109 protein-coding genes and 1 pseudogene (2 of these 110 running past the window's edge) are annotated in these 112,260 nt (G+C 61.1%); 49 read left to right on the top strand and 61 right to left on the bottom strand.

What is annotated here, in order from left to right:
* Positions 1–77, top strand: partial view of a metallophosphoesterase family protein gene (locus tag AC2444_RS15920; protein WP_012758553.1) — the 3' end only. Its footprint begins 664 nt before the window's first position; only the last 77 of its 741 coding nucleotides appear in the window; the start codon falls outside the window, past its left edge; it ends in the stop codon at positions 75–77.
* A 135-nt stretch (positions 78–212) separates the two neighbouring features.
* Here the strand turns inward: AC2444_RS15920 and AC2444_RS15915 are convergent, their stop codons facing one another.
* The 6 genes from AC2444_RS15915 to puuD form a co-directional block, all read right to left on the bottom strand.
* Entirely contained in the window at positions 213–1,970 is a 1,758-nt protein-coding gene (locus AC2444_RS15915) for a flotillin family protein (protein WP_012758552.1), read from the bottom strand.
* Entirely contained in the window at positions 1,967–2,614 is a 648-nt protein-coding gene (locus AC2444_RS15910; RefSeq protein ID WP_012758551.1) for an OB-fold-containig protein, read from the bottom strand. The genes AC2444_RS15915 and AC2444_RS15910 overlap by 4 nt, the downstream gene beginning before the upstream one ends.
* Before the next feature lie 4 nt (positions 2,615–2,618).
* Entirely contained in the window at positions 2,619–3,776 is a 1,158-nt protein-coding gene (locus AC2444_RS15905) for a PspA/IM30 family protein (protein ID WP_041935564.1), read from the bottom strand.
* A 130-nt stretch (positions 3,777–3,906) separates the two neighbouring features.
* On the bottom strand, positions 3,907–5,049 hold the full coding sequence (locus AC2444_RS15900) for an alpha-hydroxy acid oxidase (RefSeq protein WP_012758549.1): 1,143 nt from the start codon (positions 5,047–5,049) through the stop codon (positions 3,907–3,909).
* Between the two features lie 121 nt (positions 5,050–5,170).
* Entirely contained in the window at positions 5,171–6,481 is a 1,311-nt protein-coding gene (guaD, locus tag AC2444_RS15895) for a guanine deaminase (RefSeq protein WP_012758548.1), read from the bottom strand.
* Positions 6,478–7,716 carry a urate hydroxylase PuuD gene (gene puuD, locus AC2444_RS15890; RefSeq protein ID WP_012758547.1) on the bottom strand — a complete coding sequence of 413 codons (1,239 nt, stop codon included), beginning with the start codon at positions 7,714–7,716 and terminating at the stop codon, positions 6,478–6,480. Before puuD ends, guaD begins: the two co-directional genes overlap by 4 nt.
* 115 nt (positions 7,717–7,831) lie before the next feature.
* Here puuD and AC2444_RS15885 point away from each other — a divergent pair, with 115 nt between their 5' ends.
* Together AC2444_RS15885 and AC2444_RS15880 are read left to right on the top strand one after the other, a co-directional pair.
* On the top strand, positions 7,832–8,518 hold the full coding sequence (locus AC2444_RS15885) for a Type 1 glutamine amidotransferase-like domain-containing protein (RefSeq protein ID WP_012758546.1): 687 nt from the start codon (positions 7,832–7,834) through the stop codon (positions 8,516–8,518).
* 163 nt (positions 8,519–8,681) lie between these two features.
* Complete coding sequence (locus AC2444_RS15880; RefSeq protein ID WP_003565666.1) at positions 8,682–9,014, top strand: hypothetical protein; 333 nt, start codon at positions 8,682–8,684, stop codon at positions 9,012–9,014.
* Between the two features lie 81 nt (positions 9,015–9,095).
* Here the strand turns inward: AC2444_RS15880 and AC2444_RS15875 are convergent, their stop codons facing one another.
* Positions 9,096–9,992, bottom strand: a complete 897-nt coding sequence (locus AC2444_RS15875; RefSeq protein WP_012758545.1) for a LysR substrate-binding domain-containing protein — start codon at positions 9,990–9,992, stop codon at positions 9,096–9,098.
* A gap of 101 nt (positions 9,993–10,093) precedes the next feature.
* Between AC2444_RS15875 and AC2444_RS15870 the strand changes: the two genes are divergently transcribed.
* Positions 10,094–10,285 carry a hypothetical protein gene (locus AC2444_RS15870; RefSeq protein ID WP_012758544.1) on the top strand — a complete coding sequence of 64 codons (192 nt, stop codon included), beginning with the start codon at positions 10,094–10,096 and terminating at the stop codon, positions 10,283–10,285.
* On the opposite strand, the gene xdhC is transcribed toward AC2444_RS15870, so the two are convergent.
* The 4 genes from xdhC to AC2444_RS15850 form a co-directional block, all read right to left on the bottom strand.
* A complete protein-coding gene (gene xdhC, locus AC2444_RS15865; RefSeq protein WP_012758543.1) occupies positions 10,261–11,076 on the bottom strand; it encodes a xanthine dehydrogenase accessory protein XdhC in 816 nt (271 codons plus the stop codon). The two genes, AC2444_RS15870 and xdhC, sit on opposite strands and share 25 nt — an antisense overlap.
* A gap of 302 nt (positions 11,077–11,378) precedes the next feature.
* Positions 11,379–13,718: a xanthine dehydrogenase molybdopterin binding subunit gene (xdhB, locus tag AC2444_RS15860; protein ID WP_012758542.1), complete on the bottom strand. Its 2,340-nt coding sequence runs from the start codon at positions 13,716–13,718 to the stop codon at positions 11,379–11,381.
* Positions 13,719–13,902: 184 nt separating this feature from the next.
* Entirely contained in the window at positions 13,903–15,369 is a 1,467-nt protein-coding gene (gene xdhA / locus AC2444_RS15855) for a xanthine dehydrogenase small subunit (RefSeq protein WP_012758540.1), read from the bottom strand.
* Between the two features lie 27 nt (positions 15,370–15,396).
* Positions 15,397–16,173, bottom strand: a complete 777-nt coding sequence (locus AC2444_RS15850) for a 3-hydroxybutyrate dehydrogenase (protein WP_012758539.1) — start codon at positions 16,171–16,173, stop codon at positions 15,397–15,399.
* Positions 16,174–16,330: 157 nt separating this feature from the next.
* Here AC2444_RS15850 and glpK point away from each other — a divergent pair, with 157 nt between their 5' ends.
* Positions 16,331–17,824 carry a glycerol kinase GlpK gene (gene glpK / locus AC2444_RS15845; protein ID WP_012758538.1) on the top strand — a complete coding sequence of 498 codons (1,494 nt, stop codon included), beginning with the start codon at positions 16,331–16,333 and terminating at the stop codon, positions 17,822–17,824.
* A gap of 49 nt (positions 17,825–17,873) precedes the next feature.
* Here the strand turns inward: glpK and AC2444_RS15840 are convergent, their stop codons facing one another.
* On the bottom strand, positions 17,874–18,827 hold the full coding sequence (locus AC2444_RS15840; protein ID WP_128448838.1) for a hypothetical protein: 954 nt from the start codon (positions 18,825–18,827) through the stop codon (positions 17,874–17,876).
* Positions 18,828–18,962: 135 nt separating this feature from the next.
* The gene (locus tag AC2444_RS15835) at positions 18,963–19,949 is read right to left on the bottom strand and encodes a GlxA family transcriptional regulator (protein WP_012758537.1); all 987 of its coding nucleotides are present in this window, start codon (positions 19,947–19,949) and stop codon (positions 18,963–18,965) included.
* Positions 19,950–20,059: 110 nt separating this feature from the next.
* On the opposite strand from AC2444_RS15835, the gene AC2444_RS15830 reads away from it, so the two are divergent.
* The 7 genes from AC2444_RS15830 to map all read left to right on the top strand — a co-directional run bounded on the left by AC2444_RS15830 (position 20,060) and on the right by map (position 25,824).
* Complete coding sequence (locus AC2444_RS15830) at positions 20,060–20,701, top strand: HD domain-containing protein (protein WP_012758536.1); 642 nt, start codon at positions 20,060–20,062, stop codon at positions 20,699–20,701.
* A 134-nt stretch (positions 20,702–20,835) separates the two neighbouring features.
* Positions 20,836–21,210 carry a YciI family protein gene (locus tag AC2444_RS15825; protein ID WP_011653034.1) on the top strand — a complete coding sequence of 125 codons (375 nt, stop codon included), beginning with the start codon at positions 20,836–20,838 and terminating at the stop codon, positions 21,208–21,210.
* The gene (locus AC2444_RS15820) at positions 21,207–22,466 is read left to right on the top strand and encodes an RNA polymerase sigma factor (protein WP_012758535.1); all 1,260 of its coding nucleotides are present in this window, start codon (positions 21,207–21,209) and stop codon (positions 22,464–22,466) included. Before AC2444_RS15825 ends, AC2444_RS15820 begins: the two co-directional genes overlap by 4 nt.
* Positions 22,467–22,566: 100 nt before the next feature.
* Positions 22,567–23,034, top strand: coding sequence for an SRPBCC family protein (locus tag AC2444_RS15815; RefSeq protein ID WP_012758534.1), 468 nt, complete (start codon positions 22,567–22,569; stop codon positions 23,032–23,034).
* A gap of 160 nt (positions 23,035–23,194) precedes the next feature.
* Positions 23,195–23,485 carry a GIY-YIG nuclease family protein gene (locus tag AC2444_RS15810; RefSeq protein WP_012758533.1) on the top strand — a complete coding sequence of 97 codons (291 nt, stop codon included), beginning with the start codon at positions 23,195–23,197 and terminating at the stop codon, positions 23,483–23,485.
* Positions 23,486–23,858: 373 nt separating this feature from the next.
* Complete coding sequence (locus tag AC2444_RS15805) at positions 23,859–24,920, top strand: LLM class flavin-dependent oxidoreductase (RefSeq protein ID WP_128448881.1); 1,062 nt, start codon at positions 23,859–23,861, stop codon at positions 24,918–24,920.
* A 145-nt stretch (positions 24,921–25,065) separates the two neighbouring features.
* Entirely contained in the window at positions 25,066–25,824 is a 759-nt protein-coding gene (gene map / locus AC2444_RS15800) for a type I methionyl aminopeptidase (protein WP_012758531.1), read from the top strand.
* 264 nt (positions 25,825–26,088) lie between these two features.
* Here map and AC2444_RS15795 read toward each other — a convergent pair whose 3' ends face one another.
* Complete coding sequence (locus AC2444_RS15795; RefSeq protein ID WP_012758530.1) at positions 26,089–26,664, bottom strand: PadR family transcriptional regulator; 576 nt, start codon at positions 26,662–26,664, stop codon at positions 26,089–26,091.
* A gap of 168 nt (positions 26,665–26,832) precedes the next feature.
* Between AC2444_RS15795 and AC2444_RS15790 the strand changes: the two genes are divergently transcribed.
* Both AC2444_RS15790 and sbmA read left to right on the top strand, forming a co-directional pair.
* A complete protein-coding gene (locus AC2444_RS15790; RefSeq protein WP_012758529.1) occupies positions 26,833–28,017 on the top strand; it encodes a YbfB/YjiJ family MFS transporter in 1,185 nt (394 codons plus the stop codon).
* A 124-nt stretch (positions 28,018–28,141) separates the two neighbouring features.
* Complete coding sequence (gene sbmA, locus AC2444_RS15785) at positions 28,142–29,407, top strand: peptide antibiotic transporter SbmA (RefSeq protein ID WP_012758528.1); 1,266 nt, start codon at positions 28,142–28,144, stop codon at positions 29,405–29,407.
* 271 nt (positions 29,408–29,678) lie between these two features.
* On the opposite strand, the gene AC2444_RS15780 is transcribed toward sbmA, so the two are convergent.
* Positions 29,679–30,665 carry a polysaccharide deacetylase family protein gene (locus AC2444_RS15780; protein WP_012758527.1) on the bottom strand — a complete coding sequence of 329 codons (987 nt, stop codon included), beginning with the start codon at positions 30,663–30,665 and terminating at the stop codon, positions 29,679–29,681.
* Positions 30,666–30,785: 120 nt separating this feature from the next.
* Between AC2444_RS15780 and AC2444_RS15775 the strand changes: the two genes are divergently transcribed.
* The 3 genes from AC2444_RS15775 to der all read left to right on the top strand — a co-directional run bounded on the left by AC2444_RS15775 (position 30,786) and on the right by der (position 33,803).
* Positions 30,786–31,370, top strand: a complete 585-nt coding sequence (locus AC2444_RS15775) for an NnrU family protein (protein ID WP_012758526.1) — start codon at positions 30,786–30,788, stop codon at positions 31,368–31,370.
* A gap of 306 nt (positions 31,371–31,676) precedes the next feature.
* The gene (locus tag AC2444_RS15770; protein ID WP_012758525.1) at positions 31,677–32,360 is read left to right on the top strand and encodes a tetratricopeptide repeat protein; all 684 of its coding nucleotides are present in this window, start codon (positions 31,677–31,679) and stop codon (positions 32,358–32,360) included.
* Between the two features lie 18 nt (positions 32,361–32,378).
* Entirely contained in the window at positions 32,379–33,803 is a 1,425-nt protein-coding gene (der, locus tag AC2444_RS15765) for a ribosome biogenesis GTPase Der (protein WP_012758524.1), read from the top strand.
* 296 nt (positions 33,804–34,099) lie between these two features.
* On the opposite strand, the gene AC2444_RS15760 is transcribed toward der, so the two are convergent.
* On the bottom strand, positions 34,100–34,537 hold the full coding sequence (locus AC2444_RS15760; RefSeq protein WP_012758523.1) for a MarR family winged helix-turn-helix transcriptional regulator: 438 nt from the start codon (positions 34,535–34,537) through the stop codon (positions 34,100–34,102).
* A 161-nt stretch (positions 34,538–34,698) separates the two neighbouring features.
* On the opposite strand from AC2444_RS15760, the gene AC2444_RS15755 reads away from it, so the two are divergent.
* Complete coding sequence (locus tag AC2444_RS15755; RefSeq protein ID WP_012758522.1) at positions 34,699–35,712, top strand: alpha/beta hydrolase; 1,014 nt, start codon at positions 34,699–34,701, stop codon at positions 35,710–35,712.
* Between the two features lie 6 nt (positions 35,713–35,718).
* On the opposite strand, the gene AC2444_RS15750 is transcribed toward AC2444_RS15755, so the two are convergent.
* Complete coding sequence (locus AC2444_RS15750) at positions 35,719–36,900, bottom strand: glycosyltransferase family 4 protein (RefSeq protein WP_012758521.1); 1,182 nt, start codon at positions 36,898–36,900, stop codon at positions 35,719–35,721.
* A gap of 239 nt (positions 36,901–37,139) precedes the next feature.
* A complete protein-coding gene (locus tag AC2444_RS15745; RefSeq protein WP_012758520.1) occupies positions 37,140–38,180 on the bottom strand; it encodes a glutamine synthetase beta-grasp domain-containing protein in 1,041 nt (346 codons plus the stop codon).
* Between the two features lie 24 nt (positions 38,181–38,204).
* On the opposite strand from AC2444_RS15745, the gene AC2444_RS15740 reads away from it, so the two are divergent.
* Both AC2444_RS15740 and gstI read left to right on the top strand, forming a co-directional pair.
* The gene (locus tag AC2444_RS15740; RefSeq protein WP_128407438.1) at positions 38,205–38,423 is read left to right on the top strand and encodes a hypothetical protein; all 219 of its coding nucleotides are present in this window, start codon (positions 38,205–38,207) and stop codon (positions 38,421–38,423) included.
* Between the two features lie 189 nt (positions 38,424–38,612).
* Positions 38,613–38,804, top strand: a complete 192-nt coding sequence (gstI, locus tag AC2444_RS15735) for a glutamine synthetase translation inhibitor GstI (protein WP_017994859.1) — start codon at positions 38,613–38,615, stop codon at positions 38,802–38,804.
* Positions 38,805–38,931: 127 nt separating this feature from the next.
* Here the strand turns inward: gstI and AC2444_RS15730 are convergent, their stop codons facing one another.
* The 7 genes and pseudogenes from AC2444_RS15730 to AC2444_RS15700 all read right to left on the bottom strand — a co-directional run bounded on the left by AC2444_RS15730 (position 38,932) and on the right by AC2444_RS15700 (position 45,970).
* The gene (locus AC2444_RS15730) at positions 38,932–39,852 is read right to left on the bottom strand and encodes a sugar kinase (RefSeq protein ID WP_012758518.1); all 921 of its coding nucleotides are present in this window, start codon (positions 39,850–39,852) and stop codon (positions 38,932–38,934) included.
* Positions 39,853–40,004: 152 nt separating this feature from the next.
* Positions 40,005–40,346, bottom strand: a complete 342-nt coding sequence (locus tag AC2444_RS15725; RefSeq protein WP_012758517.1) for a hypothetical protein — start codon at positions 40,344–40,346, stop codon at positions 40,005–40,007.
* 166 nt (positions 40,347–40,512) lie between these two features.
* Positions 40,513–41,499, bottom strand: coding sequence for an ABC transporter ATP-binding protein (locus tag AC2444_RS15720; protein WP_012758516.1), 987 nt, complete (start codon positions 41,497–41,499; stop codon positions 40,513–40,515).
* Positions 41,492–42,503: pseudogene (locus tag AC2444_RS15715) on the bottom strand (ABC transporter ATP-binding protein). The gene AC2444_RS15720 and the pseudogene AC2444_RS15715 overlap by 8 nt, the downstream one beginning before the upstream one ends.
* The gene (locus AC2444_RS15710) at positions 42,504–43,421 is read right to left on the bottom strand and encodes an ABC transporter permease (protein ID WP_003561446.1); all 918 of its coding nucleotides are present in this window, start codon (positions 43,419–43,421) and stop codon (positions 42,504–42,506) included. It abuts the pseudogene before it with no gap.
* The gene (locus AC2444_RS15705) at positions 43,418–44,341 is read right to left on the bottom strand and encodes an ABC transporter permease subunit (RefSeq protein ID WP_012758514.1); all 924 of its coding nucleotides are present in this window, start codon (positions 44,339–44,341) and stop codon (positions 43,418–43,420) included. Before AC2444_RS15705 ends, AC2444_RS15710 begins: the two co-directional genes overlap by 4 nt.
* A 48-nt stretch (positions 44,342–44,389) precedes the next feature.
* On the bottom strand, positions 44,390–45,970 hold the full coding sequence (locus tag AC2444_RS15700) for a peptide ABC transporter substrate-binding protein (RefSeq protein WP_011653015.1): 1,581 nt from the start codon (positions 45,968–45,970) through the stop codon (positions 44,390–44,392).
* 286 nt (positions 45,971–46,256) lie between these two features.
* On the opposite strand from AC2444_RS15700, the gene bglA reads away from it, so the two are divergent.
* Positions 46,257–47,903, top strand: coding sequence for a beta-galactosidase BglA (bglA, locus tag AC2444_RS15695; RefSeq protein WP_012758513.1), 1,647 nt, complete (start codon positions 46,257–46,259; stop codon positions 47,901–47,903).
* Between the two features lie 62 nt (positions 47,904–47,965).
* Here bglA and ade read toward each other — a convergent pair whose 3' ends face one another.
* Positions 47,966–49,663 (bottom strand): adenine deaminase, encoded by a 1,698-nt coding sequence (ade, locus tag AC2444_RS15690; protein WP_012758512.1) that lies wholly within the window; start codon positions 49,661–49,663, stop codon positions 47,966–47,968.
* Between the two features lie 150 nt (positions 49,664–49,813).
* Here ade and AC2444_RS15685 point away from each other — a divergent pair, with 150 nt between their 5' ends.
* Complete coding sequence (locus AC2444_RS15685) at positions 49,814–50,104, top strand: hypothetical protein (RefSeq protein ID WP_012758511.1); 291 nt, start codon at positions 49,814–49,816, stop codon at positions 50,102–50,104.
* A 72-nt stretch (positions 50,105–50,176) separates the two neighbouring features.
* On the opposite strand, the gene AC2444_RS15680 is transcribed toward AC2444_RS15685, so the two are convergent.
* Both AC2444_RS15680 and AC2444_RS15675 read right to left on the bottom strand, forming a co-directional pair.
* Positions 50,177–51,280: a branched-chain amino acid ABC transporter substrate-binding protein gene (locus tag AC2444_RS15680; protein ID WP_012758510.1), complete on the bottom strand. Its 1,104-nt coding sequence runs from the start codon at positions 51,278–51,280 to the stop codon at positions 50,177–50,179.
* Positions 51,277–51,510 carry a hypothetical protein gene (locus AC2444_RS15675; protein ID WP_157628338.1) on the bottom strand — a complete coding sequence of 78 codons (234 nt, stop codon included), beginning with the start codon at positions 51,508–51,510 and terminating at the stop codon, positions 51,277–51,279. Before AC2444_RS15675 ends, AC2444_RS15680 begins: the two co-directional genes overlap by 4 nt.
* Before the next feature lie 260 nt (positions 51,511–51,770).
* Between AC2444_RS15675 and AC2444_RS15670 the strand changes: the two genes are divergently transcribed.
* Positions 51,771–52,685, top strand: coding sequence for an HD-GYP domain-containing protein (locus AC2444_RS15670; RefSeq protein ID WP_012758509.1), 915 nt, complete (start codon positions 51,771–51,773; stop codon positions 52,683–52,685).
* Positions 52,686–52,871: 186 nt separating this feature from the next.
* On the opposite strand, the gene aptA is transcribed toward AC2444_RS15670, so the two are convergent.
* The 6 genes from aptA to AC2444_RS15640 all read right to left on the bottom strand — a co-directional run bounded on the left by aptA (position 52,872) and on the right by AC2444_RS15640 (position 58,690).
* Positions 52,872–54,197, bottom strand: coding sequence for an omega-aminotransferase AptA (aptA, locus tag AC2444_RS15665; protein WP_012758508.1), 1,326 nt, complete (start codon positions 54,195–54,197; stop codon positions 52,872–52,874).
* A gap of 355 nt (positions 54,198–54,552) precedes the next feature.
* On the bottom strand, positions 54,553–54,870 hold the full coding sequence (locus tag AC2444_RS15660) for an ArsR/SmtB family transcription factor (RefSeq protein WP_012758507.1): 318 nt from the start codon (positions 54,868–54,870) through the stop codon (positions 54,553–54,555).
* Between the two features lie 115 nt (positions 54,871–54,985).
* The gene (locus AC2444_RS15655) at positions 54,986–55,735 is read right to left on the bottom strand and encodes a HugZ family pyridoxamine 5'-phosphate oxidase (protein ID WP_012758506.1); all 750 of its coding nucleotides are present in this window, start codon (positions 55,733–55,735) and stop codon (positions 54,986–54,988) included.
* 31 nt (positions 55,736–55,766) lie between these two features.
* Positions 55,767–56,819, bottom strand: a complete 1,053-nt coding sequence (gene choV / locus AC2444_RS15650; RefSeq protein ID WP_012758505.1) for a choline ABC transporter ATP-binding protein — start codon at positions 56,817–56,819, stop codon at positions 55,767–55,769.
* Positions 56,816–57,661 (bottom strand): choline ABC transporter permease subunit, encoded by an 846-nt coding sequence (choW, locus tag AC2444_RS15645; RefSeq protein ID WP_017994845.1) that lies wholly within the window; start codon positions 57,659–57,661, stop codon positions 56,816–56,818. The genes choV and choW overlap by 4 nt, the downstream gene beginning before the upstream one ends.
* 72 nt (positions 57,662–57,733) lie before the next feature.
* Positions 57,734–58,690: a choline ABC transporter substrate-binding protein gene (locus tag AC2444_RS15640; protein ID WP_012758503.1), complete on the bottom strand. Its 957-nt coding sequence runs from the start codon at positions 58,688–58,690 to the stop codon at positions 57,734–57,736.
* Between the two features lie 236 nt (positions 58,691–58,926).
* Here AC2444_RS15640 and AC2444_RS15635 point away from each other — a divergent pair, with 236 nt between their 5' ends.
* From AC2444_RS15635 to AC2444_RS15625, 3 genes are all read left to right on the top strand, one after another.
* The gene (locus tag AC2444_RS15635) at positions 58,927–59,529 is read left to right on the top strand and encodes a thymidine kinase (protein WP_128448841.1); all 603 of its coding nucleotides are present in this window, start codon (positions 58,927–58,929) and stop codon (positions 59,527–59,529) included.
* A gap of 76 nt (positions 59,530–59,605) precedes the next feature.
* The gene (locus tag AC2444_RS15630; protein ID WP_012758501.1) at positions 59,606–60,679 is read left to right on the top strand and encodes a hypothetical protein; all 1,074 of its coding nucleotides are present in this window, start codon (positions 59,606–59,608) and stop codon (positions 60,677–60,679) included.
* Between the two features lie 148 nt (positions 60,680–60,827).
* Positions 60,828–61,958 (top strand): DUF2333 family protein, encoded by a 1,131-nt coding sequence (locus AC2444_RS15625; RefSeq protein WP_012758500.1) that lies wholly within the window; start codon positions 60,828–60,830, stop codon positions 61,956–61,958.
* 11 nt (positions 61,959–61,969) lie between these two features.
* On the opposite strand, the gene AC2444_RS15620 is transcribed toward AC2444_RS15625, so the two are convergent.
* The 3 genes from AC2444_RS15620 to AC2444_RS15610 form a co-directional block, all read right to left on the bottom strand.
* Positions 61,970–62,431: a PAS domain-containing protein gene (locus AC2444_RS15620; protein WP_012758499.1), complete on the bottom strand. Its 462-nt coding sequence runs from the start codon at positions 62,429–62,431 to the stop codon at positions 61,970–61,972.
* Positions 62,432–62,477: 46 nt separating this feature from the next.
* Entirely contained in the window at positions 62,478–63,203 is a 726-nt protein-coding gene (locus tag AC2444_RS15615; RefSeq protein WP_012758498.1) for a helix-turn-helix transcriptional regulator, read from the bottom strand.
* 452 nt (positions 63,204–63,655) lie between these two features.
* Positions 63,656–63,826: a hypothetical protein gene (locus AC2444_RS15610; protein WP_244432227.1), complete on the bottom strand. Its 171-nt coding sequence runs from the start codon at positions 63,824–63,826 to the stop codon at positions 63,656–63,658.
* 181 nt (positions 63,827–64,007) lie between these two features.
* Between AC2444_RS15610 and AC2444_RS15605 the strand changes: the two genes are divergently transcribed.
* Positions 64,008–65,381, top strand: a complete 1,374-nt coding sequence (locus tag AC2444_RS15605) for a hypothetical protein (RefSeq protein ID WP_244432226.1) — start codon at positions 64,008–64,010, stop codon at positions 65,379–65,381.
* A gap of 82 nt (positions 65,382–65,463) precedes the next feature.
* Here AC2444_RS15605 and AC2444_RS15600 read toward each other — a convergent pair whose 3' ends face one another.
* Positions 65,464–65,994 carry a TIGR00645 family protein gene (locus AC2444_RS15600; RefSeq protein WP_012758496.1) on the bottom strand — a complete coding sequence of 177 codons (531 nt, stop codon included), beginning with the start codon at positions 65,992–65,994 and terminating at the stop codon, positions 65,464–65,466.
* A 159-nt stretch (positions 65,995–66,153) separates the two neighbouring features.
* Here AC2444_RS15600 and AC2444_RS15595 point away from each other — a divergent pair, with 159 nt between their 5' ends.
* A complete protein-coding gene (locus AC2444_RS15595; RefSeq protein ID WP_012758495.1) occupies positions 66,154–67,833 on the top strand; it encodes a formate--tetrahydrofolate ligase in 1,680 nt (559 codons plus the stop codon).
* Between the two features lie 8 nt (positions 67,834–67,841).
* Here the strand turns inward: AC2444_RS15595 and AC2444_RS15590 are convergent, their stop codons facing one another.
* The 3 genes from AC2444_RS15590 to AC2444_RS15580 form a co-directional block, all read right to left on the bottom strand.
* Complete coding sequence (locus AC2444_RS15590; RefSeq protein WP_012758494.1) at positions 67,842–68,132, bottom strand: type II toxin-antitoxin system RelE/ParE family toxin; 291 nt, start codon at positions 68,130–68,132, stop codon at positions 67,842–67,844.
* Positions 68,129–68,374 (bottom strand): CopG family ribbon-helix-helix protein, encoded by a 246-nt coding sequence (locus AC2444_RS15585; RefSeq protein ID WP_012758493.1) that lies wholly within the window; start codon positions 68,372–68,374, stop codon positions 68,129–68,131. The genes AC2444_RS15590 and AC2444_RS15585 overlap by 4 nt, the downstream gene beginning before the upstream one ends.
* Before the next feature lie 84 nt (positions 68,375–68,458).
* Positions 68,459–69,469 (bottom strand): extensin-like domain-containing protein, encoded by a 1,011-nt coding sequence (locus AC2444_RS15580; protein ID WP_017994842.1) that lies wholly within the window; start codon positions 69,467–69,469, stop codon positions 68,459–68,461.
* Between the two features lie 209 nt (positions 69,470–69,678).
* Between AC2444_RS15580 and AC2444_RS15575 the strand changes: the two genes are divergently transcribed.
* From AC2444_RS15575 to queF, 6 genes are all read left to right on the top strand, one after another.
* Positions 69,679–71,928, top strand: a complete 2,250-nt coding sequence (locus AC2444_RS15575; RefSeq protein WP_012758491.1) for a TonB-dependent hemoglobin/transferrin/lactoferrin family receptor — start codon at positions 69,679–69,681, stop codon at positions 71,926–71,928.
* Between the two features lie 264 nt (positions 71,929–72,192).
* Entirely contained in the window at positions 72,193–74,382 is a 2,190-nt protein-coding gene (locus AC2444_RS15570; protein ID WP_012758490.1) for an anthranilate synthase, read from the top strand.
* A gap of 128 nt (positions 74,383–74,510) precedes the next feature.
* Positions 74,511–74,750 carry a hypothetical protein gene (locus tag AC2444_RS15565; protein WP_003541831.1) on the top strand — a complete coding sequence of 80 codons (240 nt, stop codon included), beginning with the start codon at positions 74,511–74,513 and terminating at the stop codon, positions 74,748–74,750.
* A gap of 15 nt (positions 74,751–74,765) precedes the next feature.
* Positions 74,766–75,437: a DUF2161 domain-containing phosphodiesterase gene (locus AC2444_RS15560; RefSeq protein WP_012758489.1), complete on the top strand. Its 672-nt coding sequence runs from the start codon at positions 74,766–74,768 to the stop codon at positions 75,435–75,437.
* A gap of 153 nt (positions 75,438–75,590) precedes the next feature.
* Entirely contained in the window at positions 75,591–76,505 is a 915-nt protein-coding gene (gene emfA, locus AC2444_RS15555) for a CDF family cation efflux transporter EmfA (protein ID WP_012758488.1), read from the top strand.
* The gene (gene queF / locus AC2444_RS15550; protein ID WP_012758487.1) at positions 76,505–76,969 is read left to right on the top strand and encodes a preQ(1) synthase; all 465 of its coding nucleotides are present in this window, start codon (positions 76,505–76,507) and stop codon (positions 76,967–76,969) included. Before emfA ends, queF begins: the two co-directional genes overlap by 1 nt.
* 125 nt (positions 76,970–77,094) lie before the next feature.
* Here queF and AC2444_RS15545 read toward each other — a convergent pair whose 3' ends face one another.
* The gene (locus AC2444_RS15545; protein WP_012758486.1) at positions 77,095–77,886 is read right to left on the bottom strand and encodes a DUF2076 domain-containing protein; all 792 of its coding nucleotides are present in this window, start codon (positions 77,884–77,886) and stop codon (positions 77,095–77,097) included.
* A 325-nt stretch (positions 77,887–78,211) separates the two neighbouring features.
* Here AC2444_RS15545 and AC2444_RS15540 point away from each other — a divergent pair, with 325 nt between their 5' ends.
* The 3 genes from AC2444_RS15540 to leuA all read left to right on the top strand — a co-directional run bounded on the left by AC2444_RS15540 (position 78,212) and on the right by leuA (position 82,416).
* On the top strand, positions 78,212–78,796 hold the full coding sequence (locus tag AC2444_RS15540; protein ID WP_003561390.1) for an ATP-dependent Clp protease proteolytic subunit: 585 nt from the start codon (positions 78,212–78,214) through the stop codon (positions 78,794–78,796).
* 209 nt (positions 78,797–79,005) lie between these two features.
* Complete coding sequence (locus tag AC2444_RS15535; RefSeq protein WP_041935562.1) at positions 79,006–80,235, top strand: benzoate/H(+) symporter BenE family transporter; 1,230 nt, start codon at positions 79,006–79,008, stop codon at positions 80,233–80,235.
* A 429-nt stretch (positions 80,236–80,664) separates the two neighbouring features.
* On the top strand, positions 80,665–82,416 hold the full coding sequence (leuA, locus tag AC2444_RS15530; protein WP_017994838.1) for a 2-isopropylmalate synthase: 1,752 nt from the start codon (positions 80,665–80,667) through the stop codon (positions 82,414–82,416).
* A gap of 100 nt (positions 82,417–82,516) precedes the next feature.
* Here the strand turns inward: leuA and AC2444_RS15525 are convergent, their stop codons facing one another.
* Positions 82,517–83,026, bottom strand: coding sequence for a winged helix-turn-helix transcriptional regulator (locus AC2444_RS15525; protein WP_017994837.1), 510 nt, complete (start codon positions 83,024–83,026; stop codon positions 82,517–82,519).
* A 5-nt stretch (positions 83,027–83,031) separates the two neighbouring features.
* Here AC2444_RS15525 and AC2444_RS15520 point away from each other — a divergent pair, with 5 nt between their 5' ends.
* Positions 83,032–84,012 carry a quinone oxidoreductase family protein gene (locus tag AC2444_RS15520; RefSeq protein ID WP_012758482.1) on the top strand — a complete coding sequence of 327 codons (981 nt, stop codon included), beginning with the start codon at positions 83,032–83,034 and terminating at the stop codon, positions 84,010–84,012.
* Positions 84,013–84,336: 324 nt separating this feature from the next.
* Here AC2444_RS15520 and AC2444_RS15515 read toward each other — a convergent pair whose 3' ends face one another.
* From AC2444_RS15515 to AC2444_RS15500, 4 genes are all read right to left on the bottom strand, one after another.
* Positions 84,337–85,182 (bottom strand): anti-sigma factor family protein, encoded by an 846-nt coding sequence (locus AC2444_RS15515; protein WP_012758481.1) that lies wholly within the window; start codon positions 85,180–85,182, stop codon positions 84,337–84,339.
* Between the two features lie 2 nt (positions 85,183–85,184).
* Positions 85,185–85,694, bottom strand: coding sequence for an RNA polymerase sigma factor (locus AC2444_RS15510; RefSeq protein WP_012758480.1), 510 nt, complete (start codon positions 85,692–85,694; stop codon positions 85,185–85,187).
* 187 nt (positions 85,695–85,881) lie between these two features.
* Entirely contained in the window at positions 85,882–86,442 is a 561-nt protein-coding gene (locus tag AC2444_RS15505; protein WP_003561379.1) for a tetratricopeptide repeat protein, read from the bottom strand.
* 159 nt (positions 86,443–86,601) lie between these two features.
* Positions 86,602–87,510: a metallophosphoesterase family protein gene (locus tag AC2444_RS15500; protein WP_012758479.1), complete on the bottom strand. Its 909-nt coding sequence runs from the start codon at positions 87,508–87,510 to the stop codon at positions 86,602–86,604.
* A 73-nt stretch (positions 87,511–87,583) separates the two neighbouring features.
* Here AC2444_RS15500 and AC2444_RS15495 point away from each other — a divergent pair, with 73 nt between their 5' ends.
* Positions 87,584–88,060 (top strand): NUDIX domain-containing protein, encoded by a 477-nt coding sequence (locus tag AC2444_RS15495; protein ID WP_012758478.1) that lies wholly within the window; start codon positions 87,584–87,586, stop codon positions 88,058–88,060.
* Positions 88,061–88,141: 81 nt separating this feature from the next.
* On the opposite strand, the gene AC2444_RS15490 is transcribed toward AC2444_RS15495, so the two are convergent.
* Entirely contained in the window at positions 88,142–89,152 is a 1,011-nt protein-coding gene (locus AC2444_RS15490) for a glutathione S-transferase family protein (protein ID WP_012758477.1), read from the bottom strand.
* Positions 89,153–89,157: 5 nt separating this feature from the next.
* A complete protein-coding gene (locus AC2444_RS15485) occupies positions 89,158–89,382 on the bottom strand; it encodes a hypothetical protein (RefSeq protein ID WP_164902749.1) in 225 nt (74 codons plus the stop codon).
* On the opposite strand from AC2444_RS15485, the gene AC2444_RS15480 reads away from it, so the two are divergent.
* Entirely contained in the window at positions 89,347–89,910 is a 564-nt protein-coding gene (locus tag AC2444_RS15480; RefSeq protein WP_080518576.1) for a GNAT family N-acetyltransferase, read from the top strand. The two genes, AC2444_RS15485 and AC2444_RS15480, sit on opposite strands and share 36 nt — an antisense overlap.
* A gap of 43 nt (positions 89,911–89,953) precedes the next feature.
* Here AC2444_RS15480 and AC2444_RS15475 read toward each other — a convergent pair whose 3' ends face one another.
* The 5 genes from AC2444_RS15475 to AC2444_RS15455 are packed head-to-tail and all read right to left on the bottom strand — an operon-like array spanning position 89,954 to position 97,200.
* Entirely contained in the window at positions 89,954–90,370 is a 417-nt protein-coding gene (locus AC2444_RS15475) for a GNAT family N-acetyltransferase (RefSeq protein ID WP_012758475.1), read from the bottom strand.
* Positions 90,371–90,374: 4 nt separating this feature from the next.
* Positions 90,375–92,444 carry a membrane protein gene (locus AC2444_RS15470; protein ID WP_012758474.1) on the bottom strand — a complete coding sequence of 690 codons (2,070 nt, stop codon included), beginning with the start codon at positions 92,442–92,444 and terminating at the stop codon, positions 90,375–90,377.
* A 1-nt stretch (position 92,445) separates the two neighbouring features.
* Positions 92,446–95,259: a DUF4159 domain-containing protein gene (locus AC2444_RS15465; protein ID WP_012758473.1), complete on the bottom strand. Its 2,814-nt coding sequence runs from the start codon at positions 95,257–95,259 to the stop codon at positions 92,446–92,448.
* Positions 95,256–96,176, bottom strand: coding sequence for a DUF58 domain-containing protein (locus AC2444_RS15460; RefSeq protein ID WP_012758472.1), 921 nt, complete (start codon positions 96,174–96,176; stop codon positions 95,256–95,258). The genes AC2444_RS15465 and AC2444_RS15460 overlap by 4 nt, the downstream gene beginning before the upstream one ends.
* A 13-nt stretch (positions 96,177–96,189) precedes the next feature.
* Positions 96,190–97,200: an AAA family ATPase gene (locus AC2444_RS15455; protein WP_012758471.1), complete on the bottom strand. Its 1,011-nt coding sequence runs from the start codon at positions 97,198–97,200 to the stop codon at positions 96,190–96,192.
* Between the two features lie 158 nt (positions 97,201–97,358).
* Between AC2444_RS15455 and AC2444_RS15450 the strand changes: the two genes are divergently transcribed.
* The 3 genes from AC2444_RS15450 to AC2444_RS15440 are packed head-to-tail and all read left to right on the top strand — an operon-like array spanning position 97,359 to position 99,879.
* Positions 97,359–97,982, top strand: a complete 624-nt coding sequence (locus tag AC2444_RS15450) for a DUF1285 domain-containing protein (RefSeq protein ID WP_012758470.1) — start codon at positions 97,359–97,361, stop codon at positions 97,980–97,982.
* Positions 97,979–98,629 carry a CoA pyrophosphatase gene (locus AC2444_RS15445; RefSeq protein ID WP_012758469.1) on the top strand — a complete coding sequence of 217 codons (651 nt, stop codon included), beginning with the start codon at positions 97,979–97,981 and terminating at the stop codon, positions 98,627–98,629. The genes AC2444_RS15450 and AC2444_RS15445 overlap by 4 nt, the downstream gene beginning before the upstream one ends.
* Complete coding sequence (locus AC2444_RS15440) at positions 98,626–99,879, top strand: CCA tRNA nucleotidyltransferase (protein WP_128448844.1); 1,254 nt, start codon at positions 98,626–98,628, stop codon at positions 99,877–99,879. Before AC2444_RS15445 ends, AC2444_RS15440 begins: the two co-directional genes overlap by 4 nt.
* On the opposite strand, the gene AC2444_RS15435 is transcribed toward AC2444_RS15440, so the two are convergent.
* The 3 genes from AC2444_RS15435 to hemF form a co-directional block, all read right to left on the bottom strand.
* Positions 99,880–100,065, bottom strand: coding sequence for a DUF1059 domain-containing protein (locus AC2444_RS15435; protein WP_012758467.1), 186 nt, complete (start codon positions 100,063–100,065; stop codon positions 99,880–99,882).
* A gap of 114 nt (positions 100,066–100,179) precedes the next feature.
* A complete protein-coding gene (locus tag AC2444_RS15430; RefSeq protein WP_012758466.1) occupies positions 100,180–100,449 on the bottom strand; it encodes a hypothetical protein in 270 nt (89 codons plus the stop codon).
* Between the two features lie 103 nt (positions 100,450–100,552).
* Positions 100,553–101,464, bottom strand: a complete 912-nt coding sequence (gene hemF / locus AC2444_RS15425) for an oxygen-dependent coproporphyrinogen oxidase (RefSeq protein WP_012758465.1) — start codon at positions 101,462–101,464, stop codon at positions 100,553–100,555.
* Positions 101,465–101,637: 173 nt separating this feature from the next.
* On the opposite strand from hemF, the gene AC2444_RS15420 reads away from it, so the two are divergent.
* Entirely contained in the window at positions 101,638–101,898 is a 261-nt protein-coding gene (locus AC2444_RS15420; protein WP_012758464.1) for a hypothetical protein, read from the top strand.
* 3 nt (positions 101,899–101,901) lie between these two features.
* On the opposite strand, the gene AC2444_RS15415 is transcribed toward AC2444_RS15420, so the two are convergent.
* Together AC2444_RS15415 and AC2444_RS15410 are read right to left on the bottom strand one after the other, a co-directional pair.
* Entirely contained in the window at positions 101,902–103,548 is a 1,647-nt protein-coding gene (locus AC2444_RS15415; protein ID WP_012758463.1) for a Na/Pi cotransporter family protein, read from the bottom strand.
* A 218-nt stretch (positions 103,549–103,766) separates the two neighbouring features.
* On the bottom strand, positions 103,767–104,228 hold the full coding sequence (locus AC2444_RS15410; RefSeq protein ID WP_012758462.1) for a tRNA (cytidine(34)-2'-O)-methyltransferase: 462 nt from the start codon (positions 104,226–104,228) through the stop codon (positions 103,767–103,769).
* Positions 104,229–104,613: 385 nt separating this feature from the next.
* Here AC2444_RS15410 and AC2444_RS15405 point away from each other — a divergent pair, with 385 nt between their 5' ends.
* Complete coding sequence (locus AC2444_RS15405; RefSeq protein WP_012758461.1) at positions 104,614–106,470, top strand: ABC transporter ATP-binding protein; 1,857 nt, start codon at positions 104,614–104,616, stop codon at positions 106,468–106,470.
* Positions 106,471–106,582: 112 nt separating this feature from the next.
* Here AC2444_RS15405 and AC2444_RS15400 read toward each other — a convergent pair whose 3' ends face one another.
* Positions 106,583–106,813: a CopG family ribbon-helix-helix protein gene (locus tag AC2444_RS15400; RefSeq protein ID WP_012758460.1), complete on the bottom strand. Its 231-nt coding sequence runs from the start codon at positions 106,811–106,813 to the stop codon at positions 106,583–106,585.
* 162 nt (positions 106,814–106,975) lie between these two features.
* Here AC2444_RS15400 and AC2444_RS15395 point away from each other — a divergent pair, with 162 nt between their 5' ends.
* Complete coding sequence (locus AC2444_RS15395) at positions 106,976–108,889, top strand: ABC transporter ATP-binding protein (RefSeq protein ID WP_012758459.1); 1,914 nt, start codon at positions 106,976–106,978, stop codon at positions 108,887–108,889.
* On the opposite strand, the gene AC2444_RS15390 is transcribed toward AC2444_RS15395, so the two are convergent.
* Complete coding sequence (locus AC2444_RS15390) at positions 108,845–109,777, bottom strand: endonuclease/exonuclease/phosphatase family protein (RefSeq protein WP_012758458.1); 933 nt, start codon at positions 109,775–109,777, stop codon at positions 108,845–108,847. The two genes, AC2444_RS15395 and AC2444_RS15390, sit on opposite strands and share 45 nt — an antisense overlap.
* Positions 109,778–110,061: 284 nt before the next feature.
* Between AC2444_RS15390 and petA the strand changes: the two genes are divergently transcribed.
* The 3 genes in view from petA to AC2444_RS15375 are tightly spaced (at most 25 nt apart) and all read left to right on the top strand, a layout consistent with a single transcriptional unit that may run on beyond the window.
* Entirely contained in the window at positions 110,062–110,640 is a 579-nt protein-coding gene (petA, locus tag AC2444_RS15385) for a ubiquinol-cytochrome c reductase iron-sulfur subunit (RefSeq protein WP_012758457.1), read from the top strand.
* 14 nt (positions 110,641–110,654) lie between these two features.
* Complete coding sequence (locus AC2444_RS15380; protein WP_012758456.1) at positions 110,655–111,923, top strand: cytochrome b; 1,269 nt, start codon at positions 110,655–110,657, stop codon at positions 111,921–111,923.
* Between the two features lie 25 nt (positions 111,924–111,948).
* Positions 111,949–112,260 carry the 5' portion of a cytochrome c1 gene (locus AC2444_RS15375; protein WP_012758455.1) on the top strand. The gene runs 573 nt beyond the window's last position, so only the first 312 of its 885 coding nucleotides appear in the window; its start codon is at positions 111,949–111,951; its stop codon lies beyond the right edge, outside the window.

The following is a 112,260-nucleotide window of genomic DNA, read 5'->3' as shown; positions in this document are numbered from 1 at the left end:
TGGCGATGTCGGCACTGGCCGCCGAAAGGGGCCGTGCCGACTGGGCGGGCGCGCTGGCAGCGGGTTGGGTGAGATAGAGCATGATGCCGAAAAGTGTGTGCGGTTTTCGGGCGACATCATGCTCTAACTATTTAATTTAGAACAGGATTTGGATTTTGGGCCGGACCGGCCTAAAATCATCCTGTTCCAGTCCAGACCCGCTTGCGCGGCGGTCAGTCCTTCTTTGGTCCCGGCTTCGGCGCCGGAGGAATGATCGTTTGTGTCGGAGTTGCGGTCGGTGTTGTCGGCCTTGCCGGGGCTGCGGCGGGCGTTGCCGGTCTTGCCGGTTTTGCGCCATCGAGATTTCCAAGAAGGGATGAGATGGCATCGTCACCTTCGAAGCCGGCTTCCTTCAGCAATTTGTCGAGGATCGGTTTATTCGCCTGATAGGAGAGGAGCTGGCTGGCCAGTCCTTCGCCGAGCCCGATGCCGTTTCCGCCGGTCGCTCCGTTTCCGCGGCCGAGCATGCCGCCGGTATCGAATATCCTGATGTCGGAGATCTTCTCGATCGGCTTGACCGCTTCGGCGAGCGCCTGCGGAATGATGCGGATCCGTTCGCGGGTGATCTCGAACTCGATGATAGCAGAGCTCAACTTGTTGCGCGCGTCGTTGAGCAATGCCTCGCTCTCGGCCGCGGCCTTGCCGGTTTCGAGAATGCCCTTGGCCTTGATGATCGCCGCATCCGCCTCGGCGGTCGCGAGCGTCTTGATGGCCTCGGCCTGGTCGCTTGCCGCCTGTTTTTCGGCTTCGGCGCCGACGGTGACGGCGGTCGCTTCCGTCTCGGCTTTCTTGCGTGCGTCGATGACGGCAATCTGCTTTTCGCGTTCGGCAATCTCGATCGCCTTGGCGGTGCCGACTTTTTCCTCCGCCGCTATCGCCAGCGCGCGGGCCGTTTCCGCAGCCGCCTTCGCCTCGGATTCTTCACGGCTCTTGTTGGCAACGGCGATGGCGCTTTCCTGTGCCACGATCTGGAGGTCGCGCTTGGCTTCGGTTTCGCGTTGCTGGACGGCGCGGGCGGCGTCGATGTTGGCGCTTTCGCGAGCCTGTTTGGCAGATGCCTCGCGTTCGGCGATCGCCTGTTCGGAAGCGATGCGGGCTTCCTCCTCGGCGCGTTTTGCGGCCTGCTCCTGCTGCGCGGTTTCGGCGCGTGTCGCCGCGGATTTGTTGGCGATGTCCCGTTCCTGGCTGAGTTCGGCTTCCCGCTTGGTCCGCTCGATGGTCAGCGATTGCTGGCGGGCCTCGAGATCCTTCTGGGCGATGGCGACTTCGGTGTCGCGAACGATCTCGTTCCGCTCCTTCTTGCGTCCCTCGGTGATGCGGGTCAATGCCGCAAGGCCTTGCGCGTCGAAGAAGTTGTTGGCGTTGAAATGCTTGATATCGGTCTGGTCGAGGCGTGTCAGCGACACGGATTCGAGTTCGAGGCCGTTCGACTGGAGATCGGCGCCGACAGCTTCCTGCACGGCCTTGACGAAATCCATGCGCTGTTCCTGCAGCGCGTCGAGATTCATCGTCGCGGCCACCGAGCGAAGGCCGTCGACGAATTTCGCCTCGATCAGGATGCGGAGAGCCTCGGCGTCGTTGGTGCGGTTGCCGAGTGTCTGAGCTGCAAGCGCAATCGAGGAGGCATCGGGTTTCACGCGCACATAGAACTCGGCGCCGATATCGACGCGCATGCGGTCCTTGGTGATCAGTGCATCGCCTTCACCGCGGCGAACCTCGAGCCGCAGCGTCTTCAGGTTGACCCGGGCGGTCGAATGGAAGATCGGCAGAACGACCGAACCGCCGTCGAGCACGACCTTCTGGCCGCCGAGACCGGTGCGCACATAGGCCTCATCGCGGCTGGAGCGCGTGTAAAGAGAGGCGAGGACAAAACCGATGCCGAAGATCAGAACAATCCCAATGCCGGCTGGTAGAATAACGTCGTACATCATTGCTGCTCCCTCAAAGATTGATTGTCCGCATCGGTGGGGTCGACCGGCGCGGGAATGGCGATAAACACATTTGCCTTGTGATCGACGAGAAGAACCAAAGCGCCGATCGCGAGTGGACCTTCGCCCTTGGCGGCTCGGGCTCGAAGCACATGCCAGTTTCCATGCTGATCCTTGACGCGGACGCGGCCCGGCAATCCCTGATCGAGCGGGCCGATCGACACCTCGGCTGTCCGGCCGAGCAAGGCGTCGAGATCGACCGCATAGGTTTCGTCGTGCGGTACGATCCGCGCCACGGTTCTGCTCGACGCCCTGACCATGGGGATGGTTGCGAGCGCGGCAGGTATGACGGCTATCAAGCTTGGCAGCGGCGCCCAGAAGGCGTTGGCGACGGCCTGCAACGCAAAGCCCGTCATCGCGAAGAAGCCGAGCGTCAGCATCATGAGAATCAGTAGCGGAACACCGCCGAGATTGAGCCAGGAGAGATAAGCCAGAATGCCGTCATGGCCATGAACCTCTGGCTTTCCTAGGAATTCCGTCATCGAAAAACCCATGACCATCGCGAGCATCTCGATCGCGGTCAGGCCGACAAGGATCGCTGCGGCGATGGCGAAGGGCGCACATTCAGGGGCGAAAAGGAGTGCCATCGTGTTATTGGTTATCCGCCTTGAAGCGTGCGAGCCGGGCTTCGATTGCCTGTTCGCGGTGCAGCCGGTCGAGTTCGTCCAATTCGGAACTGTGGCCATGCTCGCCAGCGGGAACTCCGGTCAGCCGCGAGACCGCCGCAGCAGCGCGCGCAGCATCTGCACCCGGTGCGGGCTGGCTGTGACCGGCCGCTGCCTGTTCGGGATGCCGTGCGAGACTGCGTTTGAAATCAGCAAGGCGGGCGTCCGCCTCGCGGCGCGTGGCGAGCACGGCCTGCAAGGCTTTCTGGCCTTCGTCCACCTGTTCCCTAGCATCGGCCAGTGCCTTATCGAGCGCTGCGATCTGGGATTCGAGATCGATCTGGCGGGCAACGCCGGCCTTTGCCAGGTCATCCCGCTGAGACGAGACGGCGATGCGGATCTTTTGGTCGAGCGCGTTCAGGTCTTCGACGATTTCGTCTTTGCGGCTCTGGATGCGGTATTCCTCCGCACGCGCCTTGCCGAGATCGGTGCGGGCCTCATCCGCCGCTGCGTCGATCTCGCGGATCGCCTGTTCGATGACGGCAATCTTGTTGACGCCTTCCGCCTTGTCGATCGCCGCATTCGCGATGCCCGCGATCAGACGGCCCATGCGTGAGAGAATGCCTTCGTTCGTCATGTTTTCCTCCATCCGAGCGGAATTCGGCGTAACGCCAATGTGAATCTCGTAGCGATCCTGGCCTGCAACGAGATAGGCCGGAAAAATACTCTCCCATCCCCGTGAATAACCCGCGACATCGAAGGGCACGGCAACACGTCCGTGCACCGTGGCGATCGTCAGGTCCGAGGGGCCTTTGATGGCGAAGAGCTTGTCGTCGAGCGGCAGATGCAGCGGATCGGCGGTGACGCCGCGATTGGCGGCGAAATCGCGAAGGCCGAGCGTGACCAGCCTTGCCGGCAGGCCCGTCTGGTCGCGGACGGTTTCATAGGCAAGGTCATGCAGCACGACGAGATTTGCGCCGGTCCTGTCGGAGACGAGGCCGGTCAGGATTTCGATCATCCTGAGATAGGCGGCAATGGTGTCGTCCAGCGCCTGCCGGGCACTGTCGTCAGGTGTCAGCGTGTAGCGCAGCAGCGATGGATGCGGTGTCTTGCCTGTGGTAGCCATGGGTAAAACATAAAGCACCGCTTTTGTGCTTTCAAGAGGTCGCGCTAAAAATACAACCTAAGCTTAACGTGCGGTTAGAAGGACTGAGGCAGCGTCCAGTATCGAGATATTTGGGGAGCCGTTGCTACATACGTCGCTATTGGCAGCTTTACTGCCGGCCGTCGATGATCGAAGAATTCACATCGTTGATGTCGCGCTTGCCGCAGAGCGCCATGGTGATGTCCATCTCCTTGCGGATGATGCCGAGTGCCAGCGATACGCCTTCCTTGCCCATGGCGCCGAGACCATAAAGGAAGGGGCGGCCGATATAGGTACCTTTGGCGCCGAGTGCCACGGCCTTCAGCACGTCCTGGCCGGAGCGGATGCCGCCGTCGAGATGGATCTCGATACGGTCGCCGACGGCATCGACGATCTTCGGCAGCATGCTGATCGAGGAGGGGGCGCCGTCAAGCTGGCGCCCGCCATGATTGGAGACGACGATCGCATCGGCGCCGGTGTCGGCGGCTGCCTTCGCATCCTCCGGATCGAGTATGCCCTTGATGATCAGCGGGCCGCCCCATTGTTCCTTGATCCAGGCGACATCCGCCCAGGACAGCCGCGGATCGAACTGCTCGTGCGTCCATGCGGAGAGCGAGGCGATATTGGTGACATTTTTCGCATGGCCAACGATATTGCCGAAGTTGCGGCGCTTGGTCTGCAGCATGTCCAGGCACCAGAAGGGCCGGGTCGCCATCTGCCAGACGTGTTTCGGGGTGAATTTCGGCGGCGCCGACAGGCCGTTGCGCAGATCCTTATGCCGCTGGCCGAGGATCTGCAGATCGGCGGTCAACACCAGTGCCGAGCATCCGGCGGCCTTGGCGCGGTTGATGAGGTTGACGACGAAATCCTTGTCCCTCATCACGTAGAGTTGGAACCAGAAGGGGCGCGTCGTCGCTGACGCCACGTCCTCGATCGAGCAGATGCTCATCGTCGAAAGCGTGAAGGGAACGCCGAACTCCTCGGCGGCGCGTGCCGCCAGCATCTCGCCATCGGCATGTTGCATGCCGGTCAGGCCGGTTGGCGCCAGCGCCACCGGCATCGACACTTTCTGGCCGATCATCGTCGTCGCCAGTGTGCGGTTGGTCATGTCGACCATCACTCGCTGGCGCAGCTTGATCTGGCTGAAATCGCTCTCGTTCGCTGCATAGGTCGATTCCGTCCAGGCACCCGAATCCGCATAGTCGAAAAACATCTTCGGCACACGGCGCCGTGCGAGTTTTTTCAGGTCAGCGATGGTGAGCGGAGCGGCCATGAATCGAACCTTCACATCTGAATGCGACTATCGGCCATAACATGTATTTCGCGGGAGCGTTACGGGAAACTGGCCGTGCCGGGCTGCTTTCACGGTCCGAATTCGAGAGTAACAGGGCGTGTCATTGAAGCTCCTTCTTCAACGCAATGCCGGCCACATAGGTCTCGGCGATCGCTCGGTCGTCGCCCATCGTCTGCAGCAGGAAAAGTTCTTCGGGCAGCGTCTTCACCACTTCCATCTTCAGCGCCATGGCCGGTGTCGCCGTTGCATCGAGAACGACGAGATCGGCCTCGGTGCCGGGTTCCAGTGTGCCGATCCGGTCCGCCAGTGACAGGGCTTCGGCATTGCCACGCGTCATCAGGTAATAGCTTTCCAGCGGGTTCAGCCGTTCGCCGAGCAACTGCTGGATCTTGTAGGCCTCGTCCATCGTCCGCAGCATCGAATAGCTGGAACCGCCGCCGATATCGGTCGCTACCCCGATGCGAACAGGCTTTTCCCGCCGCGCCAGCGCCTTCAGCGGAAACAGGCCTGAGCCCAGGAAAAGGTTCGAGGTCGGGCAGTGGACGGCGACGGCGCCCGCCTCGCTCATCGCGTCGGCCTCGCGCTCGGACAGATGTATGCAATGGCCGAAGAGGCTTTTTGGCCCGAGCAGGCCGTAGCGGGCATAGATGTCGGTATAGTCGAGCGCGTCGGGATAGAGCTCGCAGGTGAATTTGATCTCGTCGGGGTTTTCCGAAAGATGCGTCTGGATGTGCAGGTCGGGAAATTCACGGGCAAGCGCTGATGTCGCTTCCATCTGCGCCGGTGTCGAGGTGATGGCGAAGCGCGGGGTGATGGCGACGTGGTTGCGGCCCTTGCCATGCCAGTCCGATATGACTTGGCGGGTCTCGTCATAGCCCATCTCGGGCGTGTCGAGCAGGCCCTGCGGGGCATTGCGGTCCATCATCACCTTGCCGCCGACCATGCGCATATTGCGCCTCATCGCCTCGGCAAAGAAGGCGTCGGCCGAGGTCTTGTGCACGGAGCAATAGGCAACCGCCGTCGTCGTGCCGTGGCGGATCAACTCGTCGTAGAAATGCGTGGCGATCCTTTCGGCATGGGCGCTTTCGACGAAACGGCACTCCTCGGGAAAGGTATAGGTATTCAGCCATTCGAGCAGGTTGGCGGCGTAGGAGGCAATCACCTGCATCTGCGGAAAATGCAGGTGCATGTCGATGAAGCCCGGCATGATCAGATGCGGGCGGTGGTCGATCTCGGCCGTGTCCGCGGATGCTTTTGCCTTGACGTTGGCATAGGGGCCGACCGCCGCGATCAGCCCATCTTCGACCAGCAGGCCGCCATCCTCTTCGTAAAGATAGCTTTGGCTGTCGGCGAGGCTCAGCGGCGCGCGATGGAAGGAAAGCAGGCGGCCGCGCAGGAGTGTCGTCGTCATTGTTGCTTGCCTTCGACTGCGCTCTCGAACCAGGCGACCAGCAGCTTGCGCTCGTCCGGCGTGATATCGGTGATGTTGCCGGGCGGCATGGCATGGCTGCGGCCCGCCTGTATATAGATCTCGCGGGCATGGGCGGCGATTTCCGCGTCGTTTTCGAGCATCACGCCCTTGGGCGGCCGCGCGATACCCTCATAGACCGGCTCGGCCGCGTGGCACATGGAACAGCGCGTCGAGACCAGTTGCTTGACGGCGGGGAAATGCGGATCGCCGGCGAATTGCTGGAAGGCGGGCGCGACGGCTGCCGCATCCGTTTCGCCGGTCAGCAGCTTCGGCACGGTCGAAAGCCAGATGATCAGGATGAAGAGAATGACGGTGACGATCCAGGTCCAGGTCGGCCGGCCTTTCCTGGCATGCGTCGTGTTGAACCAGTGGCGGATGGTGACGCCCATCAGAAAGACCAGAGCCGCGATCACCCAGTTGAACTGCGTACCGAAGGAGAGCGGATAATGGTTCGACAGCATGAAGAAGATGACGGGCAGCGTCAGGTAGTTGTTATGCAGCGAACGCTGCTTGGCGACCTGCCCATATTTGGGATCGGGAACCCGTCCGGCGATGAGGTCGGCGACGACGATCTTCTGGTTCGGAATGATGATCATGAAGACGTTGGCCGACATGATTGTCGCGGTGAAGGCGCCGAGATGCAGGAATGCGGCGCGGCCGGTGAAAAGCTGCGTATAGCCCCAGGCCATGAAGACGAGCACGACATAGAGCACCGCCATCAGCCCCCAGGTATTCCGCCCAAGCGGCGACTTGCAGAGCAGATCGTAGACGACCCAGCCGAGGGCAAGCGACCCTAGCGAGATCAGGATTGCGACGGGCGGGCTGATATCCAGCACATGCCGATCGATCAGGAAGAGGTCGGCGCCGCCGTAATAGACGATGCACAGCATCAGGAAGCCGGAAATCCAGGTGAAATAGCTCTCGTATTTGAACCAGGTCAGGTGCTCCGGCATCTGGGCGGGCGCCACCAGATATTTCTGGATATGATAGAAGCCGCCGCCATGGACCTGCCATTCCTCGCCATAGGCGCCGGGTGGCAGATGTGGGCGTTTCACCAGTCCGAGATCGAGCGCGATGAAATAGAAGGACGATCCGATCCAGGCGATCGCGGTAATGACATGGAACCAACGCGCCGCGAAGGCGAGCCATTCCCATGCTATGGCATATTCATACATCGAGTTCCCCTATCTTCCTCCGACTCGCGACATTGCGGAAATTTTGGCGGGGAGGGAAGAGGAGATTGAACAACTGCACACGCGCAACGACCGGCGCGGCCAAAGGAGCAATGGAATGATCACCGCGCTCTACAGCGATCAAGTCATCGCCGAAAACGCGCCGATGGACCGCCGGCTTGCCGCGCTCATCCTCTCGCGTGGGAACCGCGTCGGCTATATCGCGTCCGGTCCGGACCCGCAGCGGGCGTTTTTCGATGAGAAACGGCGTTGTTACATGACGTACGGGCTTCTTCTCGATCCTTTCGTCGATCTCGACACACTCTCCGGCGACGAGGAGATCAACCGGCTGCTTTCCTGCGACGCCATCCATCTTTCCGGCGGTCATACCGGCGATTTTCTGAGAAGGCTGCGACAAAGCGGCATGCTGGACAAGTTGCGCTCATGGGCACTGGACGATGGCATTCTCATCGGAACCAGCGCCGGGGCGATATTGATGACGCCGACAATCGCCGTCGATGCGCTCTTTTCCGGCGGTTCGCCTGATGCGGTGCAGGATGGCGCGGCTCTTGATCTCCTGCCCTTCGAATTCTTCCCGCATCTGAACGACGATCCCGGCTATCTCTCCGCGCTGCTGCGCTACAGCGAGACGACGGCAACACCCATTCTCGCGTGCCGGGACGGCGAAGGTCTCATCCTCGGCAACGGACTCGTCGAGATCTTCGGCGCTCCGCTGATGATTTCCGGCGGTTTTGCCGAAGCTGCCGATCGCAGCCGCATCGCCGATCTGCTGTCGCGTGCCTAAAAGCTGCCGAGAAGGCTGTGTATTATCCCTGCCTTATACTTGATCTGCTAATTCAGCAGGCCTTGAACTACGACGACTCGATTACAGTTATTTTGCGGGCCGCCGGAATAAAATAAGAACCGTTAGATCATCGGCGGCGCATTCATCGACGGAGAAGATGCCCATGCGCAGCATTCTGACGTGTGTGATGATTGCGTATGCGTCGTTGGCGACGGCTCACGACGCACCTTCGGGGTGGAGTTATGACCCCTATTGTTGCAACGGCGACAGTCATAATGGCGATTGCCAGATGATCCCTTCGAAAAGCGTGGCGGTGACGCCGGGCGGATATCGTGTGACGCTGCTGCCGGGCGACCATCGGCTGGTCACGCATGCTCATGTCTTCCTGTTGCCGATGACGAAGGCGATGCAATCCGGCGACAATGACTACCATCTCTGTCTGTTCCCGAATGAGGACACGCCGCGCTGTTTTTATGCGCCGGAGATGGGATATTGAGGGTGGAGCACAAGACCGGACCCGGCTCACGAACCGGGTCCGGCATGTCGTTGTCCGAAAAATAGTTTTAGGCGACATGCATCAATTGCCGGCTGCCTTCATCTCCTCCAGGATCCAGTTGCGGAAGGCCTTAATCTTGGGCACGTTGCGACGGTTTTCGGGGTAGACGAGCCAGTAGGCCTTGCCGTCGCTGCGGGTCAGTTCGAAGGGCTGATAGAGCCGGCCGAGCGCGATCTCAGCCGTATAGAAGGCCGGATGGAGAATGGCGACGCCATGGCCGGCGATCGCCGCATCGGCTTCCACCGCCTGAGAGCCGAGCTGGTTGCGCGGGCGCCGATCAAGATCCGTCTCCGTGATGCCGGCGGCCTCGAACCATTGTTTCCACCAGATGTCGCCGGCGTCGAAGAGATCGAACTTCAGGAGATCGCGCGGTTCTTTGATGCCGCCTGCCGTCTCCGCCAGCTTCGGGCTCAGCATCGGCGTGAATTCCAGGCCCATCAGCCGGTGCAGCGCCAGCCCCGGCCAGTTGCCGTCGCCCCAGCGGATGCCGACATCGATCTGCTCGCGGCCGAAGTCGATAATATCCGAACTCGCCTGAAAGCGCACAGCGATCGCCGGATGTTTCAAGTGGAAGGAGCCAAGGCGCGGCGCCAGCCACTTCGAGGCGAAGGTATGGGTCGAACTGATGGCGAGCGTGCCTTCGACGCTGTCGCGCGCCGTCGCCATGGCGTCGTGCAGCATGGCAAAAGCTTCGGTTACCTTCGGCGCCAGCCGCTCGCCGGTGTCTGTCAATGCGATCTGGCGCGGACGGCGCAGGAAGAGCGGCTCGCCGACATTCTCCTCCAGCAGTTTGATCTGATAGCTGACGGCGGTCTGCGTCATGCCGAGCTCGTTGCCTGCCTTGGTGAAACTTCCAAGCCGGGCAGCGGCCTCGAAGACGCGCAACGCATTCAGCGGGAATTGTTTCGACAGTTTCATGGATAAGTTCTCTTGATGCAAACAGACGGTCGTTCGATTGGAATTGCAGCATTTTTGGCCGCAAACTGCAACTCCTACCATCAAACCATCGAGGTGATGTCATGGATTGCTATGCTATCGAACAGAGCCCGCCGCAGCCGACCATCGGAATTTTCCGGCGCATCGGCGGCCGGCTGGCGCGGATCTGGCGCATGCCCAGCCTTGATCTCGATACGGCGCCAGATCGCGTAAAGCGCGATCTCGGCTTCCTCGACGGGCGCGATCCCTATTACGAAGACGAGCGCATGCGGTAGGCGCCAAGCGCCGTCAGGATCTCGGCGGCGGTCATTGCGGCGATCACTTCAGGGCGCTTGTCCCTGACCGCCGCGCCGCCGATCGGCAGCGTCAGCCGCTCCATCCAGCCGCGCTCACCGCCGCCTTCGCGGGAAAGCCAGCTGGCGAAGGTGGCGCGCTTGGTCGCCGAGCCGATCATACCGGCATAGGCGAGATCCGTTCTTTCAAGCGCTTCGCGGGCGACGAGGAAATCCAGCGCGTGATCGTGCGTCAGGATGACAACCGCGCCGCCGGCCGGAATAGCCTTCACCAGTGCTTCCGGCATCGGCACGAGCCGCGTCTTCGTCTCGGGAGGCAGGTTGGCGAGTTCCTCCTGCCGCGTCTCGACGACCGTCACCGATAGCGGCAACGGCGCAAGGGCTATTGCCAGCGCCCGGCCGACATGGCCGGCACCGAAAAGATAGACCTCTGGCAGACGCTCGATCTCACTGGTTAGCCTGGCTTCGATTTCGTCAGCAACCACCTGCGTCACCCGGCGAAACCGCAACTGCGTGCGCCCACCGCAGCACTGGCCGATATCAGGCCCGAGCGGGATATCCATCTCCGCCACCCCGCCGGTTCCCTCCAAGATGTCCCGCGCATTCGCGATCGCCATGAACTCGAACTGCCCGCCGCCGATCGTGCCCCACAATGCGGTTTGCGATACCAGCATGAAGGTACCGGCCTCGCGTGGGGTGGAACCTTGTGTGCCAGTGATGTCGACGAGGATGCAGTCTGGGTGGGTGGCGAGGAAGGGGTGGATGTCGGTCATGGGTGGCTGACCGATGGGTTCAGGCGTGTGTCACCCCCCTCTGTCCTGCCGGACATCTCCCCAACAAGGGGGGAGATCAGTATGAGGCGGCGGCTTCCCGGAACAAAGAAGTCGTCGCGTAGAGTCGGACTTTGGTGATGTAGCGGAAGGGTAGCGAAGCGCAGAGCGTTCCGTCTTGCTGATCTCCCCCCTTGTGGGGGAGATGTCCGGCAGGACAGAGGGGGGTATCGCTCACTCCAAGCTCTCTGCCCGTCCCGATCAACCGTCGGGGGCAACAAATGAGCCGGACGCGTTTCCATCTCCTACACCCGCTTCATCCGCTCGACTGCCATCAGCACCCGCTCCGGCGTCGCCGGGGTGTCGAGCCTCGGGCAGACCTTGTAGTTGGCGACGCTTGCCACCGCCATCGACAGCGCTTCCAGCACCGAGATCGCCAGCATCAAGGGTGGTTCGCCGACGGCCTTGGAGCGGCCGATGGTGGCCTCAGTGTTCTCGGACCATTCGGCAAGGCGCACGTTGAAGATCTTCGGACGGTCGGAGGCGAGCGGGATTTTGTAGGTCGAGGGGGCATGGGTGCGCAGCCGGCCCTTGTCGTCCCACCAGAGTTCTTCCGTCGTCAGCCAGCCCAGTCCCTGCACGAAGGCGCCTTCGACCTGGCCCATATCGATCGCCGGATTCAGCGAGCGGCCGACATCGTGGAGGATGTCGGTGCGGTCGATCAGATATTCGCCCGTTAGCGTGTCGATCGAAACCTCGGTGCAGGAGGCGCCGTAGGCGAAATAATAGAAGGGTGTGCCGCGGCCGGCCTTGCGGTCCCAGTGGATCTTCGGCGTCTTGTAGAAGCCGGCGGCGGAAAGCTGGACGCGGGCGAAATAGGCCTGCTTGATGAAATCGGGGAAGGGGATTTCGATCTCGCCGACGCGCACGCGGTTCGGCAGGAAGACGACATCGACGGCCTCAACATCCCATTTCTCGGCGGCGAAGGCTACCAGCCGTTCCTTAATCTGTCGGGCAGCGTCATAGGCGGCCATGCCGTTGAGGTCCGAGCCGGAGGACGCCGCGGTGGCCGAGGTATTCGGCACTTTGGCGGTGGTCGTCGCCGTGATCTTCACCCTGTCGATATCGACCTGGAAACTGTCGGCCAGCACTTGCGCCACCTTGGTATAGAGGCCCTGGCCCATTTCGGTGCCGCCGTGGTTCAGGTGGATCGAGCCGTCCTGGTAGATGTGGACGAGGGCGCCGGCCTGGTTGAAGGCTGTCATGGTGAAGGAGATGCCGAATTTGACCGGCGTCAGCGCGATGCCTTTTCTGATGTAGCGACTGTCGCGGTTAAAGGCGATGATGGCGTTGCGCCGCGCCCGGTATTCGGTCGTTTCCTCCAGCTCCTCGACGATGCGGGCGATGATATTGTCCTCAACCTCCTGATGGTAGGGGGTGAGTGTGCGCTCCGAACCCGGCTGGCCGTAGAAATTCAGCTTGCGGACATCCAGCGGGTCCTTGCCGACGGCATAAGCGATCTCCTCGATGAAGCGTTCGGCGCCGAGCATGCCCTGCGGCCCGCCGAAACCGCGGAAGGCGGTGTTGGAGACGGTGTGCGTCTTCAGCGGCTTCGAATTCAGATGCACATGCGGATAGAAATAGCTGGAATCTGCATGGAAGAGCGCACGGTCGGTCACCGGTCCCGAGAGGTCGGAGGAGAAACCGCAGCGCGCCGCATAAGTGGCGTGGACCGCATGGATGCGGCCTTCGGTGTCGAAGCCGAGCTCGTAATCGACGAGGAAATCATGGCGCTTGCCGGTTGCACTCATGTCTTCGTCGCGGTCTGGACGGAATTTGATCGCGCGGCCGAGCTTCTTGGCGGCGATCGCCGCAAGGGCCGCGAACTGGTTGCCCTGCGTCTCCTTGCCGCCGAAGCCGCCGCCCATGCGGCGCACATTGACGGTCACGGCGTTCGAAGGAATATCGAGCACGTGGCCGACGATGTGCTGGATCTCGCTCGGATGCTGCGTCGAAGACCAAACGGTGACCTCGTCATCCTCACCGGGGATCGCCACCGCGATATGGCCTTCGAGGTAGAAATGTTCCTGTCCACCGATGCGCATCTGACCTTTCAGACGCATGGCGGCTTTGGCCATTTCCGTGTCAGGCTCGCCGCGCCTCAGCGTCATCGGAGTGATGACGAGCGGGCTGCCATTGGCGAGCGCGCCGTCGATATCGCTCCAATGCGGCAGGTCACGATAGTCGATCTTTGCCAGCCGTGCGGCGCGGCGGGCGGCATCACGCGTCTCGGCGATGACGGCAAAGATCGGCTGGCCGTGGAATTGAACTAAAGTTTCGGCCAGCAGCGGCTCGTCATGGCTGCCGTTGGAGCTGACGTCGTTGACGCCGGGCACGTCCTTGCCGATGAAGACCCAGACCACGCCGGGATAGGCGGCGACCGCGGAAAGGTCGATGCTGAGGATTTCGGCATGCGCCCGGTCGGAGAGGCCGAGGGCGCCATGCAGCAGACCTGCGGGTTCGGGAATATCGTCGATATAATCGGCGGTTCCGGTGACATGCTTATGTGCTGAATCATGCTGCAGCGAGCCGTGCATCGGCCCCGCGATGATGGCCTTGCGGTCTTCGAAGGTGGATTTGTCCATTAGCGGTGTCCTCCTTCGCGAGGATGTGTGGTGCCGCGCGGCCCCCTCATCCGCCCTTCGGGCACCTTCTCCCCGAGGAGAGAAGGGGGAAAAGAGACGGCGCGGCAGTCGCTTCTCCCCAGCGGGGAGAAGGTGGCGGCAGCCGGATGAGGGGGGTGGCTTGCGCTGACATGTATTATCTTCATCACGCCACCTCCTCGAATCGCTTCAGTTCCGCCGGCGCTCCAACCGTCTCAAGATAGAACCGCGTCAACAGGTTCTTCGCCGTCAGCTGGCGGTATTCCGCCGTGGCGCGCCAGTCGGTCAGCGGTTGGTAGTCGGCGTCGAATGCGGACCGGGCTGCCTCGATCGTCGCTTCCGTCCATGGTTTGCCGATCAGTGCTGCCTCCACGATGCGGGCGCGTTTCGGCGTCGCCGCCATGCCGCCGAAGGCGATGCGGATGTCGGTGATCATCTCGGCCGCGTCGAGCGTCAGCAGGAAGGCGCCGAGGACGGCGGTGATGTCCTCGTCGCGGCGCTTGGTGATCTTGTACGCGGCAAAGCGATTGGTTGCTGCCGGGTAGGGCACGAAGACGCTCTCGACGAATTCGCCGGGCTTCCGATCCTGCTTGCCATAGGCGATGAAGAAATCCTCGAGCGGCATTCTGCGCTGGCCTTGCAGGGACCGCAGCGTCAGCGTCGCGCCGAGCGCGATCAGCGGCGGCGGGCTGTCGCCGATCGGCGAGCCGTTGGCGATGTTGCCGCCAATCGTGCCCATGTTGCGCACCTGCTCGCCGCCGACGCGATCGATCAACCGGCCGAGCGCCGGGATTTTCTTTGAGATTGCTTCGAAGGCCCTGGTGTAGCTGACGCCGGCGCCGATAGTGACGCCGTCTTCGTCTTCTCTGACCGACTGCAGTTCGCTGAGGTGGTTGATGAAGACCACCGGGCTCAGCCTGCGCATCTGCTTCGTCACCCAAAGGCCGACATCCGTCGCGCCGGCGACGATGATCGCGTCGGATTCCTGCGAAAGGACCTCGGCCAGTGCCTGCATCGAAGCCGGCACGATCAGCCGGTCTTCGCCATTCGCAATCCTGATCGTGCCGCTCGCCAGCATTGCCCAAAGCCGCGAGACGATTTCAGAACGCGTCCGTTCCAGCGGGTCAAAGAGTGTGCTCGGCCGCATCAGGCTCACCTGCTCGGCGGCCTTGACGATCGGCTCGTAGCCCGTGCAGCGACAGAGATTGCCCTGCAGTGCCTTTTCGATTTCTTGGCGGCTCGGCTTTTCCTTGGCGAGCCAGAGACCGTAAAGAGACATGACGAAACCAGGGGTGCAGAAGCCGCATTGCGAGCCGTGGCAATCGACCAGTGCCTGCTGCACCGGATGCAACGCGCCGTCCCTGCCGGCCAGATGCTCGACCGTTACCACATGGGTGGCGTGCAGCGAGCCCATGAAACGGATGCAGGCATTGACGGATTCATAGGCGAGTTTGCCGTCCGCCAGCCGGCCGACGAGTACGGTGCAGGCGCCGCAATCGCCTTCCGCGCATCCTTCCTTGGTACCCGTCAGGCGTCGCTTCAACCGCAAAAAATCGAGAAGCGTCTCGGTTGGCCCGACATCGGTGAGCGCGATGTCCTCGCCATTCAGAATGAAGCGGATGCTGTCGTTCATGATATTCCCGGTTGTTTTTCCAAATGGTTAAGCCGCTGTCCAGCCACCGTCAATCGAGATGTGCGTTCCGGTCACCTGCCGGGCCGCGTCGCTCGCGAGATAGAGTGATAGTGCGCCGATTTCCTCGGCCTTGACGAATTCATGCGTCGGCTGCGCCTTGAGGATGACCTCGCTCTTTACTTGTTCCTCGGTCATGCCGCGCGCCTTGGCGGTATCAGGTATCTGCTTCTCGACGAGCGGTGTCAGCACGTAGCCGGGGCAGATGGCGTTCACGGTCACGCCGAATTCGGCGAGCTCCAGCGCTGCCGTCTTCGTCAGGCCTAATATACCATGTTTGGCCGCGACATAGGCGGATTTGAAGGGGGAGGCGACGAGCCCGTGGGCCGAGGCGATGTTGATGATGCGGCCGTACTTCTTCGCCTTCATCAGCGGGATCGCGGCGCGCATGGTATGAAAGGAGCTCGACAGATTGATCGCAATGATCTGATCCCATTTCTCGATCGGGAAATCCTCGATCTTCTCGACATGCTGGATACCGGCATTGTTGACCAGGACATCGACGCCGCCGAAGGTCTTGGCGGCCGTTTCGATCAGGTCGGCGATCTCGGCGGGCTTCGTCATGTCGGCCGGATGATATAGCGCCCGGCCTTTGGACATTGATTCAAGTCGTTCGACGATCGCCTTGATTTCATCTGCCTTTCCGAAACCGTTGATGACGATGTTGTCGCCCGTTTCGGCGAAGGCAGTGGCGATCGCAAGGCCGATGCCGCTGGTGGAACCGGTGACGACGACTGTTCTGCTCATGCTGTTCTCCCTGAAATCGCGATGCTGCGTTGCAGCGTTGGCTGCGAAGTTATGCCCAAAGCCGGCGGGCTGGCAATTCCGCTTTATTCGCTTTTCTCGCCCGCATCCGTGTCCTATTGATTTGCTTCGACAATTGACATGCTGAGGGAGGGTTTTCATGAGCGGATATGTTCTGGCGATCGATCAGGGAACGACGTCGACGCGGGCGATCGTCTTCGATGGCGACATGCATGTCGCCGGCAAGGGCCAGAAGGAATTTACTCAGATCTATCCGCGCTCCGGCTGGGTCGAGCACGATCCCGAGGAGATCTGGGATTCGGCTGTCTCCACCGTCCACATGGCGCTGCGCGATGCCGGGATCGAGGCCAAAGATGTTGCAGCGCTCGGCATCACCAACCAGCGCGAGACCGTGGTCGTCTGGGAGCGCGAGACGGGCCGGCCGATCCAGAATGCCATCGTTTGGCAGGACCGGCGTACGGCAAGCTATTGCGACAATTTGAAACGACAGGATCTCGAGCGGCTGTTCACCAAGAAGACCGGCCTGATCCTCGATCCCTATTTTTCCGGCACCAAGCTCTCCTGGATGCTGGCTAACGTGAAGGGCGCGCGGGCGCGCGCCGCCAGGGGCGATCTCTGCTTCGGCACGATCGACACCTTCCTGATCTGGCGGCTGACGGGTGGCAAGAGCTTCGTCACCGATGCCACCAACGCCTCGCGCACGCTGATGTACAACATTGCCGAAAACGCGTGGGACGAGGATCTGCTCGATATTCTGAGGGTCCCCGCCGCCATGCTGCCGGAGGTCAAGGATTGCGCCGCCGATTTCGGCACGGTCGATCCTGATATTTTCGGTGCTGCTATCCCGATCCTCGGCGTGGCCGGCGACCAGCAGGCGGCAACCATTGGCCAGGCGTGTTTTGCGCCTGGCATGATGAAATCGACCTACGGCACCGGCTGCTTCGCACTGCTCAACACTGGCGCCGATATGGTGCGTTCCAAAAATCGGCTGCTGACCACCATCGCCTATCGCCTGAACGGCGAGACGACCTATGCGCTGGAGGGTTCGATCTTCATCGCGGGTGCGGCCGTGCAGTGGCTGCGGGACGGGCTCGGCATCATCGGCAAGGCCGGGGATACGAATGAACTCGCCGAGAAGGCCGATCCGACGCAGGAGGTTTATCTCGTGCCCGCCTTCACCGGCCTCGGCGCGCCGCACTGGGATGCGAAGGCGCGCGGTGCGATCTTCGGGCTGACGCGCAACAGCGGCCCGGCAGAACTCTCCCGTGCGGCGCTGGAGGCCGTCTGTTATCAGACCCGCGATCTGCTCGACGCCATGCAGAAGGACTGGAAGAACGGCACCGACGACACCGTGCTACGCGTCGACGGCGGCATGGTCGCCTCCGACTGGACGATGCAGCGTCTTGCCGATCTGCTTGACGCCCCGGTCGATCGCCCGGTGATCCTGGAGACGACGGCGCTGGGTGCAGCCTGGCTCGCAGGCAGCCGGGCGGGGGTGTGGCCGGACCGGGACGGTTTTTCGGCGACGTGGAAACGGGATCGGCGGTTCGAGCCCGAGATGGACGAGAAGGTGCGGGCGACAAAGCTCAAGGGCTGGAAGAATGCTGTCCGGCGAACACTGAGCGAGGGGTAAAGGCGATGAGAACCGCGTCGTAGCCCGCTCGTTTCCGCGAGTTGGTTCGCTATTTCTTCAACCACGGCGTCGCCGTGCTCCAGAAGATCACGTTCGCGCCGAGATAATCCCCAGCAAAGGCGGTGAATTCGGCCTTGGTGAAGGGCTTCTTCGTCACCGGGTTCTTGTAGGTCAGCGTCGGCTCCTGCACGGCCATGCCGACATAGGCGAGCTTGCCCTTGTACTTGTTGAAGAAGGGATAGGAGTTCTTCATCTGCGCCTTGCGGTTCGGCACGATATCGGGGCCGCCGAGGCCAATATTGTTCTTCGCCGCGAAGTCGAAGAGGCGGCCCATGTAATTGTGGTCGTTCTCCCATTCGCAGGGCCAGAAGTTGACGTATTGCACCACCATCGACTTGGCGAAGGCTTTCCTGGCAAAGGCGAGGTTTGCCATCTCGCCCTCGAAATAGGCATCGCAGCTATAGCCTTTCGGCTCATGCTTGGGATCGAGGTCCATCGCCGTCTCCGGCAGGTTGACGCCGTACACCTTGCCGTCGAACTTTTCGGCCAACGCCTTCAGCAGCGCCTGATAACGCTCGCGCACGGCCGGGTTCCATTGCTGCGCCACCCAGCCGAAGCCGACCGGCTTGTTTTCGCCGGGATTGTCAAACTGGGCAGTGAGACCGCCGTCATATTCCGGGTCGTTCAACATGTACCCTGGAATGTTGCGCGCCTTCGGCTCGAAGAAGCGATCCTGGACCTGGATGAAGAGTTTTTTGTTCAGGCTTTCTGCGAGTGCCAAGTCCTTCTCGATCTCCGAAAAATCATATTGGCCCTTGGCCGGTTCCAGGCTCTTCCAGTTGTAGACGATCTGGACGCCTGAGATATCCGGCCGCGAGAGCAGCGCCTTCGAGGCCTCGAGTTCGCCGGAGCTGGTGTAGATGAAATTTTCCGCGGCGGATGCTGCATGATGCAGGGAAACGAAGGCAGCGCAGGCAAACAGCAGGCTTTCAAGCGGTTTCATTTTGCGTCCTGATAGCCGCGAGTTGATCGGTGCGGCGGCAAACACATCCGATGCAAAATGGGCAACTCCGTGACATCTGCTCCAGAACCGGCGGCGTGGTTAATCGCGCGGCGCGGCCTTTGTTACCGGCAGGGTTCAGACATTTTCCAGCGCGCCGAGATGCACCTTGGCGTGGCGCTTGCGATACTCGGCAGGCGTCACACCGATCTGCCTTGCGAAAGCTCGGCGCAGCGTATCGGCATCGGCAAAGCCGCATTCGACGGCGACCTGCTTTGGCGTATGGCCTTCTTCCAGCAGCCGCCGTGCGGCGGAGATGCGCGCCGCTTCCACCCAGGCGGCGGGTGTCATGCCGACCTCGTCGCGGAACAGCCGAGCGAAGTGGCGGGGGCTCAATTCCATTCGCTGCGCCAGCGTCGCGACGCTGTGGTTGACCGCGGGATTGGCGGCGATCCAGCGCTGGACCTCCTGCAGGGCCGAGCGGCCGGCAGGTGCTGCCTCGCCTTTGCGGCTGAACTGCATCTGCCCACCCGGCCGCTTGAAGAACATCACGAGCTGGCCCGCTATCTTCATGGCGATCTCATGGCCAAGATCCTCCTCGACGAGCGCCAGCGCAAGATCGAGCCCGGCTGTGACACCGGCCGCGGTCCACAACTGGCCATCCCTCACATGGATGGCATCCGCCTCCACCGTGATGTCAGGATAGGCTTCGGCCAACCTGTCGGCGACAGCCCAGTGGGTGGTGACGCGGCGGCCGTCGAGCAGGCCGGTCGCGGCAAGCAGGAATGCGCCGCTGCAGACGGAGCCGTATCGCCTTGCCGCCGGCGCTGCCGAGCGCAGCCAGGCGACCATCGCGGCATCCGGTTGAATATCCGCCGCATTCGGACAGCCGGCGACCAGCAGCGTATCCACCGCGCCGATATTGTCGCCGATGACGTAGTCCGCCACCAGCCGAACGCCGGAGGAGCTGCGGATATGGCCATGGCCGACGGCGATCACCACGGGTCGATAGACCTCCCTGCCTGTCTGGACATTGGCTTCGGCAAAGACGTCGAGCGGTCCCGAGACATCAAGAAGCTGGACGCCCGGAACAGCGAGAATGGCAATGGTCTTCGATCTGGTCACGGCGGCGTCCTGTCGATACCGGTTTTGGCAGAAAATGACGTATTACGTCGATTTATGACATATGCACCTGTTCTAATGTGGAAGCAGGTTCAAACGCAAGGAAAAAAGCCATGACCCTGACGATCGACGGCATCAGCATTCCTAACAGCAAGCTGGCGCGCGAGGTGACGGAGGTGGTGCGAGACACTGCCTCGCCGCTGCTCTTCCACCATTCCAGCCGTGTCTATTATTTCGGCGCGCTGGCCGGCAAACAGCGCGGCCTCCGCTTCGATCCGGAGCTACTTTATACTGGCGCGATGTTCCATGACATGGGGCTCACCCACCAGCATAGCAGCGCGGATGAGCGTTTCGAGGTTGATGGCGCCAATGCGGCGCGCGATTTCCTGAAGAGCCGCGGCATTGCCCAGGCCGATATCGACACCGTCTGGACGGCGATCGCGCTGCATACGACGCCGGGCATTCCGCAGCATATGCACCCCGTCGTGGCGCTGGTGACAGTGGGTGTCGAAATGGATGTGCTAGGACTGACCTACAAGGACTACAGCGATCAGCAGCGCGAGGCGGTAGTGCATGCCCATCCGCGCGGCGATCAGTTCAAGGAACAAATCATTCAGACCTTCTATGAAGGCATCAAACACAAGCCGGAGACCACCTTCGGCAACGTCAAGGCCGATGTTCTGGCCGACAAGGATCCGCACTTCCACCGCGGCAATTTCTGCAGCGTCATTCGTTGCTCGCACTGGGCAAGCTGACCCAAAAGGGCGGTGACCCTCTCCGGTCGCCGCCCCTTTATTATCAATAGCGCTTTATTTCCCATCAATAATTTTTTGATGCGGCCTGTCGGGTAAGCGGTTACTCCTTCGTCATTCGAAAAGAGGAGTGAGCAATGCTTTATGCAATCCTTTGTTACGCCCATGAGGAAACCGTCTTCGCCTGGAGCAAGGAGGAAGAAGCTGCCGTCATGGAGAAACTCTACGCCGTGCAGGAGCCCCTTGCCGCATCCGGCAAACTCGGCCCTGTCGGCCGGCTGATGCCGACCACGGCTGCGACCACAGTGCGCAAGGGCAAGGACGAGCCTTTGGTCATTGACGGACCTTTTGCGGAAACGAAAGAGGCGCTTCTCGGCTTCTATGTGGTCGACTTTGAAACGCTCGACGAGGCGATCGCCTTCTCGAAGCAGCTTTCATCCGTCAATCCAGGTTCCACCTCTTACGAAATTCGGCCTTTCTACGTCTTCAGGCCCGGAGATGCTTCATCATGACAGACATTGCCTGGATCGACCTCGCGCTTGCATCGGCCCGCCCTAAGGCGCTCGGCGCGCTGCTGCGCTATTTCCGCAATCTCGATACCGCGGAAGAGGCGTTTCAGGAAGCCTGTCTAAGGGCGATCCGGACATGGCCGGAGAAAGGGCCACCGCGTGATCCCACAGCCTGGCTCATCTTCGTCGGCCGCAACAGCGGCATCGATGCGGTGCGCAAGCGGGCGAAGATCCAGGCTCTGCCGGATGAGGACGTCATCTCCGATACCGAGGATGCCGAAAGCGACATCGTCGAGCGGCTGGACGATTCCAACTATCGCGACGACATTCTGCGGCTGCTGTTCATCTGCTGCCATCCCGATCTACCCGCGACCCAGCAGATCGCGCTGGCGCTGCGCATCGTCTCCGGCCTTTCGGTGCCGCAGATCGCGCGTGCCTTCCTGGTTTCCGAGAGCGCTATGGAACAACGCATCACCCGGGCCAAGGCGCGCGTCGCCAAGGCCGGCGTGCCTTTCGAAACGCCGAGCCCGCAGGAGAGGGCCGAACGGCTCTCGATCGTCAGCACGATGATCTACCTGATCTTCAACGAGGGTTACAGCCAAGCCGATCCCAGGCATGAGGCGGCAGCCTTCAGCGACGAAGCGATCCGGCTAGCTCGGTTGATGCTGCATATCTTCCCGTCGGAACCGGAGTTGATGGGGCTGCTTGCGCTGATGCTCCTGCAGATCTCACGCCGGCCGGCGCGCTTCAACGCCGGAGACGAGATCGTGCTGCTCGAAGATCAGGATCGGTCGCTCTGGAACCGGCCCTTCATCAACGAGGCCTTAGCGCTACTCGACAAGGCGCTACGCCATCGTCAGCCCGCTCCTTATCAGATTCAGGCAGCCATCGCCGCTGTTCACTCCCGCGCAAAACGTGCCGAGGATACAGACTGGGTGGAGATCGATCTGCTCTATCGCGCGCTGGAGCGTCTCCAGCCGTCGCCTGTCATAACGCTCAACCGGGCCGTCGTCGTCTCCAAGCTCCAGGGTGCGCAGGATGCGCTCGACCTCATTGATCCGCTTGGCGAAAAACTCGGCGGCTATTTCTACTATCACGGCTTGCGGGGCGGGCTGCTGAAGCAGCTTGGCTTGACCAGCCAAGCGCGCGAAGCCTTCGACCGCGCCATTGCACTGGCCCATTCGGCGGCAGAGGCAGCCCATATCCGCCGACAGATCGACAAGATGCAGGAAGATGCCACGCAGCCGATCGCAAAATAAATTGCGAAGAAGCCGGCGGGCTGTCGGAACGGCGAACTTCGACACGTCCTTGTAACAACCTGACAGGAAACAGGTTTCATTCAAATGGAGAGATGTCGACATGACCGCCAGCACGCAACATGAACTCGTCCTCGTTCGCGAATTCGATGCGCCGCGCGAGAAGATCTACAAAGCATGGACCGATCCTGATCTGATGAAGCAATGGTTCGTGCCGCGTCCCTGGGGTGTGACCGAAGCGACGCTCGACGTCCGCCCCGGCGGTTCCAGCGTCATCGTCATGCATGACCCCGAGGGCAATCAGTACCCAAACCGCGGCGTCTATCTCGAGATCATCGAGAACGAGAAGATCGTCTTCACCGATGCCTATACCAGCGCCTGGGTGCCTTCCGAGAAACCTTTCTTCACAGGCGTCATCCTGCTCGAAGATCTCGGCAACGGTCGCACGAAATATACGGCCAAGGCGCTGCACTGGCGCGCGGAGGACAAGGAAGCGCACGAGAAGATGGGCTTCCACGAAGGATGGGGCAAGGCAGCGAACCAACTGGCGGAGCTGCTGGCGAAGATGTGAGCGCGGGGGCGAGGCGGCGCGGCCCTTTTCGTCATCTGCCGTGTGAAATCATTCGAGAGATGATTCCGCTCGCCCCTTGAAGTGCTTGATCCGGAATCGAAATTGGTGATCGGCGGTCTCTCCAGGTGCCGTTTGGCGCGACGTGTGCCAATCTTCCGCCATGATGGGCTATGTCTATATTCTCGCATCGAAGCGCAACGGCACGCTCTATGTTGGCGTGACGCGCGATCTGGCAGGGCGTTTGTACGAACACCAGAATGAACTGACGCCGGGCTTTACGTCGAGATATGGCGTCAAGATTTTAGTGTGGTTCGAGGAATACGACCTCCTGACGACCGCGATCACGCGTGAGAAAACGATCAAGAAATGGCCGCGGCAGTGGAAGCTCAATCTCATCGAGAGGGAGAATCCCGAATGGGAGGATATCTCGTTTCATCTTTTGGGTTTGTGAGAAGATGAGTCTCTCGTCGCGCGGACGCGCGACTGCTGGATTCCTGTGACAAGCACAGGAATGAGGGAGTTCTAGGTGTATGTGGAGTTCAACAACAATCGCCTACCCAATATGACGATAATGCTTTGAATGATAACAGATACTAGTGGCAGAGTGCATACCTCTTGCTCCCTCATTCCTGTGCTTGTCACAGGAATCCAGCAGCGCCGTGTCCACGGCGCAAAGACTCTTTGCCGTCTCGCGATGAAGTCCATTAACCGTCCGAAACACAACGCCGCCTATCGAAATTCTCGAACATTCCGTTCCAGAATTTGTATTTGCGCTCTATCCCCGGCATCCTTATCTCAACCGAGAATTCAACAGGATGCCGATGATGGAACTGGGGCTTTACACATTCGCCGACGTCAATCCCAACCCTTCCCGCAGCAAGGGCGCGGAAGCGGCCGAACGGCTGAAGCATCTTATCGAGGAAGTCGAGCTTGCCGATCAGGTGGGGCTCGACGTCTTTGGGCTCGGCGAACATCATCGGCCGGATTATGCGGCGTCGGCTCCCGCGGTCGCGCTGGCGGCCGCCGCCGTTAAGACGAAGAACATCCGGCTGACAAGTGCGGTCACCGTGCTCTCGTCCGATGATCCGGTGCGCGTCTTCCAGCAGTTTTCGACGCTCGATCTGATCTCCAACGGCCGCGCCGAAATCATGGCGGGGCGTGGCTCCTTCATCGAGTCCTTCCCGCTGTTCGGCTATAATCTCGAAGATTACGACCAGCTTTTCGAGGAGAAGCTCGATCTGCTGCTGGCGCTGCGCGACAGCGAGGTTGTGGAGTGGAAGGGTGAACTTCGCGCGCCGATCAACGGGCGCGGCGTCTATCCGCGACCGCTGCAGGATCCGTTGCCGTTGTGGGTTGCGGTCGGCGGTACGCCGCAGTCGGTGGCGCGCGCCGGCGCGCTGGGCCTGCCGGTGGCACTGGCGATCATCGGCGGTGAGCCGCGCCGTTTTGCGCCGCTCTTCGATCTCTACCGCGAGGCGGCGCGCCGGGCAGGGCAGGATCCAGCGAAGCTGAAGACCAGCATCAACGTCCATGGCTTCATCGCCGATACGACGGAGGCGGCGGCCAACCAGTTCTATGGGCCTCAAGCCGAGGTGATGAACCGTATCGGCCGCGAGCGCGGCTGGGGACCGACGAACCGGGCGCATTTCGACATGTCGCGTGGGCCGAACGGCGCGCTCTTCGTCGGTGATCCTGAGGCGGTCGCCGAAAAGATCATCGCCCATCATGCACTCTTCAAGAACGACCGCTTCCTGCTGCAGATGGCGATCGGCCTGATGCCGCATGCCGAGATCATGCGCGGCATCGAGCTTTACGGCACGAAAGTCGCGCCGATCGTCAGAAAGGCGTTGACTGATGGCAGCGAAGAGGCGAAAGCGACGGCTTGACGAGCGCATAACGCCGAAAATCGGAATCGATTTTCGAAACGGAGTATGCGCAGATTTGAAGTGACAGAGCGTCCTTAGGCTTCCTGTTGGAGGCGCGGCGCTCAAGGCGGCCGCTGCCGCCCCTGCGCAAGGCCGGAACAGACGAATGGTTATCGCAAACGACGACGAACTGGTAAAGCTCAAGGAGATCGGTCGCATCTGCGCCAACGCCATACAGGTGATGGCGGCGGCAATGGAACCCGGCATGACGACGCTGGAACTCGACCAGATCGGCCGCAAAGTGCTCGAGGATTCGGGCGCGCGTTCGGCGCCGGAGTTCTGCTACCAGTTTCCCGGCGCCACCTGCATCAGCATCAATGAGGAAATCGCCCACGGTATTCCCGGCCCGCGCGTCATCCGCGCGGGCGATCTCATCAATATCGACGTCTCGGCGGAAAAGGATGGCTTCTTCGCCGATACCGGCGCCTCCTTCACCATGCCGCCGGTCAAGCCGAAGATCGAGCGGCTCTGCCGCGACGGCAAGCGGGCGCTTTGGATCGGGCTCAACCAGGTCAAATCGGGCGAGCCGCTTGCAAAGATCGGCACAGCCGTCGGCGCTTTTGCGCAGAAGAACCGCTATACGCTGGTCGCCAATCTGGCGAGCCACGGCGTCGGCCGCTCCCTGCATGAGGAGCCGGCCGAGCTCTCGACCTGGCCGGACCCTTCGGAAAAGCGGATGATGACGGAAGGTCTCGTCTTCACCGTCGAGCCGTTTCTCTCACTCGGCGCGACATGGGCCGAAGGCGGCGACGATGCCTGGACGCTCTATGCCGATCCGAAGGCGCCGACCGTGCAATACGAACACACGGTGGTGGCGACGCGCAACGGGCCGGTGATTCTGACCTTGCCGGATGAGCGGGCGTAGGGCGTTAGGGAGCGCCTCGCCGTTCAAGGTTTGCATCTCCACGACGCTTTGTAGGGTGCGCCCACTTCTCCTCCCTCATTCCTGTGCCTGTCACAGGAATCCAGCCACGGCGCGTCTGCGCCGTGAATGAATCAATACCTCAAGGGAAAGAGTCTCCCGCGCCCAAGGACTTGGGCGCTGGGTTCCTGTGACGAGCACAGGAATGAGGGAGGAGAGGTTAGCGCACTCGTCAACTCACCGAGCTTTGGTGGCCAGCCTCGCTCTTTAACCCCGCGTTCCCGGCCTGCCGCCTTGCAGGATTTCGGTGGCAGCGCGTTCGAGGATGCCGGCGATGCGGGCGGCTTCGGGTTTCGACCAGGGATAGCGCATCCGCATGGCCGAGCGCAGCAGCATGCGGGCGGCGCGGATATCACCACCGTCCTGCATGAAATCGCCGTCATCGCCTTCGTCGGCGCCGTGACGGTCGGTTTCGAAGACACGCTTCACATGGGCCATCTTCTCGCCGATGCGTTCCAGCTTGGCGAAGGTATGCAGGATCATGGCGCGGTTTTCCTCGATGCGCCCGCGGCCTGCCTCGGTGATGCGGTAGAGCTTCTTGGCGCCCTCCACCTCGACCTCGGCAAGGCCGGTTTCCTCGAGATAGGTGAGGGCGGGATAGATGACGCCGGGGCTCGGCACGTAGAAGCCGCCGGACCGCTCCTCCAGCAACTTTATCAATTCATAGCCGTGGCGCGGTTGCTCAGCGAGCAGGGCCAAGATGACGAGCTGCAGGTCGCCCGCCGCGAATTTGCGGCCCATACGGAAATCTCCGCCGAACATGCCGCCTTTAAAACCTCTCATGGGTCTTTCCTTTCATCGTTAGATGTATCGTTGACTATGTCGTAAAACATATATCGTAAGATAATTGTTTTCAAGAGGGGGTGAAAATTTCCGACGTTTCGGGAAATTGATCGATCGATCAGAATTACTTGATTGTGATGCCGGTGCTGCAGCGCGATAAACACGGGCATGCTCGCCCGCACCCGAAACTCCCCACCGAACCTTGTCTCTGCCGCCGCTGCCGGCGCCGTTGCCATGGCTGCTGCCATGGGCTTCGGGCGCTTCTCCTACACGCCGATCCTGCCCGGTATGATCAGCGGCGTGCCGCTTTCGGCGGCAGATGCCGGCTTCATCGCATCGGCGAATTTTGTCGGTTATCTCGTCGGCGCCGTGCTTGCCGCCTATGGCTGGGCGGCCGGACGGGAGCGGCTGGTGGCGCTGCTGTCGCTGCTGGCAACCGCGATCCTGCTTGCCGCCATGGCCGCCACTGATTCCGTCGCCGTCTTTGCCATCATTCGCTTCCTGGCCGGTGTCGCCAGCGCCTTTGCGATGGTCTTCACCTCGTCGATCGTGCTCAGCCACGGGGCTGCCGCCGGCAACGACCATGTGCAGGCGGCACATTTCGGTGGGCCGGGGGCGGGTATTGCGCTTTCTTCGGTCATGGTGTTGCTGATCGGACTTGGCTTTCACGACGGGCCGGGCGGTTGGCGGGCCGACTGGATCGGCGGGGCGCTCTACTGCGCGGCAAGCCTCGTCGTCGTCTTCCTGCTATTGCCGTCGGCGCCGGCGCAATCGGCGCAGGCGGGCAGGGAGCCGCCGCTCATCTGGAGCCGGCCGATGGTGCTGCTGACCCTGTCTTACGGCCTGTTCGGTTTCGGCTACGTCATCACCGCGACCTTCCTCGTCACCATCGCACGTCTTTCTGCAACGGGACCCTTCGTCGAATTCCTCTGCTGGTTCATCGCCGGCCTGACGGCTGCGGTGGCGCTGTTTGCCTGGAAGCCGCTGGTCAAGCCGCTCGGGCTTGGGGGCGTCTACGTCGCAGCCCTTCTGGTCGAGGCCGCCGGGGTGCTTGCGACGGTCGCGCTACCGCCTTCTGCCGCACCGCTGATTGGCGGGGCGCTGTTCGGGGCGACGTTCCTGGCGATTACTGCTTTTGGGCTGCAGATCGGCCGCAAGCTTTCGCCTGACAGTCCGCGGCGGATCCTGGCGATGATGACGGCCGCCTTCGGTGTCGGCCAGATCGTCGGGCCTGTTGTTGCCGGCTGGATCGCTGAGCGCACGGGCAGCTTCACCGTGCCCACGATGATCGCCGCCGTGGCACTCGTCGCCTGCGCAGCGCTAGTGATGCCCGTGATCAAGAAAATCGCTTAACCGGTTACAACTCCGTAACAATCGGCTGAACCCATTGCTGCTTCCTTGGAACTGCCTTAGTTTCCGGCACAATCAGTGTTGACGACACTCCCGAGACTCACAGTTCAGGAAAGCAAAGCCTCCCGTGTTTCATTCCTTTTTTCCGCAGCCAAAGACGTTCTTTACTTCGCTCGTCGTTTGGACCCTGATTTCCATTGCCGGCTGGTATCTCTTCGCCGCCAACCTCGGTGCATCGCTCGGCTATGCGCCGGTTCCCGAAGAGCAGCAGCCGATTGACCTTTCGTTTTTCCTGCTGCCCGAAAATGTCTGGTTCTACAGCTATTTCCTTCTGTCGGCGGTGATCTTCTGCGGTGCATGGCATCTGAAGGCGCTGAACCACCCCTGGAAGATTTGGTCGATCTGGGGATCGGCACTGATCATCTTCGTGACCTACTTCGGCGTCCAGATCAGCGTTGTGATCAATAACTGGCGCCGGCCGTTTGGTGACCTTCTGCAGAACGCATTGTCGAAACAGCCCGGCATTTCTGTCGACAATTTCTACAGCCTGATGTGGGTCTTCTGCCAGATCGCATTCCTCAGCATGTTCGTATCGATCATGACCGACTTCTTCACCAGCCACTACATCTTCCGCTGGCGAACGGCGATGAACAATTTCTACATGTCGAAGTGGGAAAAGCTTCGTCACATCGAAGGCGCCTCCCAGCGCGTTCAGGAAGATACGATGCGCTTTTCGAGCACGCTCGAAGGTCTTGGTATCAGCCTCATCAACTCGGTGATGACGCTCGTGGTATTTCTTCCAATCCTTCTGGCGCTGTCGCATTACGTGACCGAGCTGCCGTTCATCGGGCCGGTGGCGAATTCGCTCTTTTGGCTTGCGCTGTTCTGGTCGGCGTTCGGCACGCTTCTGCTGGCGGTCGCCGGCGTCAAGCTGCCGGGGCTGAACTTCCGCAACCAGCGCGTCGAAGCGGCGTATCGCAAGGAGCTTGTCTATGGTGAGGACCATGCGGAACGGGCTGAGCCGCTGACAGTCAGGGAGCTCTTCGGCAACGTTCGCCGCAACTATTACCGCATGTATTTCCACTACATGTATTTCAATGTCGCCCGTTATTTCTATATCCAGGCCGACGCGCTCTTCGTGGTCTTCATGCTGGTGCCGACGATCGTGGCGGGCACTATCACTTACGGTATCTTCCAGCAGATCTCGACCGCCTTCGGACAGGTCAGCAACTCGTTCCAGTATCTCGTCAATTCCTGGACGACGATCATTGAACTGCTCTCGATTCACAAACGCCTCAAGGCCTTCGAGGCGGCAATCGACGACGAACCGCTGCCTGAAATCGACCAGCGCTACCTAGAGCGCGAGACGGGCGTCGTGCACGCCGACGGTTGATGGGCGGGGTATTCTGCGAGCGATCGGAAGGTTCGCGTCTGCGGCACCCCCTCATCCGTCCTGTCGGGCAGCGACCGGGGTCGAGCCACAGGTCTCGACCCGTCCTTCGGACCCCGCTGAGTAGAAGGGGAATCGCAACGTCGCAACGAATCTCTTCTCCCCAGCGGGGAGAAAATGCCGGCAGGTAGATGAGGGGGCGGCACGGCACGTCGTCTCGTTCAAAGGAACCTGGAGACACCTTGCCGTCTCTACAGAATCTCCATAGACGCCGTCAGAGACCTGACGTCTGCAATTTCCCGCGCGCCTCGATCATCGGGATCGCTTCCGAATAGCTGACGCAGGCCACATCCGTTCGGTGGCAGACGTCGCTGACCAGTCGGTCTAGCGCACGCCAGTAGGCGCCGCCGTTCATTTCGACGAAGTGGAAACCGAGCTGTAGCGGGATGCGGTTACCGGCATATTGCTTGTCGAAAGCTTCCTTGAAGGCGGCATAGGCGCGATCCTCGAATTCCACGGAATCGGCCGTATCCTCCTCACCCTTGGAATGGCGGACGAAGAGATTGTAGTCCATGCCGATGATTGGCTTTTCGCTCGGGCCTTCGGGGATCAGCGGCAGGCCGAAGCGAGTGATGCCGTCTTCCTCGACAGGCATGGCAGGCCCTTTGGTGACGAGGCTCGCGTCATAAGTGAAGCCCGCCTTCTTTTCGGCAGCGACCATGTCGGCGCCCGCAGTTGCCGAGAGATAGGGGGCGCGAAAGCCCTTGATGCCGTGATCAACCAGATCCTGCCAGCCGGCAGGCGCCTGAAGGCCGACGCTCTTCCAGGCATTCTCAAGCGTCGCGTGGAAGGTGGCGTATTCGGCCGACCAGTCGGCCTCGCTCCAGAGGCGGCCGTCGAAATGGCCGCAGGCATGGCTCGATATGTCGTGTCCTTCGAGATGGGCGTGCCAGATATTGCCGAGGCGCTCGCGGATCTCGTCGTCGCTCTGGGCGAAGCCCACGTTGGATTTTCCGCGTTTCTGGTGCGGCGCCTGGTAGGCCTTCTTCGCCGCCTCGTTCATCAGGAAAGTGCAGGAGAGAAAATAGGTGAAGTGGGCGCCGTTTTTCGCCGCCATCTCGCGGCTCTTCAGCCAGAGCGCATTGTCGTGCGCGCCGTCGAAGGAAATGATGACGAGCTGTTTCGGCCGGTCGGCGGCCTCTGCGATTGCCGGAGCGAGGAACGAGACAGAAAGGTAGGTAGAGAGGAGAAAGCGAGACATGGGCACCGCGACAGTTTGTTCGCGGTTTCCTCCATCAGAATTGCGGCGAAGCTGCGGTCGCGCTGGCATTTTTTCACGCGAGTCGCTAAGCCAACACAAACGGCACGGAAAGGATCCGCAATGACATTGCTTATCGTCGGCATCATACTTTTCCTCGGGGTGCATCTGGTGCGAGTGCTGTTGCCGGACTTTCGCCGTTCGATGATCGCAAGCCTCGGCGAGAAGGGCTGGCGGGCGGCCTATTCCATTGCCAGCATCGCCACGCTGATCCTGTTGATCTACGGCTTCGGGCAGGCGCGACAGGTGACCGGAATGCTCTACAATCCACCGGTCTGGATGGCGCATATAACAATCACGCTGATGCTGATCGCGATGGTCTGTCTCGTCGCCTCGCTGCTGCCGGCGGGGCATATCGCGGCCAAGACCAAACATCCGATGGTGCTGTCGGTGAAGATCTGGGCGCTGGCGCACCTGCTCGCCAATGGCGAGACGTCGTCGGTTCTGCTGTTTGCCGCCTTTCTCGCCTGGGGCGTCATCTTGCGCATTTCATTGAAACGGCGGCAGCGGGCGGGCGAGATCACGCTCCGGCCGTTCGTCTCGGCCAAATACGACCTCTATGCCATCATCATCGGCATCGTCGTCTGGGCGCTGATCATCTGGAAGCTGCACGAATGGTTGATCGGCGTTTCGCCGCTCGTCATCTGACCCGCGCATAACCCCAAAAATCGATTCCGATTTTTGGAAGGATTATACGCGGATTCAAAGTGTTAGAGCGTCCTTAGCGCGTCCTGTCGGACGTGCGGCGCTTTAGAGCGGTTCAGCTTTCATGGAAGCTCAGAACCGCTCTAACTTTTCGTTTCTACGCAACTCCGGACGGAAAACCGCTTCGCACTTTTCCTGGAATTGCTCTAATCTTTCACATCCCCCTTACAACGGCAGCAAAATGGAGTAGAAGGCCCGACAATATGCGTTTTGCATGGTGTATGGGTTTTTCCGCGGCCGGAGACGAGAATGGCATTCAACGACGACAGCTTCATCCGTGAAGTCAATGAGGAATTGCGGTCTGACCAGATGAAGGGCGTCTGGCGCCGGTTCGGTCGCTATATCATCGTCGTCGCCATCCTGATCGTCGTCGGCACAGCCGGCAAGGTTCTTTACGACTATTGGGACGACAACCGCTCCTCCGGCACCGGCGATCAGTTCCTGGCGGCGATGAAGCTGGCCGACGAGAACAAGAACGACGAGGCGCTGGCCGCGCTCAACAAGCTCGAGAAGGAAGGCCATGGCGCCTATCCGGTGTTGGCGCGCATGCGGGCCGCTACCGTCCAGGTGCAGAAGGGCGATACCGCCGCGGCAATCACCGCCTTCAACGAGATCGGCAAGGACAATGCCGTTCCGGCTGCCGTGCGCGATGCCGCCAAGATGCGCGCCGGCTGGTTGCTCATCGAGAACGGCACTTACGAACAGGTTTCGGCGGCGATCGAGGAAATGGCCGTTCCGGGCAACGCCTTCCGTCATTCGGCGCGCGAGGCACTCGGCCTTGCCGCTTACAAAGCCGGCAACATGGCGCAGGCGCGGCAGTGGTTCCAGTCGATCGTCGACGATACCGACAGCCCGCGCAATGTTGCCAATCGCGCCCATATGATGCTTGATCTGATTACCGCATCCGGCAAGGCGCCCGCCGCTCAGGGCTGATCGCGTTAAGGACAAGATATGAGTTTCACGGTCGCGATCGTCGGTCGTCCGAATGTCGGCAAGTCGACACTTTTCAACCGGCTGGTGGGCAAAAAGCTGGCGCTTGTCGATGACACGCCGGGTGTTACCCGTGACCGCCGGCCGGGCGATGCTCGGCTAATGGGCCTGACTTTCACGATCATCGACACGGCCGGTCTGGAAGAGGCCGACGCGGAAAGCCTGCAGGGGCGGATGCGGGCACAGACGGAAGCGGCAATCGACGAGGCGGATCTTTCGCTTTTCGTCGTCGACGCCAAGAGCGGATTGACGCCTGTCGATACCGACCTTGCCGAAATGCTGCGCCGGCGCGGCAAGCCGGTGGTGCTTGTCGCCAACAAGTCCGAAGCGCGCGGTTCCGACAGCGGCTTCTATGACGCCTACACGCTCGGGCTCGGTGAGCCGACGCCGATTTCGGCCGAACATGGGCAGGGCATGCTCGACTTGCGCGATGCGATCGTTGCGGCAATCGGCGAGGACCGGGCCTATCCCACCAAGGAGGATGTCGCCGTCACCGACGTCGACATTCCGCAGACGGAAGGCGAAGACAGCGACGCGGACGAAGAGCCGGCCTATGACGAGACGAAGCCGCTCAGAGTGGCGATCGTCGGCCGGCCGAATGCCGGCAAGTCGACGCTGATCAATCGCTTCCTCGGCGAGGACCGGCTGCTGACGGGACCGGAAGCGGGCATCACCCGCGATTCCATCTCGGTCGAATGGGACTGGCGCGGCCGCACCATCAAGATGTTCGACACGGCCGGCATGCGCCGCAAGGCACGGGTGATCGAGAAGCTGGAGAAGCTTTCGGTGGCCGATGCGCTGCGCGCCATCCGTTTCGCCGAAACCGTCGTCATCGTCTTCGATGCAACGATCCCCTTCGAAAAGCAGGATCTGCAGATCGTCGACCTCGTGCTGCGCGAAGGCCGTGCCGCCGTGCTCGCCTTCAACAAATGGGACATGATCGAAGATCGGCAGGCGGTGCTTGCGGATCTGCGCGAAAAGACCGACCGGCTGCTGCCGCAGGCGCGCGGCATCCGCGCCGTGCCGATCTCCGGCCAGACCGGCTGGGGGCTCGACAAGCTGATGCAGGCGATCATCGATACTGACAAGGTCTGGAACAAGCGTATCTCGACGGCGCGGCTCAACCGCTGGCTGGAGACGCAGCAGATCCAGCATCCGCCACCGGCCGTTTCCGGCCGCCGCATCAAGCTGAAATATATGACGCAGGTCAAGGCCCGCCCGCCGGCCTTCATGATCTCCTGCACCCGGTCGGATGCGCTGCCGGAATCTTATACACGCTATCTGATCAACGGGTTGCGCGCGGATTTCGACATGCCGAGCGTGCCGATTCGCATCCACTTCCGCTCGCCTGAAAATCCGTTCGAAGGCAAGAAGAGGCGGACTTAGGGCTGGGGTTGGCGCTGATTGGTAGCGTTTTGTGGAGTTTGGGTGTGCCGCGTGGCAACCGCCCTCTGCCCTGTCGGGCATCTCCCCCACAAGGGGGAGATCGGCAGGAGGCGAACGCTCAACGCTCTCTATCGGTGTTCTGATCGCCAAACGGTAATTGTTTGGGAAGCCGAACGTCCATCTGATCTCCCCACCTGTGGGGGCCGAAGGACGGGTCGAGACCCGTGGCTCGACCCCCAGGCCCCGGCAGGGCAGAGGGGGTACCACAAGCACTGTGATACCAGTCCGGTTAGCAGCTAAACCACGCTTCGATTCAGCGCTTCACGCAGCGCCACGATCTCGGCCTGGAGGCGAGTGAGGTCGACTGCATCGCGACCGCTGGCAGCGGCGATGCAGCCCGGGATGCCGATCGCCTTTTCCTTCAGGCGAATGCCTTCTTCGCTCAGGCGGATGACGACGACGCGTTCGTCCTCCCGGCTGCGTTCGCGTCTGACATAACCAGCGGTTTCCAGGCGTTTGAGCAGCGGGGTCAGCGTGCTCGATTCGAGGAAGAGTTTTTCACCCAAGCCGCCGACGGTCTGGCCGTCCTGTTCCCAGAGCGAAACCATCGCCAGATATTGCGGATAGGTGAGGCCGAGCGTGTCGAGCAGCGGCTTGTAGACGCGGTTCAGTGCGTGGCTTGCCGTATAGACGGCGAAGCAGATGAAGTTGTTGAGCTTCAGCTGATCCTGCATGGGATATCTCCAAAACTGACAGAATTTATATCGTACGATAAATAATCGTAAGCGCCTTTTATGCATAGCGGGCATGCGAAGATTTAAATTGTCCGATAAAGAATCGTGCGCGATATAAAAGCTGTGTTCACGACGAACATCGAAACCGAGAGGACAAGACAATGTCGACCATCAAGACCACCGTTTCCGCAGCAGCACTGCTCGCAGCCTCCGCCGTTGGCGCGCTTGCCGATCCGGTACTCGAACCGACAACGCAGAAATTCATCGACGGGCTTGCCGGCGGCAAGCCGATCTACACGCTGTCGCCGGCCGATGCCCGCAATGTCCTGGCCGGCGCGCAGAAGGGCGATGTGAAGAGGCTTGCTGCTAGGGGAGAGGACAAGGTCATCAAGGCTGGTCCGACAGGCAGCATCAAGCTGCGCATTGTCCGCCCGGAGCATGCCACGGGCACGCTACCGGTCATTCTTTATTTCCATGGCGGCGGCTGGGTGCTGGGCGATGCGGATACGCATGACCGGCTGGTGCGTGAGATCGCCAACGGCGCCGATGTCGCTGTCGTCTTCGTCGACTACGAGCGCTCGCCGGAAGCCCGTTATCCCGTTGCCATCGAGCAGGCTTATGCTGCGACCAAATATGTCGCCGAGCATGCCAAGGAGTTCAAGGTCGATGCCTCCAGGCTCGCGGTCGCAGGCGATAGCGTCGGCGGCAACATGGCGGCGGTGGTGACGCTGCTTGCCAAGGAACGCGGCGGTCCTGCCATCGACCAGCAGGTGCTGTTCTACCCCGTCACCGACGCCAATTTCGACAATGGGTCCTACAACCAGTTCGCCGATGGGCCGTGGCTGACCAAGGAAGCGATGAAGTGGTTCTGGAACGCCTATCTGCCCGACGAGACCAAGCGCAAGGAGCCGACGGCCTCACCGCTGCAGGCGTCGCTGGAGCAGTTGAACGGCCTGCCGCCGGCGCTGGTCATCGTTGACGAAAACGACGTGCTGCGCGACGAGGGTGAGGCCTATGCCCGCAAGCTCAGCCAGGCCGGCGTTAAGGTCACGTCGATGCGATACAACGGCACGATCCACGATTTCGTGCTGCTGAACGCGATTGCCGAAACGCCTGCCGCGCGCAGCGCGATTGCGGTCGCGAACGACACGCTTCGCAGCGCCCTGCACAAGTAAAATCAATCAGTCTGCAGACGGGAGGGGCCTGGCGGTTTCGCCGGGCTTTCTGCTTCTTGGAAGTGATTTGGCAAACTGCCAGGCCTTCTTCCATTTCGGCGTGATGACGCCATTGGCGGCGCGGATATTGTTGATGAACTGCAGCGTCGCTGCTTCCCAGGAATATTGCATGGCGAGTTCACGCGCCTTGCCGCGCGAGGCGGAGAGGGCGGCAAGGCAGGCGGCCTGCAGGTTCTGGTCGAGCGCCCCGACCTCGCTGTCATCGCCAATGATGTCGAGCGGGCCGGTGACCGGATAGGCTGCGACCGGCACGCCCGATGCCAGTGCTTCGAGGATGGTGTTGCCGAAGGTATCGGTGAGCGAGGGAAAGACAAAGACGTCGGCCTGGGCATAGGTTTTCGCCAGGTCCTCGCCGAACTGCACGCCCGCGAAGAAGACGTCGGAATATTGCTTCTCGAGTTCGGCGCGCGCCGGGCCGTCGCCGACGACGACCTTGGAACCCGGCAGGTCGAGATCGAGGAAGGCCGGCAGGTTCTTTTCCAGCGCCACGCGGCCGACGGTCATGAAGATCGGACGCGCCAAGCCGAACGGGTTTTCCTCGAGCGCCATCGGACGGAACTGCGTGGCGTCGATGCCGCGGCTCCAGGGCATGAGGTTGCGGATGCCCTTTTCCGACAGTTCACGGGCAAGGCTCGGTGTCGCCACCATGCAGCCAGCGCCGCCATTGTGGAACCAGCGGACGAAGGAATAGAGCCAGCTCTTCGGTATCGGCAGGCGCGCGGAGACGTATTCCGGGAAGCGGGTGTGGTAGCTCGTCGAAAACGGCATGCGGTTCCTCAGGCACCAGCGGCGGGCGGTCAGCCCCAGCGGACCTTCGGTGGCAATATGCACGTAGGAGGGATTGTGCTTTTCGATCTCGCGGGCGATGCGGTGGTAATTGGCGATCGATAGGCGGATCTCGGGATAAGTTGGGCAGGGGATGCTGTTGAAGCGCTCCGGCGTCACCATCGAAACCTCGACGCCCATCTTCGCCAGTTCGCGGTTGGTGTTCTCGATCGAGCGAACGACGCCGTTGACCTGCGGGTGCCAGGCATCGGTGACGATCACCAGCCTTTCGGGCAGGTTTCCGGCGGCTGCGGCATTGGCCCAGCTCTCGCAGCTATAAGTGTTTGCCGGACGTTGCAGCATGTCACGATTTCCATCCGCGTCGCAGTGATATGCCAACGCTCAACCCCAAAGCGGGGTTCCGGAACGGCGATTCCCGCTTCTCTATTTTGAGGCATGACCATGATGGAAATATTACAGCCCATATTGCAAGGATTGCAGGGCTTTAGCGGCTCGATACCCGCGAATATGTCAGCGGTCGATCGCGGTTTTCATGCATAAAGAACGATGGCGCCGGTCGTGGACCGGCGCCGTTTGGGAGGTTAAGCGGCAGCGGAAGCCGAGCTTGCTGTCGGAACTTCCGAGATCGTCTTCAGAACCTGCGAAGCGATCTGGTAGGGGCAGCCCTGCGAGTTCGGGCGGCGGTCTTCCAGATAGCCCTTGTAGTCGTTCTTGACGAAGGAGTGCGGCACGCGGACCGAAGCACCACGGTCGGCAACGCCGTAGGAGAACTTGTTCCACGGTGCCGTTTCGTGTTTGCCGGTCAGGCGCTTGTCGTTGTCAGGACCGTAGACGCTGATGTGGTCCATCAGGTTCTTTTCGAACTGCGCCATCAGCGCTTCGAAATAGGCCTTGCCGCCGACTTCGCGCATGTATTTGGTCGAGAAGTTGCAATGCATGCCCGAGCCGTTCCAGTCGGTATCGCCGAGCGGCTTGCAGTGATACTCGATGTCGATGCCGTACTTTTCGGTCAGGCGCTGCAAGAGGTAGCGTGCCATCCAGATCTGGTCGGCGGCCTTCTTGGAGCCCTTGCCGAAAATCTGGAATTCCCACTGGCCCTTGGCCACTTCAGCATTGATGCCTTCGTGGTTGATGCCGGCAGCGAGGCAGAGGTCGAGATGCTCTTCGACGATTTCGCGGGCAACGTCGCCGACGTTCGAATAGCCGACGCCGGTGTAGTACGGGCCCTGCGGAGCGGGGTAGCCCTGCTCAGGGAAGCCGAGCGGACGGCCGTTCTGGTAGAAGAAATATTCCTGCTCGAAGCCGAACCAGGCGTCTTCGTCGTCAAGGATGGTGGCGCGGGCATTCGATGCGTGCGGCGTGACGCCATCCGGCATCATGACTTCGCACATGACGAGAGCGCCGTTGGTACGGGCCGGGTCGGGATAGATGGCGACCGGCTTCAGCACGCAATCGGAGCTGCGGCCTTCGGCCTGCTGCGTCGAGGAGCCGTCAAAGCCCCAGAGCGGAAGCTGTTCCAGCGTCGGGAATACGTCGAATTCCTTGATCTGCGTCTTGCCACGCAGGTTCGGTACCGGAGTGTACCCATCGAGCCAAATATACTCGAGCTTATATTTTGTCATCGTGACTCTCTCAATGCTACGAAGGTGAGCAAATCCGGAGGTGATCTCGGCGCGCAAGCGCATCCGACCGCCAGGGATGATGCTTTAAAAGCACGTAGCGTGCCAGTTTTGGCGCGGCTCGAAAGAAAAATCGCGAGTCAGCATGTCTGTCGGTTTTTTAGCTTTTGGAAAATCGGGCCGTTTTTAACGCTCACCGGCGGTATTGCCCATCAAAACGCGCTTTTTCCGTCTGGAACCGGATGAAAATTGCGGCGTTAAGCTGAAATGATGAAGTGTTAAACAAATTATCGGAAGCTTTTAGCCGAGACAGCATACCGACCGATTACAATTGTAACATTGCCCTTATTTTATGCAATTTGCATAAACTATGTGCATTGTGCTATGTAGGTGGTCCTGAAATGTTGATGCGCCGAACTGAATGGAGGCGATCTCATGCCCACCGGTTTCCATCGTGAATCCGCGACGATCTACCAGTTTCCCGCTAAGGCGATACGAAACGCCAACCGGTTCGAACGCGCCAAGCTGATGGAGCGCGAGGCAGCAGCCGTCTGCGATGCTGCGCTCGACAGCTGCTGGTACCATGACGAGGCAGTTCGCGAGTCCGATCGACCGACGAAGTCCTGATTTCCCCTGGCAGCGGGGCACACGATGCCGATAAGGCAGGGAGCGCCTACACATGGCGTTCAGACTGCGTCACCATGGGCGGCGTAAAAGCATGTTGCGCTAAGCGAATCTGAAAGACCGCGCCGCTTTAGCCGCGGTCCAATCCAAGCTTTTCCCTTACGACCAATGCACCATGTTCGCTGACGACGCGGGCAGCAACCTTTGCTGCGAAGCGGGTGGCGGCAGGCGCATCGCCTGCTTCGAGATATCGTGCGAGAAAGGCGCCGTTGAAGCTGTCGCCGGCGCTGGTTGTGTCGACCACCTTCTCCACTTTTTCGGCCGGAACGAAGGTTTGCTCGCCGGCAAAATTCATCGTGACACCGTCAGCGCCGTTCTTGACGACGATATCGACGGCACCCAGTGCGCGATAGCGATGGATCGTCGCCTCGATGGAATCATCGCCGAAATGGGCCGCCTCGTCGTCGAAGCTCGGCATGACGAGCACGGAGGAGCGGGCGCCTTCGCTGATCGTCGTGTGCATCACGTCGTAGCTCGACCAGAGGCGCGGGCGGATGTTCGGATCGAAGACGACGAGCTTGCCGGCGGCCTTGGCGCGACGGACTTCTGCAAGCAAAGTCTCGGCATCCTCCTGGGGCAGAATGGCAAGGGTGATGCCGGAGAAATAGATGACGGCAGCGCTCTCCACCGCCTCGCGCAGGCGGTCCGGATCAGCCGCCAGGCTGCGGGCAGCCGAGCTGTCGCGCCAGTAGCTGAAGGAACGTTCGCCGTTCTTCAGATTGATCATATAGAGGCCGGGCGTCCTGCCCTTGATGCGGCGGATGAGGCTCGTGCCGATGCCTGATGTGTCGATGAAGGCCAGCATCTCGTCCGACATGGCGTCGTCACCGAGGGCGGTGAAGTAGTCGACCGACCAGTCGGCGGCAAGGCAGGCGCGGGCATACCAGGCGGTATTGAAGGTATCGCCGGCAAAGCCCTTGCGCAGCAGACCATCGCCTGCCTGCGAGAGTTCCACCATGCATTCACCGATCGATAGAAACCGTCTGCTCACCTTGTCCTCCCGGCATTTGGAGCCCCGCGTGTCCAACAGGACGCGCTAGTCTTCATTCGCTGATACGCGGAGCCGGGCGGAGTGACAAGCGTCGATATCACCAGATATGTAAACCCGCCTTCACGGACGAGGCGAAGGCGGGCTCTTATTATCTATTCGTGGATGGTGTAGCTGCCCATCGCGCAAAGATCCTGCGTATCTTCGGTGGTTTCGAGGTTTGACCCTTCCTCGAATTCGAAGCGCATGTCGTATTTGCAGACGGTGCGGCCGTCGGCGATGGTGATATCCATGGTTTCGTCCGGATCGAGAACGTTCTCGCCGAAGACGTCTTCTTCCCAGTCGTCGACGCCGGTCGGCGAGCTGTAGAAGTGCGTCAGGACGGAGTTCGTTCCGTTGATGAGCTTGAACGTCAGATCTTCGGCATGCGATGAAACCGCGGAGACGGCAATCATGGCCGCGGTAAGTGCGATTACACCTGATATTTTCGATTTCATATATGCGTTCCCCTGGCTTGCGATTAGGCCGAAATGGGATAGCACATGCTTATAAAAGCTTTCTTATTGGGGTCTTTAGACCCAAAATAAGTCTGCTTCGCCCGAAACGGATGGCGCACTGGGTATCCTTATGAGGTGACGGCCGCTTGCGCGACCGTCGTTCCATTCATGGCCTGTCCATATGATAACAGGCGGCCTTCTGGCCGGGGCGGACCTCCTCTGTCGGCGGCATTTCGGTGCGACAGATGTCGGTCGCCTTCCAGCAGCGCGGTGAGAAGACGCAGCCTTTCGGCGGGTTGAGCGGCGAGGGTGGGTCACCCTGCAGGCGGATGCGGGTGCGCAGGCGCGCAAGCTTCGGATCCGGGATCGGCGCAGCGGAGAAGAGCGCCTGCGTATAGGGATGGGCGGGATGATCGAAGACGGTGGCGCAGTCGCCGGCTTCCACCACCCTGCCGAGATAGAGCACCAGCACATCGTCTGAGATCAGGCGCACGACGGAGAGGTCGTGGCTGATGAAGATCAGCGTCAGGCCGAATTCCTTGCGCAGCTTGCGCAGAAGCGTGATGACCTGACCCTGGATCGAGACGTCGAGGGCCGAAACCGGCTCGTCGCAGATGATGAGCTTCGGTTTGGTGACGACCGCGCGGGCGATGCCTATGCGCTGCGCCTGGCCGCCGGAGAATTCGTGCGGATAGCGGTTGATCATTTCCGGCACCAGGCCGACGGCGGTCATGATCTCGCGAACACGCTCGGTGCGCTCGGCCCTTGATAGCTTCGGCTCGAAGACGGTAAGCGGCTCGGCGATGATATCTCCAACAGTCATGCGCGGGTCGAGCGAGGCGATCGGATCCTGGAAGATGATCTGCATGTCGCGGCGGGCGGCGCGCATTTCCTCGTCCGACAGGTCGAGAAGGTTGCGGCCCTGCCAGAGGATACGGCCCTTCTGCGACTTCAACAGCCGCAGGATGGAGCGGCCGAGCGTGGACTTGCCGCAACCGGATTCACCGACGATGCCGAGCGTGCGGCCTTCGCTGAGGTCGAAGCTGACATTGTTGACGGCGGTCAGGAAGATCGGCGGCTTGAAGAGGCCTTTGGCTGGCAGTTCGAATTGGGTCGTCAGGTTCTCGACCCTTAGAAGCGATCGTTCAGCCATGGTTCAGCAGCTCCTCGCGACGCGGGAAGGGGTGGTAACAGGCGGCGCAATGGTGCGGCGCCAGCGTTTCGAGCGGCGGCGGTCGGTCGATGCAATCGTCCTGGACCTGCGAACAGCGCGGCGAGAAATTGCAGCCCTTCGGCAGGTGCTGCAGGTTCGGCGGACGGCCGGGGATGACGACGAGGTCGTCGACATCCTGGTCAGGGCGTGGGATCGAGGCATGCAGTGCTGCGGTATAGGGATGGGCCGGATTGTCGAAGAGTTCATCGACCGGCGCTTCCTCGACGATGCGACCGGCATACATGACGGCGACGCGGTCGGCGAGGCCGGCAACGACGCCGAGATCGTGGGTGATCATGATCAGCGCCGTGTTCATCTCCGCCGTCAGATCGTTGAAGAGGTCGAGGATCTGTGCCTGGATGGTGACGTCGAGGGCCGTTGTCGGTTCGTCGGCGATCAACAGCTTCGTCGGCGATCAACAGCTTCGGCCGGGTGAGCAGCGCCATGGCGATGACGATGCGCTGTCGCATGCCGCCGGAGAGCTCATGCGGGTAGAGGTGGAAGCGTCGCGTCGGGTCGGGGATGCCAACGCGTTTCAGCATATCGAGTGCGGCGGCGGATGCGGCGCGCGCCGTCAGCCCGCCGTGAACCTCGAGCTGCTCCGTCAGCTGCCGGGAGATCTTCAGCGTTGGATTGAGCGCCGTCATCGGGTCCTGGAAGACCATCGCCATGTCTTTGCCGCGGATCTGGTCGAGCTCGCGCGGTTTCAGCGCCAGCACGTCCTTGCCTTCGAGCAGCGCCTGTCCCGTCGTTTTGCCGTTCTTGGCGAGCAGGCCCATGATGCCGAGGAAGGTCTGACTCTTGCCGGAGCCGGATTCGCCGACGATGGCGATGCGCTCGCCGCGCTTGACCGTCAGGTTCATGTTCGAGACCGCCTTCACTTCTCCATCCGGCGTCTTGAAGGTGATCGAGTAGTCTTTGAGTTCGAGGAGGGTATCCGTCATTTAACGATCCTTCGGGTCGAACGCGTCGCGCAGCCCGTCGCCGATGAAGAGCAGGCTGAGCAGCAGCGCCACAAGAAAGCTCGCCGGGAAGACCAGCAGCCACGGCATGCTTTCCATGGCATCGGTCCCCTCGGCGATCAGCGTGCCGAGCGAGGTCAGCGGTTCCTGCACGCCGAAGCCGAGATAGGAAAGGAAGCTTTCGGTGGCAATGATCTCAGGCACCGTCAGCGCCGCGAAAATCACCACCGGGCCGACGAGGTTCGGGATGATGTGCTTGATGATGATCTTGAACGGCCGCTGTCCGGATGCGCGGGCCGCTTCGATGAATTCGCGATGCTTGATCGACAGCGTCTGGCCACGCACGATGCGGGCCATCGTCAGCCATTCCAGCGCGCCGATGGCGGCAAACAGCAGATAGACGTTGCGGCCGAAGATCACCATCAGCAGGATGACGAAGAGGATATAGGGAAGCGCATACATGATATCGACGAAGCGCATCATGATCGCATCCAGCCTGCCGCCGATATAACCCGATACCGCACCGTAGAGCACGCCGATGAAGACGGAGACGACGGTCGCCGTCAGCGCCACCGCCAGCGAGACGCGGGTGCCGTAAAGGACGCGGGCGAGAAGGTCGCGGCCGTTCGGGTCGGTGCCGAAATAGTGGCCGGTTTCGATCGAGGGGGGTATGCGGAAAGCCGCCCAATCAGGATCCTCATAGTTGAAGGGAATGAACCAGGGGCCGATGAAGGCGACGAGGATCAAAAGCGTCAGGACGACGATCGACAGGACGGCCGCCTTGTTGCGCCCGAGGCGACGCAAGGCATCCTTGGTGAGCGAGCGGCTTTCGGGCGCAAGGCCTTCCGCCTCCAGCAGTTCCTGGGCGAGCAATTCTCGCTTTGCGGGGTTGAGGATCATCGGTTTCTCACTTTCGGATCGAGCCAGGCATAGGCGATATCGACGAGAAGGTTCAGGAACACGATCAGCACCATGTAGAAGATGACCGTGCCGAGAACCATGCCGTAATCGCGGTTCAGCGCTGCGTTGACGAAATAGCGGCCGATGCCGGGCAATCCGAAGATGCTCTCGACAACCAGCGAGCCGGTGAGAAGGTAACTTGCTGCTGGACCCAGATAGGAGACGACAGGCATCAGCGCTGGCTTCAGCGCGTGGCGCATGACCGTCAGGCGGGGGCCGATGCCTTTGGCCTTGGCGGTGCGAATGAAATTCTGATTCATCACCTCGATCATCGAGCCGCGCGTGATGCGCGAGATACGGCCGGCATGCGGCAGCGCCAAAACGACGATCGGCAGGATGAGGTATTTGATCGAGCCGTCACCCCAGCCGCCGACCGGAAACCACGCGAGATGGATGCCGAAGACGAGCTGCAGGATGGGCGCAATCAGGAAGTTCGGTAGCACGACGCCCACCAGAATGAGCGCGCCCAGAATATAATCCGGTGCCTTGTTCTGATAGAGCGCCCCGAGACAGCCGACGGCCACGCCGACAATGATGGCAATCAGGAAGGCAGCCGTACCGATGGTGAAGGTGTAGGGCAGACCGATCATGATCTGCTGGGCGACTGTGAAATCCTCACTCGCGAAGGAGGGACCGAGATCGCCCCGGAGCAGGTCACCGACATAGATCAGGTACTGCTGGATGAGCGGCTTATCGAGATTGTAGTGGATCGCAAGGTTCTTCAGGATCACCGGCGGCAATGGCCTTTCGCCATCGAAAGGGCCGCCGGGGGCAAGGCGCAAAACAAAAAACGAGGCTGTCACGGCGATCCACATGACGGGGATCGTCGACAGCAGGCGACGGAGTGCGTATTTGATCATGATCGTGGGCCGGTCCTTTCCGCAGTGCGCGGAAAGGACCGTTTTCCCTTACTCTTTCATCGACAGCCAGCGGGTGCGGTGGATGTCTTGGATGTTGTCGACGAAGCCTTCGATCTTCGGCGAAACGACGTTCTTCGAGACATAGTAGTAGATCGGCAGGGCGGCGGATTCATCCAGCGCCAGCTGTTCGGCCTTCTTGAAGATCGCGGCACGCTTGGTGAGATCCGTCTCGGCGTTGCCTTCCTTGATCATCTTGTCGTACTCGGGATTCGACCAGCGGCCGTAGTTCATCTGCACGCCTGTCACCAGGAGGTTCAGGAAATTATCAGGGTCGTTGTAGTCGGCGAGCCAGCCGGCGCGGCCGATTTCGACTTGACCACGCTGCATCTGGTCGTAATGCACTTTGGTTTCGGCATTGACGAGTTCGACATCGACGCCAAGCGGCTTCCACATGGATGCGATGGCGACGGCGATGCGCTTGTGGTTGTCGTTGGTGTTGTAGCTCAGCACGGCGTGAAGCGGCTTGTCGGGGCCGAAACCGGCTTCGGTCAGGAGCTTCTTGGCTTCGGCGACCTTCTCGCTGTAGGGCAGGTCCTTCCAGCTAACATAGGCCGGTTCGCCGTAATTCGCCGTGCCCGGCGGAACCCAGGAATAGGCCGGCAGTTCGCCGGTGCCGAGGATCTGCGGGCCGATGACCTCGCGGTTGATCGCCATGGAGAGAGCCTGGCGGACGCGCTTGTCGCTGAAGGGCGGTTTCTGCGAGTTGACGACGTAATAATAGAGGCCAGAGAAGGGGGCGACATGCGCCTGGCCCGGCAGGTTTTTCTTCATCCACTCGTATTGGTCGGTTGGGAAGTCGGTGAGGATGTCGAATTCGCCGGCGCGGTAGCGTTTCAGCGCGGCTTCCTGGTCTTCGAGCACGAAGAACTTCGCTCCGTCGATCTTCAGGTCTTTGGTGTCATACCACTGATCGTTCTTGACTGTCGTGACATGCGAGCCCGGAACCCATTCGACGGGCTTGTAGGGGCCGTTGGTGACGATGTTGCCGATCTTGACCCAATCCTGCCCCTTCGCCTCGACGACATGCTTCGGCAGCGGATAGGCGGTGTAGTGCATCAGGGCATTGAGGAAATAAGGGGTGGAGTTTTCGAGGGTGATTTCGAGCGTCTTGTCGTCGATCGCCTTGACGCCGAGCTGGTTGAGATCGGTGATCTCACCCTTGTTGATCTTTTCCGCGTTCTTGATGGTGAACTGGAGATAAGCGTAGTCGGCGGCGTTCTTAGGGTCGACGAGGCGCTGGAAGGCGAAGACGAAGTCTCCTGCCGTTACCGGCTGGCCATCGGACCACTTGATGCCGTCGCGAAGCTTGAAGGTGTAGACCTTGCCGTCAGGCGAAATTGTCCAGCTTTCAGCCTGGCCGGGGATCGGATTATCCTTGGCGTCCTCAGTGACGAGGCCTTCAAAAATGTCGCCGGCGATGCGGTTCTCCCAGTCGCCGGAAAGCTTCTGCGGATCGAGCGACTGCGGGTCGCCACCATTGTGAATGTTGAGCGTGGCCGCGTGGGCCGAAAACGCCAGCAATGTGCCAAGCATTGCAGAGGCGAGAAATTTTTTCGCGAAATGGTTCATGGTGGGCCCACCTTTCTAGGCTTTTCGCCTTTATTAGACATTTGTTCCCGGTGTTTGACCTCTTACGTGCAGGTCAGCGCGCACATTATCGCAAAGGCTTTGCGTTGCAACCCCAAATCCGGAGGGTGGATTCGGGTTGTGGACAAGCCTATGTACGTCTCCCCCTTGTCGGATCGCGACGATGCGTCGCGGCGTTTCGCAACGCCTTCATAACCGCTTCACATGGTTGTCTTTTGTTTCGTCCGCTTTAGTGTGGCGAGCGCAAACGAGGCAGGAGATGTAGCCGATGGCATTGCAGGCAGGCGGGAGTGCGGACTGGTGGCGCGGCGCGGTGATCTATCAAGTCTATCCGCGCTCGTTTCAGGACACCAACAGCGATGGTCTCGGCGATCTCAGGGGAATTACCCGCCGGCTGCCGCATATTGCCAGCCTCGGCGTCGACGCGATCTGGCTCTCGCCCTTCTTCAAGTCGCCGATGGCCGACATGGGCTACGACGTTTCCGATTATTGCGACGTCGATCCGATCTTCGGGACACTCGCCGATTTCGACGAGATGATGGCCGAGGCGCACAAGCTCGGCATCAAGGTTGTTATCGACCAGGTGATCTCGCACACCTCCGACCGGCATCCCTGGTTCGTCGAGAGCCGATCGAGCCGGACCAATCCCAAGGCGGATTGGTATGTCTGGGCCGATCCGAAGCCTGACGGCACGGCGCCGAACAACTGGCTGTCGATCTTCGGCGGGCCGGGCTGGGAATGGGATGGCGTGCGCCGGCAATATTACCAGCATAATTTCCTGACCTCGCAGCCGGATCTCAACTTCCACAGCGAGGCCGTGCAGGATGCGGTGCTGGAGACGGTGAAGTTCTGGCTCGACCGCGGCGTCGACGGCTTCCGCCTGGATACGGTCAACTATTATTTCTGCGACAAGCTGCTCAGGAGCAATCCGCCGCACGAGCCGGATGAGGATGACGCAGGCCTCGATGCGCCCGACAGCAATCCCTACGGCATGCAGAACCACCTCTATGACAAGACGCAGCCGGAAAATGTCGATTTCCTCAAACGCTTCCGGGCGCTGCTCAACCAGTACGAGGATCGCACGACCGTCGGCGAAGTCGGCGATGGGGCGCGTTCGCTGAAGACGGTTGGCGCCTATACGAGTGGCGGCGACAAGCTGCACATGTGCTACACATTTGATCTGCTGGGGCCGGAATTCACCGCCGAGCATATTCGCGGCTGCGTCGAGGCCTTCCAGAAAGCAGTCACGGACGGCTGGGTCTGCTGGGCTTTTTCCAACCACGACGTCATGCGCCATGTCAGCCGTTTTGCGCGGACGGAGGAAGAGCGGCCTGTCATCGCCAAGCTGGCGATCTCGGTGCTTGCGGCACTACGTGGCTCGATCTGCCTCTATCAAGGCGAGGAACTCGGCCTGCCCGAGGCGGAGCTCGCCTTCGAGGATCTGCGCGATCCCTACGGCATCCGCTTCTGGCCGGCCTTCAAGGGCCGCGACGGATGCCGCACGCCGATGCCCTGGGAAGCCGGCAAGGCGCATGCGGGCTTCACGTCGGCCGAGAAGAGCTGGCTGCCGGTACCTTACGAGCAGGCAGCGCTTTCCGTGGATACGCAGGAGACGAGCGACAGCTCGGTGCTGCATCACTACCGCAGGACGCTCGCATTCCGGAGGAGCCACCTGGCGCTGATCGACGGCGAGATGACCTTCATCGGCACCAACCAGGATCTGCTCGCCTTCACCCGCGAAAAGGGCGGAGAAAAACTGCTCTTCATTTTCAACCTGACGCGCAAACCGGCGGAATTCCGCCTGCCTGACGGCATCGTGCTCGGGGAACCGCTTGCGATGCCGGGCTTCGAGGCGGTGGCTGACGCGGGATTGGTGAAGCTTGCGGCGTTGGATGGGTTTTGTGCGCGGGTTTGACGCTCGACTGAAAGGCGACTGTTGAGGTTGTCCGCCGCGGAGCCAGCCGTTTTTCAATCGCGTCACCCGATGAGCGCGAACTTGTCGACATCAACCATGCCGCGGTCGGATATTTTCAGGTGCGGGATGACCGGCAGCGGCAAGAAAGCGAGCTGGAGGAAGGGTTCTTCCAGCGTGGCGCCGAGCGCCAAGGCGGCTTTGCGCAGTTGGTGGAGCGTATCGCGGACCGTCTCATAGGGTTCGAGGCTCATCAAGCCGGCGATGGGCAGGGCGATTTCGCCGGTGACCTTGCCGTCTTCGACGACAACGAAGCCGCCCTTGATCTCGCCGAGGCGGTTTGCGGCGCGCGCCATGTCGTCCTCGTTGACGCCGACGACGCAGATATTGTGGCTGTCATGGCCGACGGTCGAGGCGATCGCACCCTTCTTCAGGCCGAAGCCCTGGACGAAGCCGTTGGCATGGTTGCCGTTCTTGCCGTGGCGCTCGATGACGGCGACCTTGATGATATCATTCGCAAGATCGACTGTCGCCTCGTTGCCCCTGACGGGCAGGCGATAGCGGCGATGCTCGGTGATGATCTTGCCCGGGATGACGCCGATGACAGGCGTCTCGCCTTCGGCGACCGGGACGCCGAAATGGGCGGCGTTGACGGGACGGGCCTTGACGCTGTCGAGGCCGATCGGGGCAACCGGCCTGCGCGAGGAAAAGAGCGCATCGGTGACGCGGCGGCCGGCGGAAAAGACCATGTCGGCGCGGCAGTTTTCCAGGCTGTCGAGCACCACCAGATCGGCGCGCCAGCCGGGCGCGACCAGGCCGCGGTCCCTCAGACCGAAGGCGCGGGCGGCCGAAATCGAGGCGGCGCGGTAGATCGCCAGGGGTTCGACGCCGCTCGCGATCGCTGTGCGGATCATATGATCAAGATGGCCCTGTTCGGCGATATCGAGCGGATTGCGGTCGTCGGTGCAAAGCGCGAGGAAGGGTGAAAGCCGCTCGGTGATAATGGGTATCAGCGCAGCGAGATCCTTGGATACCGAACCTTCGCGCACGAGAATGTGCATGCCCTTGCGGATCTTTTCCAGCGCTTCGGCGGCGGTCGTGCATTCGTGCTCGGTGCGGATGCCGGCCGAGAGGTAACCGTTGAGGTCGTTGCCCGAGAGCAGCGGCGCGTGACCGTCGATATGGCCGCTCTGGAAGGCTTCGAGCTTGGCCATGCAGATGGGGTCTTTGTGGATGACGCCGGGGAAATTCATGAATTCGGCAAGGCCGATGACCTGCGGATGGTCACGGTAGGGCAGGAGGCTTTCGATCGGCAGGTCGGCGCCGGAGGTTTCGAGATGTGTCGCCGGAACGCAGGAAGAGAGCTGGACGCGGATGTCCATGATCGTCTCCAGCGCGGATTCAACAAAGAATTCGATGCCGGCGGTTCCGAGCACATTGGCGATTTCGTGCGGATCGCAGATGGCGGTGGTGACACCATAGGGCAGAACGCAGCGATCGAATTCATGCGGGGTCACCAGCGAAGATTCGATATGCAGATGCGTATCGATGAAGCCTGGAACGACGATCCTGCCCGAGATGTCGATCTCGGTTTCGCCCTCATAATTGCCTGAGGTGCCGACGATGCGATCGGCGCCGATGGCAATGTCCGACTGGACGAGTTCGCCGGTGACGAGATCGAAGAAGCAGCCGCCCTTCAGCACGATATCGGCCGGCACACGGCCAACGCCCTGATCGATGAGACGTTCGAGCTTCGTGGTCATGGATTGCTACCTCTTCGATTGTTTTTCTGCCGCTGATGCCGAACTGATGCTGGAAACATTTGGATTGTATTTCCCGCTGCTTTTGCCTCGGTGGCAGCAGTGCTAGTGAAGCGAGAATACAGATGTCGTTTTCCAACTCAAGGTCATGATATGAAAGCAATTATTTCGGCGGCCTGCGCAGCAGTTTTTCTGTTGAGCGGCTGTGTGAACAACTCTGCGGTACTCACGACCGACAAGCACGGGAAGGTCAGTCAGATCATTCTCAAAAAATCGACCGGAAGTGTCGCTTCCGATGAAAATCTTAAGCGCGTCGTGGTCGCCAGTTTCTACGCGCGGATTTCAAATCCAACACCCAATCGGACGTATGTTCAACCGATGGTACTTATCGAACACCCGACAGTGGAAAGCTATCTGCGTGAGGATAAGAGGACGCGGGATTGACCGGCAGCCCATCTCTCAAAATACAAATCGGGCGCCGTGAGGCGCCCGATCCTGTTTCTCTATATCCGTCAATTACTCGGCGGCGACGATCTTGCCGGCTTCCCACTTGTAGAGCGAGAAGCTCTGCGAGGTGAGGTCGCCGGTCTCGCCGTAGGTGACCTTGCCGATGGCGGTCGGGATTTCTTCGCCGCCCTTCAGCGCGGCCGCGACGGCTTCCGCATCCTCGGCGCTGCCGGCCTTCTCGATGCCGGCCTTCAGCACTTCGACGGCGGCATAAGCGTTCAGCGTGAAGGCCTCGGCCGGGATGTTCTTGGCGGCGAGCGCGCCGGCTGCGGCCTTGGAATCCGGGCTCTTGGTGGCGTCCGAAGCGTTGGTGAAGATCGTGCCTCCTGCCGCATCCGTGCCGATTGCCCAGAATTCGGTGTTGGAGAGTCCGTCGCCGCCGATGATCGTCGCGTTGGCGGCGAGGTCATGCAGCTGGCGGGCGAGCAGCCCGCCTTCCGGATGGTAGCCGCCGAAATAGACCACGTCGACCTTCTCGGACTTGATGCGGGTGGTGAGCGCGCTGAAATCCTTGTCGCCAGGCGTGATCGCGTCATTGACGACTTCGGTGATGCCGCCGGCGTTCAGCGTCGCCTTGAAGGCATCTGCGAGGCCCTTGCCGTAGGCGCCCTTGTCGTTGACGATGGCGACGCGCTTGTCCTTGAAATTCTTCAGCACATATTTGGCGGCGACTTCGGCCTGCTGGTCGTCGCGGCCGCAGGTGCGCAGCACATTGGTGAGACCACGCTTGGTGAGGTCGGGGGCCGTCGCGGTCGGGGTAACCATCAGCACGCCGTTTTCAGCAAGCACGTCCGAAACGGGAATGGCGACGCCCGAGGTTACCGGGCCGACGACGAAGCGGATGCCGTCGCCGACGACCTTGTTGGCGGCGGAAACGCCCTGTTTCGGTTCGCCGGCATCGTCGGCCAGTTCGAGGACGACCTTCTCGCCGAGAATTCCGCCCTTCTTGTTGATTTCGTCGACGGCGGTCTGCGCACCATTCTTCACCTGGTCGCCATAGGCGGCGACCGGGCCGGTCAGCGGCGCGATCAGGCCGATGGTGATATCGGCATAGGCAAGCGGCGCAAAGGCGAGTGACGCGACGAGGGTCGCCGTCAATGTCTTGAGGGTCATAATTTGTCTCCTTGGATGGGGTCATTCGACCCGCGATGAAGCGTCGCGCCGGCTTTTCCGGATCGTTCAACGGCCCCCAGGCCGTGCCAAGGACGATCGATATCGGCGCGATCGATGCGCCCTCCGGCCATATTTGGCTCAAATGGGCGCAACGGCAAGATTTCTAGGAATTTTGGTGAGATTCCGCAAGTTGATAACAAAATGAAACGAAAATCGAGCCGATCCGGCATGAAATCGTCCCGGAATCGTCGATCCTGGCGCTGTTTGCCGATTTCTAGAGGGTGCGGTACCCCCTGGCATCAGCGCGGATCGCTGATAGACCTGCTGAATTTCGGGGAACGTCCTCGTCTTTCTGAATATTCGAATTCCGTTTTGAGATTAACACTTGATTCTACCAATTAGAGTAGAACCATTGTTCGTGCATATATTGCTGCGATGCAAAAGAGCGGTCGATAATAAACAGAGAGATATTTCGGGAACTGAGATCTGGATGCTCAAGCGTATCGAAGCCAGGCGGGTGCGCAACGGAATGTTTGTGGAGGCGATCGAGGGTGCATGGCAGGATCCTTTTCTGTCCAAGCGAAGATTTCTGCTGCGGCGTGAAGCCGATGCCCTGAAACTTCGCAAGAGCGGTATTGAAGGTGTTATCATCAACACCAGCAGAGGCCTGGACATTGACGGCCTGCCAGGCGGCAATATCGAGATCGACACCCAGGCGGCACGCGAGACCATCCAGAAATCCGTGCAGGTACTGGAAAGCGTTTTCGGCCGGCTCCAGCATGGCGATGGGATCAGCGTCGATCAGGTGGCGCCGGTGATTTCCTCAGTCTCCAAGTCGATGGATGACAATCCCACTGTCTTTCTCAGCGTTACGCGTCTGAAATCCAAGGACGAAGTGACGTTTCTGCATTCCCTTTCGGTGAGTGCGCTGATGATCCTTTTCGGCCGTCATCTCGGACTTGACGAGGCTACAGTGCAGACGCTCGGCACAGCAGGATTGCTGCACGACGTCGGCAAGCTCGAAATTCCGCTTGAGATACTCAACAAGGAAGGGCGTCTTGACGAGGACGAGATCAAGATGATCCGCGATCACCCCGAAAAGGGGCATGCAATCCTGTCACGCCAGGAAGGCATGTCGGAGATCGTACTCGACGTATGCCTCAACCATCATGAACGTATCGACGGCAAGGGCTATCCTCGCAGGCTTTCCGAGACGCAGGTCAGCTTCCATGCCCGTCTTGCTGCGATTTGCGACGTCTATGACGCCGTGACCTCCGTGCGGCCGTACAAGGCGCCATGGAGCGCGAGCCAAGCACTGAAGTGGATGCTTGGCAGCGAAGGGCAATTCGATCGCCGGCTGGTGAAGAAATTCGCCCTCTGCCTTTCCGTCGCCGCCGTGAGCTGAGGCCTATCGGTCTTCCCAACAAAAGGGCCTGGATGGATTTACAGCGCCGCGCGTCTTTTCAGACGCGAAAAGGACGCTGTAACACTTTGAATTGCCGCATAATTTTCTCCTTAAATCGGTTCCGATTTGAGGAATTATGCAGGCGGTCCGCCGCAGGCCATGATGCCTGAAGACTTCAGAGCTTTCTCAAATGTTGTTCTGCAGGATGGCCCGCAGCTTGCCGAAGAGCTCGTCGATGTGGTGCTTCTCGATGATCAGCGGCGGGGAGAGTGCGATGATATCGCCGGTGGTGCGGATCAGCAGGCCGCTTTCATAGGCTTTCAGGAAAGCGGTGAAGGCGCGCTTGGTGGGCTCGCCGGCGATCGGGTCGAGTTCGATCGCGCCGATCAGGCCGGTGTTCCTGATGTCGATGACATTGGGGCAGTCCTTCAGCGAATGCAGCGCGTCGGCCCAGTAGTCGGAAAGCTCGGCGGCGCGTGTCAGCAGGCCCTCCTCCTTGTAGGTGTCGAGCGTGGCGAGGGCCGCGGCGGAGGCGATCGGGTTGCCGGAATAGGTGTAGCCGTGGAAGAACTCGATCATATGCTCCGGGCCGTTCATGAAGGCATCATGAATCTCGGAGGTGACGAAGACGGCGCCCATCGGGATGACGCCATTGGTCAGTCCTTTGGCGGCAGTGATCATGTCAGGCTTGACGTCGTAATATTGCGCGGCAAAGGGGGCGCCGAGGCGGCCGAAGCCGGTAATGACCTCGTCGAAGATCAGAAGGATGCCGTGTTTGGTGCAGATCTCGCGCAGCTTCTGCAGGTAGCCCTTCGGCGGGATCAAGACGCCGGTGGAGCCCGCCACCGGCTCGACGATGACGGCGGCGACGGTGGAAGCGTCATGCAGGGTGACGATACGCTCGAGTTCGGTGGCGATGTCGCCGCCATGCTCGGGCTCGCCGCGGGTGAAGTTGTTCTTGCCGGGCTGGTGGGTGTGCGGCATGTGATCAACGCCGGTCAGAAGCGTGCCGAACATCTTGCGGTTGGTGACGATGCCGCCTACGGAGATGCCGCCGAAATTAACGCCGTGATAGCCGCGCTCGCGGCCGATCAGGCGGAAGCGTGATCCATTGCCCTTCACGCGATGATAGGCGAGCGCAACCTTGAGCGCGGTCTCGACGGATTCGGAACCGGAGTTGGTATAAAGAACGTGGTTCAGGCCTTCCGGGGCGATGTCGACCAGGCGGTTTGCCAGTTCGAAGGCCTTGGGATGGCCGAGCTGGAAGGCCGGCGCGTAATCGAGCTCGCCGGCCTGCTCGCGGATCGCCTCGGTGATCTTCGGGCGGCAGTGGCCGGCATTGACGCACCAAAGGCCGGCCGTGCCGTCCAGCACCTGACGGCCGTCATGGGTCGTGTAGTACATGTCCTTGGCGCCGACGAACAAACGCGGCTCCTTCTTGAACTGGCGATTTGCCGTAAACGGCATCCAGAAGGCGCGAAGATCGTTTGGTGCGTTGAGGCGATTGGACATGCTGTTCTCCTGGCCGCTGACGGCCCTTTCCCGGGGGCCTTACGCCCATATTTTTACTGCCCGGTCAAATTATCAGGGCTTCCCAAGGCGTCAACGGGAAAAGTCCCGAAAGCTCCCCTGACAGGAGGCTCAAGCTGCTTCGATCGATCACGGGGCGAGCGCTTCAGCGCGGTCGGGCTGCAGTTCCTTGCCTGCGGCGAAAGGAGCAGAAAGGCCAGGCCTTCAAAGGCACGACCGGCAAATCGCAAATTTGCCGGTCGTGCCATAAGGTTCAGGTGCTGAAATATCGCTGCCAAGCCTCCGGGAACATCCCCTTGCAGCGCGGCATCGGCCGACATTCATGTCAGCGCTATCATCAGGCGGCGGATCTATTCCGGTTCTGCACGAGGTAAATGTCTTCGAGCGTTGCCAGGATCTTCATGACTGGCTCGGAGGTGCTCGAATAATAAATGGTCTGTGCGTCTCTGCGGGTCTTGACCAGCTTTTGAGCGCGCAGTTTCGACAGGTGCTGAGAGAGAGCCGACTGGCTGAGCCCGACCTGCGTCGCAAGCACGCCGACGGCCACTTCGCCCTTCACGAGGCTACACAGGATCAGCAATCTCTTCGGGTTTGCCATGGCCGACAATAAAGCTGCCGCCACGCTCGTGTGGTCGGCCAAATCAGAGGTTTCCATATGTTATCTTCCTAATGCAAAACGTACATCAAGCGTGTTGGCGCAGGCCGCCAGCCGGGATTTTGACTGACACCAAAAACTAGCAACTGGGCTCGAAGATTGTATATACCTAAATTTAAGGTATCGAGTATGCTATTTTAGACATGTTTGAACAAATGTGATCGGTATCCACAGCGAGGGTTTCGAACTCGTATCGCAGCAGCAAATCGCCGGAAATCATGTCGAAACCTGAGGAATCGATACCACAAATGCGCCAAGAGCCGGATTCCGGCGCCTTTAGCCTGATAGCGAGGCTTTCCTCGACGTCGGGGTGGCGTTCTACTAAATCTCGCACTGCTTCTGCCGCCCCGACGGCAATCGCCTCATTCGCGGCCGACTGGATTACGAGATCGTTCCCATCCAGCTGGTAGGCGCGGCCGAAGCCGCCATTGAGGCTGGCCTGCTCAGGCTTGAGACGGAAGAATAGGAAATCAGGAAAGTCGATATAAAGCTTCGCCTTAGTGTGGCGAGCGAGAAAACGCATGTGGATCCGCGCGTAGCATGGATTGCTGCGCTCGACGGATTCTGCTCTGCACTGGGTCGTCAGACGAGGATAGGCGAGGGGATCGCCCTTGCCGGGCTCGCCAGTCAGGAGCGAGGCGCGCGGGTCGCTGGCGAGCGCCCTGGTATGGGCCGACAGCTGCGAAACCAGGATAACGGGGGTGCCGTCGATATCGGTGGCGACGAGCACGCGGCTGGCGAAGGGAAAGCCGGTCTCTGGGTCGAGAACGGCAATCGCCGCGTATCGTGCGGAGCGCAGAAGCACGCGGGCAAGCTTGCGGGCATCGTCGTCGGTTTCGCGTAAGGGCGAGGGCTGATCTTTCATATCCGCCTTGTGACAAAGCGGATGGAAAACATCAAGCTTCCTCCTTGCGGCGATGGCGGGTGAGGCCGGCAACGATATCCTGAGCCGAGATGGTGCCGACGATCGCGCCGTTTTCGACGATGCCGATACTGCCCGGTTGGCGGGCAAGGGCATCGAGGATATCGATGAGCGGGGTCGCGGCGCGGGCCGTGGCGCTGACGCTCATGCCGGCGGCAGTCTGACCGAGGCCTGGCTGCATGACGTCGGCCGCCGTCAGCATGTTGATCGGATTGAGGTTCTGCACGAAGTCGGCGACATACTGGTCTGCGGGGTTCTTGACGATGTCGTGCGGCGTCCCACACTGGATGATGCGGCCGCTCTCCATGATGGCGATGCGATTGCCGATGCGGAAGGCCTCGTCGAGATCGTGGCTGACGAAGAGGATGGTCTTCTTTAGCCGCCGCTGGAACTCCAGGAGCTCGTCCTGCAAACGGGTGCGGATCAATGGGTCGAGCGCCGAGAACGGCTCGTCCATGAGCAGGATCGGGGCGCCGGTGGCAAAGGCGCGTGCAAGGCCGACACGCTGCTGCATGCCGCCCGAAAGCTCGTTGACCTTGCGGCCTGCCCATTTTGTCAGGTTGACCAGTTCAAGCTGCTCGCCGACGCGGAGCTTGCGTTCGGCTTCCGGCATGCCGGCGAGTTCGAGGCCGAAGCCGACATTGTCGGCGACGGTGCGCCAAGGCAAAAGGGCGAACTGCTGGAACACCATGGAGACGGTGTGCGTGCGCAGATCGCGCAGAGCCTTGGCATTGCATCTGTAAGGGTTGACGGGGCCGGTGGTCGTGGAGACGGCGACATCGCCACGCACCACGGGAGCGAGCCCGTTGACGGCGCGCAGCAGCGTCGACTTGCCGGAGCCGGAAAGGCCCATCAGCACCAGAATCTCGCCTTCCTCGATCGTCAACGAAGCATCGGCGACGCCGAGCACCAAGCCGGTCGCGGCGCCGATTTCGTCGCGCGATTTGCCCTGATCGACCATGGCAAGCGCGGTTTCCGGCCGATCGCCGAAGATGATGCTGACATTGTTAAAGCTTACCGCGGTCATGCAGCGCCTCCTTCACCCGCCGTGCGGAACATCCGGTCGAGAATGATTGCCAGGATGACGATGCAGAAGCCCGCCTCGAAGCCCTTGGCGATATTGACGGTGTTCAGCGCACGGACGACGGGCACACCAAGCCCGGGAGCGCCGACAAGGGCGGCGATGACGACCATCGACAGCGATAGCATGATGGTCTGGGTGAGACCCGCCATGATCTGCGGCGTGGCGAAGGGAAGCTCGATTTTGCGCAAGACCTGTATCGGCGTCGCTCCAAAAGCGACGGCGGCTTCGACGAGGGACGGCGGCGTCGAGATGATACCGAGGCGCGTCAGCCGGATCGGGGCGGGGATCGCGAAGATGACGGTGGCGATCAGGCCCGGCACCATGCCGAGGCCGAACAGGATGAGCGCCGGGATCAGATAGACGAATGTTGGTATGGTCTGCATGAGATCGAGTATCGGGCGCATGGCAGCATAGACCCAAGGGCGGCGGGCGGCGGCAATGCCGAGCGGAATGCCGATCACCATACAGACGAAGGTGGCGGCGAGCACGAGGGCGAGAGTCTCCGTCGTTTCCTTCCAATAGTCCTGGTTGACGATCAGCAGCAGCCCGAGACAGGTGAAGACGGCGACTGCGATCGACCGGCGCAGCCAAAAGGCGATGGCGGTAATGGCCGCGATGACGATCAGCGGATGGGGCTTCTGCAGCACGAAGAGCAGGCCATCTATAGCGCTCGACAGCAGGAAGGCGATCTGGTTGAAGAACCACTCGCCGTTCGAGGTCAGCCAGTCCACGAAGGATTTGGCCCAGGGGCCAACGGGAATCTTAAATTCGGTGATCCAATTCAAGGGTGCGCCCATCCAGAAAAACAACAATCGGACAAAAATGAAGCGGGGCGGCGAGCCGCCCCGTTCGTATTATCAGAGGCCGAGGCCGGTCTTGGCGGCCGCGAGAGCCTCGCCGCTGCCGTCGCGGGTTTTGACGCCCGCGAGCCAGGGTTCGAGCGCTGCGGGGTTCGCCTTCAGCCATTCGGAAGCTGCAGCCTCCGGCTCCTTGCCGTCGTTGAGGATCTTGCCCATGATCTGGTTCTCCATGTCGAGGGAGAATTTCAGGTTCTTCAACATCATGCCGACATTCGGGCATTCGTCGAGATAACCGGCACGCACGTTGGTGAAGACCTTGGCGCCGCCGAAGTCGGGGCCGAACACTTTGTCCCCGCCTGTGAGGTAGGTCAGCTTGAAGTTGGTGTTCATCGGGTGGGGCTCCCAGCCGAGGAAAACAACGGGCTTGCCTGACTTGTCGGCACGCGCGACCTGGGCGAGCATGCCCTGTTCGGAGGATTCGACGACTTCCATATCCTTCAAGTCGAACTCGTTCTTCTCGATCATGTCCATGACGAGGCGGTTGCCGTCATTGCCGGGCTCGATGCCGTAGATCTTGCCGTCGAGATCGTCCTTGTGGGCGGCGATATCCTTGAAGTCCTTGATGCCGAGTTCCGCACCCTTGGCGTTGGTGGCGAGCGTGTACTTGGCGCCGACCAGGTTCGGGCCGAAGGATTCGACCGACTTGTCGTCGAGATAGGGACGAACGTCCTTCTCCTGCGTCTCCATCCAGTTGCCGAGGAAGACGTCGATGTCCTTGTTCTTCAGCGAGGTGTAGGTGACCGGCACGGAGAGAACCTTGACGTCGGTCTGATAGCCGATGCTCTTCAGGACGATGGATGCGGTGGCGGTGGTGGCGGTGATATCCGTCCAGCCGACGTCCGAGAAATGAACGGTGGAGCAGCTGTCGGGATCGGCGGCGAAGGCGGCGGTCGCAACGGAGAGGGCGGCGACGGCAGTTGCGGTAACGAGTTTGAACGTGCTTGTTGTTTTCATTTTAGACTCCCAGTCTTTAAGTTCCCAAGCCAACCATCAATAACCGAGTTTGACAAGCGACCTCAGTGCGTTTGCGCCGTATCGACCCATGCGATTGCGACGTCCGCGGATTTTTTCGCAATGCCTTGTTTCCGGGGCTTTCGGCGGTTTTCGAGCCGGATTCCTGTGATTATCGCTCCCTCAGGGCTTTTCTTTGCCATTCCAAGCTTTCAATAAGCCGATCAAGGAGAAATCGGATGGCAAAACTCTATTTCAACTACTCGACGATGAACGCCGGCAAGTCGACGATGCTGCTGCAGGCCTCCTATAATTACCAGGAGCGCGGCATGCGCACGGTGCAGCTGATCGCCGCCTTCGACGAGCGCGCCGGCCGAGGCGTCATCGGCTCGCGGATCGGCTTGGAGGCGAGCGCCATTCCCTTCGAGCCGCATGAAGATCTGTTTCGGTTGGTCGCGACGCTGAGCGGAGACGGAGCGCCGGTTTCCTGCATCTTCGTCGACGAGGCGCATTTCATGACGCCTGTCCATGTCTGGCAGCTTGCCCGCGTCGTCGACAGGCTCGGTATCCCTGTGATGGTCTACGGGCTGAGAACCGATTTCCAGGGCAAGCTGTTTCCGGCCTCGCAGGAACTGCTGGCGATCGCCGACGAAATGCGCGAGGTGCGCACGATCTGCCATTGCGGGCGCAAGGCGACGATGGTTGTGCGGCTCGACGCGAAAGGAAAAGTATTGCACGAAGGCGCGCAGATCGATGTCGGCGGCAATGAGAAATATGTCTCGCTCTGCCGCAGGCACTGGGACGACGCGATGAACGGTGCCTGGATCGCCGAGCCGGTCTAAAGCCGGCGATGCTGCCTGTTTTCTTTGGCGCCGCAAGCGACTAGCTTGGGGGCAGGAGATTCCCTGGAGAGATCAGGTGCGCAAACCCCCGTCATTCGACAGCCAGTATGAAGCCGCAGGCAGCCTCGCCGAGAGGATTGCGGCCGAGGGGGCCTATTGCGTGGCTGCGATCAGCGCCTTCAGCGGCGACGAAACACGATCAGCCGACGAGGTCTTCCTCGAGCAGAATGCCCGCTTCCAGGCCCATATCGCCGATGCTGCGGCGCTCGACGCCCAACTGGCCGAGCTGGTCTTTTGCCTCGACCGGCTGACGGCCGAGGTTTCTGCCGATCTCGACAGTTTCCGGGGGCTGACGCTACGTGAGAAGATGGCCGGCTGGGTGTCGCGCCAGCGGATGTGGCGCATGTACACCGAACGCGTGCGCGAGGCGCCCGTCATCGAGCGGCTGCTCGATCTTTTGACGAAATCGGACGCGCTCGCCAGGCTGATCGCCAGTCAGCGCGCCGCGCTTACCGAACGGCACAAGGCAGCCGAACTCAGCCTTGTCGATATCGTCGAGCAGCGGCGCCGGCTGGTCGTTTCCATCGATATCGCCCGCCTCAAGATGAAGGAGCTCAATGCCAAGGCGCTGACGACGCAGGGCCGTATCGGCGTCTATGGCAACAGGGCGCATTGGGAGCAGATGGAGGCGGAACGGCGGGCGCTGAAGGCGGAGGCCGAGCGGATTTCCGCCGGGGAGCACGAGATGCGCGACGACAGCCAGCGGCGTGAGCGCTTCATCGGCCTGTTCCAGACCTATGTCGATTCGCTGAACGGCCGGATCGCCGCCTGCAACGCGCTGTTGCGCAAGCTGTTGATCGACGTGGAGGAGCGGCTGATCATCTACCAGGCGCAGGTCGATACCGACCGGCCGGGCATGAAGGTGAGGATCAAGCCGGAATTGTTCCCTGATATCGCTGCGCCGATCAGGCTGTTCGAGAAGGGCATGCTGGTCGCCCAGGATCTGGAGCGGCGCAAGAGCCGTGCCGATCTCGAATTCGCTAGAAGGTTCCCGACCTATGCCGATCCGCCGCCGGAAACCTCGGGAGCGCCTCTGATCGATACGGCGCGCAGGTCCTTCCGTTTCAGCCGGCCTTTCCTGCGCTCCTGACCAGCAGGGCGCGGGCAATACCCCTCTCCCAATGCTTTCATTCTGGAAAATCGAAGGGTTCGTGTTGTGCTCGGCCCATCGAGCGCATATGTGGGATGCAGCGGGACGGCAATGTCCCGATGTTCGCCTCGCCTGACAGGAGACGACGATGCTTGACCGGATAGCCGGTTTTTTCAGGCTGATCGGCCAGACGATCGGCCGTTGGGCCCGCCTGTTTTCCGCCTGGGCCTTCTGGCCCTTTCTTGCCGCACACGGCTGGTATCAGCGCCGGAGCTGGATGATCCGGCTGCCGGTCATCGCGTTCGTGGCGCTGCTGGTCGTGCTCTATGGTTATTTCTTCTGGCAGACGCAGGTCTGGTCGAATTTCAACACCGCCTTTGTCGATCAGTACCGGCTTTCCGAACGCAAGGTTGCCGCCGGACAGGAAGTGCCGGTCGCCGAGGGCGCCAATGCGACGGCGCCGAAGACCTGCCAACGCTCGGCGATCGTTGACGTCGCGGCCGATCTGACCGATTTCAATGTCAACCAGAACGCATGGATCTCCTCCATGCTGCTCTACAAGATGGGCTTCTTCGGCATCGACTGGGATCACACGCCCTTTCTCGACAACAAGGCGTCGTTCCAGCGCGGCGTCAACCAGGCGGTCCGACGGACTTCGGCGGAGCTTGTCGATACGCTTGGGCGCGTGCGCGGCACGTCGGGCATCAACAATGACCTGCAGAGCGCGCGCGGCAATCTGCAGTTCGACGAAAACAGCTGGTATTTCGGGCTCAATCCCTTCGGGCCGAAGACGCCAACGCCTTCCTATTACCGCTCCGCGGTCGGCAGCCTGCGCAAGTTCAACACCGATCTCGCCCTCTGCAATGTCGTTTTCGACGGCCGCGCCGATAACCTCATGCAGTTCATCGACCGCATTGCCAACGATCTCGGCGGCACCTCCGACATGCTCGCCGAGCGCTCGGAAAACCACAATCGCGGTTGGTTCGACACCCGCGCCGACGACCGGTTCTGGTTCGCCTATGGCCAGCTCTATGCTTACTACGCCATCCTTACCGCCGCGCAGGCCGACTTCTCACAGGTGGTGCAAGAACGCAATCTCGGCGCGATCTGGGGCAGCACGACGCGGCAGTTCCAGGCCGCCCTGCGCATCCAGCCGGCGATCATCTCGAACGGTCGCGAGGATGGCTGGATCATGCCGAGCCATCTCGCCACCATGGGCTTCTATATTCTGAGGGTGCGCTCGAACCTCGTCGAGATCCGCTCGGTGCTCGACCGCTAAAACGTCTGGAGTCAACGGGGTATCGTGTTGTCCTCGAAGCCGACGACGCGCAGTTTCTCGACGAATTCATAGGTGATGCCGACGATGCCGCCGCCGCTTTCATCGTTTCGGAAGCGGCCGACGCTGCGCACCAGCTTGTGGCCGCCAAGCCGGTTGTCGACACGATAGACGAAATGGAAGCCGACGCCGTGAAGGCTCGCCTCTTCGAAGGTCTGAGCGATCAGACTGCGGTCCTCCTCATGGATGCGCGACATCAGCTCTGTCAGGTTGACGGGGCCGTCGCTATAGGGGAGGCCGAAGATCGCGTGGACATCCTCGCTTGCAAAGAAATGTCCTGTCTCGATATCGATGCGCCAGAAGCCGAAAAGACGATAGGCAGCAAGCATCCGGACGACTTCCGCATCGGTGATGCCGATGTGGGCGCGGGATTGTTCTGTCTTGTCAATGACGGGCTGTTCGAAGTGAAGAGGCACGATTCCCCCAGATCATGGGACGACGTGCCGACTCTCTTCTGATTCCTCAGTTGATCAGCTTCAATCGAATGGCCTTAGCTACCAACTGGGTCCGGTTGACGCAATCGAGTTTTTTGATCGCGTTCGTCATATAGGCGTTCACCGTATGGTCCGAGAGCGTGAGGATCTGACCGATTTCGATCGAGGTCTTGCCCTGGGCAGTCCAGCGAACAACTTCTAGTTCTCTGGTTGATAGCGCGTTATGCGCGCATTCCTCGTTACGTTTGACTGCATTGTATGCATCAAGTGCATGGAGAATGATCATTGCCAGCTCGTTGGTCTCACTCTGGCCAAGTGCGGCGCGCTCGCCGCAGAACCAAAAGACCAGGCGCTGGCCGTCGGCTGCAATGGTCGGCATGGCAACGCCTGCCGGTATGGCATGGCGCAGCATCAGGGCACGAAGTTCGGCGGGGAAAGCCTGACCATTGGAGGCGTCGTTGAGGTGCCATGCCGGCGGCACAGCAGACTGCCTCAGCCTTACGCCGAAAGGGCAGCCGCGCATCATGTGGGCGCGGTCGAAATCCCTGACATAGGCGACAGGAAGCGAGCTCTCAATCAGCAGGGGTTTCAGGAGGAGGTCTTCGGGGGAGGGAGCGTGCATTAGCGTCGCATGCGACAATCCGAAGGCTGTGGAGACCCTGCCGAGCGCCTGCGCAAACAGGCTGCGCGTTCGTGCGGTCGCAAGCTCTGCCGAAAGCAATGACTGTCTTTCAGAGGTAGTCATGTAAGACATTTGTACGCCCCCGGCAGCCCCAATGTTACCGCTATCAAATACAGAAAATCTGCGGGATGCTAGCCCCAATTGACCTAACGCAAGCCGATTCATTCAAATTGTGAAAAATTAGCCACAGTAGCTCGCGCTTCGGTTGAGTTTCGAGTTGCAAACATAGCGTTGCGGTATCGTTGAGTTCCCTCATGGCGGCATCGCAACGGTCTCGCGCAGCCGGGCAGGGGAGAATCACTTGGGAGAGTTTCGGGGAAGAGCTCGGATCTCTCCGGCACCGGCGCAAAGGCGGTGGGGCGGCCTACCTGCAACGCTTGGCGGCGGCGCGGGTGATCTGCGCGAACACGGCCGCAGCGGGACGCCATCTCAGCCGGATTGCGATGAGAGAACAAAGATAAGAGGACCGCAGCAGGCGGCGAAATCCGGCTTGCTGGCAGTCAATCCACTTGCTAAGCCTATGCTCAGTACAACTGAGGCAATTTAATCGTGCGCTTTGCAGTTTCCTTTCTGGTGAAGTGTCTATTTTCCAGATTGTTACTTGTTTTTCTCCTTTTGACCTTGCCGATCGGAGCGGCAACCTCGCAGGCTGCCGAGGAAAAGAAGCCAGCGCCGCATCCCCCGATGAATTTCATCCTCGTGCGCAGTCTCCTCTGCCAGGAAAACTGTCCGGAATGGATATCGGCGGAGGGGCGGATAACGTCGGATACACCCGCGCGGCTCAGAAAGATCCTCAAGAAGATCGGCGGCCGTAAACTGCCTGTCGTTTTTCGTTCGGAAGGCGGCGACGTCGATGCCGCCTATGCGATGGGCCGGATGATCCGCAAGGCCGGGCTGGAAACGGCGGTCGGCGGCACGCGGCTCAAAGATTGCCCGGTTGGGGATACGCGCTGCCAAGCCGCTGTTGCCAAGGACGGTAGCGCGGTCGGTTATACCTATTCGTCCGGTGCATACTGCTTTTCTGCTTGTCCGCTGGCATTCGTCGGCGGTACGTCGCGTGTCTCGTCGCAATGGGCCTTGATCGGTGTCCACCAGATCACGACTGTCTACAACAAGGTGCGAGTTTCCTATCGCATCGAATACAAGATCGTGAACGGCAAGAAAAAGGAGATCTCCCGCAAGGAGGTCGGACGCAAGGTGGCGGGGCAGAGCAGTTCCACCAAACTTGGAAAGAAGGCTACTGCTGCCTTGACGGCCTATTTGAAGGAAATGGGCGTCAGCGAAGACGTGGTCGGTCTGATGATGAGCGCTACGCCTGACAACATCAATATCGTACCGGCTGCAGAGGCACTTCGAATAGGTCTCATTACGGACATGCTGTCCTACAATGAGTGGCCCGGCATGCCGCTCTGCGCGCCGGATGCAGCGGCCGAGGCTGTCTGTCACAGCCATCCGGCAGCCGAAGCGCCTGTGGCGGCTGAGGCGCCTGTATCTAAGACGCCGGTATCCGAGGCACCCGTACAGGAAGCGGCTGCAGAGACAAGCGAGAAACTGCCCAAAACCAGGCCGATGGACTTCCTCCTGATGTCCAATGGCAATTGCCAGGAAGAGTGCACGCAGTGGATTTCTGCGGACGGAGACATCACACCGGATACGCCGGCTCGGCTGAAGGCGATGTTGACGACGCTCGGCGAACGAAAGCTGCCGATCGTCCTTCAATCTAATGGCGGGGACACGGATGCGGCTTTCGTGATGGGGCGCATGATCCGCGCTGCAGGTCAGGAAACCTCGATTGGCAGAACGCAGTTGCCGAATTGTCCAAAGCTGGATCCACGTTGCAAAGCCAGCATCGCCAAAAGCGGACCGACCGAGGGCGAAGTCTTTGCCGGCCGTGCGTACTGTCTTTCGAGCTGCGCTCTTGTCCTGATGAGCGGAACGCCGCGGATGGTCGGATATTCGGCAATCGGCATCGTCAGGCCCACGACGGCTGAATATACGAGATTTTTAGCTTATTTCGACGAGATGGGCGTGAGCGCCGAGACATACGAGACGATGATGCCCGCTACTTCAACTGAGCGAGGAAGTATCATACTTCCTTCTGAGGCCCTCAAGCTTGGCATCATCAATGGTATCATCCCCTATGATGAAGAGCCCGGCTTGCATGTCTGTGGGCCGGAGGCGAAGGAAAGCCTTCGATGCCCGAGAAAAGCTGAGGCAGAGATCGTTCCTGTTGCTGCTTCGGTCAATTGATCTCAGGACTCGAAAGAGCATAGCTCGGCGTTTTCGTCGGGCTGCTGCTTGTTGAAGCTCCGAAGGCGCCTCGTGACGCCTGTCAGTCCTTATCCTTCAGATCATTTTTCGACGTGACGCTCATCAGCTTCTCCAGGAAACCGAGCATGACGGCGGAGGCGACGAAGGCGAGGTGCATGAGGGTCAGCCACATGATCTTGCCGTCCGCATATTTGTCGGCATTGAGGAAGACCTGCAGCAGGTGGATGGAGGAGATGGCGACGATCGAGGAGGCGACCTTGATTTTCAAGCTGCCCGAATCGAGCTTGCCAAGGAAGGAGACCTCGTTGTCGGCCTCGCTGGCCTCGTCGAAGCGGCTGACGAAATTCTCGTAACCCGAGATCATGACCATGACGATCAGGCTGGCAACGAGGGCAGCGTCGATCAAACCGAGCATGGCAAGGATCATCTCCGCCTCGTCAAGCTCGAAGACGCCGGAGGCGATCTTCAGGAACTTGTAGGCGAAGGAAACGGCATAGACGGCGAGTGCTGCTACTAGGCCGATATAGAAGACGACGAGGATCCAGCGGCTCGACAGGATGATGCGCTCGATGATGAGTTCCAGTGATTTCATGTTTTCAGCCTGTTAAACCGCAATTGTCGTCCGCCACATAAACGCCCAGCGTGGCGGCCGCAAGGCGTGGGGCTATTCACACCCCGCCGATATTTCGTTATCTCGATGAAGAGAAAAATAACGGCTCCGCGCCCGCGGAGGTCGGACGGGGGAACATCCATGCCATCCATCAAATCCGATATCGAAATCGCACGCGCCGCGGCCAAAAAGCCGATCTTCGAAATCGGGGCGAAACTCGGCATTCCGGTCGAGCAGCTCGTTCCCTATGGTCATGACAAAGCGAAGGTCAGCGCCGAGTTCATTGCTGCGCAAGCAGGCAAGAAGGATGGCAAGCTGATCCTCGTCACCGCGATCAACCCGACGCCGGCGGGCGAGGGCAAGACGACCACCACCGTCGGGCTCGGCGACGGGCTGAACCGGATCGGCAAGAAAGCCGTTGTCTGCATCCGCGAGGCCTCGCTCGGCCCCTGCTTCGGCGTCAAGGGCGGGGCGGCCGGCGGCGGTTATGCACAGGTCGTGCCGATGGAAGACATCAACCTGCATTTCACCGGCGATTTCCATGCGATCACATCGGCGCACAATCTGCTGGCGGCGATGATCGACAACCACATCTACTGGGGCAACGAAGAGAATATCGACATCCGCCGCATCACTTGGCGGCGGGTCATGGACATGAACGACCGGGCGCTCAGAAGCATGGTCTCATCGCTCGGCGGCGTCGCCAACGGTTTCCCGCGCCAGGGCGGGTTCGACATCACCGTCGCCTCCGAGGTGATGGCGATCCTCTGCCTTGCCACCGACCTCAAGGATCTGGAGCGGCGGCTTGGCGACATCATCATCGGCTATCGTTTCGACAGGACGGCGGTGCAAGCGCGAGACCTGAAAGCCGACGGCGCAATGGCGGTGCTGTTGAAAGATGCGATGCAGCCGAACCTCGTGCAGACGCTAGAGAACAATCCGGCCTTCGTGCATGGCGGCCCCTTCGCCAACATCGCCCATGGCTGCAACTCGGTGACGGCGACGAAGACGGCGCTGAAGCTTGGCGACTATGTGGTGACCGAAGCGGGCTTCGGCGCCGATCTCGGGGCCGAGAAATTCTTCGACATCAAGTGCCGCAAGGCCGGGCTGAAGCCGGATGCGGCGGTGATCGTCGCGACCGTCCGGGCGCTGAAGATGAATGGCGGGGTGAAGAAGGAAGATCTCGGCACGGAGGATGTCGAGGCGCTGAAGAAGGGCTGCGCCAATCTTGGCCGGCACGTTGCCAATGTGCGTCGTTTCCGGGTGCCCGTCGTCGTGGCGATCAACCATTTCGTCTCGGATACCGACGCCGAGATCGCGGCAGTCAAGGAATTTGTCTCGAGGCTTGGCGCCGAGGCGATCCTCTGCCGCCACTGGGCGCTGGGTTCGGCCGGCATCGAGGAACTGGCGCACAAGGTGGTGGAACTGGCCGAATCCGGGCAGGCGAAATTCCAGCCGCTCTATGGCGACGACATTTCGCTGTTCGAGAAGATCGAGATCGTCGCCTCGAAGATCTACCATGCCGGTGAAGTGACGGCCGACAAGGCGGTGCGCGACCAGTTGCAGACATGGGAGGAGCAAGGTTACGGCAAGCTGCCGATCTGCATGGCGAAGACGCAATATTCCTTCTCCACCGATCCGAACCTGCGCGGCGCGCCGGAAGGCCACATCGTCACCGTGCGAGAGGTGCGGCTTTCGGCGGGAGCGGGCTTCGTCGTCGCCATCACCGGCGAGATCATGACGATGCCGGGCCTGCCGAAATCACCGTCGGCGGAACGGATTTTCCTGAACGACCAGGGCTATATCGAGGGGTTGTTTTAGAGCCGGCTTCAGAAGCTCTTCGGCCATCGTTGAGATGTATGCAAGATGGTTAGAATTTCAATTTCGTTTTCTCTAGCGCGACATGCGACAATATAGGGAATGTCGCTCAGCACCACTTCCCTTGTTCCCGCGACGCGACTGACTTTTCCCACCAACGGATAATCCGGCATCGTCTCCACGATGGATTGGATACGGACGATGACCCTCGCTGCGGCACCTTGATGGTGACGGGCGATGTAAGCGCCGATATGATCAAGGCGGGCAAGCGCTCTGCGGGTCCATTTGATGCGCAGGCTCATTTTCCAGAAGGGCTGCCAATATATTTTGACAGGACTGTAGCGACATCCTCTTCGGAGGCGAAGTCGCTTTGGTCGGCTTCGCGAACGGCAGCCTCGATCTCCGAGAGTTGCCATTCCTCCCGTTCGATGAATTCTTCGATCGCCACGGCTGCGATCTCGGCCGACGAAAGCTTTCGCCTTTCGGCCAGGCGATCCAGACGGGAAACTGTGGAGTCTTTCATCTGGAAGCTCAACAAGGTCATGGTAGGCACTCCGCCGGTTCTTCGTGCCGAAGTTTAGTGGTTGGATGACCCGATTCAAGCGGGAATCGCAACTCTTTGAAGTGACTAATGGCAATAACGATAGCCACCCTTCCTCTCGATGACGTCTAGATGGAAATGGGTTTCGTGGGCGGCGTCGCTTTCCGGATCGAGGACGGTGGTGAAGTAGAGGCAGCCGGCGGCGCTGACGGTGCGCTGGAAGGCGCCGGTCAGCGTAGAATCCTCGCGACGGGAGCGGACGGCGACATCTTCACCCTTTTCGAAATGGAAGCTCGCAATATCGATGGCGTTGCCGCGGGCATGCTCGGAGATCTTGCCGGTTCCGGCACTGTTACGCAGGCGGCACATATAGGACGTTGCCTGGTTGACGGTGGTGATGCGGCCCTGCTCCGGTAGGGCGGCGGAAGCCGCCGGGATGACGCTGTCCTTCATCCAGCGAGCAAGGGCAAGCGCTGCCGGACAGCGAATCGTCGCCTCCGGCTTCAGCTTGATGCCGGGCAGGGCTTCAGAGACGATGATCGGCTTGTCGATGCCGCAGCCGTTACCGTCATCGATGCGCGGCGTGTCCTTGAAGACGACGCCCAGGGACTGAAGGGCGGCCGTGCATTCGGCATGCTCGGCATCGCTTTCCGGTTCGATCGTCAGGTGTTGCTCTTCAAGTGTCTGCTCGCCGGGCGGCTTACCTTCTTCCGTCGGCGGCTGTGAGCTTTCGGGGCTGCCCGGCGGCCGCGGCGGACCTTGCATCGGTTCTGTCGGCCCGGGCTCTGACGGTGCGGCCTGCGGCGCTGGCGGGCTCGATGCCGGTGCCTCCGGGTCCTTGACGTCGGGTTTCGGCTGAGGGGCCGGGACCTCTCCGGGCGCGGGCGGTTCCGTCTTTTCCGAGGAAGGGGAGGTGGGGCTGGTCGGCTGTCCGGCATCTGGCCGAGGTTCGGGCATCGGGCCTTGCGGGGGCAGGCGAGCGCCGGCAAGAAAGGCGGTAGCGGCGAAAAGGATCGCCAATGTCGAAAGTTTTCTCAACGCGTCCGATTCCTCGTATCCGTGGCTGAAGACAACGCATGAGGGCGTTTTTCGTTGCAATTGTGCAACGTCATTGAAGATCGCTAAAACTTGATATATTTATTCAACATAAAATGATGACTTATGTTGACAATGCTGCTCATGTTTTTTATGCGGCGAAAAGAAGGCGGAATTTTACTTCGTCTTCATCCGTAAAAGCCCAGCCAGCCCCTCGAGCGTTCGACGCGCCACGACCAGCCAGCCCGGTAATCATCATGAGAGGGTAGGTTATGATCGTCCGGCATTGGCGCTCGGTTCTATTGGTCTGCACGGCAGCCACAGTTGTTCTTCCTGTTTCGCAGTCTTTCGCGCAAAGCGCTCCGGCAACAGCGCCGCAAGCCGCGACGGAGGAAAGCACCGTCCTGCAGAAGATCGTCGTCAAGGGCAAACGCGTGGCGCCGGGCAGCGTCGCCGACACGCCGCTGGCCACCGAGATCACTGCCAAGCAGCTCGAAGAAAAGCAGGTCACCAATTTTGACGATATCGGCCGCAGCGTCGATGCAGGCGTAAATTATTCGCGTGGTGACGCAGGCTTCAACCTGCGTGGCCTTTCGGGCGCTCGCATCCTGACCACCGTCGACGGCATTCCAATTCCCTATATTTCGAACAGCTCGCGCCAGGGCGCTTTCGCCCTCAGCAATGCCAATGGCGGTGGCGATACGTTCGATTTCGATTCGCTGTCCTCGCTCGATATCGTGCGCGGCGCGGATTCGAGCAAGGGTGGTTCCGGCATGCTCGGCGGCGCCATCGTTCTCAATACGCTGGAGCCGGAGGATCTCATTCCTGAAGGCCGCGACTGGGGTGCGATCGTCAAGTCGACCTATGACAGCGAAGACCGCAGCATTTCCGGCTCAGCCGCTGCCGCCAAGAAGATCGGCGGTACGTCGATCCTGTTTCAGGGTGGCTACCGCAAGGGGCATGAACGCGACAACATGGGCGACAATGACAGCTATGGTCGTTTCCGCACCGAGGCGGATCCAGCTGATTTCGATCAGCATAATCTGCTCTTCAAGCTGCGTCAGGAGCTGGAGGGTGGCCACCGCATCGGTCTGACTGCCGAGCGTTTCAGGCGTGACCTGCAGACTGATCTGCGTGAACAGCAAGGTACCGGACGCACTTATATGATCGACAATTACGACGGTCGCGAACTGCGTGATCGTGATCGTGTGTCGCTCGATTATGACTATGAAGCGCAGTCTTCCGATGCGTTCTTCAGCAGTGCGCGCGCCACGCTCTATTGGCAGGACTTGAAGAAGGAATCCGGCAGCAAGGGGCGTACCGCGGCGAATGTGGCCTATGGCCGTAACAACGAGATTGAAAACGAAACCTGGGGCTTCAGCGGCACTGCAACGAAGGATTTTGAGTATTCCGGTCTCAGCCACTCCGTTCGCATTGGCCTCGACGTCGGCGTTTCCAGCTGGAGCCAGTATAGCTGGGCCCTTTGCCCCACACCGACGACCTGCCCGTCGCTGAACAATCAGGCGGAAGTGCCCAATGTCGACAGCCAGAATCTTGGGCTTGTTGTCGAAGACAAGATCGAAATCGGCAATACCGGCTTCGCGCTGACACCCGGCTTCCGCTTTGACTGGTTCAACTACAATCCCTCGACCGGCGGGAGTTTCGCAAGCAATACCGGCCTTGCTCGTTTCGGGGACCTGAGCGACCGAACGGAAGCCGGCCTGTCACCGAAGATTCTTGCGACATACGACTTGACGCCCGACGTGCAGCTCTACCTGCAGCTGGCAGTCGGCTTCCGCGCACCCACCGTGGACGAACTCTACAGCCGCTTCTACAACCCGACGGGCCGCTACGCCCAGCTCGGCAATCCCGATCTGCAACCCGAAATCGGCCGCGGCGTCGAAATCGGCGCTAATTTTGACACGGGCGATTTTACCGGTCGGGTTGCGGCCTTCCACACCCGCTACCAGAATTTTATCGAGACGGTGACGAGCGTCGACGCGACCGGCTTTACGGCATTCAACTACACGAACGTATCTGCGGCAACGATCTCGGGTATTGAAGCCAGCGCCGCCAAGACATTCAACAACGGCATCAATCTCCATACGTCACTTGCCTATGCCTATGGCAGGAACGAGGAAACTGCCCAGCGCCTGCGATCGGTGGCACCGTTCAAGGCGATAGTCGGCGGCGGCTGGAGCAACGAGACTTTCGGCTTCGATCTTTCTTCGACGCTTTCGGCGGGCATGCTTACCGATCATCTCGATACGCCCGTCACCAACACCACCGACACGACCTTCGATGCGCCGGGCTACGCGATCGTCGACCTGACCGGCTGGTGGACGCCGGACCAGGTGCCGGGCCTGCGCGTGCAGGCAGGTGTCTACAACATCTTCGACCAGGAATATTTCAACGCGCTCGCCGTGCGCGATGTCAACCTGATCTCGACGGCGTCGCAGCCGCGCGATTGGTATTCCGAGCCCGGACGCACCTTCAAGATCTCGCTGACCAAGACTTTCTGATCGCGATCACGCCTTCATGGCTGGGGGAGTGGCGGCTTTCGGGCCGCCCTTTTCATTCCGCATTCGCCTCTTGCGCAATTGCTGATCTCAGGCTAACAATTTTTCATGATCAAGTCCTTGAACATTGCTGTTTGGTGGTGGGTTCGCTAAGGCGGCCTCGACCAATCGTGTCCAAAGACGACGAGTGAGCCGCCCGAAACTTCGAGGCGGCTTTTTTTGTTTTATGGCCGCCTGTCGTCCGGGCCCCGATAACGGAGTGGAACAATGGTAACGATCCTGCGGGATGATGGTGCGGAAATCTACGAGACCAAGGGCGGCATTACGGTCACGCGGCAGCGGCGGGCGATCCCCTACGGCGATGCGGTCTCTTCCTATGTCGACAAGCTCGACGAGCGCCGCGGCGCGGTGTTTTCGTCGAACTACGAATATCCCGGCCGCTATACGCGCTGGGATACCGCCGTCGTCGATCCGCCGCTCGGAATCTCTTCCTTCGGGCGCGACGTCTGGATCGAGGCCTATAATGAACGCGGCGAGGTGATCCTCGGCTTCGTGATCGAGCGGCTGAAGACCGTGTCCGACATCGTGCTCGGCGCTTCCTCGGCCCGCCGCCTCGACCTCACCGTCAAGACGCCGGACCGGGTGTTCACCGAGGAAGAACGCTCGAAGATGCCGACGGTCTTCACCGTGCTGCGCGCCGTCACCGACCTATTTTATTCGCAGGCGGATGCAAGCCTCGGCTTCTACGGCGCCTTCGGATACGACATCGCCTTCCAGTTCGACGCGATTAATCTGAAGCTGACGCGGCCCTCCGATCAGCGTGACATGGTGCTCTACCTGCCGGACGAGATCCTCGTCGTCGACAACTATTCCGCCAAGGCCTGGGTCGACCGTTACGACTTCGAAAAAGGCGGCGTGTCGACCGAGGGCAAGGCCCAGGATATCGCCGCGGAGCCCTTCAAACACACGGATGCCATTCCGCCGAAGAGCGATCACCGACCGGGCGAATATGCCGAGCTCGTCACCAAGGCGAAGGAAAGTTTCCGCAAGGGCGACCTTTTCGAAGTCGTGCCCGGGCAGAAATTCATGGAGCGCTGCGATAGCAAGCCGTCCGACATTTCAAAGCGGCTGAAGGCGATCAATCCCTCGCCCTATTCCTTCTTCATCAATCTCGGCCATCAGGAATATCTGGTCGGCGCCTCGCCTGAAATGTTCGTGCGCGTTTCCGGCCGTCGCATAGAGACCTGCCCGATTTCGGGCACGATCAAGCGCGGCGACGACCCGATCGCCGACAGCGAGCAGATCCTGAAGCTGCTGAATTCCAAGAAGGACGAATCCGAGCTCACCATGTGCTCGGATGTCGACCGCAACGACAAAAGCCGTGTCTGCGAGCCGGGTTCGGTCAAGGTGATCGGCCGCCGGCAGATCGAGATGTATTCGCGCCTCATCCACACGGTCGACCATATCGAAGGGCGGCTGCGCGACGACATGGACGCCTTCGACGGTTTCCTCAGCCACGCCTGGGCCGTTACCGTCACCGGCGCCCCGAAGCTCTGGGCGATGCGCTTCATCGAGAGCCATGAAAAGAGCCCACGCGCCTGGTATGGTGGGGCGATCGGCATGGTCGGTTTCAACGGCGATATGAACACCGGCCTGACGCTGCGCACCGTGCGCATCAAGGATGGTATCGCCGAGGTGCGCGCCGGTGCGACGCTGCTCAACGATTCCATTCCTGACGAAGAAGAAGCCGAAACAGAACTGAAGGCCTCTGCCATGCTTTCCGCCATCCGAGACGCCAAGACGGGTAATTCCGGCAGGGTTCAGCGCGACGTCGCAGGCGTCGGCAAGGGCGTCAGCATCCTGCTCGTCGATCACGAGGACAGCTTCGTCCACACGCTCGCCAATTACTTCCGCCAGACGGGGGCGACGGTTTCGACCGTGCGCACGCCGGTGCCGGAGGAAATCTTCGACAGGCTGAACCCGGACCTCGTTGTGCTGTCGCCGGGACCCGGAACGCCCAAGGATTTCGATTGCAAGGCGACGATCAAGAAGGCGCGGGCGCGCAACCTGCCGATCTTCGGTGTCTGCCTCGGCCTGCAGGCGCTCGCCGAAGCCTATGGCGGGGAGTTGCGTCATCTGGCGGTGCCGATGCACGGCAAGCCCTCGCGCATCCGCGTGCTGGAGCCGGGCATCGTCTTCTCCGGCCTTGCCAAGGAGGTGACGGTCGGCCGCTACCACTCGATCTTCGCCGATCCTTCGACGCTGCCGCGCGAGTTCATCATCACGGCGGAAAGCGACGACGGCACGATCATGGGCATCGAACACGCGAAGGAACCGATCGCCGCGGTGCAGTTCCATCCAGAATCCATCATGACGCTCGGTGGCGATGCCGGGATGCGGATGATCGAAAATGTCGTGGCGCATCTGGCGCGCAAGGTGAAGACGAAGGCTGCCTGAGGATTTCGACGGTTATTCGGCCTGCTCTTTCCCCCGACTGCGGGGAGGGGCAGGCCGTTTTCGAAAGGCCGGTTGACTTCTTCAGGCAAATCAGAACATTTCAGGAACGATCAATCGGGATATTCGACGTGGCCAATGCTGAAAAGTTCATCGTTCTTCCCTATCGCAAGAACCGCGGCAATCTCGTCCCCGGTGAAATGCGCCAGGCATCGAACTCCGTCAGCGCGGAGAAAATTGCCTCGGCGATGTCGGAGCGTTTTGTCGGCGTGGCGGCCTATGCGGTGATCGTCGATGAAGAAACCGGAGATATGTCGTCGCCGCGATTGCTTGCACGATATGGCGAGATTGCCGATCTCAACGCCGCCTGAGGCGCGGTTTTCAGCATGGAGACATCGCTCTACCTGCCGGTCAAAGCTTTCCTGGAGGCGGCGGGTTATGTCGTGAAGGGTGAGGTCGGCGGGTGCGATCTCGTTGGCTTGAGCGATGCCGAGCCGCCGGTCGTGGTGGTCTGCGAACTCAAGCTCTCCTTCAACCTCGAGCTTGTTCTCCAGGCGGTCGATCGCGCGGCGATGAGCGATGAGGTCTGGATCGCGGCCCGCGTCTCCGCCAAGGGTCGGGGGCGGGAGACCGACAAACGCTATCGCGATCTCTGCCGCAGGCTCGGCATCGGCATGCTCGGCGTCTCCGATAGCGGCGAGGTCAGCGTTATCGTCAGTTCCGTCTCGCCGATGCCGCGCACCAATCCCAAGCGGCGGACGCGCCTCGTCAAGGAGCATCAGCGCCGCCGCGGCGATCCCGCCATCGGCGGCAGCACGCGGGCGCCGATCATGACCGCCTATCGCCAGCAGGTGCTGCTCTGCGCCGCCGCAATCGAGCGTGGGGTCGGGCGGCCGCGCGATATGAAGGCTCAGGTGCCCAATGCCGGCCGCATCCTGCTCGACAACGTCTACGGATGGTTCGAGCGCAAGGAGAAGGGCGTTTATGCGCTGACGCCTGCAGGGCAGGCCGCGCTCTTGCGCTGGCCGCAAATTGTTCTCGCCGACCCCGCTCCTTGAGTCGCGCGGAAGGGAGTCTCATTGCCCTTTGACAAATCCGCCGTCTTCCCCCATATCACCATCAACTGAACCGCCTGCGCGACATTCGCGTGGGCGGTTTTGCGTTTCAACGGCTTGAAAGCTGCAATTCATTCGCAACCGCAGGGGAACGATATGAGTGACAACGGCGATCTTACGGTTCGCAAGTTGGCGATGTGGGGGATTCCGCTGTCGCTCGGCGTCATGGGGCTGAAGATGGTGGCCTGGTGGTTCACCGGGTCGGTGGCGCTGCTGTCGGACGGGCTCGAATCATCGGTCAACGTCGTCGCAGCCTTCATCGCATTCTTCGTCATTCGCTATGCGCAAAAGCCGGCCGATCACGACCATCCTTTCGGCCATCATAAGGCGGAATATCTGTCAGCGGTTACCGAGGGCGCGCTGATCGTCGTCGCTGCCCTGCTGATCGTCAACGAGGCGGTTGGTTATCTCGCCGAGCCACGCATGCTGGATGCACCCGTGCTCGGCCTTGCGATCAACTTCGCGGCCGGTGTCATCAATGCGATCTGGGCGCGCTTGCTGATCAGAACCGGACGCAGACATCGCTCGCCAGCGCTGACGGCGGATGGGCAGCATATCATGTCCGATGTCGTAACCTCTGTCGGCGTGCTCATTGGCCTGCTGCTGGCGCTGGCGACGGGGTATGCGATCTTCGACCCGGTGCTCGCCATCCTCGTTGCCGTCAACATCCTCTATCAGGGCTGGAAGGTGATCTCGCAATCGATCGGCGGGCTGATGGACCAGGCGGTCGAGCCGCAGGAGGAGGAGGCGATCAAACAGGCGATCGCTGCCCACGCGGAGGGCTCGATCGGCGTGCACGACCTGAAAACGCGCCGCGCGGGCACCGTCACCTTCATCGATTTTCACATGGTGGTGCCCGGCGGGATGTCGGTGCGGCAGGCGCATGATATATGCGACCGCCTTGAGGATGCCATCAGGGCGGTGCACCAGGGCGCCACGATCGCAATTCATGTGGAGCCGGAGGGCGAGAAGGCTCACGGCATCCGCGTCAAAGTCGTCAAGGAGGCATGATGCCGAATACAGATGTTTCCAGCCTGTCGATGCTGGGTCAGCAAACCGAAACCGCGCAATCGCCTGAGGAGGCGGTGCTTGAAAAAGTGCCGTCCAACCATGCCGGCACCGATTATGTCGTGCGCTTCACCGCGCCGGAATTCACCTCGCTCTGCCCGATGACCGGGCAGCCGGATTTCGCCCATATCGTCATCGATTACATTCCGGGCGAATGGCTGGTGGAATCGAAGTCGCTGAAGCTCTTCCTGCATTCCTTCCGCAATCACGGCGCTTTCCACGAAGATTGTTCGGTCTACATCGCCAAGCGCATCGTCGAACTGCTTGATCCCAGGTGGCTCAGAATCGGCGCCTACTGGTATCCGCGCGGCGGTATTCCGATCGACGTCTTCTGGCAGACGGGCAAGCCGCCGGAAGGCGTCTGGCTGCCGGAGCAGGGCGTTGCCACCTATCGCGGCCGTGGGTGAGCAGCGGTCGGGCAAAGCCCGACCAATCGATCCAGTGAATCGATTGCAGCGGCGAACGCCCTGAGCCTAGAGCGAAGGGCCGGGCAACGGTGCGGCAATCGCTATCCGTCTCCGGCCGCTACACCTCAAACATCCGTAACGTTGTCGCCGGACGAGTCGTCGATGGAATCGTCGCCGTCGTCGTAATCGGCCTGCTGCAGGTCGGCCCTGTTGTCCTTGTCATCGGCCGTGTTGTCCGCGGCCTGGCGGGTGTCGTCATTGCCGTAATAATTGTTGATGACGGTTTCTTCGGTCGGCGCGCTGGCATTGCCGAAGGGATTGGCGCCGAAGGGCGAGCCCCAGCCGAGCGAGGACATGTGGTTGCCGAAGATGCCGCTCAGCGAGTTGGCAAGCAGCATGCCGCCGGCGACACCTGCCGCCGTGCCGAGCGCGCCATGCAGGAAGCTGCCGCCGGCAGACGGCGCAGAGGCCTGCTGGGTCCAGGGGCCGGTCGGCTGTTGCGGCGGCTGGCGGACATCGCGTTCGTAGCCGCGGGAATCGTCATAGCCGCGGGACTGCTGGCCCCAGGGACCGGGATTGGAGGGGCCAGGATTGGAGGGGACTGGCGCCGGTTGCTGCGTCTGGGTGTTGCCGAAGATCGAGCTCAGAAAGCCGCCGCCCTGCTCGGCCTGACGGTGTTCGCTCTCGCCGGCTTCCAACTGGCGGACACGCTCTTCGAGTTCCTTGATGTGGTTGGCGGCTGCCTCAAGCCCCTTTTCCTGAACGATGACGGCCTGGGCCAGGTAATAGGTGGCGGAGGGTTGTTCGCGCGTCGCCTGGTCGATCAGGGCCTCGGCGTCGCGGTCGCGCGGTGTGGCCGCGGCGGTGCGTACGCGGTCGAAGAGGGCGGTCAGCAATTGGCGTTCTTCGGGTGACATGTCCTGTCTCCTAATGATCTAGAGCGCCGCGCGTCGGACGCGCTAAGGACGCTCTATCAATTTAAAACTGCGCATAATCCTTTCCGACAATCGATTCCGATTTCGGGGTTATGCGCTGGCGGCGTTTGCCGCGTGAGGTTGAGGTAGGAACCGATTTAGGCTTTTCAAAGCCTTTCGCCGTTACAATTCAGTAAGGCTTGCAGAACGGCGCGCGGCTTCTTAAGGATATCTCCATCGCTTCGGTGCCTTGTGTTTTTCTCGCATTGTTTTAGGCATTGAGTCGCACTATGTGCGAGGAACCCGAATTCATCTCCAAGAGGTTCGAATGAACGACGAAGACCAGGACGACAAGACGAAGGAACTGCCGCTCGGCAAGGAAACGGAGGCGAATCTTTTCAAGTCGCGTTCGATCTTCATCTACGGACCGATCAATCAGGAATTGGCGCAGAAGGTCTGCTCGCAGCTTGTGGCACTTGCCGCGGCCAGCGACGAGGACATCCGCATCTATGTCAATTCGCCCGGTGGCCACGTCGAATCCGGCGATTCCATTCATGACATGATCAAGTTCATCAAGCCGAAGGTCTGGATGATCGGCACCGGTTGGGTCGCCTCCGCTGGCGCGCTGATCTATGTCGCCACTCCGAAGGAGCGGCGCCTGTGCCTGCCGAACACGCGCTTCCTGCTGCATCAGCCCTCCGGCGGCACGCGCGGCATGGCATCCGACATCGAAATCCAGGCGCGCGAGATCATCAAGATGAACGAGCGCTTGAACAGGATCATGGCAGCGGCCACCGGCCAGCCGCTCGACAAGATCGACAAGGATACGGATCGCGACTACTGGCTTTCGGCCGAAGAGGCGAAGGAGTATGGCCTCGTTTCACGGATCGTGACGTCGCAGGCCGATATCTAAGTTTTCTCAGCCAAAGCTGCCAAGAACCCGCCCTTGCCTGCCGATCGCAGGTGAGGGCGTTTTGTTTTCGGCCAGAGCCTTTCCTGGTCAGAATGCTGCAATCTGGCCAGGAAAGGCTTTAGTGCTTGAACGGAGATGATCTCCTAGCGGCAAGGTCTGAACGGAAAGCACTGAATCCAGACTTGCGCCTGCGGCAACCATCATGCTCCATGCGGCATTCGCGCAGCTCGAGTCCCGCCATGCTCAAAGATTTTTCCGTCCAAGCCCTGTTCATGGGGCTGCTGACCGCCTTCGTCGGTTCCGCCAGTTCCTTCGCCGTTGTACTGCACGGGCTGCAGGCGGTCGGCGCCACGGATGTACAGGCGGCTTCCGGGCTGATGGCATTGTCGATTTCCATGGGCGTCTGCGCGATCGTGCTGAGTGCCGTGACCAGATTGCCGGTCAGCATCGCCTGGTCGACACCGGGTGCCGCACTGCTGGCAAGCACCGGGGCGATCGAGGGCGGCTTCAATGCGGCGGTCGGGGCATTCCTGATCTGTGCTGCGCTGATTATCCTTGCGGGACTGTTCAAGCCGCTCGGGCGAGCGGTTGCCGCCATTCCGGCACCACTCGGCAATGCAATGCTCGCCGGCGTGCTGATCGGCCTCTGCTTCGCGCCGGTAAAGGCGATCGGCTTCAATCCGCTGTTCGGCCTGCCGATCGTCGTCGCTTGGATCGTCGTCGGCGCCTTCAAGCGGCTTTGGGCGGTGCCGGCAGCACTCGCGGCCTTCGTGCTGGTGCTCGCCTTCGGCGTCGATATCCCTGACGGTGCGCTCGGCTCGCTGGAACAATCACTGGTGCCAACGGCGGAAATCGTCCGACCGGTGTTCAATCTTGCCGGCCTCATCTCGATCGCGCTGCCGCTCTTCATCGTCACCATGGCCTCGCAGAACATTCCGGGTATCGCGGTGCTGAAGGTCAACCATTACGATCCGAAGCCCGGCCCGCTCTTTGCCGTCACCGGCTTCTTCTCGCTGCTGTCGGCGCCGTTCGGCGGCCACGCCGTTAATCTGGCGGCCATCACCGCGGCGATGTGCGCCGGACAGGACGCCCATGCCGATCCGAAGCGGCGCTATTGGGCGTCACTCATCGCCGGTGTCGGCTATATCATTCTCGGGCTGCTCGCCGGCGCGGTGACGGCCTTCGTCGCCCTTGCGCCTTCCATCCTGATCGAGGCGGTGGCCGGCCTGGCGCTGGTCGGCGCCTTCTCGTCCTCGGCAATGTCGGCCTTCCAGGCGCCGGACTCACGTGAGGCGGCGGCAATCACCTTCCTCGTCACCGCCTCCGGCGTTTCCTTCGGCGGTATTTCCGGCGCCTTCTGGGGCCTGCTCGCGGGTGGGCTGATGCTGGCGCTGTCGCGGCTGGTGAGGCTTTGGAAAGACCGAGCTCAGTCGAGGTAACGGAAGGTCGTTCTGCCCTTCAAATGCCGGATCCTGGCGCTTTCAAGCAACTCCGCCGGCAATAGATGGGCAGTTGGTCGAATGTTGGCGGCGATCAAAAGCCGGGCAAGGACTTGCCAGCTCTACCGTCCGAGGCTATAAGCGCGCTCATGAAGACCACTGGCGCCAGAATTTCTGACACGATTGCACGCGGCCGCATTGCCCTGCGTGACAATACGCGCGCCCTGACCTCGCTTCTTCTCCTCGGCCTTACGCGCGGTTGTCGGGTCCTTTGAGGAGCGCCCGGCGGCCGAAAGCCCGCCCGGCCATCGCTCCTCGCGACTCACTTTCAAAATTGACCTAACGACCGACAAGGTCCGCATTTGTTTATCGCCAAGCCCGACGTGATCGGCTAAGAGCGGGCAAATGCCGGGACGAGGAGACGATACGATGGACGCGAAGACGCAATCCTCCGAGAATAAAGCGGCCTCAAAGAGCGGAACGAATTCCGCAAAAGGCATGCCCGATGCCGCGGCAAAATACCGGGCCTATCCGCAGGTGAACATTCCCGACCGCACATGGCCGACGAAGACCATTACCAAGGCACCGGTCTGGTGCTCGGTCGACCTGCGCGACGGCAACCAGGCACTCGTCGACCCGATGGGCCACGATCGCAAGGCGCGCATGTTCCAGCTGTTGATCGAGATGGGCTTCAAGGAAATCGAGATCGGTTTCCCCTCGGCTTCACAGACCGATTTCGACTTCGCCCGTTGGTGCGTGGAGGAGGGCAATGTGCCCGACGACGTCTCCCTGCAGGTATTGGTGCAGTGCCGCCCGGAACTCATCACCCGCACCTTCGAAGCGCTGGAAGGCGCAAACCGGCCGATCGTGCATTTCTACAACTCCACCAGCGAGTTGCAGCGCCGCGTCGTCTTCGCCAAGGATGTGCAGGGCATCAAGCAGATCGCCGTCGATGCCGCCAAGATGATCACCGATATGGCCACGAAGGCCGGCGGCGGTTATCGTTTCGAATATTCCCCGGAGAGCTTTACCGGCACGGAACTCGATGTGGCGCTGGAGATCTGCAACGCCGTCATCGAGGTCGTCAAGCCGGCGCCCGATAACAAGCTGATCATCAACCTGCCGTCCACCGTCGAGATGGCGACGCCGAACGTCTATGCCGACCAGATCGAATGGATGTGCCGCAACCTCGACAATCGCGAGAACCTGATCGTTTCGCTGCATCCGCATAACGACCGCGGCACCGGCATTGCCGCTGCCGAACTGGCACTGCTGGCAGGTGCCGACCGCGTCGAAGGCACGCTGTTCGGCAATGGCGAGCGTACCGGCAATGTCGACATGGTGACGATGGCGCTGAACATGTTCACGCAAGGCGTCGATCCCGAGATCGACTGCTCGAATATCGAACGCATCAAGGAAGTGTTCGAATATTCGAACCAGATGGCGATCGGCGAGCGCCATCCTTACGTCGGAGAATTGGTCTACACCGCCTTCTCCGGCTCGCATCAGGACGCGATCAACAAGGGTATGAAGGCAGCGCAGGTCGCCAATCATCCGATGTGGGAAGTCCCATACCTGCCGATCGACCCGCGCGATGTCGGTCGTTCCTACGAGGCGATCATCCGCATCAACTCTCAGTCTGGCAAGGGCGGTATCGCCTATATCCTGCAGCAGGATTACGGGCTGAACCTGCCGCGCAACCTGCAAGTGGAATTCCGCGAGGACATCCAGCGCATCACCGACGTCGAGGGCAAAGAGCTTCCGTCCCGGCGCATCTACGACCGCTTCATCGAGCGCTACGTGACGCAGCCGGAAGGCCGGCTGCGCTTCGTCGACCATCACACCTATCCCGACACCGAGCACAAGGGCCAGCGGATCGTCGCAGCCGAGATCACCGACAATGGGGAGATCAAGCGCATCGAAGGGCGCGGCAACGGTCCGATCGACGGCTTCATCAATGCGCTGTCGCATTATCTCGGCGTCGACATGTCGGTCGAGGACTATTCCGAGCATTCGCTCCAGCATGGCTCGAACGCAGCGGCGATCTCCTATGTCGAGATCTCCTATCCCGGCGGCAAGCTCTTCGGCGCCGGCATCAATACCAACATCGTCGCGGCGTCGCTGGAAGCGATCGTCTCGGCCGCCAACCGCGTCCTCGACGTGAAGGCCGGCAAAGCCTAATCGGCCTTTGTCGGTTAGGTCTCAGGCCGAGACCGCTCTACTGCATAATTCCTTAAATCGGAATCGATTTAAGGATAAAATTATGTAGCAATTCAAAGTGTTACAGCGCCTTATGCGCGTCTGAAAAGACGCGCTGCGCTGTAGCGCGGCGCGGCCTGACGATGCAGTCGGCGATATCGGCGGCTTCGTTTCGCGCCTCGGCATGGCGCTGACCCCATTGGCAGAGCGCCAGCAGCACCGGTTCGAGGCCGAGGCCGAGTTCGGTCGCGCTGTATTCGACGCGGACGGGGACTTCAGCGAAGATCTGGCGGGCGACCAGCCCGTGCTCCTCCATCTCGCGCAGTTGCTGGATCAGCACCTTCTGGGTAATGGCGGGCATCATCCGTTTCAGCTCCGACAGACGCTTCGGGCCGGAGAAGACGTAATAGAGGATGACCGGCTTCCAGCGCCCCGAGATCACCTTCAGCGCGCGTTCGACGGGCAGCTCGGGGAGTCTTTTCATCGGCTCAGCCATGGTCACCTCCTGGTGGGTAGGGCACGAAAGAGTGTGTATTTTCATCTGATGTTCTATTGCTAAACCTGCCCCACGCCAATCAGACGTGAGGTTCACCTGCCATGAAAGCCGTCCAATTCAATCGCTTCGGTCCGCCAGATGTCCTCGAGCTCGTGGAACTGCCGGTCCCCGAGCCGGGACCGGACGAGGTGCTTGTCCGCGTCCACGCGGCGGGCGTCAACTTCTTCGAGGTGTTGATGCGGGCCGACCGCTATGCCGTGACGCCCGACCTGCCGATGTTTCCCGGTGTCGAGGTCGCGGGTACGATCGAGCGAGCAGGGCCTGGTGCCGACCGCTCGCTCATTGGTACGCGCGTTGCCGTTCCTCTCTTTGCGATGGGGCGCGGTTCGGGCGGTTATGCCGAGTTCGTTGCGGTCGATGGCGGGGCGGTGGTGCAACTGCCCGGTGCGGTTTCTTTCGAGGCGGCCGCCGCGCTGATGGTGCAGGGGTTGACGGCGCTGCACCTCCTACGCCGCAGTCCAGTGAAAGGCAAAAACGTTCTCGTCAATGCGGCAGCCGGCGGTGTCGGTTCGCTCCTCCTGCAGCTGGCGAGGCGCGACGGGACGAAGATGGTGATCGCGGCGGCGAGCAGTGACGAGAAGAGGGCGCTTTCCCTGTCGCTTGGCGCCGATCATGCGGTCGATTATACGGCGCCCGGCTGGCAGGAGGATGTCAAGAGGGTGACCGGAGGGCCCGGCGCGGATGTCATCTATGAAACCGTCGGCGGCGCGTTTTCAAGGGCGGCGCTCGATGCGCTGGCGCCTTGCGGGGAACTGGTGCTGGCGGCGATGGGGCGGTTCGGGCTCGGGGCCGCAGATGTCGAGGGCATGCTTGATCACAACCAGTCGATCAAGGGATTTTCGTTGTTGGCGCTGCTGACGCCTCAGGGGGTGCGTGAGGATCTTGCAGCGCTCTTCGAGCTTGCCGCGACGGGCGCCCTGACGGTTATCGACGGCGGTCGTTTCCCACTGCATCAAGCGGCGGAAGCGCATCGCGCCATCGAAGATCGGCGGGCGGTCGGCAAGGTGGTGCTGGTGCCTTAGAGCCTTTCCTGGCCAGCTTGAAGCATTCTGTTGGCTCAAACGGAGTCGGATGGTCGACCGGCCGGCGCGCGTCGTAGCCAGGCTCTACGGCCAAGCCGGCCGGTCGATCAGCCGGCCCGTTTCAGCCAACCCGAAGGGCCGGGCATCTTTACGCCAGGATCAGAGGCGATCGGCTCGGACGTACCAAGAGGTATGCCCTTCGCCAATCGCCTCTGCCCTGACGAAAACCTGCTCCGGCAGAATGCTTCAATCTAACCCGGAAAGGCTCTAAATCAACGTGACGCACGATGTCGGGCGATACTGCTCGGCATCATGCTCCGGCAATCAGATCGCGGTGGCGATCTCCATGGCGAGCTGGCCGAGCGTTGCTTCGGCGGAGGGGCCGGCGAGTACGTAGGAGGTGCCGGCATTGTGCCAGGTCACGAGGCCGATCTCGTCCTTGATCGTTTCCTTGAAATCGTCGGTCTCCGGCGGCTGCGCGTCCTTGCGGAAGCAAATGGAGATGATGTCGCCATCGGCATTCGAATAGACGAGCTGTCCGACGGGGCGGCTGTCGCCGAGGATGACGCGCGCGCCCTGGAAGGTCCAGGCTTCGGCGCTCAGATCCGGCACGCGGAAGGGGACGCCGATTGCGGTCGTCAGCCAGCTGGAGATTTCCTCGGCCTGCGAGGCGGGCACTTCGACGAGATGACGGGGCTGGCGGATCAGCAAGCGCTGATAGGCGGTGACGTCGCCCAGCCAGTCGCTGGTATTGACCGGTGCCGTATTGGTGGTAGCCGTGGTGGCAATCTCGTCGGCATCCGGGGCTGTGCCGACGAAATAGCCGATGCCGCAACCGACGACAAAGAGGATGAGGGCGGCGGCCAGTGCCTGCGGGCCGCTCGGCGCCAGTTTCACTTGCGGGCGCGTGGCGCGCTGGGCGATCGGCGTCTTCGGCGGCTGTGTGCTCTTGATAGAGCGGACCAGGGCAAGCGGGACCGGCTCCTTCAGGATATCGTCGAGGCGGCGGCGGCCGAAATCGGCGCCGTGGCGCAGCTTCTCATGCAGCCGGCGCGCATTCTCGTCGCTTGCCAAGCGCTGCTCCAGTTCGTGCCGCTGTTCGGGCGAGACTTCGCCGTCGAGAAGGGCGGTGAGCTGGGCTTCGAGCGGCAGTTTCCTAAGATCGAGCAAATTCAGAACCTGTGGATCGGGTGGGTGCCGGCAAGCTCGGCGAAATGCAGCCTTGCGGTGGCGAGCTGCGAGACGACGTTTGCCACCGGAATACCCATGATGTCGGCCGCCTGCTGGTAGCTGTGGCCTTCGACGTCGACGAGCAAGAACATGCTGGAAACACCATCCGGCATATCGGAAATCATGTGATGGATGGTGTCGGGATCGACCGCTGCCGAACGTTCGCGCGCGGCCTCGCGAATATCGGTGACGTTGCCGCGGACGGAAGCCTTCGGCTTGCGTTTGCGGTTGTCGTCGGTCCATTGCTGGCGGGCAAGCGTGTAGATCCAGCTTTCCAGCCGGCCTTCGCCGCTCCATTGATGACCCTTGGCGATGGCGCGCTGACAGACGGCCTGAACGAGTTCATCGGCCACGGCAACCTCACCCGCGAGCGTGATCGCGAAGCGGCGAAGGCGGGGCAGGAGGCCGACGAGATCACGCCGGAGATCGATGGTCGTTGCGGGCTGACGCATTGTTTATCCAAGAAGCATTCACAATGGTTTCGCGGACGAAGGGTTCGCCGTCGGGCGCGAAACCGACTTTATCGACGCCGTCGATGCATGAGCTTTATGAAACAAGTCTCCTGCACTTCGCAAGCATCCGGTCGTCTTCAATTCTCTTTCCCAAGGGATTTTCGTATTCTGGCCCGCAAAGCTTGCGTCAATATGTCTTGTAGCCGTTCAAGCTTTGCAGCAGGGCGCGATAGGCCCAGGTGCCTTCGCCGCCGCGATCACGGATTTCGACAAGCTGGACGCGGGCGCCCTGAATATCTCCCTGTTCCACCAGCGCCATGCCCATATAAGAGCGGGCGAGGATATAATTCTCATCCGCCTGCAGCGCCTTGCGGTAGTAGGACATGCCGAGCTCCATGCGGCCGGCCTTGCGGTTAGCGTAGCCGAGATAGTTCAGGATGCGCGGGTCGTTCTGGTTGCGAGCGAGATTGAGCACGGTGATGGCGTTGTCATACTGGCCGGCATAGGCAAACTCGCGAGCGAACTTATAAAGATCGTCGTCGTTGAAGCTGCTCTTCTTCGGGTTGACACATTCCTTCTTGGCCTTGTCCCAGACCTTGCCGCCGGTGCAGGTCTTGGTCGTCTGGGTCTTCGGCGGCGGATTGGTGTCGTCATTGTTGTCGCCGACCGCGAAAGCGGCCGTGGCGATGCCGAAGGCAAAGCCGGCGGCGAGCGAAAGTCTGGACAGGTGACGGAAAGAAGAAGTCATCGGCGCGCTCCGTTCTCAGGCAATGCAGTTGCTCGAATTGTACGCTTACCACTAAAAATACCAAGAGGGTAAGCAACCTCCATGGCAAATGTTGCGACGGTGGGCCGATCTCCTCGCAGATCGATTCAAGTGCTATACAAAAAGAGTCAGGAGCCGGCGCTAAGGCGCGAAAATATCGGTGCTTTCCGGCATCACCGCGTCGCCGGCCCTGTTGAGGCTGAAGCGTTCGCCACTGAGCTCCCAGGCGCCGGGAGAGCCGTCGATGGAGAAGAGGTTGTAGGCGGCGGGCGGCTTGACGCTGCCCGGTCCCTGCGAGGCTGAGGCGATGCCGACGACCGGCACCGGCTGCACCTGGCCGCGCAGCCAATGCAGCGTGTTCAGGTGCGTATGGCCGTGCAGCACGAGTTCGGCGCCGCCTGTCGAAATCACAGCGGCGAAACGGCGGATGCCGATCATCCGTTTGTAGAAGGCCGTGGCGCCGCGGATCGGCGGATGATGGATCATGACAACGCGGAAGAGCCCGGCTTCCCCAGCCGCGCGCAACATGTTGACAGTATCGCGGGCCTGTCGCGCGCCGAAAAAGCCGGAGGCGGCGAAGGGAGGAGTGGCGACCGCCGTCGAACAACCGACAATCGCGACTTTGCCGCGAACACGCAGATAGGGGAAGATATGGCGGTCGTCCTGCCATTGCGGCGGGGCGAGATCGCCGCGGACATAATCGTACCACGCGCGCATCGACTTCTCATAGGCGCCTGGTACATAGGCGTCATGATTGCCGGGAACGACTGACGTGTTCGCAGGGTCGCCGAACGCGCGCAGCCATGCAGCGGCGGCGCGAATCTCAATGCCGCTCGCCAGATTAACGAGGTCGCCGGTGACGGCCAGGTGATCGGCCTGGTGGGCGCGGATGTCGTCGAGCAGCAGATCCAACGTGCTGCCGAAAAGGTGCTTGCGTCGATTTCGATGCCAGTTCACAAAGCCTGTTATGCGTTTTGAAAACAGCTCTTGAATGGAAAGACTGGGCAGCGGCCCGAGGTGGACGTCGGAGATATGCGCGAGCTTGAACATGTTACGAGACATAGACCAGCTTATTGACAAATCAAACACATCGGGCGCGATGAAGAGCTGAAACGGAGTGATAGTGGATAAAGAGAACCGGCCCCTTCACATGAGGCTGGCATTGCGCCTGCTGCATGTCTATTTCAGTTTCGTCCGCAGCATGACCGTGGGCGTGCGGGCTGCCTGTTTCGATGCAGACGGACGCATCTTTCTCGTGCGCCACAGCTATATCGGCGGCTGGCACATGCCGGGCGGCGGGCTGGAGCGCAACGAGACGGTCGAGGAAGCGCTTGCCAAGGAATTGCGCGAGGAGGGCAACCTCAGGATCATCGGCAAGCCGCAGCTGATCCAGGTCTATTTCAATACCACCACCACAAGGCGCGACCATGTCGTCTTCTACCGGGCAATCGTCGAGCAGACGGCGCCGCGGCCGCCGGACTGGGAGATATCCGACAGCGGCTTCTTTTCCCTCGACAGCCTGCCCGAGGGCACGACCAAGGCGACGCATCGCCGTCTCGCCGAGCTTCGCGGCGAGCAGGAGCCCGCCCACCGCTGGTAATTCTCAGGCGGCGGCAAGCGACTGCATAATTTCTTAAATCGGAATCGATTTAGGGATAAAATTATGCAGCAATTCAAAGTTCTACAGCGTCCCTTGCGCGTCTAAAAGGACGCGCGGCGCTGTAGCACGACCGTGCGGACGGTCGAGATCGAGCGCCGGGCCGACGGGAACGATGCCGGTCGGATTGATCGTCTTGTGGCTGCGGTAATAGTGTTCCTTGATGTGCTTCAGGTTCACCGTCTCCGAAACGCCCGCCGTCTGGTAGAGATCGCGGAGATAGTCGGGCAGGTTGGGGTAGTCGGCGATGCGGCGGATGTTGCACTTGAAATGGCCGACATAGACGGCGTCGAAGCGCACCAACGTGGTGAACAGGCGCCAGTCGGCCTCGGTCTGCCTGCTACCGAAGAGGTAGCGGCCCTTGCCGAGGTGTTCATTGAGCATGTCGAGCGTTTCGAACAGCTTGCCGACGTTTTCTTCATAGGCTTGCTGGGTGGTGGCAAAGCCGGCCTTGTAGACGCCGTTGTTGACGGTGTCGTAGACGGTGGCGTTCAGCGCATCGATGTCGGAGCGAAGGTCCTCGGGATAGTAATCGGCCTTCGAGCCGGTCAGCCCGTCGAAGGCACTGTTAAACATGCGGATGATCTCGGCGGATTCGTTGCTGACGATCGTGCCGGTCTTCTTGTCCCAGAGCACGGGAACGGTGACGCGGCCGGAATAGTGCGGATCGGCCTTGACGTAGATCTGCCAAAGCGCGGACGCGCCGAAGAGGTGATCGCCGGTGGCACCGTCGCCGACCTTGAACTCCCAGCCGTTCTCGAGCATCAGCGGATCGACGACCGAAACCGAGATCAGCTCTTCGAGCTTCTTCAGCTTGCGGAAGATCAGCGTGCGATGCGCCCAGGGGCAGGCGAGCGAGACATAAAGATGGTAACGCCCGGCTTCGGCCTTAAAGCCGCCGCTGCCGGAAGGACCGGCCTCACCCTCTAATGTCACCCAGTTGCGGAACTGCGAGGGCTGCCGCTTGAAATGACCCTTGCTCTCCTTCGTGTCGTACCAGGCGTCATGCCAGACGCCGTCCACTAGCATTCCCATGGTCTTCATTCCCTTGATTGCGTGTTGGAACGGAAGATATCGCAGATGGCAGGGCTTTGCAGGCGGTAAAGATTGAACAGTGCGTCACGTCGTGCATTTTGCGTTGGACGGCGGAAATTTTTCCTGCTATCGGCCTTTTCACGATTTTCGGACCCCTGCCTGATGTTCATTTCCAGAAACCCGCGACGACGCTGATGCTCCCGAACGCCCAAGGCGTGTTCGAGACCCATCAATCTGTCCATCCGGTTTCTGTCATCATGTACAAGCACGATCTCGTCTACCTCACTGAAGACGCGTCTCATGACGCCGCCATCGAACACATCAACGAAGAAGCCTTCGGTCCGGGCCGATTCACGCGCGCTGCCGCGCGCATCCGTGAGCAGGGACCCCATGACCTGTCGCTCTCCTTCATCTGCACCGATAACGGTGAGACGATCGCCTCCGTGCGCATGACGCCGGTACTGGCCGGTACAGTGAAGGGCCATCTGCTCGGCCCGCTCGCCGTCCGCCCCTCCCACAAGAACAAGGGCATTGGCCGGGAACTGGTGCGGATCGCGGTGGAGGCAGCAAGACGCAAGGGCTCGGAAGCCGTCATCCTCGTCGGCGACCCGCCCTATTACGGCCCGCTCGGCTTCGAGAAGGTCGCCTACAACGCGCTGTCTTTTCCAGGCCCGGTCGATCCCGGCCGTGTACTCGTCGTTCCGATCGCCGAGGGCGTGCACGCGCTGCTGAAGGGTACGATCGCCTGGCGCGAATGATTTAGAGCGCCGTGCGTCCTTTCGGACGCACAAAGGAGATGCGCTAGAGATTTTTCCGGAGGAAGCTGCGCGTGCGGCCTTCCGGGAAATCCTTAAGCTCTCCGAAAACCTCATAACCCTGACGCAGATAGGCGCGCAGAGCCTGCGGGTTGAAGGTGTCGATCCAAGCGCCGCGGCACCCCCGGGCTTTCGCCTCTTCTTCCGCCTTTGCGAGGATATTGCCTGATATACCGGTGCCGCGCAGTGTATCGGGAATATAGAGCATCTGGGTGAAGAGCCAGCCCCAGGCGGTAAAGCCGGAAAGACCGCCGGTCACCTTGCCGTCGGTATCGCGGATGAGGACTGCAAGCGGCTGGCGATCCGAAGGGCCGACATCGCTGTTGTTGAAGGCCGAGAGCGCATCGGTGATCACTGCCAGTTCCTCTAGCGAGGGCGAAGCGGTGAGCTCGAATTCCGGCATGAGATTACCGCCCTTCGCGCCACCACATGGCGCCGAAGGCGAGCAGCAGGATGCCGACGCCGGCGAACCCGGCAAAGAGCGGCAGCGTGTTGATGCCCTTCAAGACCGTCTCGCTGGTCATGCGGATCATCATGCGATCGTTGTCGGAGACGCGCACCTGGCCGCGCACCGGCAGGATCGGCGGGACCGAGATCGCGCCATTTGCATTGGAGACGCGGGTGACGAGACCCTTGCTTCTGTCGGCGACCGGCTGCAGCACATCGGTCGTCGAGATCATTGCCTTGAATTCCGGCGCGTCGACGGCGCCGATATGAACAAGCGTCGACAGCTTGCCGTTGCGGACTTCGAAGAGACCGATTTCGTCCATCCTCTTCTCGGCCTTGTAGAGCCCCGGTTCGGACTGGGTGAGCGGCAGGGTTTCGGTCTTGCCGGAGGGATAACGCACGGTGGCGTTGCCGGGATTGTCGCCGATCGTCTGGCGGGTAACTTCAAGGGTCCGGCCGGAGGCGCGCGCCGTCAGCGCTTCTTCCTCGAGCGCCGGCTCCTTCATCAGCCAATGGGCGATACGGCGATAGAGCGAAACGTTCGGACCGCCGCCTTCGAAGCCGCGCGCCCAGAGCCAGCCCTGATCGGAAAGCAGCATGGCGACGCGGCCCTGGCCGGCGCGGTTCAGCACCAACAGCGGGTGGTTGTCGGCGCCGAGCATGATCGTCTCGCCCTGCGGCCGCTCGACATCGACGCTGCGGAACCAGCGTCCCCAATGCGGCGGGTCCTCGCCCGAGCCATCCAGGCCGCGCGTGACGGGATGTTTGCGGCCTTCCTCGGAGAGGCGGGGATAGAAGGCCTTTTCGATCATCTCTCCGGTGGGCGTTGCCGGCAGGACCGTGGAAAGCGGCGTCAGCGCAATGGAATCGGGGCCGGCATGCTCGGGACCGGCGGCGATCAGCAGCGCGCCGCCGTTGTCGACATATTGCGCGATGTAATCGTAATAGAGCAACGGCAGCACGCCGCGGTGCTGGTAGCGATCGAAGATGATCAGGTCGAAATCCTTGATCTTGTCGACGAAGAGCTCACGCGTCGGAAAGGCGATCAGCGACAGCTCGTTGATCGGCGTGCCGTCCTGTTTTTCCGGCGGACGCAAGATGGTGAAGTGGACGAGATCGACCGAGGCATCGGATTTCAGCAGGTTGCGCCAGGCGCGCTCGCCGGCATGCGGCTCGCCGGAGACAAGCAGGACGCGGAGATTCTGGCGGATGCCGTCGATGACGTGGACGGCGCGGTTGTTGGCGGTGGTGACTTCGCCGGGAAGTGCCGCGACCGAGAATTCGAGCACATTGCTGCCGCCACCCGGCACCTTGAAGGAGAAGGGCGTATCCTGCCCGGGTGTCGCCTGCAGGGTGGCGATCTCGTCGCCATTCAGCTTCACCGTGACATCGGCCGTGCCGCCCGGGCCAGGGCCGTCGTCGAAGACGCGCAGGATCACCTGCTGCTCTTCGTTGACGATGCCGAAGCGCGGCCCCTTGATGACTTCGATGCGGCGATCGAATTCGTTGGCTTTGCCGGTGATGAGGCCATGGATCGGCGCGTCGAAACCAAGCGCCTGATTGGCGGCCGGAGCATCATGGACTTCACCGTCGGTCAGCATGATGGCGCCGCCGATACGGGCGGGCGGGACATCGGCAATGTTGGCCGACAGCGCGTCGAACAAACGCGTGGACGGCACGTCGGAATTGACGTCGCCTTCGACATCGACGAAACGGGGCTCTATCTGGGGGAAGCGGGCGAGTTGTCCCTTCAGGGCCGCAAGCGCATCGTCGGTCATCTTGACGCGATCGGGCGTCTGCTGGCTCTGGCTTCGATCGACAAGAACCGGGACGATCGTCGACAACTGATCCCGATCCTCCTGCAGCAGGACAGGATTGGCAAGGGCGGTCAACATGGCGAGTGCTGCCAGCGTTCTGATCCAGGCACCGCGAATGCCGCGCCAGATCGCGAAAGCGGCGATAACAGCGCTGACGACCGCGAGTGCAGCCAGAACCGACCAGGGCAGGAAGGGCGAAAAGTCGAAGGTCATCTCATTGTCCTAACCGTTCGAGGAGGTCGGGAACATGGACCTGGTCGGTCTTGTAGTTGCCGGTCAGCATGTACATCATGATGTTGACGCCGGAACGGTAGGCATATTCGCGCTGCGTTTCATCCGACGGCACGGTCGGCAGTATCGGTACGCCGTTGTCGTCGATCGCCCAGGCGCCGGCGAAATCATTGCCGGTGATCAGGATCGGCGAAACGCCGTCGGCCGTCGCCGCCGATTTTTCGCTCGGTCCCTGACCGCCCTGCCGGGACTCGATCCAGAGGGGGCTGCCCGTATAACGACCGGGAAAGCTCGACAGAAGATAGAAGGATTTCGTCAGCACGTGATCTGATGGTACCGGCTCGAGCGGCGGGATGTCGAGATTGGTGAGGATTGCCTGCAATCTCTCACCGTTGGCGCTGACATTGCCGCCATTGTCCAATGCGCTGATCTGATCACGCGTATCGAAAAGCACGGTGCCGCCATTGCGCATATAGGCATCGATACGGCTGATTGCCGCCGTCGACGGCATCGGCGCCGTCGCCGAAACCGGCCAGTAGATGATCGGATAGAAGGAGAGTTCGTCTTTGGTGAGGTCGATGCCGACGGGCGACGCCGGCTCCAGCGTCGTGCGAAAAGTCAGGAACTGGGTTAGTCCCTCAAGACCGCGCTCGGATATATTATCCACATCCTGTTCGCCGGTGACGACATAGGCGAGATGGGTGTTGTCAAGCCTCTGCAGGATAAGGTCGTCGCCGGGCTGGGAGTCGTCGGCGTGAAGCGTGCCGGGTTGCACGAGAAAGCCGGCGCCGACGGCGACCGCGATCATCGCGGCGGTTCGGACAGCCGGGCGCAATCGCGAGAATGCGCCATTCATGAAGAGGACGATCAGGCTATCGGCCAGGAGCAGCAGAAAGGCTGCGAGAAAGAGCGCGGGTTTTGCCGACCAGCTTTCGCCGCCGATCAGGCCTTCGCGCACGGCATTGGTCCCTGTTGTGTCGAGCGGCGTCAGTTCGGCGTTCTCGGGCAGCACGTTCAACGAGGCGAAACCATCCTCCGAACCGTAGAGCCCGGGAGGGTTGTCGAAATTTGTCGTCGGTTCGACCCCGGCCTGTGGAATGAGCGGCCGCGCCGATCCCGTCTCGGAGACGAGCGTGCCCTTGGCCGTCAGCATGCGGAATGGCGGCAGGGTTTCGGAGACACGCGCATTGCCGCGCGCTTCCGAAGTCACACCGCCCGAGCGCGATATCTGCAGGAGGTGACGCAACATGTCGACGAAGGTGCCTGAGATCGGCAGATCGGACCAGGTTGCTTCCGCGGTGACGTGAAACAGGACGATCTGGCCGGATGCGATCTGCTTCATCGTGACGAGCGGTGTGCCGTCAGCCAGGCTCGCCCAGGTGCGTTCGGCAAGATCGGGCGTCGGTTCGGCGAGCACCTGCCGCTTGACGACGACATCGGCGGGACGCGCTATGCCGGCGAAAGGCCCGAAACTCGGAAATTCGGCAAGCGACTGCGGCTCGCTCCAGGACAAGGTGCCGCCGAGCGCCCGTTCTCCCTGACGCAAGATGACAGGGATCAGCGGATCGTCCGCAGGGGCTGCCGCCATGCGCGGGCCGGCAAACCGCAGGAGCATGCCGCCATTCGATATCCAGCGCGTCAGAGGCTCGTAGGTCTCCTCCGGCAGCCGGCCGATATCGGCCATGATGATGATGGAGGGATTGTTGGCGAGAAGTTTTGGTATCGCGACCGAAAGATCGGAATCGCCAGGTTGGATCAGATCCGCATAGGGTTGCAGCGCCCGCTGGATATAATAGAGCGGCGAGAGCAGCGGCTGGAACTCATCCCCTCCTTCACCTGACAGCAAGACGACGCGGCGGCGCTTGAATGCGTCGTCGAGAAGGTGGACGGCGCCTGCCGTCGCGCCGTTGTCGACGCTGATGCGCGCGAAATCGTTGCGCATCTCGAAGGGAGCGGTGATCGCACTCGTCGCGACGCTCTGGCCGGGGCGGAAATCCACCCTGCCATTGGCGATCGAGCGGCCCTGGGTATCGACGGCGTTCAGCGCCACCGATGCGGCCTGCGAGGTGTTGAGCCGCGTGACCTTGACGGTCATGGCATCCGCCGCATTGTTGGCGGCAGTGATCGCGACCGTCCGCGCGGCCTCGCCCTCGATCAGGCGCAGATCAGCGGGCTGGAGTTCGGCCAGCCTGCGCACCGTGGCGTCGTCGGCCTTGGCGGCGGCGCCGTCAGTCAGGAAGGCGAGGGTGCCGGGCTTGATGCCGTTCAGCGCGGCGCGCAGCGCCTGGAAGGCGCGTTCGCGGTCCGGTACCAGTGGTCGCGGCTCGGCGGCGCGCAGCTTGTCGCGGGCGGCAGCGGCGGTGCCGGGCACGGCGTCGTTGCTCGGATCGGCGGTGAAGGCGATCGACACAGGCGTGCCGGCGGATTCGGCGTCGTCTATCAACGCGTCGGCGGTCTGGATGCGGCGCTCCCAGTCGGGTGCCGCCGCCCAGCTGTTGTCGACGAAGAGGACGAGCGGGCCACCTGATGCCAGCGAACTGGTGCGTGGATTGAAAACCGGGTCGGCGATTGCAAGGATGATGGTGGCGGCGAGCAGCATGCGCAGCAGCGTCAGCCACCAGGGGCTCTGCGCCGGCGTCTCCTCGCGCTTCAGCACCGAGGCGAGGATCTTCAGCGGCGGGAAGACTTCGGTCTTCGGACGTGGCGGCGTCAGCCGTAGCAGCCACCAGATGACCGGCAAGGCGACGAGCGCGCCGAGAATGGCGGGATAGGCGAAAGCGAAGGGAAGGGCGTTCATAGCTGCCCTCCATGCGTTGCCTTGGCCGGCATGCCGGACAGATACATGTGCACCGCGACCAACGCTTCCGAAGCAAGATGATCGGTGCGATGAGACGCGAAGGTCCAGCCGAGATGGCGCAGCGACTGGCCGAGGCTGTCCCTGCGGGCGAGGTAGGCGTTGCGATAGGCCTCGCGGATATGTTCGGCGCGGCCGGAGATAAGCTTGGCGCCGCTCTCCGGATCGGTGAATTCGGTGCGGCCGCTATAGGGGAATATCTCTTCGGCGGGATCTGATATCTCGACCACGTGGCCGCGCAGGCCGCGGCGGGCAAGCGGGCCGAGGCGCTCCATGATTGCCGGCGCATCGTCGAGGAAATCGCCGATGAGGACGAGGTCGCTCCAGCCGCGGATCATCGCCGTTTCCGGCAGGCCGCCGGTCAGCGGCGTGTGCATGAGCGCGGCTGCGAGGCGTTCGGCGGCGTTGCGGGCGGAGGCGGGTTCCATGATGCCGGGGCAGCCGATGCGCTCGCCGGAGCGGGCGAGGATTTCGGCAAGCGCCAGCATGATGACCAGAGCGCGGCTTTCCTTGGACACGTTGCCGTAGCTCGACTTGTACATCATCGAGGGCGACATGTCGCACCAGAGCCAGATCGTGTGCGCCGCCTCCCATTCGCGCTCGCGCACATAGGTGTGGTCGTCGCGGGCGGAGCGGCGCCAATCGATGCGCGACAGGCTCTCGCCCTCGGCATAGGGACGGAACTGCCAGAAATTCTCGCCGATGCCGCGCTTGCGGCGACCATGCCAGCCGGCGATCACGGTGTTGGCGATGCGCTTGGCTTCCACCAGGCAGTCCGGCACCAGGGCGGCCCGCTGCCTGGCGCGGGAAAGGGCATCGCTGCCTGACGTCGGGTTGACGATCTGTCCGATAGATGCCACGCGTCCGGCTTCCTTATCCCTTTGCCTGCTTGACCAGTCCGGCGACGACATCACGCACCGACATGCCTTCGGCGCGGGCGGCGAAGGTCAGCGCCATGCGGTGCTGGAGAATGGGTTCGGCGAGCGCGAAGATATCGTCCAGAGACGGTGCCAGACGGCCTTCGTAGAGCGCGCGGGCGCGCGCGCAGAGCATCATTGCCTGGCCGGCGCGAGGGCCAGGACCCCAGGCGACGTTCTTGTCGGTCGAGGTATTGCCCTGTCCGGGGCGGGCGGAACGCACCAGCGCCAGGATGGCATCGACAACCGTGTCGCTCACCGGCATCTGGCGCACCAGAGTCTGGATCTCGATCAGCCGCTGCGCATCGATGACGGCTTCCGGTCGGGTTTCGCCCAAGCCCGTCGTCTCGAGCAGGATCTGACGCTCGGCGGCGAGTTCGGGGTAGTTGACGTCGACTTGCAGCAGGAAGCGGTCGAGCTGGGCTTCGGGCAGGGGGTAGGTGCCTTCCTGCTCGAGCGGGTTCTGGGTGGCGAGCACATGGAAGGGCGCCGGCAGGTCATAACGCTGGCCGGCGATCGTGATGTGATATTCCTGCATGGATTGCAGAAGGGCCGACTGGGTACGCGGCGAAGCGCGGTTGATCTCGTCGGCCATCAGGAGCTGGGCAAAGACCGGGCCCTTGACGAAACGGAAGGAGCGGCGTCCACTGTCGTCCTGGTCCATCACCTCGGAGCCGAGAATATCCGAGGGCATCAGATCCGGCGTGAACTGGATGCGGTTGGCGGCAAGGCCGAGCACCTCGCCGAGCGTGGTCACCAGTCTGGTCTTGGCAAGACCGGGAACGCCGACGAGCAGAGCATGACCGCCTGACAGCACGGCGAGAATGGTGTTCTCGACGACGCTTTCCTGACCGAAGATCACCTTCGAGACTTCCCCGCGGATGGCGGCGATATCGGAGAGCGCCTTTTCGGCGGCGGCGACGATCGCCTTTTCATCGAGGCTGGCTTCGGTCTTCATCATACCCATGCGTATCTCCAACGGCTGAAATCATTCGGCAGCGAATCGGCGGACTTATACATGTGCCTCATACCCGATAGAGTTATGGAGATGTGACGGGCTGACAAGTTCGTTGCGAATGACTATCTCGTGACTTTACTTCGTTAAGGACAAACCGGGACGGAAGAATGGCAGCCGAGGAAATCAGCGGACAGGCGGATGCGGCGGGACTTGCCGCACTGATTTCGCGCGCGTCTCAGGAAAATGCCGGACAAAAACGAGGATTGCCGCCGGTCGAGCGGTGGAATCCGCCTTTCTGCGGCGATATCGACATGGAAATCCGGGCGGACGGCACCTGGTTCTACATGGGTACGCCGATCGGTCGACCGGCGCTGGTGCGGCTGTTTTCGACGGTTTTAAGAAAAGACGACGACCAGAAGACCTATCTCGTAACTCCTGTGGAAAAGGTCGGTATAAGGGTCGTCGACGCGCCTTTCATCGCCGTGGAGATGAGCGTGACGGAGGGGCAAGGCCGACAGGTGCTGACTTTCCGCACCAATGTCGGCGATGTCGTGGAGGCGGGAGGAGAGCATCGGCTGCGCTTTGCGATTGCGGGCGAGAATGCCGAATTGAAACCCTATCTGCATGTGCGCGGGCGGCTGGAGGCGCTGGTGTCGCGTGCGGTGATGTATGAACTGGTGGCGCTCGGCGAGACGATCGAGGTCGAGGGACAGGCGATGTTCGCCGTCCGCTCGGCCGGAGAGGTTTTTGCGATGATGCCGGCCGATGAACTGGATGCGCTTTCCCGATGAATGATGCGATTACCCAACGTTATCCGCTGTTTTCCGCAGCCGAATTCCGCCGCCGCGCGCTCAACCAGAATGGTGGGCCGGTCGATCATGCCTGGCGCGATCACGGGGACCACATCCTCAATCCCGATATCGTCGCCGAGGTCGAGACCTTCAAGCTGCGCGACGCCGCCGTGCTCGTACCCGTCATCGACGATGGCGAGGAAGCGCATGTGATCTTCACCAAGCGCACGGCGACGCTGCGCAAACATTCCGGGCAGATCGCCTTTCCCGGCGGCTCGATCGATCCCGCCGATATCTCGCCCGAAATGGCGGCGATCCGCGAGACGGAGGAGGAGATTGGCCTGGCCGGTTCCTTCGTCGAAACCGTGGGGCGGCTGCCGAATTACCTTGCCTCAACGGGCTTCCGCATTACGCCGGTGCTCGGCGTCGTCTCGCCGGGCTTTGCGCTGACGCTGAACCCGACCGAGGTGGACGACGTGTTCGAGGTGCCGCTTTCCTTCCTGATGGATCCTGCCAATCACACCCGCGACAGACGTGTCATCGACGGCATCGACCGGCATTTCTACCGCGTGCCCTATGAAACCAGAATGATCTGGGGAATTACCGCTGGCATCGTCCGCACGCTTTATGAAAGGCTTTATGCATGACCGGCATCGCCGACCAAGCATGGTTCCGCGACCCGGCCCTCGGCCGGATCTTAGCGCTTCTCAACGCCGATGGCGGCGAAGGGCGGGTGGTTGGCGGAGCGGTGCGCAACAGCCTGATGGGCCTGCCGGTCAATGATGTCGACATAGCCACGACACTCAGACCGGAGCCGGTGATGGAGCGGGCGGCGGCGGCCGGCATCAAGGCAGTCCCAACCGGCCTCGAGCACGGCACGGTGACGCTCGTCATCGACGGCAAGCCCTTCGAGGTGACGACCCTTCGCACCGACGTCGAGACCGACGGACGCCATGCCAAGGTTGCCTTCAGCACCGACTGGAAGGGAGACGCCGAACGGCGGGATCTGACGATCAACGCGCTTTATGCCGATGCAAAGGGCGAGGTGGTGGATCTCGTTGGCGGACTTGCCGACATTGAGACGCACAACATCCGCTTCATCGGCGATGCCGCAAGGCGTATTGCCGAGGATCATTTGCGTATCCTGCGCTTCTTCCGTTTCTTTGCCTATTACGGTTCCGGGCGGCCGGATGCCGAGGGGCTGAAGGCGTGTTCCCTCGCGCGTTCGAAACTGACGACGCTTTCGGCAGAACGCGTCTGGTCTGAGTTGCGAAAGCTGCTTGGCGCCGACGATCCTGGTCGCGCGCTGCTCTGGATGCGGCAGGTGGCGGTGTTGACGGAAATCCTGCCGGAATCGGAACGATGGGGGATCGATGCGATCCCTTCGCTGATCGCCACCGAAAAGGCGCTCGGCTGGACACCCGATCCTTTGCTGCGCCTTGCGGCGATCGTGCCGCCCGATGCCGCGCGCATGGAGGCGCTCGCAGCCCGGCTCAAGCTCTCGAATGCGGAAGCGGCCACTCTCAAGGCCTGGGCCATGGCAGCGCCAGTCAATGACGACATGTCATCGGCGGCTTTCGAACGGTTGCTTTATCGCACCAGCACCGACGGCATCACGACACGGCTGAAGCTGGCACTTGCGGTTGCGCGCGGCAAGGCTGAAAGCGATTTCGACGAAATGGCGCGGTCTGCGCGGCTCAACAAGCTGCTGGATAAGGCAACGCACTGGAAGAAACCACAGTTTCCGCTGAACGGCGGCGACGTGATTTCGGCAGGAATCGCGTCTGGCCCGCGCGTCGGCGAGCTGCTTGCCGGTCTGGAAAACCAGTGGGTGGAGGAAAACTTCGTTACCGACCGGGCGGCGCTGCTCGCCCGGCTCCAGGAACGCGTGCAATAATCAGGCTGCGTTCACCTCGTCGCGGATTCGAGCCTTGATATTATCCACCATGTTCTCGCGGATCGTGGTTTCACCGTGAGCGTCTTTCATGTGTTCAACGGCACGGCGGACCACCTCGGCGTCGCTATCTGCCCGTGTATGCCAGGCGCAGCCCGGAACGAGAGTGCCGCATTCGAAAAGTCGCATGGTCTTCTCCTCTGTTCGAAACACAACGAAGATCGCGATCTTACGCGATTCATGAATGTGCGGGGGGAGGGAAGGTTCCGGCCGGCATCGACATGCCGGCCAGTAAAGGCCGTGTCAGTCGGGCATCGCCCAGGCTTTGTAGGTATCCAAAAGGTGGCCGGGCATGTTGCTGTTGGCGGCCGCTGCTTCGTTCTGCAGCTGTTCCGGCGACTTTCCGCCGGCCAGTTGCAGCTTGACCTGCTCGATGAAGCAGGACAGCGGCAGATCCGAGCCGCTCTTGGTCCGCAGTTTCTCGGCAATGCGCGTCAGAAACTCGGATGTGTCGATCGTGCGGGATGTTTCCTGGACATCCGCGGACGCTGGCGAGCTACTTTGTATCGTCATGACAATCCTCCTCCGATTGTTACGCACATACATATAAAGTTAGGACGCACTGAGTTTTCGTGAAGGTCTATCACCTCGAATTTATCGATGAGATATCACAGTTTCATGGCCAGCGGACGACGGGGGGCAACGAAGAGAGAATGGATTCAACGTTGCCGCCGGTCTTCAGGCCGAAGATCGTGCCGCGATCATACAGCAGATTAAATTCGACGTAGCGGCCCCGGCGGATCAATTGTTCGTCGCGATCGGCCTCTGTCCACAATTTATTGAAGTTGGAGCGGACGATTTTTGGATAGACCATGGCGAAAGCCCGGCCGACATCACGCGTGAAGGCGAAATCGGCGTCCCAGCCGCCGGCTTCCTCGCTTGAATGCAGCCAGTCGTAGAAGATGCCGCCGATGCCGCGGGCCTCGTTGCGGTGTTTCAGGAAGAAATATTCGTCGCACCAGGCTTTGTACGCATCATAATCGGCGACGGCATGATTGCGGCACGCGATCTCCATGGCTTTGTGGAAGAGCTGGCTGTCCTCGTCCTCCTGCGTGCGGCGGCGCGACAGCACCGGCGTCAGGTCGGCCCCGCCGCCGAACCAGCGGCTGGTGGTGACGACCATGCGGGTGTTCATGTGCACCGCCGGAACGTGTGGGTTCACGGGATGGGCGATCAGCGAGATGCCGGAGGCCCAGAAACGCGGATCGTCCTTGGCGCCGGGTATCTGGGCGCGGAAATCCGGGGCGAATTCGCCGTAGACAGTGGAGGTATGGACGCCGACCTTTTCGAAGACGCGGCCTTCCATCATCGACATCCGGCCACCGCCGCCAGCACCATTTTCGCGTGACCAGTCCTTGGCGACGAAGCGGCCGGGCTCCTGGTCGGATAGCGGCCCTTCCAACTCGTCCTCGAGGGCCTCGAAGGAGGCGCAGATCGTATCGCGCAATCCCTCGAACCAATTGCGGGCTGCGGCCTTCTTCTCTTCGATATCGTCAGGCAAGCCGATCGGCAGTTCCGGTCTTTCCATTTACGCCTCCGACGGTCGGCATCTCCATCGGAGGCGACTCGCTCATTCTTCATTCACGCCATGATTAGCAGTTGGTGCTGCATCTCGCCAAGCCGAGGCAAGCACCCGGCGCCTCCAAGATTCGACTCGCAAATCGAGAATTTCGATATTACCTTTTCCGAGGAGGTAGATTGATGAAAAAAGTTCCAGGGCCTCCGTCCTTCGACGGCCTGAAGCGCAGGATAGCGAGACATCGGGCGGAAAATCCCCCGAGCAAGAAAGACCATTTCGTGCGTGAGACATATTGCCTCGGCCTCACGGACGCACGCGCCAAGGCGCGCGAATGGTTCGACGAATATCCGAAAGCCGCTTACTGGACCGAGGTGGAAAGCTGGCGCCAGCTCGACGGCGACCAGATCGAATTCACCATGCGCCGTCTGCCCTCGGCAGACTGACCGTCACTTCGCAGTGGCGCGCACGCGGCTTTCGATCAGCAGGCCGTTTTCATCCATGATCGGATGCGCCACCGAGACGATGTGGGCGTTGAGGCGCTTCAGATCGCGCAGCATGTCGAGATGCAGCGAACTCGTTTGCAGGCTGTCGGCGCGACCATCACGCAGGCGTTCGAGGTGGCGCTCGGCAGACTGCTTCTCCATCCGGCGCACCTCGACCTTCACCTCCATCATCTGGCGCGCCAGATTGAAATCGCGGGTGACGAAGATTGTCTGGGCGACGCGCAGATTGTCGATCGTCAAATCGAACAGCTTGCGCAGTTCCTGATGACCGTCATCGGAAAATTTCAGGCCAAGAGAGATCTTCTTTGCCACCTGCTCCAGCAGGCCCTTCTCGATGATATCGCCCATATGTTCGAGGTTGATCGCATAATCGATGACGACGATCGAGCGGCGGGCGTTCTCGTCGCTGAGACCCTCGCGGCCGAGCTTCGAGAGATAGACCTTCACCGCCTGCTGCAGCCGGTCGACGCGCTCTTCGAGGGTGGATATCTCGGCAAGCTTCGATGCGTCGTTACGCTCGAAAGCTTCGGAGACCCGGATCAGCATCCGCTCGATCAGATCGCCGACGCCGAGCACTTCGCGGGTAGCGCTGGCGAGGGCCACGACCGGCGTCGCAAGCTCCTGCGCATCCAGATATTTCGGCGCGCTATCGGGCTCGGCTTGATCAGGCACCAGCCGGGCCATCAGGGCAGCGAGCGGCCGGGAGAATGGCCAGGCCAGCGCCGCCAGCAGAAGGTTGAAGGCAAGATGCGCGTCGACCGGCAGCTTGGCAGGACCGAAGGGCAGCATTTGGATGAATTCCGCGCCATAACCCGCCAGCGGCAGGGCGATAAGGCAGCCGAGCGTGCGGACGGCGAGATTGCCGAGGGTGACGCGCCGTGCCGAAACCGGGCCGGACAATGTCGCGACGACCGGCGGTATCGCCCCGCCGAGATTGGCGCCGAGTACGAGCACGATGACGAGTTCGGCGGAGACGACGCCGGCCGAGGCGAGCGAGAGGATGAGCACCACCACCGCAAGGCTCGACGAGGACGCGAAGGCAAGTGCTGCCGAGATGATCATCGCCACGGGCAGGGCGTTATCCAGCAGGCCGATGAAGGCGGCGAGTGCGGGGGAAGCGCGCATCGGTTCCGTCGCAAGGCCAAGGAGGTGCAGCGACAACAGCATCAGCCCGATGCCGATCAGCGCCGTGCCGCCGCCCTGGCTGGCGCTGGAACGGCCGCGGTAGAGCACGATGCCGGCAAGAATCAGGAGCGGAGAGAGCCATTCGATGCCCGTTGCGACGATCCAGGCGGTGATTGCCGTGCCGACATTGGCGCCGAGCAGGACGATCTGCGCCATGCGCGGCTTGATCAGGTCACGCTCGACGAAGGAGGCCGTCATCAGCGCCGTCGCTGTGGAGCTTTGCAGCGCGATTGTCGCGACGAGGCCCGACAGGAAAGAACGAAGACCGCCGCGCGTGCCGGTCGCCAGGCCTGTTCTCAGGCGGGCGCCGAAGGCTCTGGATACGCCATCCTTTACCTGCGCGAGGCCGAACAGCAGCAGAGCCACGGCGCCGAACAGGTTGATCATGATGATTGTAGAGTCCATTTTATTGTTTTTATTCTTCTTTCACAGATCTGGAGAAGTGCTGTTTTCCTCACATGACCGTTCCAAACTTATTGGAATCATGGAGGCCAATGCTGAATTTTTGATTGCCCGGCTAATAAATATACGCCGGTTTGACGGATAGACAACGTTATTTTGCGACATATTCCGGAGCGGATCGGCAATTTCGCGGGCTTTTGCTCTGCCAGCGCCGGTGTCCGTCAGGCCCAGACGGTTTGGCGCATCGCCTCGCCGACGATCATCGCGGCGGAGACGGCGACGTTGATCGAGCGCTGGCCTTCGACCATCGGGATCAGTACGCGCGCATCGGCCCTCTCATGCACCTGATCCGGCACGCCGGCGCTTTCGCGGCCGAAGAGCAGGACATCGTCGGGGCGGAAGGCAAGATCGGTGTAGCGCTCCGCAGCCTTGGTCGAGGCGAGGATCAGGCGGCGGCCAGTGGTCAGACGCCACGCCTCGAAGCGGTCCCAGTTGACATGGCGGGTGAGGGCGGCGGCGGCGATATAGTCCATGCCGGCCCGTTTCAGGTTACGGTCGGAGATGTCGAAGCCGGCGGGCTCGATCAGATCGACCGCAAAGCCAAGGCAGGCGGCAAGACGCAGGATCGTGCCGGTATTGCCGGGAATATCCGGCTGATAGAGTGCCAGTCTGAGTGAAGTCATGATGCGCTATCTTTCCGCTTTCACCGCAAAGGGCCTAATGCAACTGTGATTTCGACGCAACAGGGCGCGTTTGGACCCGAAAAGATGAAATATGTGGCAGAACAGGGCTGGAAAATTCCTCATTTTCGCGTTATCGGTGCATATCTTTAATCGCCAGCAAGGAGCGCCAGAATGAATATTTTGCTGTATGTGCGCCTCCTGGCCGTGATGCCAAGCGGTGCGATTTTCCGCCGATAGTGCGGATTTCTTCCCTGAATTTCCTTTTTGATCCATTGTGCGGCTGTTTCAGCCTCGCCCCTTGAACGTTCGGTTCCCATATGTGCTTGCATAGCGCTGGGATGGCGCGAAGCCGGGAGCCGGAACGCTGACGTTTCGGAGCAATTTCATGTTTGGCTGGTTCGAACAGCGACTCAATCCCTTTCCAAGCGAGGACCCCGTCGTCCCGCCGAAAGGTCTCTTTGCCTTTTGCTGGCATTACAGCAAGCCGGCTGCGCCCTGGCTCGGCCTGATGGCCGTGCTGACCGCGCTGATCGCGATCGGCGAAGTGGCGCTCTTCCAGTTCCTCGGCGACATCGTCGACTGGCTGACCAATGCCGACCGCGCCACATTCCTGGAGAGAGAAGGCCACAAGCTTTTCTGGATGGCGGCGCTGGTGCTGATCGGCCTGCCTTTGGTAGCTGGGCTCGATTCGCTCATCATGCATCAGATGATGCTCGGCAATTATCCGATGATCGCACGCTGGCAGATGCACCGCTTCCTGCTGCGTCACAGCATGTCGTTCTTCGCCAACGAGTTTGCCGGGCGTGTCGCCACCAAGGTGATGCAGACCTCGCTTGCGGTGCGCGAAACGGTGATGAAGATCCTCGACGTCTTCGTCTATGTCGTCACCTACTTTCTGACGATGATCATCGTGATTGCGGCAGCCGACTGGCGGCTGATGATCCCGATCCTCGTCTGGCTCGCGGTCTATATCAGCATCGTCGCCTATTTCGTGCCGCGGCTTCGCAAGATCGCGGCGGCGCAGGCGGATGCGCGTTCGATGATGACGGGGCGCGTGGTCGACAGCTATACGAATATCGCGACGGTCAAGCTGTTTTCGCATGCGGGCCGCGAGGAGGTCTATGCCAAGGAAGGCATGGACGAGTTCCTGCAGACCGTGCACAAGCAGATGCGCAAGGTGACGCTCTTCCACATCTTCGTCTACGTGAACAACTGCGTTGCGCTCTTCGTCATCTCGGGCATGTCGATCTGGTTCTGGCTGAACGGGGCGATCTCAGTCGGCGCCATCGCCATCGCCATCGGTCTTGCCATGCGCGTCAACGGCATGTCGCAATGGATCATGTGGGAAGTCTCGGCGCTGTTCGAGAATATCGGCACGGTCTATGACGGCATGGAGATGATGAGCAAACAGCACGACATCGTCGACAAGCCGGGCGCACCCACCCTGACGGCGAAGAAGGGCGCGATCCACTATGACCGCATCCGCTTCCACTACGGCAAGAGCAAGGGCGTCATCGACAACCTGTCGCTCGACATCAAGGCCGGCGAGAAGGTTGGTCTGGTCGGCCGCTCCGGCGCCGGCAAGACGACGCTGATGAACCTGTTGCTGCGCTTCTACGACCTGGAGGCCGGCCGCATCACCATCGATGGGCAGGACATCGCCGGCGTTTCGCAGGAAAGCCTGCGTTCGCTGATCGGCGTGGTGACGCAGGACACTTCGCTGTTGCATCGCTCGATCCGCGACAACATCGCCTATGGGCGCCCCGAAGCAACGGACGACGAGGTGATCGAGGCCGCCAAACGCGCCAATGCCTGGGAGTTCATCGAAGGCCTGGTCGACATGCAGGGCCGCGCGGGGCTCGACGCGCAGGTCGGCGAACGCGGCGTCAAGCTCTCCGGCGGCCAGCGGCAGCGCGTCGCGATCGCCCGCGTCTTCCTGAAGGACGCGCCGATCCTGGTGCTCGACGAGGCAACCTCGGCACTCGATTCGGAAGTCGAGGCGGCGATCCAGGAAAACCTCTTCGCCCTGATGGAGGGCAAGACGGTGATCGCCATCGCCCACCGGCTGTCGACGCTGACGGAGATGGACCAGCTGATCGTGCTCGACAAGGGCCGGATCATCGAGGCCGGCTCGCACAGTGAGCTGATCGCAGGAGGCGGCATCTATGCCGACCTCTGGAACCGTCAGTCCGGCGGCTTCCTCTCCGATCACGCCGACGAAGCGGAAGTGGCGGCGGAATAATAAGAGTAATGAGGCCCTCCCTGCGAAAGCGGAGAGGGCCTCGTGAATTCTTAGGGGGGTTCCAGCTTGCCGACCGTTGCTGAAGATCTGAGCGCGTTTGCGTCCTATCCGATCAAAGGCTGTCGGCCCAATCGATCACGCGGTGAGTTTCGACGACGACCATTGTGTGGGCGGCGGCGATCGTGCGAAGCGCGACGAGGCGGCGGTGCTCCTCCTGATCGATCCAGGTGGTAATGGCCTCGGCGACGATCTCGTCGCGCGGCAACCCCAGGGCGAATGCCAGGGCATCCAGCCTTTCTGCAAGCGGAAGCGGAACATGCACATCGAGCATTTTCGTTTCCATGGATATGGTCTCCGGTAAAGCGCGATCGTAACGTGAGATTGTGACCGGTTCGGGGGCATTCAATGGGTATGCCGCCGATGTTACCGATAATTACCAAAATATAACATTCTGTCCGCTTTTCATTCCCTTTGCCGGCACGGCTAATCCGCCTATATCGCTTCTATGTTGCTGCACCCCATCCTCCGCCGGTTCGAAACCTGGATCGATCCGTTCCGCCCACGCGCCAATCTGCAGCCGCCGCGCTCGACGCTCGGATTCATCTGGTTCTATATCGGCCAGGCGAGGATGCCGTTCATCGCCATGCTCGTTCTCGGCGGCACGTCGGCGGCGATAGAGGCCGCACTCTTCTGGTTCGTCGGGCGGTTGGTCGATATCCTCGGCAGCATCACGCCGGGGGCCGGCTGGAGCGGCCTTCTCGCTGCCCATGGCGGCGAATTGTTCGGGATGCTCGCCCTCATCGGGCTGGTGCGCTTCGTCATCGCCTTCCTGATCGCGCTCGTCGACCAGCAGGTGATCACGCCTGGCTTCTACAATCTCGCACGCTGGCAATCCTATCTCCATGTCTCCAGGCAGTCATTGTCGTTCTTCCAGAGCGATTTTTCCGGGCGCATCGTCACCAAGGTCTGGTCGGCCGGACAGGCCACCGGCGATCTCGTCACCTCGCTGATGGAAAGCGTCTGGTTCGTCGGCATCTATGCCGTAACGACGCTCGTGCTCGTCGCCCGGCTGGACTTTTCCCTTGCCGCCGTCGTGCTGTTCTGGCTTGGCGCCTTCAGCCTGCTTGCCCGCCACTTCGTTCCGCGGATCCGCCAGCATTCCCGCGAGACGGCGGAAGCCGGATCGATGCTGAACGGCCGGATGGTCGACTCCTACAGCAACATGCAGACGCTGAAGCTGTTTGCCCGCGACGAGGAGAGCGACCGCTACATGCGTCAGGGCTTTGATATCTATCAGGATACGGTGTTGCGCTTCACGCGGTTCATCACCGGCGTCCGGGCCTCGATGGCGCTGCTCTCCGGCCTGATGATCGTAACGATGGCGGGGCTGAGCGTCGATCTCTGGCTGCGCGGCCTGGTGAGTTCCGGCGCCGTGGCGTTTTCGCTGGCGCTGGTGCTCAGGCTGAATTTCCTGCTCGGACGGCTGATGACGCAGTTCAACGGCATCATGCGCAATCTCGGTACCATCCAGAACGCCGCCGAGCTGATCTCCCAGCCTCTGGGGCTCGTCGATCGGCCGGATGCGAAGTCCCTGGTGATCCGACAGCCCGGCATCCGCTTCGACGATGTTTCGTTCCGTTACGGCAAGGGTCATCAGCCGGTCGTCGAGAATTTCTCCCTGACCATCCGCCCGGGCGAAAAGGTCGGGATCGTCGGCCGTTCGGGTGCCGGGAAATCGACGCTGATGAACCTGCTGCTGCGCCTCTACGATATTCAGGACGGCCGCATTCTCATCGACGGCCAGGATATTGCAGCGGTGACGCAGGAATCTCTCAGGATGCAGATCGGCGTCGTCAGCCAGGACACCTCGCTGCTGCATCGTTCCGTGCGCGACAATATCCTGTTCGGACGGCCCGATGCCGGCGAGGAGGGGCTGGTGGAGGCGGCAAGGCGCGCCGAAGCCATCGACTTCATCGAACGTCTGCAGGATCAGCAGGGTCGTAGAGGTTTCGATGCGCATGTCGGCGAACGCGGCGTCAAACTGTCAGGCGGGCAGCGGCAGCGTATCGCTATTGCCCGGGTCATGCTGAAGGACGCGCCGATCCTCGTTCTCGACGAAGCGACGTCGGCGCTCGATTCGGAAGTGGAAGAGGCGATCCAGTCCAATCTCCATCGGATCATGGAAGGCAAGACAGTGCTTGCGATCGCCCATCGGCTGTCGACGATCGCCGCGCTCGACCGGCTGATCGTCATCGATCTCGGGCGGATCATCGAGGAAGGCAGCCATGACCAACTGCTTCGCCACGGCGGGCTCTATGCCGAACTTTGGGCGCGCCAGTCCGGCGGCTTCCTTGCTACAGACGAGGATGCGGGCTCAAGGGTCGATGACGAATTCCGCCATGAGGCCAAAATGATTTGACCCGAAGCCATTCTCGATGCGGCGAACCGATTTCAGCCGCAGCGGCGCCCGGGTAAAGATATGATCGATCGGAATGCCGAAGGCGCCGGCGCGGATCGGCCATGTCGCGGGTTCCAGCGATACCGTGCCCAGGGCTTGAGTGCGCATGAGATACTGCACGTCGGGCGCGAGAATCGACGTATTGAAATCACCGGCGAGAACGAGTGGTCCCGAAAGGGTAGGGATGATCTCCGCGAGATCCCAGATTTCGAGGCCGTGGAATTCGTCGTAATAAGGTTTGGTCAGGTGCGCGGCGAGGAAATTGACCTTCTGGCCATCGAAATCGATCGTCGAGATCGTCAGCCGGTTGCGCCAGAGCAGGCCGAGATTGCGGATGCGGGGTTCGATCAGCGGACGTTTCGACAGCACCAGCGTGTCGCATTGTTCCATGCCGACGCCGCAGCCGACGTAATAGGGATAGGTCTTCAGCAACCGTGGCAGTTCCGACAGCAGCGGTTCAGCCTCCAGGATGTTGACGGCGTCCGCACCCGAGCCAATGACCATGTCGGCGATGTCAGGGCCGTTTGCAAAATTATCGTTCTCGATATTGAAGGACATCAGCCTGAACAGGGCCGGGCGGCTCTCCTCGACGGATGGTTCGACGAATTCGCGCATCATCACGACACCGTGGACGGCAAGGACCACCGATATTGCGAGGGTCAGCAGGCCATACCAGTGCCGCTTGACGAGAAGGGCAGCGACCGAGGCCACAGTGCCGGCCACCGCCAGATGGACCTGGAAGCTGTAAAAGAAAGATAGCAGATAGAAATCGGTGACGTATCGCAGGGAGATAATGGCGAGAACGAGGGTCGTGAGAACGCTGAATACGCAAAAAATCGTGTCTCTCATCCGCTCCGGTCCGGCTCACTGGCATGGCTTGGACTGCGCCTATCACGAGGGCGTTTTTGTTGCAATGCAACATAATGGCAAGCGCGTGTTTGCCTTAAAAAATTCATCCGAAATTTCCCGCGACATTGTGCCCTCATCCCCTTGCCAAGGCTGGACATAATTTGCGATCAAGCATAGAACGCGCCGGATTGCCGGGGAATCTATGGCCGAATTGTGTCCAGAGAGATTCGCCGGTAGAGGGGGCAGGGCGGAATTCCGCGAAAATTGCGCAGAGGATGTTAGCCGTGAGCGAACACGAAACGACAAGCGAGGGCATGGGCGAACCCACTCGCCGTGATTTCCTTTATCTCACCACTGGTATGGCAGGCGCCGTCGGCGCCGTCGCGGTCGCTTGGCCGTTCATTGATCAGATGCGTCCTGACGCTTCGACGCTTGCTCTCGCCTCCATCGAAGTCGACGTTGCCAGCCTCGAGCCCGGCATGTCCCTGACGGTTAAATGGCGCGGCAAGCCGATCTTCATCCGCAACCGCACGCCTGAGGAAGTGGAAGCGGCAAATGCCGTCCAGCTTGCTGATCTGAAGGACCCGGTCGCGCGCAATGCAAACCTTCCTGTCGACGCTCAGGCAACGGGTGTTGACCGTTCGGGCGGCAAGGGCAAGGAAAACTGGATCGTCATGATCGGCACCTGCACGCATCTCGGTTGCGTGCCGCTCGGCCAGGCCGGCGAATACAATGGTTGGTTCTGTCCCTGTCATGGCTCGGTCTACGACACGGCCGGCCGCATCCGCAAAGGCCCGGCGCCGCAGAACCTGGCGATTCCGACCTTTTCATTTTTGTCCGATACCAAGATCAAGATCGGTTGAGGGGAGACTGATTAATGAGTGGCCATTCCAGCTACGAGCCATCAACCGGCCTCGAGAAATGGGTCGATGCGCGCCTTCCGCTGCCGCGCATGGTCTATGACAGCTTCGTCGCCTATCCGGTTCCGCGTAACCTGAACTACGCCTACACCTTCGGCGCCATGCTCGCCGTTATGCTGGTGGTGCAGATCCTGACGGGTGTTACGCTCGCCATGCACTATGCGGCCGAATCGTCGGTTGCCTTCAACTCCGTCGAAAAGATCATGCGTGACGTGAACCACGGTTGGCTGCTGCGCTATATGCATGCCAACGGCGCATCCTTCTTCTTCGTCGCGGTCTACCTGCACATCGCCCGAGGCCTCTATTACGGCTCCTACAAGGCGCCCCGCGAAATCCTCTGGATCCTCGGCGTGGTCATCTACCTCCTGATGATGGCGACCGGCTTCATGGGCTATGTTCTGCCCTGGGGCCAGATGTCCTTCTGGGGCGCCACCGTCATCACCGGCTTCTTCTCCGCCTTTCCGCTGGTCGGCGAATGGGTGCAGCAGTTCCTACTCGGCGGCTTTGCGGTCGAAAACCCGACGCTGAACCGCTTCTTCTCGCTGCACTACCTGCTGCCCTTCATGATCGCCGGCGTCGTCATCCTGCACATTTGGGCGCTGCACGTCGTCGGCCAGACGAACCCGACGGGCGTCGAGGTCAAGACGAAGACGGACACGGTGCGCTTCACGCCTTATGCGACGATGAAGGATGCGCTCGGCGTCTCAATCTTCCTGATGGTCTATGCCTATTTCGTCTTCTACCTGCCGAACTTCCTAGGCCATGCCGACAACTACATCCCGGCCGACCCGCTGAAGACGCCGGCCCACATCGTTCCGGAATGGTACTTCCTGCCGTTCTACGCGATGCTGCGCTCGATCACCTTCAACGTCGGCCCGATCGACTCCAAGCTCGGCGGCGTGCTCGTGATGTTCGGCGCGATCATCGTGCTGTTCTTCCTGCCCTGGCTCGATACCTCAAAGGTCCGTTCCGCCGTCTACCGCCCCTGGTACAAGCTGTTCTACTGGCTGTTCGTGATCAACGCGATCATCCTCGGCTGGCTCGGTTCGCAGCCGGCGGAAGGCTTGTTCACCACGATCTCGCAGATCTGCACGCTCCTCTACTTCGCTTTCTTCCTGGTCGCGATGCCGGTTCTCGGCTTGGTGGAAACACCGCGTCGCATCCCGAACTCGATCACCGAAGCGGTGCTCGAAAAGCGCAACAAGACCGTAGCGGTCAAGGCATAAGCGAGCGACGGAAGGGAATAGAAATATGAAAACGCTTGTTACAAGCATTCTCTCGCTCGCATTTGCCGCCGGTCTCGGCAGTGCGGTGCTGGCCCAGGAGGCGACGCCCGCCAACGGTGCGGCTCCGGCCCATCACGCGGAAAGTGAGACGCCGCACTATCCGCTGAAGGAGCCGAAGGAGGAGGAATGGACTTTTGCCGGTCCGTTCGGCCACTACGACAAGGGTCAGCTTCAGCGCGGCCTCAAGGTTTACACCGAAGTCTGTTCCGCCTGCCATTCGATGAACCTCGTGCCCTTCCGCATGCTTGATGAGCTCGGTTATTCCGAGGCGCAGGTG

It is taken from the genome of Rhizobium sp. WSM1328 (assembly GCF_057653715.1).
This window is presented reverse-complemented; position numbering and strand designations above follow the sequence as displayed.

Excerpts from the sequence above, each read along its gene's own strand:
- xdhC (WP_012758543.1), bottom strand. The coding sequence starts at position 11,076 with ATGACCGACATCCACCCCTTCCTCGCCACCCACCCAGACTGCATCCTC.
- AC2444_RS15775 (WP_012758526.1), top strand. The coding sequence starts at position 30,786 with ATGACATTGCTTATCGTCGGCATCATACTTTTCCTCGGGGTGCATCTG.
- aptA (WP_012758508.1), bottom strand. The coding sequence starts at position 54,197 with ATGTCCAATCGCCTCAACGCACCAAACGATCTTCGCGCCTTCTGGATG.
- AC2444_RS15660 (WP_012758507.1), bottom strand. The coding sequence starts at position 54,870 with ATGGAAACCTCTGATTTGGCCGACCACACGAGCGTGGCGGCAGCTTTA.
- AC2444_RS15510 (WP_012758480.1), bottom strand. The coding sequence starts at position 85,694 with ATGCGTCAGCCCGCAACGACCATCGATCTCCGGCGTGATCTCGTCGGC.
- AC2444_RS15380 (WP_012758456.1), top strand. The coding sequence starts at position 110,655 with ATGAGTGGCCATTCCAGCTACGAGCCATCAACCGGCCTCGAGAAATGG.
- AC2444_RS15455 (WP_012758471.1), bottom strand. The coding sequence starts at position 97,200 with ATGGGTATGATGAAGACCGAAGCCAGCCTCGATGAAAAGGCGATCGTC.
- AC2444_RS15560 (WP_012758489.1), top strand. The coding sequence starts at position 74,766 with ATGGAGACATCGCTCTACCTGCCGGTCAAAGCTTTCCTGGAGGCGGCG.
- AC2444_RS15745 (WP_012758520.1), bottom strand. The coding sequence starts at position 38,180 with ATGACAAAATATAAGCTCGAGTATATTTGGCTCGATGGGTACACTCCG.
- AC2444_RS15450 (WP_012758470.1), top strand. The coding sequence starts at position 97,359 with ATGGCAGCCGAGGAAATCAGCGGACAGGCGGATGCGGCGGGACTTGCC.
- AC2444_RS15440 (WP_128448844.1), top strand. The coding sequence starts at position 98,626 with ATGACCGGCATCGCCGACCAAGCATGGTTCCGCGACCCGGCCCTCGGC.
- AC2444_RS15490 (WP_012758477.1), bottom strand. The coding sequence starts at position 89,152 with ATGGGAATGCTAGTGGACGGCGTCTGGCATGACGCCTGGTACGACACG.
- AC2444_RS15825 (WP_011653034.1), top strand. The coding sequence starts at position 20,836 with ATGCTTTATGCAATCCTTTGTTACGCCCATGAGGAAACCGTCTTCGCC.
- AC2444_RS15760 (WP_012758523.1), bottom strand. The coding sequence starts at position 34,537 with ATGCAGGATCAGCTGAAGCTCAACAACTTCATCTGCTTCGCCGTCTAT.
- AC2444_RS15685 (WP_012758511.1), top strand. The coding sequence starts at position 49,814 with ATGAAAGCAATTATTTCGGCGGCCTGCGCAGCAGTTTTTCTGTTGAGC.
- AC2444_RS15465 (WP_012758473.1), bottom strand. The coding sequence starts at position 95,259 with ATGAACGCCCTTCCCTTCGCTTTCGCCTATCCCGCCATTCTCGGCGCG.
- AC2444_RS15470 (WP_012758474.1), bottom strand. The coding sequence starts at position 92,444 with ATGACCTTCGACTTTTCGCCCTTCCTGCCCTGGTCGGTTCTGGCTGCA.
- AC2444_RS15615 (WP_012758498.1), bottom strand. The coding sequence starts at position 63,203 with ATGTCTTACATGACTACCTCTGAAAGACAGTCATTGCTTTCGGCAGAG.
- glpK (WP_012758538.1), top strand. The coding sequence starts at position 16,331 with ATGAGCGGATATGTTCTGGCGATCGATCAGGGAACGACGTCGACGCGG.
- AC2444_RS15390 (WP_012758458.1), bottom strand. The coding sequence starts at position 109,777 with ATGAGAGACACGATTTTTTGCGTATTCAGCGTTCTCACGACCCTCGTT.
- AC2444_RS15500 (WP_012758479.1), bottom strand. The coding sequence starts at position 87,510 with ATGTTCAAGCTCGCGCATATCTCCGACGTCCACCTCGGGCCGCTGCCC.
- AC2444_RS15570 (WP_012758490.1), top strand. The coding sequence starts at position 72,193 with ATGGTAACGATCCTGCGGGATGATGGTGCGGAAATCTACGAGACCAAG.
- xdhA (WP_012758540.1), bottom strand. The coding sequence starts at position 15,369 with ATGAACGACAGCATCCGCTTCATTCTGAATGGCGAGGACATCGCGCTC.
- AC2444_RS15395 (WP_012758459.1), top strand. The coding sequence starts at position 106,976 with ATGTTGCTGCACCCCATCCTCCGCCGGTTCGAAACCTGGATCGATCCG.
- AC2444_RS15820 (WP_012758535.1), top strand. The coding sequence starts at position 21,207 with ATGACAGACATTGCCTGGATCGACCTCGCGCTTGCATCGGCCCGCCCT.
- AC2444_RS15405 (WP_012758461.1), top strand. The coding sequence starts at position 104,614 with ATGTTTGGCTGGTTCGAACAGCGACTCAATCCCTTTCCAAGCGAGGAC.
- bglA (WP_012758513.1), top strand. The coding sequence starts at position 46,257 with ATGGCATTGCAGGCAGGCGGGAGTGCGGACTGGTGGCGCGGCGCGGTG.
- AC2444_RS15600 (WP_012758496.1), bottom strand. The coding sequence starts at position 65,994 with ATGAAATCACTGGAACTCATCATCGAGCGCATCATCCTGTCGAGCCGC.
- AC2444_RS15795 (WP_012758530.1), bottom strand. The coding sequence starts at position 26,664 with ATGAGAGGTTTTAAAGGCGGCATGTTCGGCGGAGATTTCCGTATGGGC.
- AC2444_RS15790 (WP_012758529.1), top strand. The coding sequence starts at position 26,833 with ATGCTCGCCCGCACCCGAAACTCCCCACCGAACCTTGTCTCTGCCGCC.
- AC2444_RS15675 (WP_157628338.1), bottom strand. The coding sequence starts at position 51,510 with ATGCCGGATCGGCTCGATTTTCGTTTCATTTTGTTATCAACTTGCGGA.
- AC2444_RS15700 (WP_011653015.1), bottom strand. The coding sequence starts at position 45,970 with ATGAACCATTTCGCGAAAAAATTTCTCGCCTCTGCAATGCTTGGCACA.
- AC2444_RS15830 (WP_012758536.1), top strand. The coding sequence starts at position 20,060 with ATGACCCTGACGATCGACGGCATCAGCATTCCTAACAGCAAGCTGGCG.
- AC2444_RS15540 (WP_003561390.1), top strand. The coding sequence starts at position 78,212 with ATGAACGACGAAGACCAGGACGACAAGACGAAGGAACTGCCGCTCGGC.
- AC2444_RS15590 (WP_012758494.1), bottom strand. The coding sequence starts at position 68,132 with ATGAGCCTGCGCATCAAATGGACCCGCAGAGCGCTTGCCCGCCTTGAT.
- AC2444_RS15875 (WP_012758545.1), bottom strand. The coding sequence starts at position 9,992 with ATGAAACTGTCGAAACAATTCCCGCTGAATGCGTTGCGCGTCTTCGAG.
- queF (WP_012758487.1), top strand. The coding sequence starts at position 76,505 with ATGCCGAATACAGATGTTTCCAGCCTGTCGATGCTGGGTCAGCAAACC.
- AC2444_RS15755 (WP_012758522.1), top strand. The coding sequence starts at position 34,699 with ATGTCGACCATCAAGACCACCGTTTCCGCAGCAGCACTGCTCGCAGCC.
- guaD (WP_012758548.1), bottom strand. The coding sequence starts at position 6,481 with ATGACGACGACACTCCTGCGCGGCCGCCTGCTTTCCTTCCATCGCGCG.
- AC2444_RS15625 (WP_012758500.1), top strand. The coding sequence starts at position 60,828 with ATGCTTGACCGGATAGCCGGTTTTTTCAGGCTGATCGGCCAGACGATC.
- AC2444_RS15805 (WP_128448881.1), top strand. The coding sequence starts at position 23,859 with ATGGAACTGGGGCTTTACACATTCGCCGACGTCAATCCCAACCCTTCC.
- AC2444_RS15870 (WP_012758544.1), top strand. The coding sequence starts at position 10,094 with ATGGATTGCTATGCTATCGAACAGAGCCCGCCGCAGCCGACCATCGGA.
- choV (WP_012758505.1), bottom strand. The coding sequence starts at position 56,819 with ATGACCGCGGTAAGCTTTAACAATGTCAGCATCATCTTCGGCGATCGG.
- AC2444_RS15640 (WP_012758503.1), bottom strand. The coding sequence starts at position 58,690 with ATGAAAACAACAAGCACGTTCAAACTCGTTACCGCAACTGCCGTCGCC.
- AC2444_RS15610 (WP_244432227.1), bottom strand. The coding sequence starts at position 63,826 with ATGAAATTCATCGGGGGATGCGGCGCTGGCTTCTTTTCCTCGGCAGCC.
- AC2444_RS15670 (WP_012758509.1), top strand. The coding sequence starts at position 51,771 with ATGCTCAAGCGTATCGAAGCCAGGCGGGTGCGCAACGGAATGTTTGTG.
- AC2444_RS15445 (WP_012758469.1), top strand. The coding sequence starts at position 97,979 with ATGAATGATGCGATTACCCAACGTTATCCGCTGTTTTCCGCAGCCGAA.
- AC2444_RS15840 (WP_128448838.1), bottom strand. The coding sequence starts at position 18,827 with ATGAAACCGCTTGAAAGCCTGCTGTTTGCCTGCGCTGCCTTCGTTTCC.
- AC2444_RS15505 (WP_003561379.1), bottom strand. The coding sequence starts at position 86,442 with ATGACTTCTTCTTTCCGTCACCTGTCCAGACTTTCGCTCGCCGCCGGC.
- AC2444_RS15595 (WP_012758495.1), top strand. The coding sequence starts at position 66,154 with ATGCCATCCATCAAATCCGATATCGAAATCGCACGCGCCGCGGCCAAA.
- AC2444_RS15815 (WP_012758534.1), top strand. The coding sequence starts at position 22,567 with ATGACCGCCAGCACGCAACATGAACTCGTCCTCGTTCGCGAATTCGAT.
- AC2444_RS15480 (WP_080518576.1), top strand. The coding sequence starts at position 89,347 with ATGCTCCCGAACGCCCAAGGCGTGTTCGAGACCCATCAATCTGTCCAT.
- AC2444_RS15475 (WP_012758475.1), bottom strand. The coding sequence starts at position 90,370 with ATGCCGGAATTCGAGCTCACCGCTTCGCCCTCGCTAGAGGAACTGGCA.
- xdhB (WP_012758542.1), bottom strand. The coding sequence starts at position 13,718 with ATGGACAAATCCACCTTCGAAGACCGCAAGGCCATCATCGCGGGGCCG.
- gstI (WP_017994859.1), top strand. The coding sequence starts at position 38,613 with ATGCCCACCGGTTTCCATCGTGAATCCGCGACGATCTACCAGTTTCCC.
- AC2444_RS15880 (WP_003565666.1), top strand. The coding sequence starts at position 8,682 with ATGCGCAGCATTCTGACGTGTGTGATGATTGCGTATGCGTCGTTGGCG.
- AC2444_RS15430 (WP_012758466.1), bottom strand. The coding sequence starts at position 100,449 with ATGACGATACAAAGTAGCTCGCCAGCGTCCGCGGATGTCCAGGAAACA.
- AC2444_RS15545 (WP_012758486.1), bottom strand. The coding sequence starts at position 77,886 with ATGTCACCCGAAGAACGCCAATTGCTGACCGCCCTCTTCGACCGCGTA.
- AC2444_RS15780 (WP_012758527.1), bottom strand. The coding sequence starts at position 30,665 with ATGTCTCGCTTTCTCCTCTCTACCTACCTTTCTGTCTCGTTCCTCGCT.
- AC2444_RS15410 (WP_012758462.1), bottom strand. The coding sequence starts at position 104,228 with ATGACTTCACTCAGACTGGCACTCTATCAGCCGGATATTCCCGGCAAT.
- AC2444_RS15850 (WP_012758539.1), bottom strand. The coding sequence starts at position 16,173 with ATGAGCAGAACAGTCGTCGTCACCGGTTCCACCAGCGGCATCGGCCTT.
- AC2444_RS15710 (WP_003561446.1), bottom strand. The coding sequence starts at position 43,421 with ATGATCCTCAACCCCGCAAAGCGAGAATTGCTCGCCCAGGAACTGCTG.
- AC2444_RS15680 (WP_012758510.1), bottom strand. The coding sequence starts at position 51,280 with ATGACCCTCAAGACATTGACGGCGACCCTCGTCGCGTCACTCGCCTTT.
- ade (WP_012758512.1), bottom strand. The coding sequence starts at position 49,663 with ATGACCACGAAGCTCGAACGTCTCATCGATCAGGGCGTTGGCCGTGTG.
- AC2444_RS15725 (WP_012758517.1), bottom strand. The coding sequence starts at position 40,346 with ATGAAATCGAAAATATCAGGTGTAATCGCACTTACCGCGGCCATGATT.
- AC2444_RS15535 (WP_041935562.1), top strand. The coding sequence starts at position 79,006 with ATGCGGCATTCGCGCAGCTCGAGTCCCGCCATGCTCAAAGATTTTTCC.
- AC2444_RS15705 (WP_012758514.1), bottom strand. The coding sequence starts at position 44,341 with ATGATCAAATACGCACTCCGTCGCCTGCTGTCGACGATCCCCGTCATG.
- AC2444_RS15585 (WP_012758493.1), bottom strand. The coding sequence starts at position 68,374 with ATGACCTTGTTGAGCTTCCAGATGAAAGACTCCACAGTTTCCCGTCTG.
- leuA (WP_017994838.1), top strand. The coding sequence starts at position 80,665 with ATGGACGCGAAGACGCAATCCTCCGAGAATAAAGCGGCCTCAAAGAGC.
- AC2444_RS15900 (WP_012758549.1), bottom strand. The coding sequence starts at position 5,049 with ATGGCCGCTCCGCTCACCATCGCTGACCTGAAAAAACTCGCACGGCGC.
- AC2444_RS15575 (WP_012758491.1), top strand. The coding sequence starts at position 69,679 with ATGATCGTCCGGCATTGGCGCTCGGTTCTATTGGTCTGCACGGCAGCC.
- der (WP_012758524.1), top strand. The coding sequence starts at position 32,379 with ATGAGTTTCACGGTCGCGATCGTCGGTCGTCCGAATGTCGGCAAGTCG.
- AC2444_RS15910 (WP_012758551.1), bottom strand. The coding sequence starts at position 2,614 with ATGGCACTCCTTTTCGCCCCTGAATGTGCGCCCTTCGCCATCGCCGCA.
- AC2444_RS15885 (WP_012758546.1), top strand. The coding sequence starts at position 7,832 with ATGATCACCGCGCTCTACAGCGATCAAGTCATCGCCGAAAACGCGCCG.
- AC2444_RS15420 (WP_012758464.1), top strand. The coding sequence starts at position 101,638 with ATGAAAAAAGTTCCAGGGCCTCCGTCCTTCGACGGCCTGAAGCGCAGG.
- hemF (WP_012758465.1), bottom strand. The coding sequence starts at position 101,464 with ATGGAAAGACCGGAACTGCCGATCGGCTTGCCTGACGATATCGAAGAG.
- AC2444_RS15485 (WP_164902749.1), bottom strand. The coding sequence starts at position 89,382 with ATGGGTCTCGAACACGCCTTGGGCGTTCGGGAGCATCAGCGTCGTCGC.
- map (WP_012758531.1), top strand. The coding sequence starts at position 25,066 with ATGGTTATCGCAAACGACGACGAACTGGTAAAGCTCAAGGAGATCGGT.
- AC2444_RS15605 (WP_244432226.1), top strand. The coding sequence starts at position 64,008 with ATGATCCGCAAGGCCGGGCTGGAAACGGCGGTCGGCGGCACGCGGCTC.
- AC2444_RS15435 (WP_012758467.1), bottom strand. The coding sequence starts at position 100,065 with ATGCGACTTTTCGAATGCGGCACTCTCGTTCCGGGCTGCGCCTGGCAT.
- AC2444_RS15655 (WP_012758506.1), bottom strand. The coding sequence starts at position 55,735 with ATGAAAGATCAGCCCTCGCCCTTACGCGAAACCGACGACGATGCCCGC.
- AC2444_RS15520 (WP_012758482.1), top strand. The coding sequence starts at position 83,032 with ATGAAAGCCGTCCAATTCAATCGCTTCGGTCCGCCAGATGTCCTCGAG.
- emfA (WP_012758488.1), top strand. The coding sequence starts at position 75,591 with ATGAGTGACAACGGCGATCTTACGGTTCGCAAGTTGGCGATGTGGGGG.
- AC2444_RS15770 (WP_012758525.1), top strand. The coding sequence starts at position 31,677 with ATGGCATTCAACGACGACAGCTTCATCCGTGAAGTCAATGAGGAATTG.
- AC2444_RS15720 (WP_012758516.1), bottom strand. The coding sequence starts at position 41,499 with ATGGCTGAACGATCGCTTCTAAGGGTCGAGAACCTGACGACCCAATTC.
- AC2444_RS15750 (WP_012758521.1), bottom strand. The coding sequence starts at position 36,900 with ATGCTGCAACGTCCGGCAAACACTTATAGCTGCGAGAGCTGGGCCAAT.
- puuD (WP_012758547.1), bottom strand. The coding sequence starts at position 7,716 with ATGTATGAATATGCCATAGCATGGGAATGGCTCGCCTTCGCGGCGCGT.
- AC2444_RS15915 (WP_012758552.1), bottom strand. The coding sequence starts at position 1,970 with ATGATGTACGACGTTATTCTACCAGCCGGCATTGGGATTGTTCTGATC.
- AC2444_RS15415 (WP_012758463.1), bottom strand. The coding sequence starts at position 103,548 with ATGGACTCTACAATCATCATGATCAACCTGTTCGGCGCCGTGGCTCTG.
- AC2444_RS15400 (WP_012758460.1), bottom strand. The coding sequence starts at position 106,813 with ATGGAAACGAAAATGCTCGATGTGCATGTTCCGCTTCCGCTTGCAGAA.
- AC2444_RS15635 (WP_128448841.1), top strand. The coding sequence starts at position 58,927 with ATGGCAAAACTCTATTTCAACTACTCGACGATGAACGCCGGCAAGTCG.
- AC2444_RS15810 (WP_012758533.1), top strand. The coding sequence starts at position 23,195 with ATGATGGGCTATGTCTATATTCTCGCATCGAAGCGCAACGGCACGCTC.